The 109,683-nt window shown below is 70.0% G+C and carries 116 protein-coding genes, 1 tRNA gene and 3 pseudogenes (1 of these 120 only partly in view); 58 read left to right on the forward strand and 62 right to left on the reverse strand.

The window, feature by feature from the left end:
- The first annotated feature begins 145 nt into the window (after window positions 1-145).
- Window positions 146-700, forward strand: coding sequence for a GNAT family N-acetyltransferase (locus AB0436_RS28065; RefSeq protein ID WP_366470745.1), 555 nt, complete (start codon window positions 146-148; stop codon window positions 698-700).
- An 8-nt stretch (window positions 701-708) separates the two neighbouring features.
- Here the strand turns inward: AB0436_RS28065 and AB0436_RS28070 are convergent, their stop codons facing one another.
- The 9 genes from AB0436_RS28070 to AB0436_RS28110 all read right to left on the reverse strand — a co-directional run bounded on the left by AB0436_RS28070 (window position 709) and on the right by AB0436_RS28110 (window position 10,253).
- Window positions 709-2,247, reverse strand: coding sequence for a type VI secretion protein (locus AB0436_RS28070; protein WP_366470746.1), 1,539 nt, complete (start codon window positions 2,245-2,247; stop codon window positions 709-711).
- A gap of 1 nt (window position 2,248) precedes the next feature.
- The gene (locus AB0436_RS28075) at window positions 2,249-3,661 is read right to left on the reverse strand and encodes an ATP-binding protein (protein WP_365858637.1); all 1,413 of its coding nucleotides are present in this window, start codon (window positions 3,659-3,661) and stop codon (window positions 2,249-2,251) included.
- 9 nt (window positions 3,662-3,670) lie between these two features.
- Window positions 3,671-5,221 carry an SCO6880 family protein gene (locus AB0436_RS28080; RefSeq protein WP_366470747.1) on the reverse strand — a complete coding sequence of 517 codons (1,551 nt, stop codon included), beginning with the start codon at window positions 5,219-5,221 and terminating at the stop codon, window positions 3,671-3,673.
- A complete protein-coding gene (locus tag AB0436_RS28085) occupies window positions 5,218-6,555 on the reverse strand; it encodes a hypothetical protein (protein WP_366470748.1) in 1,338 nt (445 codons plus the stop codon). Before AB0436_RS28085 ends, AB0436_RS28080 begins: the two co-directional genes overlap by 4 nt.
- Window positions 6,545-7,390, reverse strand: a complete 846-nt coding sequence (locus AB0436_RS28090; RefSeq protein WP_366470749.1) for a hypothetical protein — start codon at window positions 7,388-7,390, stop codon at window positions 6,545-6,547. The genes AB0436_RS28085 and AB0436_RS28090 overlap by 11 nt, the downstream gene beginning before the upstream one ends.
- A gap of 156 nt (window positions 7,391-7,546) precedes the next feature.
- Complete coding sequence (locus AB0436_RS28095; protein WP_365858647.1) at window positions 7,547-7,855, reverse strand: hypothetical protein; 309 nt, start codon at window positions 7,853-7,855, stop codon at window positions 7,547-7,549.
- 283 nt (window positions 7,856-8,138) lie between these two features.
- Window positions 8,139-9,380 (reverse strand): MFS transporter, encoded by a 1,242-nt coding sequence (locus AB0436_RS28100; RefSeq protein ID WP_366470750.1) that lies wholly within the window; start codon window positions 9,378-9,380, stop codon window positions 8,139-8,141.
- A gap of 152 nt (window positions 9,381-9,532) precedes the next feature.
- Complete coding sequence (locus tag AB0436_RS28105) at window positions 9,533-9,889, reverse strand: hypothetical protein (protein ID WP_366470751.1); 357 nt, start codon at window positions 9,887-9,889, stop codon at window positions 9,533-9,535.
- Between the two features lie 136 nt (window positions 9,890-10,025).
- Entirely contained in the window at window positions 10,026-10,253 is a 228-nt protein-coding gene (locus AB0436_RS28110) for a hypothetical protein (protein WP_366470752.1), read from the reverse strand.
- A gap of 154 nt (window positions 10,254-10,407) precedes the next feature.
- Here AB0436_RS28110 and AB0436_RS28115 point away from each other — a divergent pair, with 154 nt between their 5' ends.
- Window positions 10,408-11,301, forward strand: a complete 894-nt coding sequence (locus AB0436_RS28115) for a hypothetical protein (protein WP_366470753.1) — start codon at window positions 10,408-10,410, stop codon at window positions 11,299-11,301.
- A gap of 26 nt (window positions 11,302-11,327) precedes the next feature.
- Here AB0436_RS28115 and AB0436_RS28120 read toward each other — a convergent pair whose 3' ends face one another.
- Genes AB0436_RS28120 through AB0436_RS28130 form a run of 3 tightly spaced genes read right to left on the reverse strand, consistent with a single transcriptional unit; the run spans window position 11,328 to window position 12,610 of the window.
- A complete protein-coding gene (locus AB0436_RS28120; RefSeq protein WP_366470754.1) occupies window positions 11,328-11,567 on the reverse strand; it encodes a DUF397 domain-containing protein in 240 nt (79 codons plus the stop codon).
- On the reverse strand, window positions 11,560-11,748 hold the full coding sequence (locus AB0436_RS28125) for a DUF397 domain-containing protein (RefSeq protein WP_366470755.1): 189 nt from the start codon (window positions 11,746-11,748) through the stop codon (window positions 11,560-11,562). The genes AB0436_RS28120 and AB0436_RS28125 overlap by 8 nt, the downstream gene beginning before the upstream one ends.
- Before the next feature lie 10 nt (window positions 11,749-11,758).
- The gene (locus AB0436_RS28130; protein WP_366470756.1) at window positions 11,759-12,610 is read right to left on the reverse strand and encodes a helix-turn-helix transcriptional regulator; all 852 of its coding nucleotides are present in this window, start codon (window positions 12,608-12,610) and stop codon (window positions 11,759-11,761) included.
- Window positions 12,611-12,811: 201 nt separating this feature from the next.
- On the opposite strand from AB0436_RS28130, the gene AB0436_RS28135 reads away from it, so the two are divergent.
- From AB0436_RS28135 to AB0436_RS28150, 4 genes are all read left to right on the forward strand, one after another.
- Window positions 12,812-13,243 (forward strand): ATP-binding protein, encoded by a 432-nt coding sequence (locus AB0436_RS28135; protein ID WP_366470757.1) that lies wholly within the window; start codon window positions 12,812-12,814, stop codon window positions 13,241-13,243.
- A gap of 417 nt (window positions 13,244-13,660) precedes the next feature.
- Window positions 13,661-14,482: a twin-arginine translocation signal domain-containing protein gene (locus tag AB0436_RS28140; RefSeq protein WP_366470758.1), complete on the forward strand. Its 822-nt coding sequence runs from the start codon at window positions 13,661-13,663 to the stop codon at window positions 14,480-14,482.
- A 185-nt stretch (window positions 14,483-14,667) separates the two neighbouring features.
- Complete coding sequence (locus AB0436_RS28145) at window positions 14,668-15,669, forward strand: bifunctional lytic transglycosylase/C40 family peptidase (RefSeq protein WP_366470759.1); 1,002 nt, start codon at window positions 14,668-14,670, stop codon at window positions 15,667-15,669.
- Between the two features lie 183 nt (window positions 15,670-15,852).
- A complete protein-coding gene (locus AB0436_RS28150) occupies window positions 15,853-16,551 on the forward strand; it encodes a phosphatase PAP2 family protein (RefSeq protein WP_366470760.1) in 699 nt (232 codons plus the stop codon).
- A gap of 35 nt (window positions 16,552-16,586) precedes the next feature.
- Here AB0436_RS28150 and AB0436_RS28155 read toward each other — a convergent pair whose 3' ends face one another.
- Entirely contained in the window at window positions 16,587-18,170 is a 1,584-nt protein-coding gene (locus AB0436_RS28155) for an FAD-binding oxidoreductase (RefSeq protein WP_366470761.1), read from the reverse strand.
- 92 nt (window positions 18,171-18,262) lie between these two features.
- On the reverse strand, window positions 18,263-18,460 hold the full coding sequence (locus AB0436_RS28160) for a hypothetical protein (RefSeq protein ID WP_366470853.1): 198 nt from the start codon (window positions 18,458-18,460) through the stop codon (window positions 18,263-18,265).
- Window positions 18,461-18,526: 66 nt separating this feature from the next.
- Here AB0436_RS28160 and AB0436_RS28165 point away from each other — a divergent pair, with 66 nt between their 5' ends.
- Both AB0436_RS28165 and AB0436_RS28170 read left to right on the forward strand, forming a co-directional pair.
- On the forward strand, window positions 18,527-19,351 hold the full coding sequence (locus AB0436_RS28165) for a hypothetical protein (protein ID WP_366470762.1): 825 nt from the start codon (window positions 18,527-18,529) through the stop codon (window positions 19,349-19,351).
- Between the two features lie 74 nt (window positions 19,352-19,425).
- The gene (locus AB0436_RS28170) at window positions 19,426-19,647 is read left to right on the forward strand and encodes a hypothetical protein (protein ID WP_366470763.1); all 222 of its coding nucleotides are present in this window, start codon (window positions 19,426-19,428) and stop codon (window positions 19,645-19,647) included.
- 54 nt (window positions 19,648-19,701) lie between these two features.
- Here the strand turns inward: AB0436_RS28170 and AB0436_RS28175 are convergent, their stop codons facing one another.
- The gene (locus AB0436_RS28175) at window positions 19,702-20,061 is read right to left on the reverse strand and encodes a metal-sensitive transcriptional regulator (protein ID WP_366470764.1); all 360 of its coding nucleotides are present in this window, start codon (window positions 20,059-20,061) and stop codon (window positions 19,702-19,704) included.
- A gap of 389 nt (window positions 20,062-20,450) precedes the next feature.
- Between AB0436_RS28175 and AB0436_RS28180 the strand changes: the two genes are divergently transcribed.
- Together AB0436_RS28180 and AB0436_RS28185 are read left to right on the forward strand one after the other, a co-directional pair.
- A complete protein-coding gene (locus AB0436_RS28180; protein WP_366470765.1) occupies window positions 20,451-21,071 on the forward strand; it encodes a DUF47 family protein in 621 nt (206 codons plus the stop codon).
- 5 nt (window positions 21,072-21,076) lie between these two features.
- Window positions 21,077-22,072 carry an inorganic phosphate transporter gene (locus AB0436_RS28185; RefSeq protein ID WP_366470766.1) on the forward strand — a complete coding sequence of 332 codons (996 nt, stop codon included), beginning with the start codon at window positions 21,077-21,079 and terminating at the stop codon, window positions 22,070-22,072.
- Between the two features lie 223 nt (window positions 22,073-22,295).
- Here AB0436_RS28185 and pstB read toward each other — a convergent pair whose 3' ends face one another.
- The 11 genes from pstB to mshD form a co-directional block, all read right to left on the reverse strand.
- Window positions 22,296-23,072 carry a phosphate ABC transporter ATP-binding protein PstB gene (pstB, locus tag AB0436_RS28190; RefSeq protein ID WP_366470767.1) on the reverse strand — a complete coding sequence of 259 codons (777 nt, stop codon included), beginning with the start codon at window positions 23,070-23,072 and terminating at the stop codon, window positions 22,296-22,298.
- A gap of 28 nt (window positions 23,073-23,100) precedes the next feature.
- Window positions 23,101-24,183 (reverse strand): phosphate ABC transporter permease PstA, encoded by a 1,083-nt coding sequence (gene pstA, locus AB0436_RS28195; RefSeq protein WP_366470768.1) that lies wholly within the window; start codon window positions 24,181-24,183, stop codon window positions 23,101-23,103.
- Entirely contained in the window at window positions 24,180-25,163 is a 984-nt protein-coding gene (gene pstC / locus AB0436_RS28200; protein ID WP_366470769.1) for a phosphate ABC transporter permease subunit PstC, read from the reverse strand. Before pstC ends, pstA begins: the two co-directional genes overlap by 4 nt.
- Before the next feature lie 103 nt (window positions 25,164-25,266).
- Complete coding sequence (gene pstS / locus AB0436_RS28205; RefSeq protein WP_366470770.1) at window positions 25,267-26,397, reverse strand: phosphate ABC transporter substrate-binding protein PstS; 1,131 nt, start codon at window positions 26,395-26,397, stop codon at window positions 25,267-25,269.
- A gap of 188 nt (window positions 26,398-26,585) precedes the next feature.
- Window positions 26,586-27,614 (reverse strand): CHAD domain-containing protein, encoded by a 1,029-nt coding sequence (locus AB0436_RS28210; protein WP_366470771.1) that lies wholly within the window; start codon window positions 27,612-27,614, stop codon window positions 26,586-26,588.
- Entirely contained in the window at window positions 27,601-29,826 is a 2,226-nt protein-coding gene (locus AB0436_RS28215; protein WP_366470772.1) for an RNA degradosome polyphosphate kinase, read from the reverse strand. The genes AB0436_RS28210 and AB0436_RS28215 overlap by 14 nt, the downstream gene beginning before the upstream one ends.
- Before the next feature lie 158 nt (window positions 29,827-29,984).
- Window positions 29,985-30,941 (reverse strand): hypothetical protein, encoded by a 957-nt coding sequence (locus tag AB0436_RS28220; RefSeq protein WP_366470773.1) that lies wholly within the window; start codon window positions 30,939-30,941, stop codon window positions 29,985-29,987.
- On the reverse strand, window positions 30,938-31,900 hold the full coding sequence (locus AB0436_RS28225; protein ID WP_366470774.1) for an ABC transporter permease: 963 nt from the start codon (window positions 31,898-31,900) through the stop codon (window positions 30,938-30,940). Before AB0436_RS28225 ends, AB0436_RS28220 begins: the two co-directional genes overlap by 4 nt.
- Window positions 31,897-32,787, reverse strand: coding sequence for an ABC transporter ATP-binding protein (locus AB0436_RS28230; protein WP_366470775.1), 891 nt, complete (start codon window positions 32,785-32,787; stop codon window positions 31,897-31,899). Before AB0436_RS28230 ends, AB0436_RS28225 begins: the two co-directional genes overlap by 4 nt.
- Window positions 32,784-33,191 carry a GntR family transcriptional regulator gene (locus AB0436_RS28235; RefSeq protein WP_366470776.1) on the reverse strand — a complete coding sequence of 136 codons (408 nt, stop codon included), beginning with the start codon at window positions 33,189-33,191 and terminating at the stop codon, window positions 32,784-32,786. The genes AB0436_RS28230 and AB0436_RS28235 overlap by 4 nt, the downstream gene beginning before the upstream one ends.
- 110 nt (window positions 33,192-33,301) lie before the next feature.
- Window positions 33,302-34,243 carry a mycothiol synthase gene (gene mshD, locus AB0436_RS28240; RefSeq protein WP_366470777.1) on the reverse strand — a complete coding sequence of 314 codons (942 nt, stop codon included), beginning with the start codon at window positions 34,241-34,243 and terminating at the stop codon, window positions 33,302-33,304.
- A 343-nt stretch (window positions 34,244-34,586) separates the two neighbouring features.
- Between mshD and AB0436_RS28245 the strand changes: the two genes are divergently transcribed.
- Window positions 34,587-36,425, forward strand: coding sequence for a bifunctional metallophosphatase/5'-nucleotidase (locus AB0436_RS28245; protein WP_366470778.1), 1,839 nt, complete (start codon window positions 34,587-34,589; stop codon window positions 36,423-36,425).
- Window positions 36,426-36,478: 53 nt separating this feature from the next.
- On the opposite strand, the gene AB0436_RS28250 is transcribed toward AB0436_RS28245, so the two are convergent.
- The 5 genes from AB0436_RS28250 to AB0436_RS28270 all read right to left on the reverse strand — a co-directional run bounded on the left by AB0436_RS28250 (window position 36,479) and on the right by AB0436_RS28270 (window position 41,782).
- Entirely contained in the window at window positions 36,479-37,879 is a 1,401-nt protein-coding gene (locus AB0436_RS28250) for a HAMP domain-containing sensor histidine kinase (protein WP_366470850.1), read from the reverse strand.
- A gap of 56 nt (window positions 37,880-37,935) precedes the next feature.
- Complete coding sequence (locus AB0436_RS28255; protein WP_366470779.1) at window positions 37,936-38,667, reverse strand: response regulator transcription factor; 732 nt, start codon at window positions 38,665-38,667, stop codon at window positions 37,936-37,938.
- Between the two features lie 106 nt (window positions 38,668-38,773).
- Entirely contained in the window at window positions 38,774-39,808 is a 1,035-nt protein-coding gene (locus AB0436_RS28260) for a trypsin-like peptidase domain-containing protein (protein WP_366470780.1), read from the reverse strand.
- A 99-nt stretch (window positions 39,809-39,907) separates the two neighbouring features.
- Window positions 39,908-40,930 carry a LacI family DNA-binding transcriptional regulator gene (locus tag AB0436_RS28265; RefSeq protein ID WP_366470781.1) on the reverse strand — a complete coding sequence of 341 codons (1,023 nt, stop codon included), beginning with the start codon at window positions 40,928-40,930 and terminating at the stop codon, window positions 39,908-39,910.
- Between the two features lie 36 nt (window positions 40,931-40,966).
- Window positions 40,967-41,782: a response regulator transcription factor gene (locus AB0436_RS28270; RefSeq protein WP_366470782.1), complete on the reverse strand. Its 816-nt coding sequence runs from the start codon at window positions 41,780-41,782 to the stop codon at window positions 40,967-40,969.
- A 227-nt stretch (window positions 41,783-42,009) separates the two neighbouring features.
- On the opposite strand from AB0436_RS28270, the gene AB0436_RS28275 reads away from it, so the two are divergent.
- The 8 genes from AB0436_RS28275 (at window position 42,010) to AB0436_RS28310 (ending at window position 47,307) form a co-directional block, all read left to right on the forward strand.
- Window positions 42,010-42,807, forward strand: a complete 798-nt coding sequence (locus AB0436_RS28275) for an alpha/beta fold hydrolase (RefSeq protein WP_366470783.1) — start codon at window positions 42,010-42,012, stop codon at window positions 42,805-42,807.
- Between the two features lie 173 nt (window positions 42,808-42,980).
- On the forward strand, window positions 42,981-43,235 hold the full coding sequence (locus AB0436_RS28280) for a MoaD/ThiS family protein (RefSeq protein WP_366470784.1): 255 nt from the start codon (window positions 42,981-42,983) through the stop codon (window positions 43,233-43,235).
- Window positions 43,236-43,242: 7 nt separating this feature from the next.
- Entirely contained in the window at window positions 43,243-44,517 is a 1,275-nt protein-coding gene (locus tag AB0436_RS28285; protein ID WP_366470785.1) for a hypothetical protein, read from the forward strand.
- 94 nt (window positions 44,518-44,611) lie between these two features.
- Window positions 44,612-45,301: a DUF2993 domain-containing protein gene (locus tag AB0436_RS28290; RefSeq protein ID WP_366470786.1), complete on the forward strand. Its 690-nt coding sequence runs from the start codon at window positions 44,612-44,614 to the stop codon at window positions 45,299-45,301.
- A gap of 221 nt (window positions 45,302-45,522) precedes the next feature.
- Window positions 45,523-45,603, forward strand: coding sequence for a putative leader peptide (locus AB0436_RS28295; RefSeq protein WP_350962106.1), 81 nt, complete (start codon window positions 45,523-45,525; stop codon window positions 45,601-45,603).
- Window positions 45,604-45,754: 151 nt separating this feature from the next.
- Window positions 45,755-46,594, forward strand: coding sequence for a sulfurtransferase (locus tag AB0436_RS28300; RefSeq protein WP_366470787.1), 840 nt, complete (start codon window positions 45,755-45,757; stop codon window positions 46,592-46,594).
- Between the two features lie 33 nt (window positions 46,595-46,627).
- The gene (locus AB0436_RS28305) at window positions 46,628-46,915 is read left to right on the forward strand and encodes a DUF1416 domain-containing protein (protein ID WP_365858552.1); all 288 of its coding nucleotides are present in this window, start codon (window positions 46,628-46,630) and stop codon (window positions 46,913-46,915) included.
- 134 nt (window positions 46,916-47,049) lie between these two features.
- A complete protein-coding gene (locus AB0436_RS28310; RefSeq protein WP_366470788.1) occupies window positions 47,050-47,307 on the forward strand; it encodes a DUF3099 domain-containing protein in 258 nt (85 codons plus the stop codon).
- A 13-nt stretch (window positions 47,308-47,320) separates the two neighbouring features.
- Here AB0436_RS28310 and AB0436_RS28315 read toward each other — a convergent pair whose 3' ends face one another.
- Complete coding sequence (locus tag AB0436_RS28315) at window positions 47,321-47,686, reverse strand: DsrE family protein (protein WP_366470789.1); 366 nt, start codon at window positions 47,684-47,686, stop codon at window positions 47,321-47,323.
- A 251-nt stretch (window positions 47,687-47,937) separates the two neighbouring features.
- Between AB0436_RS28315 and AB0436_RS28320 the strand changes: the two genes are divergently transcribed.
- Genes AB0436_RS28320 through AB0436_RS28330 form a run of 3 tightly spaced genes read left to right on the forward strand, consistent with a single transcriptional unit; the run spans window position 47,938 to window position 49,992 of the window.
- On the forward strand, window positions 47,938-48,501 hold the full coding sequence (locus AB0436_RS28320; RefSeq protein WP_366470790.1) for an FABP family protein: 564 nt from the start codon (window positions 47,938-47,940) through the stop codon (window positions 48,499-48,501).
- A gap of 56 nt (window positions 48,502-48,557) precedes the next feature.
- A complete protein-coding gene (locus AB0436_RS28325) occupies window positions 48,558-49,016 on the forward strand; it encodes a transcriptional repressor (RefSeq protein ID WP_366470791.1) in 459 nt (152 codons plus the stop codon).
- A 10-nt stretch (window positions 49,017-49,026) separates the two neighbouring features.
- A complete protein-coding gene (locus tag AB0436_RS28330; protein ID WP_366470792.1) occupies window positions 49,027-49,992 on the forward strand; it encodes a folate-binding protein in 966 nt (321 codons plus the stop codon).
- A 36-nt stretch (window positions 49,993-50,028) separates the two neighbouring features.
- On the opposite strand, the gene dtd is transcribed toward AB0436_RS28330, so the two are convergent.
- Window positions 50,029-50,454, reverse strand: a complete 426-nt coding sequence (gene dtd, locus AB0436_RS28335) for a D-aminoacyl-tRNA deacylase (RefSeq protein ID WP_366470793.1) — start codon at window positions 50,452-50,454, stop codon at window positions 50,029-50,031.
- A 117-nt stretch (window positions 50,455-50,571) separates the two neighbouring features.
- Between dtd and AB0436_RS28340 the strand changes: the two genes are divergently transcribed.
- The 3 genes from AB0436_RS28340 to AB0436_RS28350 are packed head-to-tail and all read left to right on the forward strand — an operon-like array spanning window position 50,572 to window position 53,446.
- Window positions 50,572-51,159, forward strand: a complete 588-nt coding sequence (locus AB0436_RS28340; RefSeq protein ID WP_366470794.1) for an ABC transporter substrate-binding protein — start codon at window positions 50,572-50,574, stop codon at window positions 51,157-51,159.
- Between the two features lie 45 nt (window positions 51,160-51,204).
- Window positions 51,205-52,194: an asparaginase gene (locus tag AB0436_RS28345; RefSeq protein WP_366470795.1), complete on the forward strand. Its 990-nt coding sequence runs from the start codon at window positions 51,205-51,207 to the stop codon at window positions 52,192-52,194.
- A 10-nt stretch (window positions 52,195-52,204) separates the two neighbouring features.
- Window positions 52,205-53,446 (forward strand): GNAT family N-acetyltransferase, encoded by a 1,242-nt coding sequence (locus AB0436_RS28350; protein WP_366470796.1) that lies wholly within the window; start codon window positions 52,205-52,207, stop codon window positions 53,444-53,446.
- Between the two features lie 25 nt (window positions 53,447-53,471).
- On the opposite strand, the gene AB0436_RS28355 is transcribed toward AB0436_RS28350, so the two are convergent.
- Window positions 53,472-53,660, reverse strand: coding sequence for a hypothetical protein (locus AB0436_RS28355; RefSeq protein ID WP_366470797.1), 189 nt, complete (start codon window positions 53,658-53,660; stop codon window positions 53,472-53,474).
- A 260-nt stretch (window positions 53,661-53,920) separates the two neighbouring features.
- On the opposite strand from AB0436_RS28355, the gene AB0436_RS28360 reads away from it, so the two are divergent.
- The 4 genes from AB0436_RS28360 to AB0436_RS28375 all read left to right on the forward strand — a co-directional run bounded on the left by AB0436_RS28360 (window position 53,921) and on the right by AB0436_RS28375 (window position 57,642).
- Window positions 53,921-54,787 (forward strand): winged helix-turn-helix domain-containing protein, encoded by an 867-nt coding sequence (locus AB0436_RS28360; protein WP_366470798.1) that lies wholly within the window; start codon window positions 53,921-53,923, stop codon window positions 54,785-54,787.
- Window positions 54,768-55,529, forward strand: coding sequence for an HAD family hydrolase (locus AB0436_RS28365; protein ID WP_366470799.1), 762 nt, complete (start codon window positions 54,768-54,770; stop codon window positions 55,527-55,529). The genes AB0436_RS28360 and AB0436_RS28365 overlap by 20 nt, the downstream gene beginning before the upstream one ends.
- A 124-nt stretch (window positions 55,530-55,653) precedes the next feature.
- On the forward strand, window positions 55,654-56,829 hold the full coding sequence (locus AB0436_RS28370; protein WP_366470800.1) for a phosphotransferase: 1,176 nt from the start codon (window positions 55,654-55,656) through the stop codon (window positions 56,827-56,829).
- 126 nt (window positions 56,830-56,955) lie between these two features.
- Window positions 56,956-57,642, forward strand: coding sequence for an HAD-IA family hydrolase (locus AB0436_RS28375; protein WP_366470801.1), 687 nt, complete (start codon window positions 56,956-56,958; stop codon window positions 57,640-57,642).
- A gap of 35 nt (window positions 57,643-57,677) precedes the next feature.
- On the opposite strand, the gene AB0436_RS28380 is transcribed toward AB0436_RS28375, so the two are convergent.
- Entirely contained in the window at window positions 57,678-58,652 is a 975-nt protein-coding gene (locus tag AB0436_RS28380; RefSeq protein WP_366470802.1) for a zinc-binding dehydrogenase, read from the reverse strand.
- A 305-nt stretch (window positions 58,653-58,957) separates the two neighbouring features.
- On the opposite strand from AB0436_RS28380, the gene AB0436_RS28385 reads away from it, so the two are divergent.
- A complete protein-coding gene (locus tag AB0436_RS28385) occupies window positions 58,958-59,764 on the forward strand; it encodes a hypothetical protein (protein WP_366470854.1) in 807 nt (268 codons plus the stop codon).
- Window positions 59,765-59,766: 2 nt separating this feature from the next.
- Here AB0436_RS28385 and AB0436_RS28390 read toward each other — a convergent pair.
- The 6 genes and pseudogenes from AB0436_RS28390 to AB0436_RS28415 all read right to left on the reverse strand — a co-directional run.
- Window positions 59,767-59,993, reverse strand: a pseudogene (locus tag AB0436_RS28390) (DUF6596 domain-containing protein); the annotation flags it as partial.
- A 31-nt stretch (window positions 59,994-60,024) separates the two neighbouring features.
- A complete protein-coding gene (locus tag AB0436_RS28395) occupies window positions 60,025-60,951 on the reverse strand; it encodes a ketopantoate reductase family protein (protein WP_366470803.1) in 927 nt (308 codons plus the stop codon).
- Complete coding sequence (locus tag AB0436_RS28400; RefSeq protein WP_366470804.1) at window positions 60,948-61,508, reverse strand: helix-turn-helix domain-containing protein; 561 nt, start codon at window positions 61,506-61,508, stop codon at window positions 60,948-60,950. Before AB0436_RS28400 ends, AB0436_RS28395 begins: the two co-directional genes overlap by 4 nt.
- Window positions 61,509-61,511: 3 nt before the next feature.
- The gene (locus tag AB0436_RS28405; RefSeq protein ID WP_366470805.1) at window positions 61,512-62,069 is read right to left on the reverse strand and encodes an ATP-binding protein; all 558 of its coding nucleotides are present in this window, start codon (window positions 62,067-62,069) and stop codon (window positions 61,512-61,514) included.
- A 124-nt stretch (window positions 62,070-62,193) separates the two neighbouring features.
- Complete coding sequence (locus tag AB0436_RS28410) at window positions 62,194-62,976, reverse strand: class I SAM-dependent methyltransferase (RefSeq protein WP_366470806.1); 783 nt, start codon at window positions 62,974-62,976, stop codon at window positions 62,194-62,196.
- A 165-nt stretch (window positions 62,977-63,141) separates the two neighbouring features.
- Window positions 63,142-63,834, reverse strand: a complete 693-nt coding sequence (locus AB0436_RS28415) for a TetR/AcrR family transcriptional regulator C-terminal domain-containing protein (RefSeq protein ID WP_366470807.1) — start codon at window positions 63,832-63,834, stop codon at window positions 63,142-63,144.
- A gap of 53 nt (window positions 63,835-63,887) precedes the next feature.
- Here AB0436_RS28415 and AB0436_RS28420 point away from each other — a divergent pair, with 53 nt between their 5' ends.
- Window positions 63,888-65,006, forward strand: coding sequence for an NAD(P)/FAD-dependent oxidoreductase (locus tag AB0436_RS28420; protein WP_366470808.1), 1,119 nt, complete (start codon window positions 63,888-63,890; stop codon window positions 65,004-65,006).
- A gap of 215 nt (window positions 65,007-65,221) precedes the next feature.
- Here AB0436_RS28420 and AB0436_RS28425 read toward each other — a convergent pair whose 3' ends face one another.
- Together AB0436_RS28425 and AB0436_RS28430 are read right to left on the reverse strand one after the other, a co-directional pair.
- Window positions 65,222-66,301: a MerR family transcriptional regulator gene (locus tag AB0436_RS28425; protein WP_366470809.1), complete on the reverse strand. Its 1,080-nt coding sequence runs from the start codon at window positions 66,299-66,301 to the stop codon at window positions 65,222-65,224.
- Between the two features lie 443 nt (window positions 66,302-66,744).
- Window positions 66,745-67,644, reverse strand: coding sequence for a phosphotransferase (locus AB0436_RS28430; protein WP_366470810.1), 900 nt, complete (start codon window positions 67,642-67,644; stop codon window positions 66,745-66,747).
- Between the two features lie 316 nt (window positions 67,645-67,960).
- On the opposite strand from AB0436_RS28430, the gene AB0436_RS28435 reads away from it, so the two are divergent.
- From AB0436_RS28435 to AB0436_RS28445, 3 genes are all read left to right on the forward strand, one after another.
- The gene (locus AB0436_RS28435) at window positions 67,961-68,437 is read left to right on the forward strand and encodes a helix-turn-helix transcriptional regulator (RefSeq protein WP_366470811.1); all 477 of its coding nucleotides are present in this window, start codon (window positions 67,961-67,963) and stop codon (window positions 68,435-68,437) included.
- Between the two features lie 17 nt (window positions 68,438-68,454).
- Entirely contained in the window at window positions 68,455-69,207 is a 753-nt protein-coding gene (locus AB0436_RS28440; protein ID WP_366470812.1) for a hypothetical protein, read from the forward strand.
- A gap of 118 nt (window positions 69,208-69,325) precedes the next feature.
- On the forward strand, window positions 69,326-69,670 hold the full coding sequence (locus tag AB0436_RS28445) for a DUF2516 family protein (protein WP_366470851.1): 345 nt from the start codon (window positions 69,326-69,328) through the stop codon (window positions 69,668-69,670).
- A 160-nt stretch (window positions 69,671-69,830) separates the two neighbouring features.
- Here the strand turns inward: AB0436_RS28445 and AB0436_RS28450 are convergent, their stop codons facing one another.
- The 3 genes from AB0436_RS28450 to AB0436_RS28460 form a co-directional block, all read right to left on the reverse strand.
- On the reverse strand, window positions 69,831-71,051 hold the full coding sequence (locus AB0436_RS28450; protein WP_366470813.1) for a fused response regulator/phosphatase: 1,221 nt from the start codon (window positions 71,049-71,051) through the stop codon (window positions 69,831-69,833).
- Window positions 71,052-71,338: 287 nt separating this feature from the next.
- The gene (locus AB0436_RS28455) at window positions 71,339-72,391 is read right to left on the reverse strand and encodes an NlpC/P60 family protein (protein WP_366470814.1); all 1,053 of its coding nucleotides are present in this window, start codon (window positions 72,389-72,391) and stop codon (window positions 71,339-71,341) included.
- Between the two features lie 182 nt (window positions 72,392-72,573).
- Entirely contained in the window at window positions 72,574-73,389 is an 816-nt protein-coding gene (locus AB0436_RS28460) for a class I SAM-dependent methyltransferase (protein WP_366470815.1), read from the reverse strand.
- A 144-nt stretch (window positions 73,390-73,533) separates the two neighbouring features.
- Here AB0436_RS28460 and mshA point away from each other — a divergent pair, with 144 nt between their 5' ends.
- Window positions 73,534-74,883, forward strand: a complete 1,350-nt coding sequence (gene mshA / locus AB0436_RS28465) for a D-inositol-3-phosphate glycosyltransferase (RefSeq protein WP_366470816.1) — start codon at window positions 73,534-73,536, stop codon at window positions 74,881-74,883.
- Window positions 74,876-75,394: a YbjN domain-containing protein gene (locus AB0436_RS28470; protein WP_366470817.1), complete on the forward strand. Its 519-nt coding sequence runs from the start codon at window positions 74,876-74,878 to the stop codon at window positions 75,392-75,394. Before mshA ends, AB0436_RS28470 begins: the two co-directional genes overlap by 8 nt.
- A gap of 46 nt (window positions 75,395-75,440) precedes the next feature.
- On the opposite strand, the gene AB0436_RS28475 is transcribed toward AB0436_RS28470, so the two are convergent.
- On the reverse strand, window positions 75,441-76,721 hold the full coding sequence (locus tag AB0436_RS28475; RefSeq protein WP_366470852.1) for an MFS transporter: 1,281 nt from the start codon (window positions 76,719-76,721) through the stop codon (window positions 75,441-75,443).
- Window positions 76,722-76,885: 164 nt separating this feature from the next.
- Between AB0436_RS28475 and AB0436_RS28480 the strand changes: the two genes are divergently transcribed.
- The 3 genes and pseudogenes from AB0436_RS28480 to AB0436_RS28490 all read left to right on the forward strand — a co-directional run bounded on the left by AB0436_RS28480 (window position 76,886) and on the right by AB0436_RS28490 (window position 78,527).
- A complete protein-coding gene (locus tag AB0436_RS28480; protein WP_365858483.1) occupies window positions 76,886-77,647 on the forward strand; it encodes a phosphoglyceromutase in 762 nt (253 codons plus the stop codon).
- A 171-nt stretch (window positions 77,648-77,818) separates the two neighbouring features.
- A pseudogene (locus tag AB0436_RS28485) lies at window positions 77,819-78,004 on the forward strand (addiction module toxin RelE); the annotation flags it as partial.
- A 181-nt stretch (window positions 78,005-78,185) separates the two neighbouring features.
- Window positions 78,186-78,527, forward strand: a complete 342-nt coding sequence (locus tag AB0436_RS28490; RefSeq protein ID WP_366470818.1) for an XRE family transcriptional regulator — start codon at window positions 78,186-78,188, stop codon at window positions 78,525-78,527.
- 320 nt (window positions 78,528-78,847) lie between these two features.
- Here AB0436_RS28490 and AB0436_RS28495 read toward each other — a convergent pair whose 3' ends face one another.
- A complete protein-coding gene (locus AB0436_RS28495; RefSeq protein ID WP_366470819.1) occupies window positions 78,848-80,134 on the reverse strand; it encodes a lanthionine synthetase LanC family protein in 1,287 nt (428 codons plus the stop codon).
- A 192-nt stretch (window positions 80,135-80,326) separates the two neighbouring features.
- On the reverse strand, window positions 80,327-80,839 hold the full coding sequence (locus tag AB0436_RS28500) for a hypothetical protein (RefSeq protein ID WP_366470820.1): 513 nt from the start codon (window positions 80,837-80,839) through the stop codon (window positions 80,327-80,329).
- Between the two features lie 187 nt (window positions 80,840-81,026).
- Between AB0436_RS28500 and AB0436_RS28505 the strand changes: the two genes are divergently transcribed.
- Complete coding sequence (locus AB0436_RS28505) at window positions 81,027-81,401, forward strand: VOC family protein (RefSeq protein ID WP_366470821.1); 375 nt, start codon at window positions 81,027-81,029, stop codon at window positions 81,399-81,401.
- Window positions 81,402-81,421: 20 nt separating this feature from the next.
- Here the strand turns inward: AB0436_RS28505 and AB0436_RS28510 are convergent, their stop codons facing one another.
- On the reverse strand, window positions 81,422-82,393 hold the full coding sequence (locus tag AB0436_RS28510; RefSeq protein WP_366470822.1) for an SDR family NAD(P)-dependent oxidoreductase: 972 nt from the start codon (window positions 82,391-82,393) through the stop codon (window positions 81,422-81,424).
- A gap of 125 nt (window positions 82,394-82,518) precedes the next feature.
- Between AB0436_RS28510 and AB0436_RS28515 the strand changes: the two genes are divergently transcribed.
- Both AB0436_RS28515 and AB0436_RS28520 read left to right on the forward strand, forming a co-directional pair.
- Window positions 82,519-83,031 (forward strand): TetR/AcrR family transcriptional regulator, encoded by a 513-nt coding sequence (locus tag AB0436_RS28515; RefSeq protein ID WP_366470823.1) that lies wholly within the window; start codon window positions 82,519-82,521, stop codon window positions 83,029-83,031.
- A 137-nt stretch (window positions 83,032-83,168) separates the two neighbouring features.
- Window positions 83,169-83,915: an aminoglycoside 3'-phosphotransferase gene (locus tag AB0436_RS28520; RefSeq protein WP_366470824.1), complete on the forward strand. Its 747-nt coding sequence runs from the start codon at window positions 83,169-83,171 to the stop codon at window positions 83,913-83,915.
- A gap of 72 nt (window positions 83,916-83,987) precedes the next feature.
- On the opposite strand, the gene AB0436_RS28525 is transcribed toward AB0436_RS28520, so the two are convergent.
- Both AB0436_RS28525 and phoU read right to left on the reverse strand, forming a co-directional pair.
- Window positions 83,988-84,134, reverse strand: a complete 147-nt coding sequence (locus tag AB0436_RS28525; RefSeq protein ID WP_366470825.1) for a hypothetical protein — start codon at window positions 84,132-84,134, stop codon at window positions 83,988-83,990.
- 132 nt (window positions 84,135-84,266) lie between these two features.
- Window positions 84,267-84,947, reverse strand: coding sequence for a phosphate signaling complex protein PhoU (gene phoU / locus AB0436_RS28530; RefSeq protein ID WP_366470826.1), 681 nt, complete (start codon window positions 84,945-84,947; stop codon window positions 84,267-84,269).
- Window positions 84,948-85,135: 188 nt separating this feature from the next.
- Here phoU and AB0436_RS28535 point away from each other — a divergent pair, with 188 nt between their 5' ends.
- Together AB0436_RS28535 and AB0436_RS28540 are read left to right on the forward strand one after the other, a co-directional pair.
- Window positions 85,136-86,413 (forward strand): ATP-binding protein, encoded by a 1,278-nt coding sequence (locus tag AB0436_RS28535; RefSeq protein WP_366470827.1) that lies wholly within the window; start codon window positions 85,136-85,138, stop codon window positions 86,411-86,413.
- Window positions 86,410-87,090, forward strand: a complete 681-nt coding sequence (locus AB0436_RS28540; RefSeq protein ID WP_366470828.1) for a response regulator transcription factor — start codon at window positions 86,410-86,412, stop codon at window positions 87,088-87,090. Before AB0436_RS28535 ends, AB0436_RS28540 begins: the two co-directional genes overlap by 4 nt.
- A gap of 137 nt (window positions 87,091-87,227) precedes the next feature.
- Here AB0436_RS28540 and AB0436_RS28545 read toward each other — a convergent pair whose 3' ends face one another.
- Window positions 87,228-87,920, reverse strand: coding sequence for a DUF461 domain-containing protein (locus AB0436_RS28545; RefSeq protein ID WP_366470829.1), 693 nt, complete (start codon window positions 87,918-87,920; stop codon window positions 87,228-87,230).
- Window positions 87,921-88,466: 546 nt separating this feature from the next.
- On the opposite strand from AB0436_RS28545, the gene AB0436_RS28550 reads away from it, so the two are divergent.
- The 6 genes and pseudogenes from AB0436_RS28550 (at window position 88,467) to rlmB (ending at window position 93,620) form a co-directional block, all read left to right on the forward strand.
- The gene (locus AB0436_RS28550) at window positions 88,467-88,949 is read left to right on the forward strand and encodes a CarD family transcriptional regulator (RefSeq protein ID WP_006380568.1); all 483 of its coding nucleotides are present in this window, start codon (window positions 88,467-88,469) and stop codon (window positions 88,947-88,949) included.
- 334 nt (window positions 88,950-89,283) lie between these two features.
- A complete protein-coding gene (ispD, locus tag AB0436_RS28555; protein WP_366470830.1) occupies window positions 89,284-90,057 on the forward strand; it encodes a 2-C-methyl-D-erythritol 4-phosphate cytidylyltransferase in 774 nt (257 codons plus the stop codon).
- Window positions 90,047-90,550, forward strand: coding sequence for a 2-C-methyl-D-erythritol 2,4-cyclodiphosphate synthase (ispF, locus tag AB0436_RS28560; RefSeq protein WP_366470831.1), 504 nt, complete (start codon window positions 90,047-90,049; stop codon window positions 90,548-90,550). Before ispD ends, ispF begins: the two co-directional genes overlap by 11 nt.
- A 122-nt stretch (window positions 90,551-90,672) precedes the next feature.
- Window positions 90,673-91,076: pseudogene (locus tag AB0436_RS28565) on the forward strand (PPOX class F420-dependent oxidoreductase).
- Between the two features lie 111 nt (window positions 91,077-91,187).
- A complete protein-coding gene (gene cysS, locus AB0436_RS28570; protein WP_366470832.1) occupies window positions 91,188-92,591 on the forward strand; it encodes a cysteine--tRNA ligase in 1,404 nt (467 codons plus the stop codon).
- 72 nt (window positions 92,592-92,663) lie between these two features.
- The gene (rlmB, locus tag AB0436_RS28575; protein WP_365856897.1) at window positions 92,664-93,620 is read left to right on the forward strand and encodes a 23S rRNA (guanosine(2251)-2'-O)-methyltransferase RlmB; all 957 of its coding nucleotides are present in this window, start codon (window positions 92,664-92,666) and stop codon (window positions 93,618-93,620) included.
- A gap of 68 nt (window positions 93,621-93,688) precedes the next feature.
- On the opposite strand, the gene AB0436_RS28580 is transcribed toward rlmB, so the two are convergent.
- The gene (locus AB0436_RS28580) at window positions 93,689-94,180 is read right to left on the reverse strand and encodes a hypothetical protein (protein ID WP_366470833.1); all 492 of its coding nucleotides are present in this window, start codon (window positions 94,178-94,180) and stop codon (window positions 93,689-93,691) included.
- A 264-nt stretch (window positions 94,181-94,444) separates the two neighbouring features.
- Between AB0436_RS28580 and AB0436_RS28585 the strand changes: the two genes are divergently transcribed.
- The gene (locus AB0436_RS28585; protein WP_366470834.1) at window positions 94,445-96,061 is read left to right on the forward strand and encodes a DoxX family membrane protein; all 1,617 of its coding nucleotides are present in this window, start codon (window positions 94,445-94,447) and stop codon (window positions 96,059-96,061) included.
- Window positions 96,062-96,139: 78 nt separating this feature from the next.
- Here the strand turns inward: AB0436_RS28585 and AB0436_RS28590 are convergent, their stop codons facing one another.
- The 3 genes from AB0436_RS28590 to ugpC form a co-directional block, all read right to left on the reverse strand.
- The gene (locus AB0436_RS28590) at window positions 96,140-96,874 is read right to left on the reverse strand and encodes a nucleotidyltransferase family protein (protein WP_366470835.1); all 735 of its coding nucleotides are present in this window, start codon (window positions 96,872-96,874) and stop codon (window positions 96,140-96,142) included.
- 53 nt (window positions 96,875-96,927) lie between these two features.
- A complete protein-coding gene (locus AB0436_RS28595; protein ID WP_366470836.1) occupies window positions 96,928-97,341 on the reverse strand; it encodes a hypothetical protein in 414 nt (137 codons plus the stop codon).
- Window positions 97,342-97,566: 225 nt separating this feature from the next.
- Window positions 97,567-98,694: a sn-glycerol-3-phosphate ABC transporter ATP-binding protein UgpC gene (ugpC, locus tag AB0436_RS28600; protein ID WP_366470837.1), complete on the reverse strand. Its 1,128-nt coding sequence runs from the start codon at window positions 98,692-98,694 to the stop codon at window positions 97,567-97,569.
- Window positions 98,695-98,886: 192 nt separating this feature from the next.
- Here ugpC and AB0436_RS28605 point away from each other — a divergent pair.
- Window positions 98,887-98,961: transfer RNA gene (locus AB0436_RS28605), tRNA-Thr, on the forward strand.
- Between the two features lie 156 nt (window positions 98,962-99,117).
- The gene (locus AB0436_RS28610; RefSeq protein WP_366470838.1) at window positions 99,118-99,846 is read left to right on the forward strand and encodes an isocitrate lyase/phosphoenolpyruvate mutase family protein; all 729 of its coding nucleotides are present in this window, start codon (window positions 99,118-99,120) and stop codon (window positions 99,844-99,846) included.
- A gap of 16 nt (window positions 99,847-99,862) precedes the next feature.
- Here AB0436_RS28610 and AB0436_RS28615 read toward each other — a convergent pair whose 3' ends face one another.
- Window positions 99,863-101,833, reverse strand: a complete 1,971-nt coding sequence (locus tag AB0436_RS28615) for a chloride channel protein (RefSeq protein ID WP_366470839.1) — start codon at window positions 101,831-101,833, stop codon at window positions 99,863-99,865.
- Window positions 101,834-102,179: 346 nt separating this feature from the next.
- Here AB0436_RS28615 and AB0436_RS28620 point away from each other — a divergent pair, with 346 nt between their 5' ends.
- The 5 genes from AB0436_RS28620 to AB0436_RS28640 all read left to right on the forward strand — a co-directional run bounded on the left by AB0436_RS28620 (window position 102,180) and on the right by AB0436_RS28640 (window position 105,305).
- Entirely contained in the window at window positions 102,180-102,722 is a 543-nt protein-coding gene (locus AB0436_RS28620; RefSeq protein ID WP_366470840.1) for a MarR family transcriptional regulator, read from the forward strand.
- A gap of 103 nt (window positions 102,723-102,825) precedes the next feature.
- Window positions 102,826-103,155: a hypothetical protein gene (locus tag AB0436_RS28625; protein WP_366470841.1), complete on the forward strand. Its 330-nt coding sequence runs from the start codon at window positions 102,826-102,828 to the stop codon at window positions 103,153-103,155.
- Window positions 103,155-104,585, forward strand: a complete 1,431-nt coding sequence (locus AB0436_RS28630; protein ID WP_366470842.1) for a C2 family cysteine protease — start codon at window positions 103,155-103,157, stop codon at window positions 104,583-104,585. The genes AB0436_RS28625 and AB0436_RS28630 overlap by 1 nt, the downstream gene beginning before the upstream one ends.
- A gap of 4 nt (window positions 104,586-104,589) precedes the next feature.
- Window positions 104,590-104,856, forward strand: coding sequence for a hypothetical protein (locus AB0436_RS28635; RefSeq protein ID WP_366470843.1), 267 nt, complete (start codon window positions 104,590-104,592; stop codon window positions 104,854-104,856).
- Entirely contained in the window at window positions 104,853-105,305 is a 453-nt protein-coding gene (locus tag AB0436_RS28640; RefSeq protein ID WP_366470845.1) for a hypothetical protein, read from the forward strand. Before AB0436_RS28635 ends, AB0436_RS28640 begins: the two co-directional genes overlap by 4 nt.
- Before the next feature lie 34 nt (window positions 105,306-105,339).
- On the opposite strand, the gene AB0436_RS28645 is transcribed toward AB0436_RS28640, so the two are convergent.
- The 4 genes from AB0436_RS28645 to AB0436_RS28660 all read right to left on the reverse strand — a co-directional run.
- Window positions 105,340-107,034 (reverse strand): hypothetical protein, encoded by a 1,695-nt coding sequence (locus AB0436_RS28645; protein ID WP_366470846.1) that lies wholly within the window; start codon window positions 107,032-107,034, stop codon window positions 105,340-105,342.
- A 141-nt stretch (window positions 107,035-107,175) separates the two neighbouring features.
- Entirely contained in the window at window positions 107,176-108,597 is a 1,422-nt protein-coding gene (locus AB0436_RS28650) for an FAD-dependent oxidoreductase (RefSeq protein ID WP_366470847.1), read from the reverse strand.
- Window positions 108,594-109,301 carry a rhomboid-like protein gene (locus tag AB0436_RS28655; RefSeq protein WP_366470848.1) on the reverse strand — a complete coding sequence of 236 codons (708 nt, stop codon included), beginning with the start codon at window positions 109,299-109,301 and terminating at the stop codon, window positions 108,594-108,596. The genes AB0436_RS28650 and AB0436_RS28655 overlap by 4 nt, the downstream gene beginning before the upstream one ends.
- Window positions 109,302-109,354: 53 nt before the next feature.
- Window positions 109,355-109,683, reverse strand: the 3' end of a protein-coding gene (locus tag AB0436_RS28660; protein WP_366470849.1) for a DUF2637 domain-containing protein. Its footprint extends 484 nt past the window's final position; the window shows 329 of its 813 coding nt (coding positions 485-813); its start codon lies off the right edge, out of view — the gene reads right to left on this strand; the stop codon is at window positions 109,355-109,357.

A 109,683-nucleotide genomic window follows, 5' to 3' on the forward strand; every position in this document is an offset into this window, starting at 1 on the left:
GCAGGGGGGACCCTGTGGGAGAGTAGGACGCCGCCGAACAATTATTGTGGGGAGCCCCGCACCGTATGGTGCGGGGCTTTTCCGCGTTCCGGACCGGGCGGATAATCGTGTGCGATCTTGCCGGCGTGCCTGGCACGATCGCTCCATGGAACATGTGATACGCCCCGTCCGCGCCGAAGAGTGGTTCAAGGTCAAGGAACTGCGGCTGCTCGCTCTGCAGGACCCCGTGGCGAACATCGCCTTCCTGGAGACTTATGCCGACGCCGATGCACGGCCTGATTCCTTCTGGCAGGACCGTGCCCGTGGTGCTTCGCACGGCGGTGCCGCGCGGCAGTTCATTGCGGAGACCCCGGACGGCGAGTGGGCCGGCACGGTGGTGGTGTTGGTCGAACCAGCCGGCACCGAAAGCGTCTTCGGCGACTGGGTGCCCATTTCTCAGGGCCACCTGGTGGCAGTGTTCGTCCGTCCCGAGTTCCGCGGGACCGGGCTCACTGAAGAGTTGTTCCGCACCGCCTTGGAGTGGGCCTGGTCGGTGCAGGAGCCGAAGCTGGAGCGCGTACACCTTTTTGTCCACGAGGCCAACGGAAGAGCCGCTGCCTTCTACCGGAAGATGGGCTTCGTACCCACTGGGGATTCCGTCCTGGCCCCCGGCGACAAGGGTGAGCGGGAGCTGGAGATGGCGGTCGATCGTCCGGCCTGACGCGGGCCTCAGCGGGGCACGCTCTCCGGCCAGCGGGATCGCTGCTGTTCGCGGGAGCGCAGCAGAACGAGTGGTGTGAGGCCTTGGTCCTGGCCGGTTACCAGCAGCTCCGGGAGCTGGGGCAGCGGGGCGACGGCGGCGACGTCGTCGAGGACCAGGGTCATTGGTGGGTCGAGCCGACCGTCGGTTGACCGTGCGGCCAGGCGGCGGCCGTGCTCGACCACGCTTGATACGAGTGCGGTGAGCAGGGGCATGGCGCCGGGGCGTGCGCGCGGATCCTCGATTGCTTCACCCACCACATAAAGGGTGCCCCCTTCGTGGACGAAAGATTCCAGGGTGAGGGTGTCGGTTCGGTTGGGGGTGCACGTCTCGCGGATGTGGATCGAGGAGAGCGCGGCCAAGGCACGGATCGTCAGTTGCTGGGCGATCTCGCGGCGTTCGGGATGAGCGGTGAGCGCCGATTCGAGGAGGCCCGCCGCGCCACCGGTTGCCTTGGGATGGGTACGGAGGATCCGTACGGGCTCGTGGGCCGAGCCGGCGCCCTGAGCCCAGCGGTGCACTTGCTTGAACGGCCGGCCGTCGATCGCCGCCGCGTGCAGCCAGCCACCGAGCAGCGTCTCCGCGGTGTCGGCCATCGCTGCGTCGATGCGGGCCTGTGGGCGTACCGGAGCGAGCAGCGCGACGGCTCGTGCGGCGGCGATGTCCGCGGCCTCGCAGCCGGTGGTCGGGGACCAGTGCAGGCGGGCCGGGGTGTCGCAGAGGTGGCCCGGGTCGTAGACGAGTACCGGCCCGAGCTTGGCCCGGGCGTCCTTGGTCTCGGCCCAGACCGCGGGCGACGACGTGACGACCAGCGCGGGGCCCGCCGCGTCGCGCAGGGCCTGCACGGCGGCGGGGCGACGGGTCTCGGCGGGGCCGTAGACAAGGCGCGGTGCGGCCTCCTGACGGATGACCACGAACGGCTGGGCCGGCACGGTGGCGGTCGGCACGGTGGCAGTCGTAACCGGCGTTTCGGGTGGTGGACCGGCCACCGGTTCGACCGACGCTTCGACCACCGGTTCCACGGCCCGCTCCACCGCCGGTTCGACCATCGCTTCGACCACCGACTTGTCCGCCGGTCCGGCAGACCCCGCTCGGCGCCCCGCAGCGCCCTCCGCCCGCCGGGATGCCCGTACCGCGCGCCAGCGGGTCACCGTGCCCAGCACGAAGACGGTGAGGACCAGCAGCGTCAGCAGTTCGCCGATCAGCAGGCCCCAGAACAGCCCGTATCCCGACAGCTGCGCGGGCGGGGTGTCCGGCCAGGCGGCGGGGAGCGCTTTGGGCGTGGCGGCCAGTTGGCGGATCGCCACCGGAGTGTGCGAGACCGTCACCCCGTCCGGCCAGGAGCCGTGGGTGAACACCCCGGCCAGCCCGGTGGCCAGCCAGACCAGGAGCGTCAGGCCCAGCAGGAACACCATCAGGGTGATCAGCAGGCCGTCCGGAATCCCCCGCGACTGCTGCGATGTGGCGGCGGAGGTCGCGGGCCGGTACGGGGGCCGGGCATTGGGCATGTCAGGCCACCGTCGACTCTGAGGACTCGTTGAACTGCCGCTCGATCCGGGCCGCTCGCTCTTCCGCCTCCGTCTCCAGTTGGGCGGCGAGTGCGTCGTCGGCGTCCGGGGTGGAGGACTCCGTCATCGCGCGGTCGGTGAAGACCAGCGGGCGTTCCGCCTCGGTGATCAGGTGTTTGACGACCTGTACGTTGCCATTGACGTCCCAGACGGCGATGCCGGGGGTCAGGGTGGGGATGATCTCCACCGCCCAGCGCGGCAGCCCGAGCACCCGCCCCGTCGCTCTCGCTTCGTCCGCCTTCTGGGCGTAGATGGTCCTGGTCGAAGCCATCTTCAGGATGGCCGCGGCCTCCCGGGCCGCCGCGCCGTCCACCACGTCCGACAGGTGGTGCACCACCGCCACGAACGAAAGCCCGAGCCGCCGGCCGAACTTCAGCAAACGCTGGAAGAGCTGTGCCACGAACGGGCTGTTGATGATGTGCCACGCCTCCTCCACCAGGAAGATGCGCTTCTTGCGGTCCGGGCGGATCCAGGTGTGTTCCAGCCAGACACCGACGATCGCCATCAGGATCGGCATGGCGATCGAGTTGCGGTCGATGTGGGAGAGGTCGAAGACGATCAGTGGTGCGTCCAGGTCGATGCCGACCGACGTCGGCCCGTCGAACATGCCGCGCAGGTCGCCGTCGACCAGCCGGTCGAGGACCAGGGCGACGTCCAGGCCCCAGGCCCGTACATCCTCTATGGAGACGTTCATCGCCTCCGCCGACTCCGGTTCGGGGTGGCGGAGCTGTTCGACGATGTCGGTCAGGACGGGCTGGCGCTCCACGATCGTCTCGTTGACATAAGCGTGCGCCACCTTCAGCGCGAAGCCGGAACGTTCGTCCAGGCCGTGGCCCATGGCGACTTCGATGATCGTACGGAGCAGGGCGAGCTGCCCCGTCGTCGCGATCGCCGGGTCCAGCGGGTTGAGCCGGATGCCGTGGTCGAGCGCTGCCATCGCGTCCAGCCGGATGGGGGTTATACCCAGCTGCTGCGCGATGAGGGCCCATTCGCCCGCGCCGTCCTCGCCCTGCGCGTCCAGGACGACGACCTGCCGGTCCTTGAAGCGGAGCTGGCGGAGCACATACGTCTTCTCGAGGGAGGACTTCCCGTTGCCGGATTCGCCGAGGACGAGCCAGTGCGGGGCGGGGAGCTGCTGGCCGTACAGCTGGAAGGGGTCGTAGATGTATCCCTTCCCCGAGTACACCTCGCGGCCGATGATCACCCCCGAGTCGCCGAGGCCGGGTGCGGCCGTCGGCAGGTAGACCGCCTGTGCCTGGCCCGTGGACGTACGGACCGGGAGGCGGGTCGTCTCGACCTTGCCGAAGAGGAACGCGGCAAAGGCATCGGTGACGGCGGTCATCGGATCTCGCATCACAGGCCCCTATCGGCGGATGCCGGTCGCGAACGGCAGCGTATTCACAAAGGCCCTGTGGTGCTCGCGGTCGCACCATTCCAGCTTCAGATACGACTTTCCGGCGGAGGCGCGGATGGTCCGCTTGTCCCGGGCGAGCGCTTCGGGCGAGCGCGACGACACCGTGATGTACCCCACCAGGTTGACCCCGGCAGCACCGCTGGCGAGATCTTCACCCCGCTGGTCGAGCCGGCCGTGCGAGGCGACATCGCGCGGGTCGACGGTCCGGTTCATCTTCGCCGCGCGGGATGCTTCCGCCTCGTCGTTGGTCTTCTCGGTCAGCATCCGCTCGATCGCCACCTCGGTCGGTTCGAGGTCCATGCAGACCGCCACCGTACGGATCACGTCCGGGGTGTGGACGAGCAGCGGGGCCAGGAAGTTGACGCCGACGGGTGTCATCGGCCATTCCTTCACCCAGGCGGTGGCATGGCACCAGGGCGCCCGGGTCGAGGACTCGCGGGTCTTCGCCTGGAGGTAGGTGGGCTCCATGGCGTCCAGCTCGGCCGGCCAGGCGTTCCGCTTGGTCATGGCCTGGATGTGGTCGATGGGGTGATCCGGGTCGTACATCGAGTGCACCAGCGAGGAGAGCCGGCTCTGGCCGAGCGGCTGGCGCACCCGGATGTCCGCCTCGGCGAGCCGTGCGCAGATGTCGGTCAGTTCGCGCGCCATGACGACCGCCAGGCCGGCGTCCCGGTCGAGCTTGCGGCCCGCTGCGGGCCGCGCGGCGCGGGCCATCGCGTTCGCCTCGGCGGACAGTTCGCGGGTGAAGTGCATGCAGGCCACGAGGTAGGCGCGGTGCTGCTCGCTGGAGGTGGACACCATCGAGGCGAGCTGGTCGTAGGAGTCCTGCAGCCAGGCCGGAGCGCGCGGGTCGCCGCGCTGGGCGACGTCCTTGGCGTGCGCGTCCGGGTCGGCGGGCAGGGTGCGCGCCAGGATCTGCAGGCGGGTCACGAAGCCGTCGCCGTTGGCCACGTGTTTGAGCAGGGTGCCGAACCGGTCGACCAGCGCTTCCTGGTCCTCCGAGTCCCGCAGGCCCACCCCGGGGCCCTCGATCTCGATGGCCGCGGTGACCGTACGCCGGTCGGCGTGCAGCAGTACGGCGATCTCGTCGGGGCCGAAGGGGGCGGCGAGCCAGTTGATCCGGCCGATGCCCGGTGGCGGTCCGACCTCGACCTCCCGGCCGTCGAGCCGGGTGCCGGCCTCGCTGGCCGACGACTGGTAGCTGGTACCGCGGCGCAGCGAACGCTTGTAGCTGCGGTTGATTTCGAACCATTTGTAGAACGTGCGGTGTTTGTACGGGACGTACACCGCGGCGAGGGCCAGCATCGGGAACCCGGTGAGGGTCACGATGCGCAACGGCAGGACGGGGACCAGCAGTCCGCACATCATGCCGACGAAGGCGCCCGCGATGATCAGCGCGATCTCGCCCGTCTCGCGGTTCTTGCCGACGATCGCCGATGGCCGGGCCCGGCCGATCAGATACGTGCGGCGGGGCGCGACCGGCTGGGACTGGGTCGTCAACGCCCTCCACCTCCTGTGCCGTTGTTGCGTGTGCTGTGGGTTCCGGTACTGCTCGGCTTGCTACGGGGCGGGGGCGCGGCGGAGGGGACACTTCCGCCACCTCCCCGGCTGCCGCCGCCTGCGCCGCCGCGGTTGCTGTGGGCCGCCACGCCGCCGGACAGCGGGTTGCCGGGGCGTGCGCCGCCGCCCTGACCGCCGCCGCCTCCGCCGTCGTTGCCGCCGCCGCCCCGGCTGCTGTGCGTTTTGATGCCCTGCGACACCAGAGCAGCGGGGGAACTGATCAGCGCGGCGGCCTGGGAGCCGTCGGTGGCGGTCTTACGGTTGGTACGGGAGGCGGCGACCTCGTCGCCGAAGCCGGGGACGAAGCGGTAGATCATGCCGCTGGCGAAGATGGCGAGCAGGATGATGGCGAGGCCGGAGACCACGGCGGAGAACGAGTCGGGTCCCTTGCCGGACGACAGTGCGCCGGCCAGGCCGAGCACGATCACGATGACCGGTTTCACCATGATCACCGCGATCATGATGCCGGCCCAGCGGCGGACATGGCCCCACATGTTCTTGTCGACCAGCCCCGCGTACACCACGGTGCCGAGCAGGGCGCCCGCGTAGAGCAGGGCGGCCCGGATGACGAGCTCCAGCCACAGCACACCGGCGGCGAGGATCGACACCAGGGAGGTCACGATCAGCATGATCGGGCCCCCGCCGATGTCGGTGCCCTTCTTGAGCGCCGCGGCGAACGATCCGAAGAAGACGTCGTTCTGCCCGCCGGTGGATGACGCGATCACCTCGGTCACGCCGTCGGTCGCCGACACGAGGGTGTAGAGGATCAGCGGGGTGAAGGCGGAGGCGATGACCGTCAGCCAGAGAAACCCGATGGCCTCCGACAACGCGGTGGTCAGCGGCACCCCGCGGACCGCTCGCTTGGCGACGGCGAGCAGCCACAGGACGAGGGTGAGGATGGTCGACGCGGCGAACACGACGGCGTACTGGCGGAGGAACGCGGCGTTGGTGAAGTCCACGTTGGCTGTGTTCTTCACTGCCTCGGACAGTTTGCCGACGATCCAGGCGGCGGCATCGGCGCAGCCCTTTGCCAGGGAGGAGAGGGGGTCCAGGGGGTCGTTGCTGGGGGTGGGGGTGGAGGGGTTGGCCTTTTTGCCCGTGCAGTAGTCCTTGGCCAGACCGACGATGAGATCACAGGGATCGTCGCTCTTGCCGGGGCTGGGGCTCGGCGACGGCGCCGCAGTGGCAGCCGAGGCCAAGAGGATGACCGCGGGTGGGAGAGCGCCCAGAACCGTGGTCAGGGAAAGGGCACGACGGCGTCGGCTACCGGGCATAGGTGAAGCCTCCGAATCCCTGGACGGCACCGGCGATCTCGTCGGCGGTGGAAGCCCGGTTGTCGGCGCTGACGGGCGTCGGGCCTTCCTTCTGGCTTGACGACTCGACCTTCCAGTCGCCACCGACCCACTTGAGATTCTCGGTGAGGGTGAACCAGGTTTCGGTGACCGGCTTGGTGGAACCTTCGCCGGCGAGGCCGACCAGGCCCGTGCACCAGACCGCTACGGACGTGGTGTCGCTCTGCTGCTGTGTCACCTGGGAGCCGACGGGCACTGTTCGCGACACGAACGTCTGGCCGCTGGGCGCATCACCGTTCGCCGCGAGGCCGACGTTCTTGAGAAAGCCCGGAGCGTAAGCGCTGTCCAGGTCGTGCACGAGCCCGTCGACGACGGCCGGGTCATGAGTGGCGCTGATGATGGCATCCCGGCTGCTCTTCTTGAACATCCCGTCAGACCCGAGCGCCACAGCGAAATTGGCCGCCGCGCTCTGCGCCCCCTGCGCATCGTGCGCGAACCCGGAGGCGATCCATCCGCTCCGCCCGGTGACCGGCTTGACTCCCGACGCCGCCGTGGAAGCCGCCCCCGGCTTCTTCGCGTCGCCGGTGTCCGACGACGTGCCGCCGCCCCGATTGGCGAAGGCGATCGCCGCGATGAGCAGGACCACGACGCCCACGACCGTCACGAGGGAGCGGGAGGCCCTCGGAGGCCGTCTGCCGCCTCCGTAGACGTCGCCGCTGCCGCCTTCGGGCAGCCGCGTACGGGTCTGGCCGGTGCCGCCCATGCCGTCGGGGCGGCCCGCGTCGCCGCCGTAGTCGCGCTCGTCGCCGAGACTCATGCCGCGTACGCCCCCTCAACCGTGTGCCGTGTCGTGCAGTACGACGGTAACTGTGCTGGTGCCCGCGTGGGCGGGCCGTGGTGACTCGACATCAGGGATGCCCAACCTCTGGGTGAGCCGGGCAGCACCCGGGACGGCGGAACGGCTGACCAGGGGTCAGACGGCCATTCCGTACACGATGGTGAAGACGGTGCCCAGTGAGCCGATGATGAAGACGCCGGTGAGGCCGGCGACGATGAGCCCCTTGCCCTGCTCCGCGCTGAACGTGTCGCGCAGGGCGGTGGCCCCGATGCGTTGCTTCGCCGCGCCCCAGATGGCGATGCCGAGACAGAGCAGAATGGCGACCGCCATCACTACCTCGACCATCACCCGCGCCTCTTGCCCGAGGCTGCCGAACGGCCCCCAGTTGGGGGCGATTCCGCCGATGATGGTGCTGATGTCGCCCTTGTCGGCTGCCAGGTTCAAGTAACTCACCGCCCCTATCCGGTAGTTCATGCCCGCGCTCCGGCGCCCGGGTCATGTCCTATCTTCGCTGATGAAACTGCCTCCGTGTGTAACCCGGCAACGCTCTTTACTCTCATGTCCGCACGTGTGTCCGATTTCCGCGCCCTGACCTGCGGTGCGGACTCGTGTTCCTCGAACATGCATGGTTACTCTGTGTATCACGAGGGGTGACGCCGGGCAATGACGTCGCCGCGCGCACCGGTGTGATTGTCGCTCCGGGCTTCCGGCGCGGCGGTGCCCGCCGCTACGGGACGGTTACCGGTTCCGCTGCTTCGACGGACAGTGCCGGGCGGCGGGGCAGCAGGAGCGGAGTGCCCAGGATGACGACGCCGGCGATGGCGATGGTGGTGCGCGGGCTGGTCACGTGAGCGAGCAGGCCCCCGAGAACGGTCAGCGTCGCGATGGACGCGCGGCTCGTGATGGACCACGCCGAGAGGGTTCGGGTGATGCGCTCGGTTGTGGTGTGTTCGAGCCGGTAGGTGGCGAACACCGGGTTGAAGACCCCCACACAGGTGATCAGGCAGAACTCGGTCACCATCACGATCAGGAGCCCCGACAGGCCGGGCCGGACGAAGGCCAGGCCCAGCGGCCAGCACGCCCGGAGCGCCCCACTGACGAGCATGACCCGGTGCTGCCCGAACCGGGCGACCAGCAGCGGGGCGAGCCGCGATCCCACCAGGCCGCCGATGCACGGCACGCCGAAGGCCAGACCGTACTGCCAGGGCGCGAAGCCCAGATCCCGCAGGAGGAGCACGGCCAGCAGCGGTGCGATCGCCATGATCAGGCCGTTGACCAGGGCGGTGTTGAAGAACAGCGGCCGCAGTACGGGGTGACGCAGGACATAACGCCATCCCTCCATGACGTCGCCCGTGCTGAATCGCCGGGCGGGCCTGGCCGGCGGCTGTCGCTCGCGGCCGCTGATCGCGCGGATTCCGAGCGCCGAGAGCAGGTAGCTGACCGCGTCCAGCACCACCGTCGTCAGCGGTCCGAACATCCCGATGGCGGCACCGCCCAGGGGTGGGCCGACGGCAGTCGCCGTCCAGGTCGTCGTCTCGAACCTGCCGCCGGCGGTCAGGAGGTCGTCGGGCCGCACCAAATCCTTCAGGTGAGCACCGCTCGCGGAGGTGAACACGATGTTCGCCGCCGCGACGATCACCGACACCACCACCAGTTGGGCGAAGCCGAGGCAGCCCAGCGCATAGGCGGCAGGCAACGACAACATGGCCAGAAATCGCAGCAGATCCATCGAGATCATGACCGGTCGCTTACGGCGGAACTCCACCCACGGCCCCAGCGGCACCACGATCAACGCGCCCACCGCCAGGCCCGCCGCCGACAGGAGGGACACCTGCATCGCGCTGCTGTGCAGCACCAGGACGGCGATGAGCGGCAGCGCGTCCAGCGCGAGCCAGGTACCCACCGTGCTGGCGGCGAACGCGGCCCACAGCCAGCCGAAATCCCGGCCCAGCGACTGCCTGCGCGTCACACCGCCTCCGACCCGCTCCAACCGAACGACCACTGGTTGATCAAGATGACCAAACCGTCAGTCTACGGCCACGAAGGAGCGCATGGAGGGGCACCTCCCGGACCCGTGGGTGGCGATCCAAGAGGTGCCCGTCACAGTGGGCCGGCCGGAGCTCAGCGGGTGAGCTTGATCGAGTTGTACGGCGTCAGGTTGACGTCCCACCACGTGCCGGCCACCTGGTACACGGGGCACTTCTTGCCCGCGCTGTCCGTGCAGAGCCACATCTTCGCGCCACCGGTCTGATGGTTGTAGACGCGGTGCTTGCCGAACTCGTTGTACAGCTTGTAGGTGCCGTACTTGTAGTAGCTGTGCTGCACCGTGGTCCAGGAGGCCCCCGTATAGATGCATGCCCGGCCCGACGTGCACGCTGCCGCGCTTGCCGCGGCCGTGCCTGCCCCGAACGTGGCCACGGCGGCGACGGCGAGGCCGAGCGCTCCCGTGGTCATCGCGTACTTCCTGAAGAGACGCATGGTCAGTTGCTCCCTTTGTCGTCCGAGCCGGTGGACCCTTGACGCCACCGACTGCGGCCGAACCAGCAAACCGCCCAAGCCGTCCGGTCCACAACGTACTTCGGGCATATCCGAAAGGGGCAGGTGGCCTTCGGGCTCACTCGTCGTCGATGTCACCGGGCAGGCCGCGCCAGGGTGGTTTCAACCCGCTGAGAAGGGCCCGCAACACTTCGAGGCGGTGGGCTGCCTCGAAGGCCGCCGATGTCTTCAGCGCCTTGTGGGCGGCCTGCGCGGCGAGAACCCCGAGTATCACTCGGACCGCCCCCTTGCTGATGGCGGCAGCGGCCAGCGACCAGACGGCAATGCCGATGTGCGTGGCGAGCATCTTCGACCACCCTTCTGCGGAATGGAGATCTCCGGTGTAGCCCTGCCACCTGCGGAGGCGCTTCCCCGCAGTCGCGCGGAATCGGCCGAGCCCCGCGAACTCAGCGCAGTTGCGCCCCTGTTCCCGGAACGGCAAGCAGAGTGAGTATGCGGGCATGAACGACACCGATGAGCCGCGAGGACCCCGAGGGAAACGGGACCTGCCCTTTCCCTACGACCAGGACCTCTGCGGGGTGCTGCGCCATCTCAATCGCCGCACCCGCTGGGGCAGCGACCGGCTCGCGAACGACCGCGCCACAGCCTCGTTCCTGGCCGCCGGCATGAGGCTGCTCGTACAGCATCTGGGTCCCGGCGCCCAGCAGCGCGTCAGCAGCGAACGCCTGCTGCTCGGGTCCCTGTCGCAGCGCAGGGTGGCCGAGGAGTTCGCCGGCAATCCGGCACCCTTCACCCGGCACGGCAATGGCGTGTCGATGCTGAGAGACCGCTGGAGCCCGCACTCGGACTTCGTCAGCGATTTGATCAACTTCGCGGTATGGAGGGAGAACTACCGGCCCGAGTACCGGAAGCAGCGTGCGGCCAACACCGAGCGGCTTGTGCACGGACCGGACTTCGTACGAGCCGTCCACGACATCTCCTACCAGCACACCGCCGAGGGCATCGAGCTGCCCTCCGTGCGGCTGGGACTCGCCCTCATGACCGCGGCCGAGGGGGACGACGAGGTGACACGGATCATTTCCACCGTGTACGAGGACTATCTCGGCTCGTGGAAGCAGCTGTACACCGCCGTCCTACGGGAGCGCCATCTGCGTTTGCGCAAGGGCCTCACCCTCGACGATCTGGCGAACGCGCTGTCCGCCGCGACCGACGGCTTGGCCCTCCGCGCCATCGGCGACCCCGGGGCGGATGTCGTCGACCACGACAACCGGCGCTCTCTCATGGGCACGGTCGCGCTCGCCGTGATCCACGCGTTCCTCGAGCCGGACGACGACGCGACCGGCCTCACGCTGGAGCAGACCGTCGCGATGCGGTTCGATCGGCGATCGTATTGAGCTGGCCCCTACGGGGGCGCACGAGGTCAGGTGACGGGGCCCTGGCCGTCCAGTTCGGCGAAGTGGTCGAATTCGCCCGCCTGGACGCCGAGTACGAAGGCGTCCCACTTCTTCTGGGTGGTGGTGACGACGTTGCCCGGGTCGCTGGTCTCGCGGAGGTAGACGGCGTCACCGGGGCCGAAGGCGATCTCGATCCAGGGGCCGGGGCCCTTTTCGCCCTCGGGGGCGGCGCGGATCCAGTCGAGGTCGTCGGGAATGTCAGACACGGGCCTCCCCCATCTTTATCGCCTGCAGCGCAGACGCCCAGGTGGGGGCTGTGGTGTGGAGTATGACGCCGTCCGGGTCGCTGCTTTCGGTGATTCTGACGGTCCGGCCCTCGGAGGCGACATGCAGACAGGACTCACCGCTGCCGCAGTACGAGGACTTCTGCCAGTTGTAAGAGGTCATCTCGGGCCTTTCACATGTCCTGGACAATGGCGTGGATGAACGTGCGCGACGCGCCAGGGGTGAGGGCAATCGCCTCCACCCGTTCCAGGAGGAGGCGGTACACCTCCAGCTCCGCCTGCGCATCAACGTACTTGGGGCCGTGTGCCTGATCCAGTTGGACGGTGTCCAGCTGTGGCACCGGTCCGTGTACGTAGTAGATGGACTGGCCGGCGCCCGGGTAAGCGCCGGCGGTGAACGGGATCACCTGGATGGTGATGCGGTCGCGTTCGCTCATGTCCAGCAAGTGCTGCAGCTGGCGGACGGCCACTGCGCGTCCGCCGAACTGCATGCGGAGCGCGGCCTCGTGGATGATCGCCTGGTACGGCGGCGGATCGTCCTGGTAGAGGACGGACTGGCGTTTGACGCGGTGGGAGATGCGGTGTTCCACCTCGGGCGGCGTGTATCCGGGGACCATGTGCAGGAAGATTTCCCGTGCGTGGTCCGCGATCTGGAGCAGGCCCGGGATGTGGGACGTGTGCGCGGTGCGCAGCTTGAGCCCGTGGTGTTCCAGTTCGCACAGGTCGATCAACGACGCGGGAAGGATCTCCCGGTACTCCTCCCACCAGCCGCGCTTGCGTTCCCCCGTCATACCGATGAGTGCGTCGATCAGGGCATCGTCGGAGCAGGAGTAGTGGCGCGCCATCGCGCGGAGCCGTTCGGGACTGACGCCGAACCTGGCTCCCTCCATGTTGCTGACCTGGCTCTGCTTGATGCCGAGGAGCTGTCCCGCCTCGGTGGAGGTCAAGCCCGCGCGCTCGCGCAACCTGCGCAGCTCGACGCCGAACCGGAGTTGACGAGCTGTAGGGGCGCTCCTCAGCGGCATCGATGTCTCTCCTCGTACAGGACGTCACCCACACGGATGAAGAACCTAGTAGTTCAGCTCAAACAGCTTAATACATAAGGCGTTAGCGCTAGCTTATGTGTCAGGCCACCGCCCGGAAGTACCCCGCTCGACGGAGCGACCTCGTCACCGGGCACCCAGCAGGCACAGCCAGTCAACTCCCCTCCGTGATCGGAGACTTCCATGACCACCGTAACGCCGCCCTGGGCGTACGCCCTCCAACTCCCGCACGATCCGCACGCCCCCGGCATCGCCCGCAAAACGCTCCGCGCGGTGCTCCACTCGCACGGCCTGACCCGGCTCACCGACACCGCCGAACTGCTGGCCAGCGAACTCGTCACCAACGCCTACCAGCACTCCCGCGGCCCCTACGGCCTCCGCGTGCGGCCCATCGGTCCCGACCGCCTCCGGCTGGCTGTGTGGGACAGCGACCCCGCCATCCCCGTACCGTTCGGCCCGCCGCCGACCAGCGAGGACGCCGAATACGGGCGCGGACTGCAGCTGGTGCGGCTCTGTGCCGCCAGCTGGGGGGCGTATGTCCTCGGGAGCGGCGGCAAGGTGCTCTGGGCCGAGTGCGAGGAGAAGGGCGACTGTCAGTGGGGTGACTTACTGTGACGCATGTAGGTGCTTTAGGTGATGAGGCCCGGGGGAGGCGTTGGATGTCCGAGGTTCGTTGGTATGCGCGGCAGCACCGTGGAGGCGTCACAGCACGGGATGCGGGCCCTCCTCCTGGCCCCGTCGGCGTGTCCGGGAAACCCACTTCACAGGGACGGAGGTCGCGAGCCATGTCGGTGTTGCCGCCGCTGCGCCCCCGTCCGGGGAATCTGCGCGAAATAGCCGGGTAGCAGGGGCCGGACAGCAGGGCCGGGCAGCGTGGGCGGAGTGTCCCGGGTCGGCCGGGCGGGTGGCGCGGTGGGCGTGTGTCCGCGCGGCGCGGCCCGTCGCGAGATGTGCCGTGCTGAGGTGCCCGCAGGCCTGCCGCCTCGGAATCGTCGGGCCCCGCTGCCGCCGCCGAACCCGGAGGACCACCCCATGACCGAGCAGTCCCGGCGCAGCTTCCTCAGGCAGGTCTCGGTGGGCGGCGCGGTCGTGGGCGCGGCGGCGTTCGTGCCGGGGCTGCCGGCCCGCCCGACGCCCGCGCACGCCGGGCCGCGCCGGGACGGCGCGGCCGCGCCGGGCGCGGCGTACGGCATCGACATCAGCATGTCCGCCCAGACGACCGGGGTACTGACCGCGGGTCTCTACCAGCTCCTGGTGTTCAAGGCGGTGCAGAGTGCCGCGTCCGGCGGGGCGCCCACCCTGTGGGCCTCCATCGGCAACTACTCGGAAGAGACCCGACTGTCCTGGACCGAGCAGTACTTCGCCTTCGCGTCGACCCAGCAGGACTACCGGGAAGCCCGGTCGGGGGGCGTTGCGGCCATGCCGATCGCATCGGGCCAGACCCTCGCCGTCGGCCCCGGTGCGGTGGGGACCGTGGTGGACAGCGGTGGCAGTCCGGGCTCGATCACCGTCCGGAACACCACCGCCGACCCGTTCACCTGCGGCTTGGCGCAGCCGTCCCCGGACGGCGGGCCGACGATGCCGCTCTGTGCCTTTCCGCTGCGCGGCAAGAGCCCGGTCGCCATCAAGCCCTTGCGGAAGGTGGCCCTGGTCTTCGTGGCGGGACCGGTGCGGCCGGGCTCGGTGGTGCGATCACCGGTCGGCCGTACGGTGCTGGTGGATCTGACCCGGGCCCATTCCGCTGAGTTGTCGTACGACATCAACGCCGGCTGGTCCTGGAAGGGGGCCGTCGCCGCTGAGACGGTTGCGAACACGTCCTTCACCAGCAGGCTCGTCGTCGCCGGCCCGGCATGACCGCTCGCGCACGCTGTTGTCGCCCGGCTCGGAGCGGGTGGAATGGGCCAGGTGTACCTGGGGCGTTCGCCCGGGGGACCGGCTGGTGGCGATCAAGGCCACCCCGCAGGAGATCACTGACCAGCTGCCCGGGCTTCCGAGTGAAGTAGGCGGTGAAACTCCGGCAAATGGGGGAGGGTTGAGGAATGCGCAAAGTCTGGGTGGTCGGCGGCATCGGTGCGGGCGTGAGCCTGGGCTTCATCGGCCTGCTCGTCGTCGGCACCTACTCGGCGGCCGCCGGCCTCGGCAGCGGATCAGCCGTCGCGCTGGCCAAGGGGGCCGTGCCCAGCCAGTACCAGACCACGGTGCAGAAGTGGGGCAATCTCTGCCCCTCCCTCAATCCGGCGCTGCTCGCCGCGCAGTTGTACCAGGAGAGCGGCTGGAACCCGCAGGCCAAGAGCCCCGCCAACGCGCTCGGACTGGCGCAGTTCATCCCGGGCACCTGGGCGACGCACGGGATCGACGGAAACGGCGACGGCAAGAAGAACATCTGGGACCCCGCCGACGCGATCCCGTCAGCCGCCTCGTACGACTGCGAACTGGCCGGATACGTCAAGAACGTGCCCGGCGACCGGAGCGACAACATGCTCGCCGCGTACAACGCCGGTTCGTACGCGGTCATCAAGTACGGCGGGGTGCCCCCGTACCGCGAGACCCAGAACTACGTAAAAATCATCCGCACCCTGGAGAAGAGCTTCGCCCGCCCCGTGAACGGCGTGGCCCCCTCCCAGCAGGCCGCTGCCGCCATCTACTACGCGCAGCAGAAGCTCGGCACCCCCTACCTCTGGGGTGGGAACGGCACGGCCGCCCAAGGAGGGCGGTTCGACTGTTCGGGGCTGACCAAGGCGGCATACCACAGCGTCGGGATCGAGCTGCCGCGGGTGGCGAACGACCAGTACAACGCGGGGGAGCATCCGGCGCGGGACCAGTTGCTCCCGGGGGACCTGGTCTTCTTCTCGAATGACCTGTCCAACTCCCGGGCCATCCACCACGTGGGTCTCTACGTCGGCGGCGGATACATGATCGACGCGCCGTACACCGGCGCCGTGATCCGCTTCGACAAGATCGATTCGCCGGACTATTTCGGCGCCACCCGGGTCACCAAGGAGGGCGCGAAAGCGCTGCCCAGCACGCATCCGGAGGCCTGAAACGCTGCGTTGCGCGACCGGGACCCACCGTGAGAGCGTCACTTCTGAGCTGCGACGATGAGTCTCTCTTCGATAACGTCATGGTGATCTTTCGGTGGAGAACGGAACGCCGGGGGTGTCCGGGGCGTTCCCTGGACTGAGGACGCGCGGCCGCGTAGCAGGAGCAAAGGCAAGGGGCAGCAGATGGCTGGACTCGCAAGTGATGGGTCGAACCCTGATGTCAGCCTGCTCTACGACATCAACGGCTTCGCGAAGTCCGCACCCGGCTGGCTCGACCGGAGCATGGAGTTCGTCGGCGAGTACGGCATTCTGCTGGCGATGGTGCTGCTGGTACTCGGTTGCTGGTGGCAGGCGCGCAAGGAGGCGGACCACGAACGGTCGGTGACGGTCGTCGCCGGCGCGCTCTGGGCGCCACTGGCTGCCGGGATCGCGGTGCTGGTGAACATCCCGATCCGTGGATTCGTGGGGCGGCCAAGGCCGTTCGTGGATCACAAGGGCCTGGACGTACTGATTCACGGGAAGACCGACTTCTCCTTTGTGAGCGACCACGCGACGCTGGCGATGGCCATCGGGGCCGGACTCTTCGTGGCGCACCGGAAGTTCGGGCTGGCCGCGATCGGGCTGGCGGTGGCGGAGGGTTTCTGCCGGGTCTTCATGGGCGTGCACTATCCGACCGACGTGATCGGCGGTTTCGCGCTCGGGACCGCTGTCGCGTTGCTGCTCTCGCCGCTCGCGATGGCTTTGCTGACCCCGGTGGTGCGGGCGGTGGCCCGGTCGGAGCGGCTGGGCTTTCTGGTGCGGTCCCGGCGGTCCCGGGAGGTGGCCTCGGCCGTGGTGGAGATCCCCGAGCCGAGACCGGAACGCAACGACCTGGCCGCCTGAGCGGCCCGTTCACCGCAGCTCGGTCCCCCCTCCGGTCACAGCGCCTGCGGGAAGTTGAACACCCGGTGGGGGTCGTACCGCTTCTTCAGGGCGGTCAGCCGTGACGCCCCGTCCCCGTAGTACGCCGTACGCCACCCGGTGAGCGCCGGGTCGATGTAGTTCTGGTACGCGCCGCCCGAGGCGTACGACCCCATCGCCGCATGGGTGGACTTCAGCCAGGCCTGCTGAGCGGAGCCGGCAGTGCCGGGGCGCCAGGAGGCGATGTACTGGGCCAGGACCCGGGAGCGCCGGTGGACGAAGGCGGTGGCTGACGGGTCGACACGGTTGATCGCGCCGCCCAGTGCGGTGAGGGCGACGGAACCCGCGCCCTGCGCGGCGGGCAGCCGGGAGAACCCTTCGACGCGGGACAGCAGCGCGGCGATCCCGGCGGCCGGGAGCGTACGGTCGTAGAAGTCCGAGGCGGCGGCATAGGTGTCGCGCTGCAGGGTGCCCCGGGTACGGCGGCCGGGCGTCGGCCCGGGGAGATGGCACTGGTCCTCGCTGAGACCGGCGCAGCCCGCATACAGCAGCATCGCCTGCTCGTAGCTGTGCCTGCGCAGCGATACGGAGCTCGCTGAGGCGCCCACCGCGTCGGCGAGGCGGTCGACGGCGTTCTGCAGACCGCCGTACGAACCGAGGGAGAACGCGGCGATGGTGAGGCCCGGCACCCCACCGCCGGCGGTGGCCTCCAGATGGGCCGACGACCAGATCTCGTCGGGCTGGTCGGGGCCCCATTTCTGCCAGGCGTCGATGACCGCGCGCGCCTTCGACCAGGGCCAGGAGAGATACGCGGAGACGGTCTGCGGGGCGGCGTGCGTGCGGAAGGTCAGCTCGGTGACCACCCCGAACTGGCCGTTGCCGGCGCCGCGCAGCGCCCAGAAGAGGTCCTTGTTCTCCTTGTCGGATGCGGTGACCCGCCGGCCGTCGGCGGTGATCAGGGTGGCGGAGGTGAGGGCGTCGCAGGTCAGACCGTAGGCACGGGAGGCCACGCCGTGGCCGCCGCCGAGGGTGAGGCCGGAGATGCCAACGGTGGGGCAGGAACCGCCGGGCAGGGAGCGGGAGCTCCTGCCCAGGGTCTCGTAGACGTCGACGAGCTTCGCTCCGGCGCCGATCGTGCCGTCGGCGGATATGTGCGACAGCTTCGACACGTCGATGACCAGGTGACCGTTGCCGGACGACCAACCGGCGTACGAGTGACCGCCGTTGCGGATGGAGACGGGGACGTGGTGGGCCTGCGCGTAGGCCAGGCACTCGCGTATGTCGGCCTCGTCCGCGACGTAGGCGATGGCGGCCGGCTTCAGGTTGTCGAAGCGGGTGTTGTAGAGCTGCCGGGCCGCCGGGTAGTCGGCGTCGCCGGGGCGGACCAGTTTGCCGTCGAGGCCACGGCCCAGTGCGGTCCAGTCGGAAGGGGCACTCGGCCGAGGGGACTTCGGCGCGGTGGGGGTAGCGGGGGATGCGGTGACGGGTGACGTGCTGCGGCCGGCCGGGCCGGGCCGGTCCGGCGTACCCGTGGCACTGCTGTGGCAGGCGACCGCGGTGGCCAGTACGGGGGCGGCGGTGAGCAGAGTACGGCGTTGCATGGGCGGACCTCCGGCTTACCAGACGCGGTTCCGGGGGCGGAGGTTCCCGTCACGAGCTGCTGCGCAACGAGCTGATGCGCGACGGGCGGGGATCAGCGCTCCGGCGCGTGCGCGGTCGCGTCGGCGCGGGCACGATCCCGGGATCGGCGGGCCGGGCCCGCCCAGCCGCAGGTGCAGCGCGCCAGGCAGAAGGAGCCCCGTTCGGAGGTACTCGTGGTGTGGTCGCCGCTGCGCTGCGAGGGGTGGTCGTCGTGCACCCGTCCACGGTACTCGGGCGTGACGACGGCCACCGGACGTCGTTATGCGGGAGGAGCGGCACGGACGATTACTGGCCAGGCGTTGGGGGTTGGCGGGCGATGGTGCAGCAGGGCAAGGGCAGGGACAGGGCCGGCGTGGTGGCCGGTGCCGCGCTCGCTCTGGCGGGTCTGGTGGGCGCCGGAGGATGTTCCGCCCGCGCCGGGGCCGCCGCTGACGACCGGGCCGGGGCCGACGTGGTGCAGCGTGCCGCCGATGTGCTGGCGGTGGCCCGGAGTTCGAAGGTCGTCACGTCGATGACCATGGCGTCCGGCGGCACCCGGGTGACCATCCGCGGCGAGGGCGGGTTCGACTTCGTCCGCCGCACCGGGCAGCTACGGGTCGTACTGCCGAAGGACGCGGCGGGCGCCGAGGAGCACCGTCCGATCACCGAGGTGCTGACGCCGGACGCGGTCTACATGAAGAACCGGGGCGCGAACGTGCCCGCCGATGAGTGGGTCGAAGTCGAACCCGCGAAGCTCCCCGACGGCAACCTGGTGACCAACGGGGCAACCGATCCGCTGGTCGCCGCCGAGCTGCTGCGCGGAGCGCACGGGGTGACGTACGTGGGCCAGGAGGATCTGGGCGGGGTCCGGGTCCGGCATTACACCGGGACCGCGGACCTCACGGCGGCCTCGAAGGGAGCCCCCGCGCCCATCGGTCGGGCGCTGGCGGCCGCGGCGAAGGCGTTCGCCGGATCGTCGGTGCCGTTCGACGCCTACTTCGACGACCGGGGGCGGCTGCGCAAGGTGCGCCACCGGTTCGATTTCGCCAACAAGGGCGATACGGTCGAGGTCGCTTCGACGACCCTGCTGTTCGGTTTCGGCACCCCGGTCAAAGCCGGGCTCCCCCCGAAGGGCCAGATCTACGCCGGAACTGTCCAGTAGAAATGGTCCGTCCGTGCCATGCGCGGCGTGTGTCCGGCTCCCTACGCTAGGAAGTCGACTGCGGCAGAAAAGGGGTGAAGTCCGTGCCTGGGGTGCTGACGGTGCAGGACCGCGTTGCCCTCGTCGAGATCGAACTCTGCGGCGAACTGATGATCGCCGCCGCGGCCGCGATCGAGGAGCGGCTCAGTCAGGACCGGATCGACGAGGTGCTCATGGTGGGGGCCGAACCATCGATTTCCGGCCTCGGCAGCCACGGGGACCGCCCTGGCAGCCACGGGGACCGCCCCGACCGGTGAGCGGTCGGCAGCCCGGTCTCAAGGGTGGCGGGTATCACCGGCGCCCCCGTACCGTCAGGTGCGCAGCAGCCGGGCGATGGCCTTGGTCGCTTCCTCGACCTTCGCGTCGATCTCCTCGCCGCCCCGGACCGCGGCGTCGGCCACACAGTGGCGCAGGTGCTCCTCGAGGAGCTGGAGGGCGAAGGACTGCAGGGCCTTGGTGGACGCCGAGACCTGGGTGAGTATGTCGATGCAGTAGACGTCCTCGGCGACCAGTCGCTGCAAGCCCCGGACCTGGCCCTCGATCCGGCGCAGCCGCTTGAGGTGCTCTTCCTTCTGCTTGTGGTAGCCGTGCACCTTCGGCTGTTCGGCCGGCTCGTCGGCCGGCGCCTGGCCGGTGCGGTCGGGGGCACCCGCCGCCTCGGTGGTCGTCATCGCGTCCTCCCGTTGTTGAACCGTTGTGAAGGGGTGTGAGGCCCTCCCCCGCAGGGATTTGGATACCCCTTGTGGGTATATGGTACCGATCCTTCCGAAAATCGGGGCGGGGGCCGTGCTGATCACTCTGCCTCATGGGCGACACTGAAGAATGCCGGTTAGCCGTGGCCGGATGATGCGCATAGGAGGGTGCTGGAGGTGTTGGCCGGATCAGGGAGCGGGCCGAGGCGCACGCAGCTGCAAGGCGCCGGAGCGACCTTATAGCGGAGCTATTGGGGCGGTTCGGCAACGCCGCAGATATGCGCGTCACGGCCCGCGAGCCCGGCCAACACCTTCAGTACCCTCCTAAGCATCACCCTGACCGAATCCAGAGCACCCGAGGAACCCACGTGCGCTTTCGTCTGACCCCCCGGGAGACGAGCTTCTACGACATGTTTGCCGCATCTGCGGACAACATCGTCACGGGCTCCAAACTCCTCATGGAACTGCTCGGCGCGGACGCCTCCGCCCGGGTCGAGATCGCGGAGCGGATGCGGGCAGCGGAGCACGCGGGGGATGACGCGACGCACGCGATCTTCCACCAGCTGAACTCCTCCTTCATCACGCCGTTCGACCGCGAGGACATCTACAACCTCGCGTCGTCGCTCGACGACATCATGGACTTCATGGAGGAGGCCGTGGACCTGGTCGTGCTGTACCAGGTCGAGGAGCTTCCGAAGGGTGTGGAGCAGCAGATCGAGGTGCTGGCCCGGGCGGCCGTGCTGACCGCCGAGGCCATGCCGAACCTGCGGACGATGGCCAACCTCACCGAGTACTGGATCGAGGTCAACCGGCTGGAGAACCAGGCCGACCAGGTCCACCGTAAGCTGCTCGCCCAGCTCTTCAACGGCAAGTACGACGCCATGGACGTGCTGAAGCTGAAGCAGATCGTGGATGTGCTGGAAGAGGCGGCCGACGCGTTCGAGCATGTCGCCAACACGGTGGAGACCATCGCGGTCAAGGAGTCCTGAACTTCGTGGACACCTTCACTCTGATCGTGGTGATCGGCGTTGCGCTCGGGTTCACCTATACAAACGGTTTCCACGACTCCGCCAACGCGATCGCCACCTCGGTCTCCACCAGAGCGCTGACCCCCCGTGCGGCACTGGCGATGGCCGCGGTGATGAACCTCGCCGGCGCCTTCCTGGGCAGCGGTGTCGCCAAGACCGTCAGCGAGGGGATCATCAGCACCCCGCACGGCCAGAAGGGGATGGGAATCCTCTTCGCCGCGCTGGCCGGGGCGATCGTCTGGAATCTGATCACCTGGTACTTCGGTCTGCCGTCCTCGTCCTCCCATGCTCTGTTCGGCGGCATGGTGGGTGCGGCGCTCGCGGGCGGGATCGCCGTCTACTGGTCCGGGGTGGTCGACAAGATCGTCATCCCGATGCTCGCCTCGCCGGTGATCGGCCTGGTGGTCGGCTATCTGGTGATGGTCGGGATCCTCTGGATGTTCCGCAAGGCCAACCCGCACAAGGCCAAGCGCGGTTTTCGCATCGCCCAGACGGTCTCGGCCGCGGGCATGGCGCTCGGCCACGGTCTCCAGGACGCCCAGAAGACGATGGGTGTCGTGGTGATGGCGCTGGTCATCTCGGGCCACCAGTCGTACACCGACGCGATCCCGGTCTGGGTCAAGCTGGTCTGCGCGCTGATGCTCTCGCTCGGTACGTACGCGGGCGGCTGGCGCATCATGCGGACCCTCGGCCGCAAGATCATCGAACTGGACCCGCCGCAGGGGTTCGCGGCGGAGACCACGGGCGCCGCGATCATGTTCGGCTCGGCGTTCATCTACCACGCGCCGATCTCCACGACCCATGTCATCACCTCGGCCATCATGGGCGTGGGCGCTACCAAGGGCTCGCGTGCGGTGCGGTGGGGTGTGGCGAAGAACATCGTCCTCGGCTGGTTCATCACGATGCCGGCGGCGGCGGTTGTTGCGGCGTTGTGCTACTGGGTGGTCGCGCTGATCTTCTGATCAGGGCCAGGCCCGTCGGGCGGTGGCTGGGGGTCCGGGGGTCGTCCCCCGGGGGATGCAGCATCACGATGCCGGCGGCGGCGGTTGTTGCGGCGTTGTGCTACTGGGTGGTCGCGCTGATCTTCTGATCAGGGAAGTGAAAGGGCCCGCCCCCGGAATCCGCGGGGGCGGGCCCTTTCCGTCTTGCGGTGGCACCGCCATGCAGCACCGCAAGCCACGGCGTCTATCCGAAGCGGCCGGAGATGTAGTCCTCGGTCGCCTGGACGGACGGGTTGGAGAAGATCCGCGCGGTCTCGTCGATCTCGACCAGCCGGCCGGGCTGCCCCACCGCGGCCAGGTTGAAGAACGCCGTACGGTCCGACACCCGCGCAGCCTGCTGCATGTTGTGGGTGACGATGACGATGGTGAAGCGCTCCTTGAGCTCGCCGATCAGGTCCTCGATGGCGAGCGTGGAGATCGGGTCCAGGGCCGAGCACGGCTCGTCCATCAGCAGCACCTGCGGCTCGACCGCGATCGCCCGGGCGATGCACAGCCGCTGCTGCTGGCCACCGGAGAGGCCGGCGCCCGGCTTGTTGAGGCGGTCCTTGACCTCGTTCCAGAGGTTGGCCCCCTTCAGCGACTTCTCCACGATGCCGGGCAGCTCGCTCTTCCGGTACGAACCGTTGAGCCGCAGCCCGGCCGCCACGTTGTCGAATATCGACATGGTGGGGAACGGGTTGGGGCGCTGGAAGACCATGCCGACCGTGCGGCGCACGGAGACCGGGTCGACGCTCGACGCGTACAGGTTCTCGTCGTCCAGCATGACCTTGCCCTCGACGCGCCCGCCGGGGGTGACCTCGTGCATGCGGTTGAGGGTGCGCAGGAAGGTGGACTTGCCGCAGCCCGAGGGGCCGATGAAGGCGGTCACGGAGCGGGGTTCGACGGTCATCGAGATGTCTTCGATGGCCTTGTGGTTGCCGTAGTAGGCGTTCAGGCCGCCGACGTCGATGCGCTTGGCCATGAGAAATCAGCTTCTTTCGGTTGCCGCGTCAGCGGCCGGTCTTCGGGGCCTTCCAGCGGGCGATGCCGCGGGCCACCAGATTGAGGATCATGACGAAGGCGATCAGCACGAGTGCCGCGGCCCAGGCCCGGTCGTACGAGGCGTCGTTACCGGCCGCCCACTGCTCGAAGATGTAGAAGGGCAGTGACGACTGGGCGCCCGAGAACGGGTTGTTGTTGATCGAGGGGGAGCCGAACACCAGCAGGACGAGCGGAGCGGTCTCGCCGGCGATACGGGCGATGGCGAGCATCACACCGGTGGCGATCCCGCCGATCGAGGTGGGCAGCACGACCTTCAGGATGGTGCGCCACTTCGGGACGCCGAGCGCCAGCGACGCCTCGCGCAGTTCGCCCGGCACCAGCTTGAGCATTTCCTCGGTCGAGCGGACCACGACGGGCATCATCAGCAGGGCCAGGGCCATCGACCCGGCGAAGCCGGAGTAGCCGAAGTCGAGCACGATGATCCACAGGCTGAGGATGAACAGGCCGGCCACGATCGAGGGGATCCCGGTCATCACGTCGACGAAGAAGGTCACGGCCTTCGCGAGCTTGCCGCGGCCGTACTCGACCAGGTAGATCGCGGTGAGCAGGCCGATCGGGGCCGCGATGACGGTGGCGATGCCGACCTGTTCGAGGGTGCCGATGATCGCGTGGTAGACCCCGCCGCCGGGGAGGATCGACTGGGTGCCGGCCATCGAGTGGGTCAGGAAGTTGACGTCCAGGACCTTGACGCCGCGCCGGGCCGTCTCCCAGAGCAGGGAGGCCAGCGGAATGATCGCGAGCAGGAAGCAGACCCACACCAGGCTGGTGGCCAGGCGGTCCTTGGCCTGCCGGCGGCCCTCGACGCGGGCGGCGAGCGCGTACGTACCGAGGAGGAACAGCAGCGCGGCGATCAGCCCCCACTGGATCCGGCTGCTCAGCCCGGCGGCCAGGCCGATCCCGCAGGCCACCGCGACCGAGCCGGCCGCCAGGGCCGGCGGCGCCCAGCGGGGGAGCCGCGGCTGGTGCAGGGTGTTCCGCCGGGACGGAGGGTCGATGACCGCGGCCCGGTCGTTGACGATGACGTCGCTCATGCCGAGGCCCCCGAGTATTCCTTGCGGCGGGCGATGATCAGCCGGGCCGCGCCGTTGACCAGCAGGGTCAGGACGAACAGGACGAGCCCGGAGGCGATCAGCGCGTCCTTGCCCACCCCGATCACCCCCGCTTCCTTGAAGCTGCTGGCGATGTTCTGGGCGAAGGTGCCGCCGCCGGGATCCAGCAGGCTCTTGCCGATGTCGAAGCTGGGCGACAGCACGGTCGCGACGGCCATCGTCTCGCCGAGGGCCCGGCCCAGGCCCAGCATCGAGGCGCTGATGACCCCGGAGCGGCCGAAGGGCAGGACGGACATGCGGATGACTTCCCAGCGGGTGGCGCCGAGCGCGAGCGCGGCCTCCTCGTGCATCTTCGGCGCCTGCAGGAAGACCTCGCGGCTGACGCTGGTGATGATCGGCAGGATCATGATCGCCAGCAGGATGGAGATGGTGAACAGCGAGCGGGCGGCGCCGCCCTGGTAGCTGAGGACGCCGGTCCAGCCGAAGTAGGTGTCCAGCCAGGTGTAGAGGCCGGTGAGGTGCGGGACCAGGAACAGCGCGCCCCACAGGCCGTAGACGATGGACGGCACGGCGGCCAGCAGGTCGATGAGGTAGCCGAGCGGCGAGGCGAGTCTGCGCGAGGCGTAGTGCGAGATGAAGAGTGCGATGCCGATGGCGACGGGAACCGCGATGGCCATCGCGATGAGCGAACTCACCACGGTGCCGAAGGCGAGGACCGCGATGCCGAAGACCGGGTGGTCGGTGTTCGGGTCCCACTCGAAGGTGGTGAAGAAGTTGCCCTGGTTGGCGGAGAGCGCGTGACTTGCGCGGACCGCCAGGAAGGCCGCGATGGCGGCCATGATCACCAGCAGCAGAATTCCGGACCCCCGTGAGAGGGCGAGGAAGATCCGGTCGCCGAGGCGGACGGGCGAGGTGGTCTTGTGCCGAGCGGTGCGGGGGACTGCGGTCGGGGTGACGTCCATGGGTTTCTCCGGTCTGCGGGGCCGGTGAGGGCTCCGGGCGCGGCGGTGCACCGGATGGGGCGGCCGGCCCCTGCCGTCGGGCGGTGGGCCGGCCGCACTCGAGTCAGGAGAGGGTCTTGACGGTGCTCTGCACCTTGGCGGCGATCTCGCTGGGCAGCGGGGCGTAGCCGAGCTGCTTCAGCGCCGTCTGGGCGTCGCTGCTGGAGATGTACGACAGGTACGACTTCAGGGCGGCGAGGGTGTCGGCCTTGTTGCCCTTGGTGCCGACGATCTCGTACGTCACCAGGGCGAGCGGGTAGGCGCCCTCGGCCTTGGTGTTGTAGGCGAGCTGGAGGGCGAGGTCGCTGCCGGTGCCGACGATCTTCGCCTCGGCGATGGCCTTCGACGCGTTGTCGGCGGTGGCCTCGACCGGTGCGGAGGCGCCGGTGTCCAGCTTGACGGTGTTGATGCTGCTGGCGGTCGCGTAGGACAGCTCGAAGTAGGAGATCGAGCCGGAGGTCTGCTTGACCTGCGAGGAGACGCCGGAGGACCCGTCGGCGGACTGGCCGCCCTTGGCTTCCCACTTCTTCCCGGACGCGTACGGCCAGGTGCTGGGCGCGGCGGCCTTGAGGTACTTGGTGAAGTTGTCGGTGGTGCCCGAGTCGTCGGAGCGGTGGAACGCCTGGATCTTCAGGTCCGGCAGCTTGGCGCCCTTGTTGAGCGCGGCGATCGCCGGGTCGTTCCAGTTGGTGATCTTGCTGTCGAAGATCTTGCCGAGGGTGTCGGCGTCGAGGACCAGGTTGGACACGCCCGGCACGTTGTACCCGACGGCGATGGGCCCGCCGACCATCGGCAGGTCGATGGCCTGGCCGCCCTTGAAGACCTTCTTGGAGGCCACGACCTCCTCCGGCTTGAGCGCCGAGTCGGAGCCGGCGAAGGTCGTCTTGCCCTGCAGGAGCTCCTGGATGCCCGCGCCCGAACCGTTGGGCTTGTAGTTGATCTGCACGTCCTTGCAGGCCGCGGTGTAGTTCTTCACCCACAGGTCCATGGCGTTCTTCTGGGCGCTCGACCCCGAAGCGAGCAGCTGACCCTTGCCGTCGCACTTGATGTTCGACGCGGCGCTGGTCTTGCTGCCGGTGCCGCCGGTGGAGCCGCTGTTGTCGTCCGAACCGCACGCCGTGAGGACCAGGGCGCCGGAGACGGCGAGGGCGCCGAGCGCGGCGGCGCGAAGCCGGTTCTTGCGCTGAAGCTTCACTTCGGGTGTTCCTTCCAGAAGCCGCCGGGGTTTCTTTTCCTTGTACGGCGGCGTGCGATGAGATGTCCGGTGCGGCGGGTCGCCTTGCACCGTGCACTGCCGAAATTAGGCAGATCAGGTGAAGTGGCCGAAGGGTGCGAGTGAACGGGGAGTGAACCTCGGCGGACGACCGCGTGCCGCCGTTTCCGTCATGGCGTGGCCACCGCCGTGCGTTGCCAGTTCTGCTGGAAGGCGTATCTGGCCGCTTCCACTTCGTGGCGCTGGTCGGCGTGCAGCACCCCCAGCGCGTACGCCGTCGCCGGCGCGATCCGGGGTGTACGGGCCGCTGCCGCCGCGGCGGCGGCTGCTTCGGCCGCCTCCCGGTGGTGGTCGAGTGCCTGTCCGGCGCCGAACAGCTTCAGGTCGAGCACCGGCCGGGTGGCGGTGTCGGTGTCGGTGCGGAGCACCTCCTGGGCGTACCGGTGCAGCCGCAGCAGCAGCCGGACGCGGTGCCAGGGGGCGTCCAGGGAGTCGCTGAGGCCCGCCGCGTTGTACGGGTGCGCGGCCCGGTGCAGCGGCAGCGCGCCGACCGCATCGGCGAGCCGGCGGTCGGCCGATTCGACCGCCGGCAGCAGCGCCGCACCGGCATGCCCGGCTGCCGCCGGGGCGAGCGGGACCTCCGAGGCCAGTAACGCCACCGCGTCCGCCACTGCGTGGAACCGCGCGGAGCCCAGTGCCTGCAGCGACGCCGAGTGGGCCCGGGTCCTGGCCAGCGTCAGCTGCCGCTCGAGCAGCGCACCGGCCCGGGCCGCGCCCACAGCCGGCGCGGGTCGGGCCGCCTCCGCAGTGGCCCCGGGCGTCGCAGTCGCAGTCGCCGTGGGCGCGGCCGGTCCCGCCGCGTCCGTCCTGGCCGCCGGCAGCGTCGGTGCACCGTCGGAGAGCCTGGCCAGCGCGTCGAGCAGCCGGTCGAGCCGGGACGCGTACGCGTGTTCGCGGGCCAGCGTGCCGGAGAGCCAGGCCAGTTCGGCGCGCAGCTGATCGGCCCAGCCGGGGTCCAGCAGCGCCCGGAAGGTGTGCAGGGTGCCGCTGATCCGGCGGGACGAGCGGCGCAGGGCGTCGGCCGACTCCTCGTCACCCGCCGAGTGGGCGCGCAGGCTGCGCAGGAACTCCGCAGCCCGGTCGTGCAGGTAACGGGACAGCAGCGCGTCCGCCGTCCCGGTCGGGTCAGGGGGTCGCACGGCGGCGCCTCCGGGCGTCTATCAGCATCTCCTGGACATGTCGCAGCGGCTGTCCCTCGGTGTCGGTCGAGTGGCGGGTCCAGTTGCCGTCGGGGCCCAGGTGCCAGGACGACGTGGTGTCGGACATGCCGGTTTCCAACAGTCGGCTGAGGGCCGCGCGGTGGGCCGGGTCGGTCACCCGGACCAGGGCCTCGATACGGCGGTCGAGGTTACGGTGCATCATGTCGGCGCTGCCGAACCACACTTCCGGCTCACCGCCGTTGCCGAAGGCGAACAGCCGGGAATGTTCGAGGAAGCGGCCGAGTATCGAGCGGACCCGGATGTTCTCGGACAGCCCGGTGACGCCGGGGCGTATCGCGCAGATGCCGCGCACCCAGATGTCGACGGGCACCCCGGCCTGCGCGGCCCGGTAGCAGGCGTCGATGGTGGCCTCGTCGACCATCGAGTTGACCTTGATGCGGACGTATGAGGGACGGCCCGCGCGGTGGTGGACGACCTCTTTGTCGATCCGGGCGATCAGCCCGTCGCGCAGCGACTTGGGGGCGACGAGCAGCCGCCGGTAGGTCTCCCGCCGCGAATAACCGGACAGCCGGTTGAAGAGGTCCGAGAGGTCGGCGCCGACCTGCGGGTCGGTGGTGAGCAGCCCGAGGTCCTCGTACATGCGGGCGGTCTTCGGGTGGTAGTTGCCGGTACCCACGTGGGAGTAGCGGCGCAGCGTGTCGCCCTCCTGGCGGACCACCAGGGACAGCTTGCAGTGGGTCTTCAGCCCGACCAGCCCGTACACCACATGGCAGCCGGCCTCCTCGAGTTTCCGCGCCCATTTGATGTTGGCCTGCTCGTCGAAGCGGGCCTTGATCTCGACCAGCACGAGGACCTGCTTGCCGGACTCGGCGGCGTCGATCAGCGCGTCCACGATCGGCGAGTCGCCGGAAGTCCGGTACAGCGTCTGCTTGATGGCCAGGACGTCCGGGTCGCCGGCCGCCTGCTCCAGGAACGCCTGCACGGAGGTGGAGAACGAGTCGTAGGGGTGGTGCAGCAGGACGTCCCGCTCGCGCAGCGCCGCGAAGATGTCGGGCGCCGACGCGGACTCGACCTCGGACAGGTCGCGGTGGGTGCCCGCGATGAAGTTCGGGTACTTCAGCTCGAGCCGGTCCAGTGACGAGATGCCGAAGAGGCCGGTGAGGTCGAGCGGCCCCGGCAGCGGATAGACCTCAGCGTCGGACACCTTCAACTCTCTGACCAGCAGGTCCAGGATGTACGGGTCGATGGACTCCTCGACCTCCAGGCGGACCGGCGGGCCGAACCTGCGCCGCATCAGCTCCTTCTCCAGGGCCTTGAGCAGGTTCTCGGCGTCGTCCTCCTCGACCTCCAGGTCCTCGTTCCTGGTGACCCGGAACATGTGGTGCGCCAGCACTTCCATGCCGGGGAAGAGCTCCTCCAGATGTGCCGCGATGACGTCCTCGACCGGGACGTAGCGCTCCGGCGACGCCTCCAGGAAGCGGGTGAGCAGCGGCGGCACCTTGACCCGGGCGAAGTGCCGGTGGCCGCTGACCGGGTTGCGCACCACCACGGCCAGGTTGAGCGAGAGCCCGGAGATGTACGGGAAGGGGTGCGCCGGGTCGACGGCCAGCGGGGTCAGCACGGGGAAGATCCGCTGCCGGAAGAAGGTGAAGAGCCTGGCCTGTTCCTTCTCGGTGAGGTCGGGCCAGCGGATCAGGTGTATGCCTTCGTCGGCGAGTGCGGGCGAGACGTCCTGCTGGAAACAGGCGGCGTGCCGGGCCATCAGCTCCCGCGACCTGGTCCAGATCTGTTCCAGCACCTCGCGGGGGAGCAGCCCGGACGCGGACCGGGTGGCGACGCCGGTGGCGATGCGGCGCTTGAGTCCCGCGACCCGGACCATGAAGAACTCGTCCAGATTGCTCGCGAAGATGGCGAGGAAGTTGGCACGCTCCAGCAGCGGGGTCGTGGGGTCCTCGGCGAGTTCCAGGACCCGCTCGTTGAAGGCGAGCCAGCTCTGTTCCCGGTCGAGGAAGCGGCCCGACGGCAGCTCGGCTCCGTCCGCCTCCTCTTCGTACACGTCGGCGTCGGCGTCGATGCCCGAATCCAGGTCGGGCACGGCCGCCGCGACGGTGTGCGGACGGTGCGCGGTGATCGAACCGACGGATGGCTGGAGCGGCTGGAGCGGGACCTCTGCACTGGGCTGCTGGCTCATGTGCCCATTGTTCCGCGCGGGAGGACCGGAGGGCGCGGTGGCGGCTTGCATTCCGCGAGGGTCGCAAGCGTGTCTGAATGACGGGTAACGGGCACATGACGTCCGGGCTGCCGGGCGGGGACCGGTCCCGGCGCGCCCGCCCCACAGCCCGGAGCCGGTCAGGCGTGGCGGCGGCGCAGCAGCCGGAAGGCGACGGTCACGGTGATAGCAATGAGTGCCAGGACGATACCGGTCTCCACGAGCTGGAGGGGCCAGTAGTGGGAGAGCGGTTGGTACTCGTAGACGTAGTGCCCGCTGGGGTCCGGGGTGCACGTCTGCTGTACGCAGCGCATCGGTGCCTCATGCAGCCGGGCGCCTGAGGGGCCGATCCAGTAAGTCCGGATGCTGTCACCGGGCGGGACGCCGGTGAAGGCCTTCGACGTGATGGTCTCCGACGGCAGGAGAAGATGGCGCCAGTGGCCGATCGCCCAGACCAGGGCCGCGGTGGCAGCGGTGCCGGCGACGAGCGCGGCTACCGCGCGGCTCAGGACCAGTCCCGCGAGAGCGCCGAGGGCGAGACCGAGCAGCGGATACCCGACGGCGAGCGGACCGGAGTTGAGGTACACGCTGCCGTCATACGGGCTCCAATCGCCGATGCCGAACTGCCGCGACATCGCGAAGCGGTACAGCGCGGCCAGCACGCCGGTGCCCGCGATGACGAACAGGGCGGGCAGGGCCAGCTTGGTGGCGAGCCAGCGCACGGGGGTGACCGACTGGGTCCACGCCAGGACGCTGGTGCGGTTCTCCAGCTCACGGCCGACCAGCGCCGCCCCGGCGAAAGCGGGGACGACGTAGGCCGCGGCGCGGATCAGCGTGTTCACGGCCATCAGCGCGTACTTGTAACGCCACACCGCGGAGTGACGTGCGCAGGAATGCGCTGCGCAGCGGGCGATCTCGTCGGTGGCGGCCGTCGTTCCGGGGCCCACCATCCACAGGAGCAGCAGCGCGGTGACGGCGACATAGCCGATCCAGACCCACCGTGCGGGTCGATGTATCCGCAGCACCGTCCAGACCAGTCCGGTGGGGCTCAGCCGGCTGCCATGGGGGGCGGCTGCGGGCAGGGCAGAAGCGCTCATGCGGACACCTTCTTCCGGAGCACGCGGAAGGCGACCGCTGCCACGATGATGGCGAGGGCCAGCAGGATGCCGGTCTCGACGAGCTGGAGGGGCCAGAAGTGGGAGGCGGGCTGGTAGGTGTTGTAGAAACCGGCGAGATGATGGTCGGCCCAGCACTGCTGGTCGTCCACGCAGATCGGGTCGGTCACGTGTGCACCACCGGAGGTGATGGCGCCGTCGGCCAGCGGCCAACCGCTGCCTGCGCCCCGGTAGCCGTCCTTGAGGGAGCCGATCACGGTCCTGGCGGGCCACAGATGGCCGCGCAGGGCCCCGAGCACCCCGTCCACGACGCCGAGGGCGGCCACGCAGGCCACCATGGCGGCCAGGGTGCGTTGCACGAGGAGACCCGCCAGTGCACCGATGGCGACGGCCGGCAGCACGGCGGCGACGCCGACCGGGCCGATCACGCCGTAGTAATCGAACCAGTGCAGGCCGTTCTCCCAGTTCCCACGGGGGCGGTCCGTCCACGACCAGCGGCAGACGCTCACCAGCACGCCCGCTGCCGCGACGGCTGCGGCGGTGGGTACGGCGAGCTTGACCGCGAACCAGCGCAGGGGGGCGACCGACTGCGTCCACAGCAGTTGATAGGTGCCGGAGTCCAGCTCCCGAGCGACCAAGGGGCCCGCGACGAACGCACCGACGGCGATCGGCAGCAGGCGGACCAGATCGCTCCCTGCGGTCATCACATTGCTGTAGGTGGCCCCTTCCAGCAGGCCGGGACCGGTCGAGACCGGCGCCCACAGCCGCGCCACGATCAGCAGGGCGGCGCAGACCGTGAAGAGTGCCCCCGCCCACCGGAACGCTGTCCGGTGCCCGCGGATCACGACCCAGGCGGACCCGTGGAGGAGCGACCGGTCGCGGCCCGGGGCGTTCGTGCCCGGCGTGGGCCTGGCTGCGGTGGCCGTACCTGGCGCGCTCATGCCGTCATCCCCGAGCGGTTTCCGGAGCTGGGGGTGAGCAGCGCTGGCGCGTCGGGGGAGCGCAGATGCGCGAGCAGCAGCTCCTCGAGGGAGGGTTCCACGGCCTGCCAGTCACCCGAGATGGGGCCGTCCCGCCGTACCAGAGCGGTCATCCGGCGACCTGTGGTCCGGGATTCGACGACCGTGTGCGGGTCGAGGTCGGCCACCGGCCCGGTCAGCAGCGCGTGCACGGCCAGCAGTTCTTCGGTCTCACCGCCGAGCCGCACCCGGCCGCCGTCGACGAGCAGCAAGTAGTCGCAGGCGCCCTCCAGTTCGGCCAGCACGTGCGAGGACATCACGATCGTGGTGCCGTGCTGGAGCGCGGTGGACATCAGCATGCCCATGAGTTCGTGACGGGCCAACGGGTCCAGGTCGGCCATCGGCTCGTCGAGCAGCATCAGGTCGGGCCGCTTGCCCAGGGCCAGGGCGAGAGCCACGCGGGTGCGCTGTCCGCCGGAGAGGGTACGGACCCTGGCCTTCGGGTCCAGTGCGCCGTCCGTCACGATCCGTTCGGCGGTGGCCGGGTCCCAGCGGGCCGGGTTCAGCTCGTAGCCCATCCGCAGGGTTTCGGCGACCGTCAACTGCCCGATCAGCGGCTTGTCCTGCGCGACGTACGCGATCCGCTCCCTGGCATCGGCGGGCGCGCCACCGAGCACCCGCATCGTGCCCTCGGTCGGCCGCAGCAGCCCCGCCGCATGGGCCAGCAGCGTGGACTTGCCGGCGCCGTTGGGGCCGACGAGGGCGCAGATACGGCCGGAGGGCAAACGGAAGGAACAGTCCCGCAGCGCCCAGCCGCGCCGCCGGTACGTCTTGCCGAGGCCGGCGGCCTCCATGGCGGTGTCAGTCATACGTTCGCTTCCCCCTGGGAGCTCTGATGCGCGAAGCAGTCGTCGAGTACGGAAGCGCAGAGCGCCGCCGCGTCGTCCTTGTCCAGTCCGGCGGTGCGGGCGCGGCCGGCCCACTCGGTGAGCTCGGCGCGCAGCGCGGAGTCGGCGGGCGGGGTCCGCCCGAGCGACTTCCGGATGAAGGTGCCCATCCCGCGCCTGGCCTCGACGAGGCCCTCGCGTTCCAGCTCGCGGTAGGCCTTGAGGACGGTGTTGGGGTTGATGGCGGTGGCTTCCACGACCGCGCGTGCGGTGGGCAACTGGTCGCCGGGCTGCAGCAGGCCCAGACGCAGCGCCTGTTTCGTCTGCTGGACGATCTGGAGGTACGTCGAGACGCCGCTGCGCCGGTCGATCCGGAACTCGATCACTCGCCCACCCCCTTTCACTAATTAAGTAGTGGAAGAGTGCTGCAAATAAAGGGGCGGTGTCAACTCCTGGTCGACACCGCCCCCTGCGACCCGTCCGGGAAGGAGGCGGGTCAGGACTCCGTCCGGTACATCAGGTCCACCTCGTACGTGGTGAAGCCCAACCGCTCGTACACCGTGACGGCCGCCGTGTTGTCCTCGTCGACGTACAGCATCGCCGTCGGCAGTCCCTGCGCGGCGAGGTGGCGCAGCCCGGTCGCGGTCAGCGCCTTGCCCAGGCCGCCGCCCTGCGCGTCGGGGTGGATGCCGACCACGTACACCTCGCCCAGCTGCTCCTCGGCGTGCACCTTCGTCCAGTGGAAACCGATGATCTCGCCGCCGGGGCCTTCGTCCGAGGCGCGGACGGCGAGGAAGAACCCCTTCGGGTCGAACCAGGGCTCGGCCTTGCGGTCGTCCAGGTCGCGCTGGGTCATCTGGCCCTGCTCGGGGTGGTGCGCGAAGGCGGCGGAGTTCACCGCGAGCCAGGCGGCGTCGTCCTCGCCGGGCACGAAGGTGCGCACGGTCACGCCGTCCGGGTAGACCGGCTCGGGGATGTCGAGCGGCACCAACGGGCGCCGTAGCTGGCGCAGTTCACGGAACCGCGTGAGGCCGAGCACCTGGGCCAGGTGCCGGGCCGCGGAGTGGCCACCGTGCGCCCACACCCGCAGCCTGCTCCCGGAGGCGGCGAGCAGCACGGACCCCAGGGCGCGGCCGTGGCCCTGCCCGCGGTACGACGGGTGCACGACCAGTTCGGCGGCGGGTGCTTCGACCGGGTCGGTGGCCTCCAACTGGGCGTACCCGGTGAGCGTGTCGTCGACGCCGACAAGAAAATGCTGCACTCCGTCCCGCTTCTCACCGCGCAACTGGAGCCTGCCCTGTTCGGAGACGGCCTGCTGCCCGTCAGTGCGCGCCGCCTCGGCGAGCAGCGCGAGCACGGCCTGTTGCTGGTCGTCGGTGAGGGTGTCCAGGGTCTGCATCTGTCGGCCGGGGGTGGGGCCTGCGGGCGCGTTCGTCATGGGGACGAGCGTACGGCGGCGGGCGCCGGGACCAGGGCTGTCACGGGGGTCATTCGGCGCCGGGGGCGGAACGAAGCACCTGGTTCGCGATGCGGGTGAGATCGTCGGCGCTGGGCAGCAACTCGCGTACATGCTCCGGCAGCCCGGCGTAGGTGCTGACGGCCAGGGGCGGTTGGATCCGCGAAGGGCGTATTCGACCCCTCTCCCGATCCACCGAGCGGGTGACGGCTCGCCCCCAACGGAAACCGCCTCGTAACCGCCACCCCCCTGTCGCGCTACGCGCGTTGACCTTAGGCTGCCGCTCGCACCCCTCACCGTTCACACAGACCTCACAAGGGGACGAATGTCAGCGACACCTCACAGAAGCCGAGGCAGCCGTGCGACGCGGCGCCTCCTCGCCGCCGCTGCCGGGCTTGCGACCGCCGGGGCGCTCGTCGCGGCGATGCCGGCCGGGGCGCACGGGCACGGGCACGGCGGGCACGGGCAGCACAAGCCCACGCACGATCCCACCGTCGACGTGCAGATGCTGTCCTTCAACGATCTGCACGGCAACCTGGAGCCGCCGGCCGGTTCATCGGGCACGGTGGCCGAGACCCAGCCGGACGGGACGGTGAAGTCGATTCCCGCCGGTGGCGCGGAGTATCTGGCGAGTTCGCTGCGGACCGCCCGCAAGGGCCACCCGTACTCGATCACCGCCGCGGCCGGCGACATGATCGGCGCCAGCCCGATGCTGTCGGGGCTCTTCCACGACGAGCCGACCATCGAGGCGCTGAACGACATCAAGCTCGACGTCACCTCCGTCGGCAACCACGAGTTCGACGAGGGCGCGACGGAACTGGCGCGGATGCAGAACGGCGGGTGCCACCCGACCGACGGCTGCTACGAGAAGGGCAGGACGTTCCCGGGCGCCGACTTCCCGTACCTGGCCGCCAACGTGACGAGTGAGAAGACCGGCAAGCCGATCCTCAAGCCGTACACGGTCTGGAAGAAGAACGGCGTCAAGATCGGTTTCATCGGGGTGACCCTGGAGGGCACGCCGGACATCGTCACCGCCAACGGCGTCAAGGGGCTCAAGTTCCACGACGAGATCGAGACGATCAACAAGTACGCCAAGGAACTGGACCGCCAGGGCGTGAAGTCGATCGTCGCGCTGATCCACGAGGGCGGTCTGCCGGCCAGCAGCTCGTACAACTACGACTGCGACTCGCCGGGCGCCGGGGACGGCATCTCGGGTCCCATCGTGGACATCGCCAAGGGCATCACGCCCAAGGTGGACGCGCTGGTGACCGGCCACACCCACCAGGCGTACGTGTGCACCATCCCGGACCCGTCCGGCAAACCGCGGATGGTCACTTCGGCGGCCTCCTTCGGCCGGCTCTACACGGACACCACGCTCACCTACGACCGCAGGACCAAGGACATCGTCCGCACCTCGGTGAAGTCGGTGACCTCGGCGAACCACATCGTCAGCCGTGACCAGCCCAAGGCGCAGGACATCAGCGACCTGATCTCCCGCTGGGACAAGCTGGCCGCGCCGATCGCCGACAAGCCGCAGGGCTACATCTCGGCCGACATCAACGGCCGGGGCGCGACGACCCCGGAGGAGCCGCTCGGCGACCTGATCGCCGACGCACAGCTCGCCGGGCTGGCCCCGGCCGACAAGGGCGGCGCGCAACTCGCGCTGATGAACCCCGGCGGCATCCGCTCCGACCTCGTGTACAAGGCGAGCGGCAGTGAGGGCGACGGAGTGGTGACCTACGGCGAGGCGTTCACCGTGCAGCCGTTCACCAACATGATGAACGTCGTCGACCTGACCGGGGCGCAGCTCATCAGCGCGCTCCAGCAGCAGGTCAGCGGCGCCAACGAGGCATCGCCGAAGATCCTCCAGGTGTCCAAGGGGCTGACCTACACCCTCGACATGACGAAGACCGGTGCGGACCGGGTGGTCACCGACACCGTCAAGCTCAACGGGAAGGCCATCGACCCGGCGGCGACCTACCGGGTCGGGATGAACGAGTTCCTCGCGGGCGGCGGCGACGGCTTCGCGGCGCTCGGCCAGGGGACGAACAAGCTGGTCGGCGCGTCCGACCTGGACCTGTTCAACGCCTACCTGGCAGCGAACTCGACGGCGTCCGCGCCGATCGCGCCGCCGGCCGCGGACCGGATCACCATCGTGAAGTGACAGCCGGGGGCGGGGCGCCGCCGTGGCGCCCCGCCCACCTCGTGCTGCCGTTTCTACGGTGTATCGGCCGGCGGCGGTGTCGGCACGCCCGGGATCCGGATCGTGGCCTCGGTGCCGCCGCCCGGCGCGGGCCGCAGTCCGATGTCGCCGCCGGACTGCTGCACCGTGCGGGCCACGATCGACAGGCCGAGCCCGGAGCCGGGCAGCGAACGCGCCGACGGTGAACGCCAGAAGCGCTCGAAGACATACGGCAGTTCATCGGCCGGAATGCCCGGACCGTGGTCCCGTACGGTCAGCACGCCCCGGTGCAGGACCACATCGATGGAGCCGCCGGGCGGGCTGAACTTCACCGCGTTGTCGAGGACGTTCACGATAGCCCGCTCCAGCGCGGCGGGCTCCGCCGGTACGTACCACGGTTCGAGTTCGGCGTTGATCGTCAGCTCGGGGCCGCGCAGTCTCGCCCGCTCCAGCGCGGACTCCGCGATGTCGTGCAGCGCGACGACCTTGACCGGGCCGGACTGGGCTGCGTCCGGCCGGGAGAGTTCCTGGAGGTCGCCGATCAGCGCGGCCAGTTCGGTCATCTGCGCCTTGACCGACGTCATCAGCGCCCTGCGGTCGTCGGGCGGGATCGCCCGTCCGGTCTCCTCGCTGCGGGCGAGCAGCTCGATGTTGGTACGGAGCGAGGTGAGCGGCGTCCGGAGCTCGTGCCCGGCATCGGCGATGAGCTGTGCCTGCCGGTCGCGGGATTCGCCGAGGGCGGCGGTCATGGAGTTGAAGGACTCGGAGAGCCGGGCGATCTCGTCATCCCCCTCGACCGGGATGCGGACCGTCAGGTCCTCGGTGCGCGCCACGTGTTCGACGGCCCGGGTGAGTTCGTCGACGGGTTTCAGACCGGCACGGGCGATCCAGAGGCCGGCCGCACCCGCGCCGATGACGCCGACTCCGGAGACGCCGAGCAGCAGGAGCGCCAGTTCGTTGAGGGTGTTACGGGTGTCCTGGAGCGGAAGTGCCGCCATCCGAGCGACCCCCGGATAGACCGGGACCGGCCCCTCGATGGGCACCGCTGTGGTCAGCACCCGTACGGGATTCCCGTCGGAGTCGGTGCCGTTGCGGTATCTGCCGACGTTGGGGTCCGGGTCTTTGGCCATGTCCTTGTCGCCGGCTTCGACCTTGATGGCGCCGGCGGTGCCCCCGCTGAGGCAGTACCTGCCGTTCGCCTGCACGAGTTGGTAGTAGTAGGGCGAGTTCTGGGGGCCGCGGATGGTGCCCTGGACCGCCGGCGTCTGAGGGCAGTCGCTGAGGAGACCGGCGACATCGGTGACCGAGTACGGGCGGACCTTGATCAGGGTCGCCAGCCTCGAGTCGACCTCGTTGTACAGCTTCTCCTGCACCAGGAACCAGCAGATCACCGAGACCACCGCAACCGCGAACGCCACCGCCGCGGCGGTCAGCATCGCGAGCCGGGACCGGAGCGGCAGCCGCCGGAACCAGCGCACGGGCTCCGGAAGTCTCACTCGGCGCTCCCCGTCCGCAGCGCGTACCCCACGCCACGAACCGTGTGCACCAGCCTCGGCTCGCCGGCGGCCTCGGTCTTCCTGCGCAGGTACATGACGTACACGTCCAGCGAGTTGGAGCTCGGCTCGAAGTCGAAGCCCCAGACGGCCTTCAGGATCTGCTCCCGGGTCAGTACCTGGCGCGGGTGCGCCAGGAACATCTCGAGCAGGGTGAACTCGGTGCGGGTGAGCTCCACCCGCCGGTCCCCGCGCATCACTTCGCGGGTCGACAGATCCATCCGCAGATCGGCGAAGGTCAGCACGTTGTCGTCCGGCACCTCGCCGGCCGCCGCAGCGTACGAGCTGCGGCGCAGCAGCGCGCGGATCCGGGCGAACAGCTCGTCCAGTTCGAACGGCTTCACCAGATAGTCGTCGGCGCCCGCGTCGAGTCCGGTGACGCGGTCGCCGACGGTGTCGCGGGCGGTGAGCATCAGGATCGGGGTCGTGGACCCCGAGGCGCGGAGCCGGCGGGCGGCGGTCAGACCGTCCATCCTCGGCATCTGGATGTCGAGGACCACGAGGTCCGGATCGTACGGGCCCGCCTTGGTCAGCGCGTCGAGACCGTCGACGGCGACCTCCGTTCCGTAGCCCTCGAAGGCGAGGCTGCGCTGCAGGGCCTCACGCACGGCGGGCTCGTCGTCGACGATCAGGATGCGTTGCTGGTCGCGGCCGTCTTCGGCGGGGCTCATCGGTTGTCTGTCCTCGGATCGCGGGATGTCGGGTGCGGGCCCTTTCAGCCTCGCACGGCCGTCCGGCGGCGTCGTGCGGCACGCCCCTCGCAAGGCCGGACAGGACCTAGCTGTTGGTGCTGCTGCCGCCGTCCCGGAGGTTGGCGAGGTCGGCCTTGACCGTGTTGATCGGGATGGCGAAGCCGAGGCCGACGCTGCCCGCGCTGGAGCTGTCGCTGCTCTGTGCGGCGGCCGAGTACATCGCCGAGTTGATGCCGATGACCTCGCCGTTCATGTTGATCAGCGCGCCACCGGAGTTGCCCGGGTTGAGCGAGGCGTCGGTCTGCAGTGCCTTGTAGGTGGTGGTGGAGTCACCGGTGTCACCGTTGAACTGCTGGCCGCCGAACTGGAACGGCCAGTTCTCCGAGCCGCCACCGCCCTGCTGCTGTTGCTGCTGGTTCTGGCCCTCGTCCTTGGCGACCGTGACGTCACGGTTCAGCGCGGAGATGATGCCACTGGTGACCGTGCCGGTGAGGCCCTCGGGGGAGCCGATCGCCACGACCTGGTCGCCGACGGCGACCTTGCCGGAGTCGCCGAGCGAGGCCGGCTTGAGGTTGTCGGCGCCGGACACCTTGAGCAGGGCGAGGTCCTTGTCCGGGTCGGTGCCGACGACCTTGGCGGTGTACGACTTCCCGTTGCTCAGGGCGACCTTGACGGTGTCCGCGCCGGAGACGACGTGGTTGTTGGTGACGATCTCGCCGGCGGCCGTGATGATCACGCCCGCGCCGGTGGACTGACCGGCCGTGGAGGTCGCCTTGACCTCGACGATGCTCGGCGAGACGGCCTGGGCGACGCCGGAGACCGTGCCCCTGCTCGACTGGGAGACGGTGGTGCCGCTGACCGTGCCCGCCGGGTTGCTGCTGCCGTTGTCCAGGAAGGACTCGGTGAGCGCTGCCGAACCGCCGCCCACCACCGCGGAGACGATGGCCGCGGCGGCGAGCAGGGCGATCGGCCGCTTGGCGCGCTTGGGCTTGACATGGACTGCCGTCGGAGCGGGCGGCGGCCAGGCCGCGTACGGCTCGTGGGAGGGCGGCGGCGGGTAGGACCGGGCCGCGTACGCATCTTCGTGCTGCGGGTTGGGGTACTCCGGGTTCTCGGTCATGTACACAGCCTGTCCACCGACCATGAGAGTTTCCTGAGTCTCCGCTGAGAAGCCCGACAGAACCCTGTATGCCCGATATAAAGGCGAACCGGTGACCTGCTACGCGCAGCCGCAGGAGCGCCGGACCACCAGAGCCGAGGGGAACTGCTTCAGCCGCTCACGCCGGGATCCGGCGACCCGCAGCGAGTCGTCCAGTACGAGATCCACCGCGGATCGCGCCATCGCCGGGCGGTCCGAGGAGATCGTGGTCAGCGGCGGGTCGGTGAGGGCGGCTTCCTTCACGTCGTCGAAGCCGGCGACGGCCAGCTCGCCGGGCACGTCGATGCGCAATTCGCGGGCGGCCCGCAGCAGGCCGATCGCCTGGTCGTCGGTGGAGCAGAAGATGGCCGGGGGCCGGTCCGGGCCGGCCAGCAGCTCCAGCGAGACCCGGTAGGCGTCGTAGCGGTTGTACGGGGCCTCGAAGAGCCGCCCCTCGACGGAGCGGCCGGACTCCTGCATGGCCCGTCGCCAGCCCTCGACGTGGTCGGCCACCGGGTCGCCGACCGACGGGGTCGACTCGACGCCGCCGAGGCAGGCCACGTACGGGTGGCCGTGTTCGAGGAGGTGCCGGGTGGCGAGCTGGGCGCCGCCGATGTCGTCGGTGACGACCGCGACGTCGTCGATCGCCTCGGGCCGTTCGTGCAGCAGCACGACCCGGGCGTCCCAGGCCTCGATCTCGGCGGCGGCCGGCTCGCTCATGCCCTGGCTGACCAGAATCAGCCCCGAGACCCGCATGCCGAGGAAGGCCCGCAGGTAGTGGAGCTCACGCTCGGTGCGGTAGTCGGAATTCCCGACCAGGACCATCTTTCCGCGTTCGGCGGCGGCCTGTTCGACCGCGTGCGCCATCTCGGCGAAGAACGGCTGCCGGGCGTCCGGCACGATCATTCCTATGAGATCGGTGCGGCGCGAAGCCATGGCCTGAGCCACCCGGTCCGGCCGGTACCCCAGCTCCTTGATCGCGTTGACCACCCGCTCGCGCGTGGCCGGGGCGACCGGCCTCGGTCCGTTGTTGATGACGTAACTGACGACCGCGGTCGAAGTCCCCGCCAGTCGCGCTACGTCGTCCCGCGTCACCTTGGCCACGCGCGGCAGTCTACGCGGATGGACCAGTCGATGGACCTACCGTTTTGCTGGTCGGACAGCTTCCTCCGTCGACGGGGCGGCTTCCTCCGTAACGGTGACGGACGAGCCGGGGGTTGACGGCGGGCCGTCGGCGGGCCGGCCGCCCGTCTTCGGCTTCGCCGCCTCGCTCGCCCGCTCGGCCTTCTCGGGCGTGACGAAGCGGTAGCCGACGTTGCGGACGGTGCCGATCAGCGACTCGTGCTCGGGACCGAGCTTGGCGCGCAGCCGCCGCACGTGGACGTCGACCGTCCGGGTACCGCCGAAGTAGTCGTAGCCCCAGACCTCCTGCAGCAGCTGGGCCCGGGTGAAGACCCGTCCCGGGTGCTGGGCGAGGTACTTGAGCAGCTCGAACTCCTTGAAGGTCAGGTCCAGCACCCGGCCCTTGAGCTTGGCGCTGTACGTCGCCTCGTCGACCGAGAGGTCGCCGTTGCGGATTTCCATCGGGGAGTCGTCCGAGGTGAGCTGGCGCCGACCGGTGGCCAGCCGCAGCCGCGCCTCCACCTCGGCCGGACCGGCCGTGTCCAGCAGCACGTCGTCGATGCCCCAGTCGGCGGTGACGGCCGCGAGACCGCCCTCCGTCACGATGAGGATCAGTGGGCAGCCCGGGCCGGTGGAGCGGAGCAGCTGACAGAGGCTGCGGATCTGCGGCAGGTCGCGCCGTCCGTCGATGAGGATCACGTCGGCACCCGGGGTGTCGACGAGCGCCGGGCCTTCGGCGGGAGCGACCCGCACACTGTGCAGCAGAAGTCCGAGGGCGGGGAGCACCTCCGTCGACGGCTGGAGGGCATTGGTCAGGAGCAGCAGAGAGCTCATCGCGCCCCACCTGCCATGGTCGTCATACGGTCGTGCACGGTTCGCTCGCCCATTACGTCGTTCCTCCTCGATGCGAGGACGTATACGGCACTGCTGGTTCGTACCCGCTCGCCCCGTTCCACGGGGGTTCGCCGCGCCGGCGCCGCCTTTCGTATACAACGCGCCGAAAGCACAAAAGGACCCGGAGGCAACTCTGCCCAGGTCCTTATCCGAGCAGAATAGCCCACATGAGTTCCGAGACAGAAGGTCAGCAGCGTGGTTCCCGTGTTTCCTCGGTCACTACGGGCGACCGGCGCGTCATGCTGCTGACCCGGGACGGGGTCCGTATCGAGGCGCGGTACGAGCCGTGCACGACCGGTCCCGCGGACGCCGCGATCGTGCTGGCGCACGGTTTCACCGGGGCGGTCGACAAGCCCGCGGTACGCCGGGCGGCCGGGGTGTTCGCCCAGCACGCGGCTGTGATCACCTTCTCGTTCCGCGGGCACGGGCGGTCGGGCGGGCGCTCGACGGTGGGCGACCGGGAGGTGCTCGATCTCGCCGCCGCGGTCGATTGGGCCCGCACGTGCGGCCACCACCGGGTGGTGACGGTGGGTTTTTCCATGGGCGGGTCGGTGGTGTTGCGGCACGCTGCGCTGAGCGAGGCCCGGGTGGACGCGGTGGCCTCGGTGAGCGCCCCGGCCCGTTGGTACTACCGGGGGACCGCCCCCATGCGTCGACTGCACTGGGTGGTGACCCGGCCGCTCGGCCGACTGGTGGGCCGGGTCGGCTTCGGCACCCGGATCCACACCGAGGACTGGGACCCCGTTCCCCTCTCCCCGGTCGACGCGGTCCCGCTCATCACGCCCACCCCGCTGCTGATCGTGCACGGCGACCGCGACCCGTACTTTCCCCTGGACCACCCGCGGATGCTGGCGGGCGCGGCGGAGGGGGTCGAGCTCTGGATCGAGCCACGGATGGGACACGCGGAGAACGCGGCCGGGGCGGAGCTGCTGGGGCGGGTGGCGGAGTGGCTGCTGCGGGAGTAGCCGGCCCGAGGGCCGTCCGGCGCGGCGAAATCAAGCCCGTCCGGCGTTTGAGGACAAAGGGGGTCTGGGGCGCAGCACCGGTTTCGGGAAGGGGCGGGGAGGGGAAACGCCACCCCCGCCCACGACCCGGCATCATGGACCCGCGCGACGCATCCCCCAAGAAGGAGCCACCCATGCCCGCGGGAACCATCCGCTACTGGGCCGCCGCCAAGGCCGCCGCAGGCACCGCCGAAGAGCCCTACACCGCAGCAACCCTGGCCGAGGCGCTCGACGCTGCCCGGGCGCGACACCCCGGTGAACTGGTGCAGGTGCTGCGGCGGTGCTCGTTCCTCGTCGACGGTGACCCCGTCGGAACCCGCGAGCATGAGACGGTACGGCTTGCCGAGGGCGGCACGGTCGAGGTGCTCCCGCCGTTCGCAGGAGGGTGACCCCAGCATGAGCGATCAGCAGCAGTATCCGTACGGCCAGTACGGGCAGCACGGCCAGCACAGCCAGCAGCCGCCGTACGAGGATCCGCACGCCCACGGCCCGTACGCACAGGACCCACGAGCCCACGAGCCGTACACCCAGACCTGGGACGGCCAGACCTGGGACACCCAGTACCAGCCGGTGCAGCAGCCCTACGAGCCGGTGCAGCAACCGCACCAGCCGGTGCAGCAGCCCTACCAGCCGGTGCAGCAACCGCAGCAGCCCTACCAGCCGGTGCAGCCGCCGTACGAGCAGCCCGCCCCGCACCCCCAGCCCCCGTCATACGCCGAGCCCAGCTACCTCCAGCCGCAGTCGTACCCGCTGCCGCCGGAGACCCCGGCGCCCGCGCCGACCCCCGCCGTCGCGCCGACCCCGGCGCCGGCGTACCAGCCGCCGGTCGCCGGCGGCCCGGCGTACAGCGCCCCGAGCACGGTCGGCAACGCGCGGATCACCGACGCCCAGCGGGCGCGGGCCGAGGGACGGTCGCCGGTCATCGCGCCGGGGATCCAGCCGGCCGGGCTGACCGCGGGCCTCGGGTTGCTGCTCGCGGTGGCCGCGTTCGGCGGGCGGTACGCGGTCGCGGTCCCGCTGCTGGTGCTCCAGGCGCTCACCGCCGCGGGCTGGTTCCGGCTGAACGGGATGTGGCCGGCCCGCCAGGGCATCGCGCTGGCCTTCGCCGGCGGCGTCGTCGCCGATGTGGCGCTGCTGGTGGCGGGGCAGGAGCACGGGCCGGCCGCCATCATCGGCACGCTCGGCGTCTGGGTGCTGCTCGCCCTGGTGCTGCAGTTGCGCAGCCACGCCTCGCCGGACGAGGTGGGGGTCCCCCCTGGACGGAGCCCGTCGGAGTCCTCGGGGGTGGCGGGGCTGATGGCGACCATCGCCTCCTCCGCGTTCGCCATCGTCGCCACCGGCACCCTGGCCGCGTCGATGGACGCGGTGACGGTCGGCGGGATCGCCGTCGCGGTCGCGGTGATCGCCCGGGCGCTGCCGCTGCCGGGGCCCGCCTCGGTCGTCGTCGCGCTGGCGGCCGCCGCGGGTGCGGGCATCCTGGCGGGCGGCATGACCGGCCTGGGCGCGCAGGGCGCGTTGCTCGGGGTCGCCGCGGGCGGCTGCGCACTGATCGGGCTGCGGGTCGCCAGTTACGACTACCCGTCCCGGTTCGTCCACCTGACGGCCGGCGTGGCCCTGCCGCTGACCATGGCGGCGCCGGCGGTCTATCTGATCGGGAGGGTCATCGGCTGACCGGGGGAAGGCCGGCAGAGGCCGTAGGCTCGCTGACGGTGCCACTGGCACTCATCGAGGGACACGGGGACGACCAGGGTGGGGACGACCGGCCATGCGCGCACTGCGAACACTGCTCATCATCGTTGTGATCCTCGGCGGCCTGTTCATCGGCGTGGACAGGATCGCGGTGCACGTCGCGGAGAACAAGGCCGCCGACCGGATACGCAGCAGCGAGGGACTTTCCGCGTCGCCGGACGTCGACATCAAGGGTTTCCCGTTCCTCACCCAGCTCCTCGGCAAGAAGCTGGATCAGGTCGACGTGACGCTCAAGGGCGTCGAGGCGAAGGCACAGGGCCGCAAGGTCACGATCACCAGGGTGCGGGCCGAACTCCACGACGTACGGATCTCCGGCAGCTTCAGCAGCGCGGTGGCCGCCCGGGCCACCGGCACCGCGCACATCTCCTACGCGGACCTCACGAAGGCCTCGGAGACCGGCGCCAAGGTCGCCTACGGGGACAACGGCAAGGTCAAGGTCACCGGATCGGTCCACATCCTGGGCCGCAAGGTCAGCCGTAGCGTCATCTCCTCGGTGACCCTGGCGGGTAAGAACCGCATCCGGGTGCACGCGGACACGGTGCCCGGCGAGGGTATCCCCGGCCTGGAGGGCCTGGTCCGCAAGCAGACGGACTTCGAGAGCGCGATCGGCGGGCTGCCGGCCGGCCTCGAGCTGGACCAGGTGCGGGCCACACCGGACGGCGTCGACGTCGGTGTCACGGGTACGGATGTCTCGCTGACCGGCTGAGGGCCTGCGGGAGGGCCGGCTGAGGATCCGCCGCCGGGCCGGATGGTGAGACGCGGGTGTCCGGTCCGCAGATGGTGGGCAGGGAGCAGGCGTGGGCGGAGCGCCGAGGGACGCGGGACCGGACGGCGTCCTGCGCACGATGTCTCGAATAGTGGATGATCGCGTATCACGATATGACACGACGGTGACATCTCCGCCCGTACTTCCCTACGATCGTGTGCATGAAGCGACAGGCGGATCTCACGAAGCGGCGGGCAGTAGACCTGTGCCGCGTCGCCGCCATGCTCTGTCGCGCCGTTTGAGCGGGAGCGCTTTTCCCGTATCCCCCGGGCCCTTCGACCGTTTGTCAGGGCCACCCCTCGCGGTGCGACACTCCACGCCTTCCCGTGGACCGCTCACGGACGCACCGCCCCCCCCGCATCACCCGCCGCAACTGCCCCGGAGGAGAACCGCATGAGCCGCAGCGACGTACTGGTGGACGCTGACTGGGTCGAGGCCCACATCGACGACCCGCAGGTCGCCATCGTCGAGGTGGACGAGGACACCTCGGCGTACGAGAAGAACCACATCAAGAACGCCATCCGGATCGACTGGACCAAGGACCTCCAGGACCCGGTCCGGCGTGACTTCATCGACCAGGCCGGCTTCGAGAAGCTGCTGTCGGAGAAGGGCATCGCCAACGACACCACGGTCGTGCTGTACGGCGGCAACAACAACTGGTTCGCGTCGTACGCCTTCTGGTACTTCAAGCTCTACGGCCACAGCGACGTCCGGCTGCTCGACGGCGGCCGCAAGAAGTGGGAGCTCGACTCCCGCGACCTGGTCGACGCCGTACCGTCCCGCCCGGCCACCACGTACAAGGCCAAGCCGCAGGACGAGTCGATCCGCGCCTACCGCGACGACGTGGTGGCCGCGATCAACAACCAGAACCTGGTCGACGTGCGGTCGCCCGACGAGTTCAGCGGCAAGCTGCTCGCCCCGGCGCACCTGCCGCAGGAGCAGTCGCAGCGCCCCGGCCACGTGCCGAGCGCCCGCAACATCCCGTGGTCGAAGAACGCCAACGACGACGGCACCTTCAAGTCGGACGACGAGCTCAAGGCCCTCTACGAGGACGAGCAGGTCGACCTGGCGAAGGACACCATCGCCTACTGCCGCATCGGCGAGCGCTCCGCGCTGACCTGGTTCGTGCTGCACGAGCTGCTCGGCCAGGAGAACGTCAAGAACTACGACGGCTCGTGGACCGAGTACGGCTCCCTGGTGGGCGTGCCGATCGCCCTCGGCCCCGCCCAGTAACCCCTCATCCTCCGACCCGAAGGACAGACCCGTATGTGTGGAGCAAAGGCCGGCGGCCCCGACGCTTCGACCATCAAGCCCGGCGAAACGACGATCCAGGGCAGCGTGACCCGTAACGGCGAGCCCGTCACCGGTTACGTGCGGCTGCTGGACTCGACCGGCGAGTTCACCGCAGAGGTCCCGACCTCGGCGACCGGACAGTTCCGCTTCTACGCGGCCGAGGGCACCTGGACGCTGCGTGCGCTCGTTCCCGGCGGCTCGGCCGACCGCACGGTCGTCGCGCAGACCGGCGGCCTCGCCGAGGTGGCCATCGCGGTCTGACCGCACGCGCCGAGCAGTACCAGTGACCGGCCGAAGGGCCGCACCCCCGGGGGTTGGACGCCACCATTCGGGGTGCGGCCCTTCGCGCCGTCCCGGACCGGCACAGGGCCGCCCACGAGCCTTACTCTGGAGACATGTACTCGCGACGTCGGCGCGGCTATTTCCTTCTGATGGGCGGCTGCCTGCTGCTCTTCATCTCCGCCTGGGCTTTCGTGCGTCTCTGGTCGGTCCCGGCCGCCATCGGCATGTGCCTGGTGGCCATGATCATCCCGCCGGTCGCCGCGATCGTCGGCAACCGCAGAGGCCCCGACGACCGCTGGTGGGACGATCCCTCCGGCGACGAGAAGTCCGACGAGTGGTGGGACGAACTGGACGGCAAGAACCGGCGGTAGGGCGGAGGACGGGTCAGTAGACGAGCGCCTGCACGCCGTCGGCCATGGCTTCCTGCACGAAGACCTGCGCCCCGGCGATCCGCACCCCCTCCAGCACGTCCTTCTCGGTGATGTCCCGCCGGGCCGCGCACTGGGTGCACAGGGTGATGAGGCCGCCTGCCTGGATCGACTCGATCAGGTCCGGCAGCGGCGCCGCATGCGGCAGTTCGAATGCGGCGGCCCGGCCGGGCAGGGCGAACCAGGCGGACTCACCGGTCAGCCAGAGCGAGACATCCACCCCGCTGGCCACCGCGACGGCGGCCACCGTGAAGGCCTGCGAGCACCGCTCGGCGGCGTCGGATCCCGCGGTCACCTTGATCACTAGCTTCTTCTGCGCCATGACCGCACTGTAATCGTCGGGCGGTACGGCCCCGCCCCCGAGCGCCGGTACCCCTTGCCGCCCACCTCGCAGAGAGAGCTGAGCCGCCACCCATTAGGCTGGGACTCGGCCCTTCTGCTTCCCTCGTTCTTGCAAGGAGCACCCCGTGCTTGACGCAGTCTTCATCGCCCTGCTGATCCTGGTCTGCGTCGGCGTGCTCGCCTTCACGGGCCTGTCCGTGAAGAAGCTCTACCAGGGTCAGCGCTGACCTCATGATCGAGATTCCGTCGGACCTCCATCCGAGCCTCGTCCCGCTCGTCTTCCTGCTCGGCAACTGGGAGGGCGCGGGGGTTTCAGACTTCCCCGGCGACGAGAAGTGCAACTTCGGCCAGGAAGTCACCTTCACCCACGACGGCCGGGACTTCCTCGAGTACGTCTCGCACACCTGGGTGCTGGACGCCGAGGGCAAGAAGGTCAAGCCGCTGGAGTCCGAGTCCGGTTACTGGCGCGTCGACGAGCACCGCAAGGTGGAGGTCGTCATGGTCCGCGACCAGGGCGTGGTGGAGATCTGGTACGGCGAGCTCGCCGACCAGAAGCCGCAGATCGACCTGGCCACCGACGCGGTGGCGCGCACGGCGGCCTCCGGCCCGTACAGCGGTGGCAAGCGGCTCTACGGCTATGTCAACAGCGACCTGATGTGGGTCGGCGAGAAGGCCACCCCGGACGTCGAGCTGCGGCCGTACATGTCGGCCCATCTGAAGAAGGTCGTCGACCCGAGCGAGTGGGCGAAGGACCTCAAGGACCTCCCCGACGACGGGATCGCCTTCTTCAAGTGAGCCGCGCGTTCACCTGAGCCGCGCCTTCGGGCGGGCGGCGCTCCTACACTGGCGTTGTGGTGACCACCGACTGGCAGAGCGACCTCCGCCGCCGCGGGTACCGGCTGACCCCTCAACGGCAGCTGGTGCTCGAGGCTGTGGACACCCTGGAGCACGCGACGCCCGACGACATCCTCACCGAGGTGCGGAAGACGGCGGGCGGCGTGAACATCTCCACGGTGTACCGGACCCTGGAGCTGCTGGAGGAGCTGGAGCTGGTCAGCCACGCCCACCTCGGGCACGGTGCACCGACCTACCACCTCGCCGACCGGCACCACCACATCCACCTGGTCTGCCGGGACTGCGGAAACGTCATCGAGGCCGACGTGGCGGTCGCCGCCGACTTCACGGCGAAGCTCCGTGGAACTTTCGGCTTCGAGACCGATATGAAGCACTTCGCGATCTTCGGGCGCTGCGAGAACTGTGCCGGCGCCGGCGAGCCTTCCGCCGAGAAGACCCACGGCAGCCGGTCGTAGGCTTACAGGCATGAAGAGTCCGCTGCTGTCCCTGCCCGGAGCCGTGCCCGCCGAAGGGCGTGACGAGGGCGTCGCCGCGCATTACGGAGACCTGTTCCGCGAGCAACGCGACCTCGCGGCCGGCACCGGCCTCGTCGATCTGTCGAACCGCGGCGTGATCACCGTCAGCGGCGCGGACCGGCTGAGCTGGCTGCATCTGCTGCTCACCCAGCACGTCAGCGACCTCCCGGCGGGCCACGCCACCGAGGCGCTGGTGCTGTCCGCCCACGGGCACATCGAGCACGCCCTGTACCTGGTCGACGACGGCGCCACGGTGTGGGCGCACGTGGAGCCGGGCACCCAGCAGGAGCTGCTCGGGTACCTGGAGAGCATGAAGTTCTTCTACCGGGTGGAGATCGCCGACCGCAGCGAGGACATCGCGGTGGTCCATCTGCCCGCCGGGTCGATCGCCGAGGTACCGGAGGGCGTGGTGGTGCGCGAGACGGCGTACGGCCGCGATCTGTTCCTGCCCGCGGAGCAGCTGGCGGAGTTTGCGGCCGCCCACGGCCCGGTCGCCGGGCTGCTGGCGTACGAGGCGCTGCGGATCGAGGGACACCGGCCCCGGCTCGGCCTGGAGACCGACCACCGCACCATCCCGCACGAACTCGGCTGGATCGGCGGCGCCGTCCACCTGGAGAAGGGCTGCTATCGCGGCCAGGAGACGGTCGCCCGCGTCCACAACCTGGGGAAACCGCCGCGACGGCTGGTCTTCCTGCACCTGGACGGCAGCGAGGTGCTGCTGCCCGGACACGGCACGCCGGTCCGGCTCGCGGCGGACGGTGAGGAGGGGCGCCAGCTCGGCTTCATCACCTCGTCGGCACGCCACCACGAGCTGGGTCCGATCGCCCTGGCGCTGGTGAAGCGAAACGTGCCGGTGGACGCCGAGTTGATGGCGGGGGACACCGCGGCCGCCCAGGAAGTCGTGGTCGAGCCCTGAGCAGCTGCCGCCCGGGGCCCGGCCTCCGTCGAAGGCTCAGACCTCGATCAGTACGGTGAACGGGCCGTCGTTCGTCAGCGAGACCCGCATGCTCGCGCCGAACCGGCCGGTCTGCACGGTCGCGCCCAGCGCCCGCAACTGATCCACCACCGCGTCGACCATCGGCTCGGCGACATCGCCCGGCGCGGCCGCGTTCCAGGTGGGACGGCGGCCCTTGCGGGCGTCTCCGTAGAGCGTGAACTGCGAAATCACCAGCAAAGGCGCATTCACGTCGGAACAGGATTTTTCGCCTGTGAGGATCCGTACCGACCACAGCTTGCGTGCGAGCTGTGCCGCTTTTTCCTTTGTGTCCTGATGGGTGACACCCACCAGGACGCACAATCCCTCGCCGGTGATCTCCCCAACCGTCTCACCAGCAACGATGACGCTCGCGCCATCCACTCTCTGCACCACAGCACGCATACGGACCAACCTATCCGGGGCCGAACGGGTGCAGAGCGTCAGCATGGGCACCATCCGGGGTGGCACCATGCACGGGAGGCGGTGCACCGCACCGGTCGAGGGGAACGGAATACGCATATGAGCACATCTGGCGCCGGGCAGTTGCCCGGTCCCGTATCCATGACCCGGATCAGCTCCGCGCCACGGCCACCCGTGCAGCGCGCGGGCGAGGCTCTCCCGGTGCTCCCCGAGTACGACATCGGCGCGCTGCGCCTGCCGGAGCTGCGTACGCTGCGCAAGGACGCCCAGCGCGACGAGGCCGACCTCAGCTATGTGCGGCGAATGCTGCACGGGCGGATCGACATCCTCCGCGCCGAACTCGCCCGCCGTACCGGTCCGGAGTCACCGGTCGTCGAGCGGCTCTCCGAGATCCTGGCGGACCTCCCCTCCTCGCATCGCGCGTCGGCCCGCCACGTGACTCTCTCCACTCCGCGCAGCGAGGAGATCCGGAAGCTGGCGGCCGACATGCTCGCCGAGTTCGAACTCTCCGACCTGGGTGCCCGAACCGACGAGGAACTGCACACCGGGATGGGCCGGCTGGTCCGCCACGAACAGCAGGTCTCGCGCCGCAGGCAGCAGCTGCAGCGGACCGCGGACGATTGCAGCGCCGAGATCGCCCGCAGGTACCGTGATGGTGAAGCTCAAGTAGACGACCTGCTTCTCTGAGGCGATCCCTTTCCGGGGGCAGGTCCCCCGTTCGGAAGGCCGACGATGACCGCCCCCTCCACCGCCCCACAGTCCCCGGCCGGCGCACCGGTCCTCGCTGAAGTCGTCAGGTCCGGCTTCGTCGAGGGCCGGCACCGGGGATCGCTGGTGATCCTCGCCGCCGACGGGCGGGTGGAGTACACGCTGGGCGACCCGTCGCTGCCGGTCTTCCCGCGGTCCAGCAACAAGCCGATGCAGGCGGCCGCGGTGCTGCGGGCCGGTCTGGAGCTCGCCGGGGAGCGGCTGGCGGTCGCCTCGGCCAGCCATTCGGGCGAGCCGTTCCACCTGGAACTGGTGCGGAAGATGCTCGCCGAACACGGCCTGCGGGAAGCCGATCTGCAGTGCCCGGCGGACCTGCCGCTGGACCCGGTGGAGGCCGAGTCCTATCTCGCGGCCGGCCGGGGCAGGGAGCGGATCACCATGAACTGCTCGGGCAAGCACACCGCGATGATCGCCGCCTGCGAGCTGAACGGCTGGCCCACCGACACCTATCTGGACCAGGACCACCCGCTGCAGCAGCTGGTTCTCTCGGTGGTCGAGGAGGCCGCCGGCGAGCGCGTCGCCGCCATCGGTACGGACGGCTGCGGGGCGCCGCTGATGGCGATCAGCCTGGTCGGTCTGGCCCGGGCCTTCCGCAGCTTCGTACTCGCCGACGAGGGCACACCGGAGCGCCGGGTGGCGGACGCCATGCGCGCCCACCCGGAGTACGTCGCGGGCACCCGCAGGCCCGACACCTGGCTGATGCGCGAGCTGCCGGGGACGCTGTCCAAGATGGGCGCCGAGGCGGTCCAGGCGCTGGCCCTGCCGGACGGCCGCGCGCTGGCCTTCAAGATCGACGACGGTGCGACCCGGGTGCTCGGCCCGGTGCTCGCGCAGACCCTGCAGCGGATGGGCGTCGACAGCCCGGTGCTGGCCCGGCTGGCTGACGCGCCGCTGCTGGGCGGCGTCGCGAAGGTCGGCGAAATCCGGGCGACAGTGGGCGGAGCCGCTGCCTAGCCTGAGCCGCATGACTGTCGACGTGCGCCTCATCACCGAGTCCGAATATCCCGACTGGCTGCGCGCCGTGCACACCGGGTTTCTGCAGCAGCCCGTCACATCGGACGAGGAGATCCGCAGCCGGCGACCGTACACCGACCTGGCGCGGACCCGGGGCGCCTTCGAGAACGGGCGCTGTGTGGCGACGTTCCGCTCCTTCGCCCAGGAGATCACCGTGGTGGGCGGTGCCTCGCTGCCCGCGGACGCGATCAGCAACGTCACCGTCACCCCGACGCACCGCCGCCGCGGGCTGCTCAGCCGGATGATGGCGGCGGACCTGGCGGCGGCGAAGGAGCGCGGCGAGGCGCTGGCCACGCTGATCGCCGCCGAGTATCCGATCTACGGGCGGTACGGCTTCGGCCCGGCGGCGGGTGTCGCGGAGTGGACGGTGGACGTGCCGCGCACCGGCCTGGACCGGCGGTGGTCCGGTCCGGAGTCCGGCCGGATCGACCTGGTCGACGGCGCCGATGTCCGTAAGCTCGGCCCCGAACTGCACACCCGCTTCCGCGCGGTGCAGCCGGGCGCGATCGGCAGGGACGAACGCTGGTGGGCGACCCGCACCGGCGCCGAGCAGTTGCCGGGCCACCCCTGGACGGAGCCCTTCTACGCGGTCTACCGCTCGCCGGCCGGCGAGATCGACGGGCTGCTGGTCTACACGGCCGACGACAAGTGGGGCGACGCCAAGCAGCCGTTGAACACCGCGACCGTGCTGAACATGATCGCCGTGTCACCGGCCGCGCAGCGGGCGCTCTGGCACTACCTCTGCTCGGTCGACTGGATCACCACCGTCAAAACGGGCCACCGGGGCCCCGACGACCTGCTGCCCCTGCTGCTTCCGGATCCGCGGGCAGCCCGCATCACCCTGCAGGCGGACTTCCTGTGGGTGCGGCTGCTCGATGTCGTACGGGCTCTGGAGGCCCGTACCTACGAGGCGGCCGGCACCCTGGTGCTGGACGTGCGGGACGCCGACGGACTGTCCGCCGGCCGCTACCGTCTCGACGCCACACCGGTCGGCGCGACATGCGTGCCGACCACCGAGTCGCCCGATGTCACGCTGGACGTTCGGGAGTTGAGCGCGCTGTACCTGGGCGACGCCTCGGCGGTGCGGCTTGCCGCGCTCGACCGGATCACCGAGGAGACGACCGGCGCGGTCGCGCGCACCGAGGCGCTGTTCCGTACGGCGGTACGGCCGTGGTGCCCGGACGTCTTCTGAGCGGCGCGGGCCGGCGGGAGGGCGGTCAGCCCAGTACGGCCCGGATCTGGAGCATCAGCATGAATGCCCCCAGGCAGCTGCAGGGAACATTGGCGGACTTCACCCCGATGGTGAACATCGCGAGTCCGACCAGACCGGTGACGCCGAACGCGGACTGGACGGTCTGTTCCAGGATGAAGCTGAGTGCGGCGAGCAGGAGAGCTGTGGTGGGCATGGTTTCCCTCCTCCGGGATGGTGGGGAGCACCAGTGCCTGCACGCCGTTGTACGGCTGTATGCCCCGTGGTGAGGTGCTTGCAGTGCTTGCAGTCAAGTGCCATACAAGTGAGGCCAGTTGACTTGCCTTACATGTTCCCGCCCGCGACATGCTCGTAAACTTGTCTGGTAACTGGCCTGGTTTGTCGAACGGGAAAACGCCCCTGCTCGTTCTTGCATGTCAATTCCGCCAAGGTGCGCGGTAGTTGTACGGTAGGGGGGTGGCCTCACGTGACTCAGGCAGTGAAGACAGCAGGAAGTTCCAGGTCATCGCGGACGACCTGCGGACGGAGATCGCTGACGGCGTCTACCGGCCGGGGCGGCAACTGCCCTCGCAGCGTGAGTTGCAGGCCAAGTACGCGGTCTCCCGCGAGACGGTGGGCCGGGCACTGGACGTGCTCAGGGACGAAGGGCTGATCTCGTCGAGCCGCGGCCGGCCCGCCACGGTGACCGCCGCCGGACCGGCAGCGCCGGCCGTCGCGCAGCCGGCCCAGGTGACCCTGCAACCCCGGCTGAAGGAAGCCTTCCAGGCTCAAGAGGTCACGATGGATGTGCTCTCGCTGACCTCCGAGACGATGGCCCAGCATCTGGGCGCCCAGGTCGCCCGGATCAATGACGGCGAGATCCAGCCGCGCAGCATCGCGCTGCGGTTGATGCTTCCCGACATCACCGGCATACGGCTGGCTTTTCCCCGCGGTGTCGACGATCCCGAGGACGACCGGCCGCGCAAGCGCCACCGCGACATGGTGATCAACCACGCGAAGTCGTTGCGGCACTCGCTGCTCAAGCTCCGCCACCAGGGGCTGGTCCCCGAGGTGTCGGTGCAGATCCGGACCGTGCCCTTCACCCCGCCGCTCAAGTTGTACCTGCTGAACAAGGACCAGCTGCTGGAGGGCTATTACACCCTGGAGCAGTGGACACCCGAGCCCATCGACGGAGTGGAGGTCACCATCCTCGACTCCCTCGGCATGGGCGCGACGCTTTTCCCGTACACCAAGCCGGAACAGGCACTGAAGGTGGAAGCGGCGCAGAAATTCTTCGACTCCTACTGGGACCAGTTGTCCCAAGATGCGGATTTCGGCGACTGACGTGCTGCTCTCCCCCGATCCCGACCCCTCCCTCCATCCCGATCCCACTCTCGCTCCCCCCTCCGAACTGCGCGCGCTGCTCTCGGACGCCGCACTGGTGCTCTGGGACTTCGACGGCCCCGTCTGCGGACTCTTCGCCGGGCTGGGCGCGCCCGGGATCGCCGCCGATCTGCGGGCGATGGCCGTCGGGCGGCTGCCGCGGTGGCGGCAGCTCGACGGGCTTGAGGATCCGCTCGCCGTGCTGCGCCTCGCCTACGACGCCTTCCCCAGTGACCCGGACGGTCTGGTCTCCGCCCTGCGGAAACGTCTCGAGGAACTGGAGACCGACGCCGCGTCCACCGCCGAGCCGACGCCCGGCGCGTTCGAGCTGATGGAGCAGCTGCTGGCGGCGGGCAAACAGCTGGTGATCGCGACCAACAACAGCGAGGCGGCCGCCCGCGCCTACCTCGAACTGCACGGAATCGGTTCGTACTTCCGGGCGGTCGTGGGCCGGCACGACGACCCCCGGTTGATGAAGCCGCATCCGTACTGCCTGGAGCGGCTGCTGGCGGAGACCGGCGCCGCGGCGGCGGAGGCTCTGATGATCGGCGACTCACCCGCCGACGCCGTCGCCGCGCGGACGGCCGGGGTGCCCTTCGTCGGCTATCACGCGACGCCGGCGAAACGGGCGCGGCTGCGGGCGGCGGGAGCCACTCACCTGGTCTCGGATCTGGCGGTGATGACAGCGGCGGTCGGCCGGTAGGGGCGTGCAACTGCCTTTACCCTCGCGGGGTTTGAGGTCTTCGATACTCTTGGGTATGAAGGTGAGTGGTGGGCCGGGGACGGCCCGCCGCTGAGTCCTCCGGTCACGAGAGCGCAGGAGCCGCATGCCCGATGTAGCCCGCAGCGCCCACGAACCCGGCGCCCCGGGCCGTACCGCCTCGGGCCATGCCGCCTCGGACCGTACGGTCGACAGCTGGGAATCGCTGTACCGGGCGGCCGGCGAGGGACAGCCGCTCAGCGGTTACTACCACCGCAACTACTGCGTCGGACTGCCGTCCGCCCTCGCCGAGTCGGTCTCGCTCGCCGCCGGCACGCCGGTGAAGGTGCGCGCCCCGATCCCCGACGCGCTGCAGTTCAATCTGCGGATCTGGCCGGAAGGGGAATTGCTCGGCGCGATTGCCGGGCTGGTGGACGGAAGCCCGCGGGTGCTCGCCGACCGGCCCGGTTTCACGGTGTACTCCTTCGCTCCCGGCCGACCGCTCGCCGGTCTGGCCGGCCCGGACCGGCCTGCCGGGCGTCCGTACGCGAAGTCCATCGAGCGGCTCTTCCGGCAGACGGCCGCCGTGCCACCCGGCCTGCTCCCGCCGCTCCCGGTGGGCTGGCCGGACGACGGGGACTGTGCGGGCTTCCTGCGTACCCTCATCGACTTCACCGAGTCCGAGGTCAGAGGGCGGTGCGGCGCGGCCCACCGGGAGCTCTTCGCCGCGCTGGGCGTCGGCGACGACGCCCTCGAAAGGCTGCGGACACGGGCGGACGGGCTGGGCCGCCGCCCCTTCGCGTTACTGCACACCGACGCGCATGCCGGAAATCTCATCGTCGGTGAGGACGGCAGCCTCTCCCTGATCGACTGGGAGCTGGCGCTCTTCGGCGATCCGGTCTACGAGCTCGCCGCGCACCTGGCGCGCATGCGGTACGGGAGGCGCGGGCAACGGCAGGCCGCGGTGCGGGCCTGGCGTGCCGCGCTGGCCGTGAGCCGTCCGAAGGCGTTGACGGGACACCGCGGTGCCCTGCGGACCTATCTGGACTTCGAGCGGTTGCTCTCGGCGCACATCGATGTGATCCGGCTGACGACAGCGCTGCGCCACGGCCGGCCGGGACCGGCGGCGCTGGGCTCGACGGCGGTCCGGATCCGCGCCGTGCTCGGTGCGGCGCGCGGCCCGCTGGGGTTGCGCCGGGTGCCGAGCTCCGAGCGGATAGCGCTGGCCTGCGGCCGCTGGCTACGGGCCACCCGGTCCGAGGACACGGCCGTCGGACCGGGGGCGGGGCGCCGTGCCGCGTGACCGGCCGGAACTGGGCGGCCGACGGGCGCTTTTCCGCTTACGTGGCCTATGTACGGGGCCCCGGAAGTGGTTCGATGCACTTCTGACCATATGAACGAGTCGGTACGAAGCGAACAGGCGGCACCCGTGATCCGTGAAAACCTCAGAGCCCGGATCGCCTCCACCCGATGCGTGCTCTTCGACTTCGACGGCCCGGTCTGCCGGGTGTTCGCCCACCACGCGGGGCAGACCCCGTTGAGCGTGGCGGCCGACATGCGGCAGCTGGTGCGGGAACGCGGAATCAGCCTGGAGCTCACCGACCCGCTGGACGTGCTGCGGGCGGTCGGCGAACTCCGCCCGGGGAGCGAGCTCCTGGCGGACCTTGAGGAGTGGCTGACCCAGCAGGAGCTGCGGGCGGCGCCCGGCGCGTGGCCCACGATGTACGCGGACCGGCTGATCCAGACCTGGCGCGCGACCGGATGCCGGCTCGCGGTCACCGCGGACGCCTCGGCCCGCACGGTCGCGAAGTACCTGGCGCGGCGAGGGCTGACCGAGTGTTTCGGCCCGCACATTTACGGCCGCACGGCCGACGTCGGCCTGCTCAAACCGCACCCGCAGCTGCTGCTTCAGGCGTTGCAGGACATCGATACCGACCCCGGTACCGCGCTGATGATCGGAGATTCGGTGTCGGATCTCAGGGCGGCGGAGGCGGCCGGTGTGCCGTTTCTCGGTTACGCCACCCACGACCGGCGGGTCGACGAACTCGCCGCGGCCGGCGCCGACCTGGTGCTGAACACCTTCGAGCCGGTGCTTGACGTCCTCTGGAACCGCTAGCCCGACCGCCGGTTTTTCCCTCACCGCACCGCTGTTCACCCGCCGAGCAGCAGCACCTTCCCCACCAGGTCCCGCCCCTCGATCGCGGCGTGCGCCTCGGCCGCCCGCTCCAGCGGATAGGCCGCCCCGATCACCGGGTGCAGCCGCCCCGCCGCCGCCTCCGCGAAGGCGGCGGCCGCATGACGGACGTAGTCAGCGTCCGCCAGCTGTACGTCGCTGATGCCCAGTAGGGTGATCCCTCTGCGCGCGGCCTCGTCCCGGTCCACCGGTGCGAAACCGCCGGCCGGTGCGCCGTGCGCGGAGAAGCGGCCGCCGTCGGCCAGCAGCGCGAACGCGGTCAGGCCGAACGTTCCGCCCACGCCGTCCAGCACCACATCGGCGCCCGCAGGGCCGAGCACCTTGCGGGCCTGCTCCGGCCAGTCCGGTCCGGCCGCGTCCACCACCTCGTCGGCGCCCAGCTTCCGTACCAGGGCCGTCTTCCGTTCACCGCGAGCCACCGCGACCACCCGGGCGCCGATCGCACCGGCCAGCTGGATCAGCACCGTCCCCATACCGCCGGAAGCACCGAGGATCAGTACGCTCTCGCCCGCCGCCAGGGCCGTGTTCTCCAGCAGGGCCTGCGCGGTGGTCCCGTCGTGCACCAGAGCGGCGGCCTCGCGCAGCCCGAGCCCCTCGGGCACCGGGACGAGGCGGGTCACCGGGGCCGTCGCGCGTTCCGCGTACCCGCCCGTGAAGCCGATCGAGGCCGCCACCCGGCGGCCCGCCCATCCGGGATCCACCCCGTCGCCGGTGGTGAGGACCGTGCCCGCGATGCCCCCGCCGGGCACATACGGCGGACGGACCGGGAAGCTGTCGCTGAACGCGCCCGAGCGGATCTGGGTCTCCACGAAGAGGGTGTCCACGGCGGACACCGCGACCACCACCTCGCCGAGCTCCGCCACCGGGTCGGGAGCTTCCGCCGTCCGCAGCGCCTCGGGCCCGCCGAACTCCGTCGCCTGGATCACCCGCATACCGTTCACACCCCTTGTCGGCCGGTCGCCGGCCGGTTCTCGTCCGGTTGTGGTCCGAGTCTCGAACGTCAAGCGCACTTGAGGTCAACCCCGGTTGCGCACGCGCAACAGTCATGCCGGCCCGCCCGCAGGTCAGGCCGACCGCCACGGCAGACCCCGGTGCCGGAAGCCGGTGGGGCGGTGCGCGAGGGTGGGGGCACGGAGAAGGCACCCGGGCGGGCATGCCGGGGACGCGGTGCACCGTCCACGATGCTTGCCGGAGGAGCCGGAACCGGTGGCCCGTTGGCGCGCGAGGTAGGGACGACATGGACATCGTGGTCGAGTTCGACCGGGATCCTTCGGCCGGGAACCGGTTGACGGACGAGCTGTACTCCGGGCTACCGGTGACCGGGCCGGACGCCGTCGGCGCACCGCCTCCCGGGCTGCTGGGGACCGCGGTCGCCCGGGCCGACGGCGCGCTGCTGGGCTGGGTGACGGTGTACTGCCCCGGCCCCGAGCCGGACGTGGCGATCGCCCGGCGACTGCTGACGTCGCCGGAGCGGGAGCGGATCGTCGCCGGTCATGTCGCCGAGCCCGACGGGACCGGCGACGAGGAGGCCGCTCTGACCCGGCTCTTCCGCCGCGCGGCGGACGAGGCACGCGCCGCCGGATTCCGCGTGCTGCAGTGGGACGACACCGAGTCGGAGCTGGATGCCCGGGTGGCGGCCGAACTGGAGGCCTCCGTGCACCAGGAGATCGGCCGGAAGTGGGGCAGTTCCGCGCTGGAGCGCTGGGAGCCGCGGGTGGCCCTGCCGCCGGTACGCACCCGTCGGCCGGTCGCGGGGCCGGGGTGGCAGGGGCTGGAGCTGCTGACGGACGGGGACGGCGCGGCCCGTATCGCCGCGATGGTGGCGGGTGAGGAGATGTACGTCGAGAGGGTCGGCCACCATGGCGTCGACGCTCTCGAACTGGGCGCTCTGGTGGCCGAGTTCATCCGCCAGGTGCGCCGGGTGCACCCCTCGGTCCTGTCCTTCCAGGTCCGCGAGTCGTCGGACGAGGTACTCGGCGCGGCGCTCAGGGCCGCCGGGCTCCGGGTCAGCCATCGGTGGTGGCAGTACCGCCTGGCGCTCTGAGTGACGGCGCTGATCGCGGCCTGGATCTGGTAGGGGCCCGGCTGGTTGCGGCGAAGGCACTGCCGTACGAGGGACTGGCCCTCGTCGATGAGTGCGCGGTCCCAGAGCCCACGGTCCTGGTCGGCCAGCAGGATCAGTCCGCCGTCCGCCCCGGTGCGAGCGGGCCTGCGGGATTCGGTGAGCAGCATCAGCGACAGCAGGGGCCCAGGACCCCCGGCTCATCGGGCACGTTCACGTGGTGCACCCGGTCGGGCGCGCGGTCACTTCGCCGCCTGTGTGCGGTGCTGGTGCACGCGCAGGTGCAGGGTGGCCAGATCCAGCAACGGGGTCTCGACGGAGAGGGCCCGCGCGCGGTCCAGCAGGTCGCCGAAGAGGTGCTCGACCTCGGTCGGGCGGCCGTCGACGACATCCCGGTACATGGAGGAGGCGAACGGGCTGCCGGACCTGGTCACCAGTTCCTCGGTGAAGGCGATCTTCTCGGCCGGCACCGGGTAGCCGGCCGCAGCAGACACCGCGGCGGTCTCGGCGAGGATCGCCGGACCGAGCGCGGCGCCACCGGGCACGGCGGTGACATCGCCGACCGTGCCGCGCATCAGACAGGTCAGTGCGCCGACGGTCGTGATGAAGGCCCACTTGTGCCACATCTCGGCGACGATGTCCTTCGACGTGTGCACCTCCACGCCCGCCCCGTCCAGCAGGGCGTGGATCGCGTCCACCCGGGCGGAGGGGCCGCCGTCCTGTTCACCGAGCGTCAGATTCGCCATCGGGGCCAGCCGGACGATGTCCCCCTCGTCGTTCAGCGCGGTGACGATCATGGCGACACCGCCGAGCACCGGCCGGGTGCCGAAGCGGGCGTTGAGCGCGTCGATGTGAGCCAGGCCGTTGAGGAAGGGCACGATCGCGGTCTCCGGGCCTATCGCCGGGGCGACATCGTCGATGGCCTGCCGCAGCGCGGTGGACTTCACCGAGAACAGCACCAGGTCGTAGGGGCCGGCGAGTTCATCGGCGGTGACCAGCTTCGGGGCGATCGTGATGTTCGTACCGAGCCCGGTGATGCGCAGCCCGCGCTCCCGCAGCGCGGCCGCACGGCGCGGGCGCACCAGAAAGGTGACGTCCAGCCCTGCCCGGGCCGGCAGGGCGCCGAAGTAGCCTCCGGTGGCTCCGGCGCCGACGACGAGAATCCTCATGAGTGTGCACCTTTCGTGGTGGTTCCAGATTCCCGCCGGACCCGCAACGGCTGCAGCAGGCGGTGTGGACGCAGCAGCGCGAGGGCCACCGGATCGTCGCCCTCGGCGGCCGGCGGCAGCCCGGGGCCGGGGGCGACCACGATGTCCCCGACCTCGACAGTGCCGCCGCAGCCGGTGCAACGGCCGTCGGCACCGACCGGCGCGCCGTCGGCCCCGTGACGGAAGATCCGGCGCACCCCGGCCGCCGCGTAATGCTGATCGCCCCAGGCGGTGAGCGCATGCACGACGGGCCAGAGCGACACGCCCTTCTCCGCCAGCGCGTACTCCGCACGCCGCCCGGGCCCCGGCACCCGGTCCAGTACACCGGCCTCGGTGAGCGCGGCGAGCCGATCGGTGAGGACGGCGCGTGGGATCCGCAGGTGCGCCGCGAAGTCCCCGAACCGCCGGACTCCGAAGAACGCGTCACGCAGGATCAGCAGCGTCCAGCGCTCGCCGACGATCTCCAGTGAGCGGGCAAGCGAACACGCCTGTCCGGTGTAGTCGCGCGGGAGGGTCATGCCTCACCCTAACCCCAAATGGTTCGGTGAGTGAACCAAATCCTGGACGGCATCCGCGATCTGCAGGGCGGCCTGGGCCGGGGTGAGGTGCGTGGTGTCGACGACCTCGGCCTCGGCGTGCAGCCACGTGCGGGCCGCCTCGGCGTAGGGCTCGAGGTATCTGAGACGGAACGGGGAGTCGGGGCCCAGAACGGTGTCCCCGGCGATGCGTCCGCGGAGGGTCTTCTGGTCGGCGTGGAGGACGAAGTGCCGTACGGGAATGGCATGGTGAGCGAGGCCCGTGCTGATCTCGCGCCAGTACCGCTCGACCAGGACGGTCATGGGCATCACCAGAGTGCCGCCGGTGTAGTCGAGTACGCGGTGAGCGGTCTCGACGACGAGCTGCCGCCACGGCGGCCAGTGCTGGAAGTTGTCCGTCCCGGGCAGCCCCGGCGTGATGTCCATGAGCGTCTCGCCGACCTTCTCGGCGTCGAACACCCGTGAACCCGGGATCAGCTGCTGCACGAGTGCACTGGTCGTCGTCTTGCCTGCTCCGTGAGTGCCGTTGAGCCATACGATCATGGGGCCGCACGCTAGCGCCGTGCGGGCGGCGGGAACGGACGCAGCAGAAATCCGATACGGCTTCGGCGTTGTGCAACGGGGCCGAATTCACCCGGGCTGTCATGACGGACGCCTGGTGAGCGTGTCAGTCGTCGCTCCTGGTGGCCACAACGGCCCAGGTGCGGTGCGGCACTTGGATCACCTCGCCGGGGAAGCGGTCGCGCAGCACCCGGCCGAGGGCGTCGTCGAAGCGTTCCACCTCGTCCGGCGGCAGACTGGCTCCGACTCCAGCACTGGCGCGGATCCGGCCCCGCCACGCCTCGGGCGGGTACGGCACGGCCAGGTCGAAGGAGAAGGTCTCGATGCCGGTGAAGCCCGCGGTGGCCAGGTCGGTCAGCCAGCGCGGGTACAGGCCGGTGCCGCCGCCCATGGTCCAGGCCGGGCTGAAGGAGAGGATCAGCTCCTCGGTCGCCTCGACCACGTTGCCCGGCAGTGGCAGCCAGTCGAAGTGGGCGATGACCGCCCGGCCGCCGGGGCGCAACAGCCGCCGCATCTCGGCCGCGGCCTTCGGTGCGTCGAACCAGTGCCAGCACTGGCCGGCCGCCGCTACGTCGTACGACGCGTCGGGCAGTCCCGTCGACTCCGCCGTGCCCACCCGGTAGTCGGTCTCCACTCCGGCTTCCCTGTCGAGCATCCGGGCCTGCTCGAGCAGCGGCGCCGCTGGGTCCAGGCCGGTCACACGCGCCCCTGCACGCGCGAACAGCCGGGCCAGGGTGCCGGTGCCGGTCCCGAGGTCGAGCACGTCCTTGCCGGGGAAGGCGATGCCGTGCCGGTACAGGTGAGTGACGATCTGCGGTGGGAATCCGGCGCGGTGGCGGCCGTAGTCCTGCGCGGTAGGCCCGAAGTCAGGACGGAAGATGCTGGTCACCGGCGGGTCTCCTTGGAGCGGAAGGACAGGGGTACAGGGGTGGCTACGCCTCGGACGACACCGGCGTCACCGGGTGCGGACGGGTCCGTTCCGCCCACCCGGCCGCGGCCGGAGCGGGCAGTCCGCGGCGGTCGGCACGCTGGGCCGCTTCTCTTGAGTCGGGCGTCACGTCGGCGGCCGGGTGAGTCTGGCGGCCACGGCGTCGAGGACCCAGTCCAGGCCGGTCGCGAAGGATGCCTCGGCGTCCACTTCCGTGCCGTCGTACACGGCCTTGGCCAGCGCAGGGAAGCGGCCGGTGGCCAGCATTTTCGTCACGTGCGGGCCGGAGGCGCGCTGCCAGTCGCGCTTGGACATGCCCGTAGCGCGCTCGGCCCGCAGGTTCGCGATCTCGCGCCTGATCGCGCCGGTGAAGTAGGCGCTGACAGTCTCCACGGCGCGCATGACGGTGTCGACGTCGGCGAGACCGTCGAGGGCGGCCAGCTTGGCCTCGGTCACGGCAAGGCCGTTCGGGCCCAGGGCCGGGCGGCCGCCGAGCAGGTCGGCCAGCCATTCGTGACGGAGAGCGGCCTGCCTGGTGCGGTGGGCGAGGATGCGCAGCGCCTCCCGCCAGTCACCGGGCTGCTCCTCGGGGAGAATCTCGGCCTGCACCTCATCCACCATGAGGTCGAACAGCTCCTGCTTGGTGGAGATGTATCCGTACAGCCGCATCGGTCCGGCGTTCAGCCGGGCGGCGACCTTGCGCAACGACACCGCCTCCAGTCCGCCCGCGTCGGCCAGCGCGATGGCGGCGGCGACGATCCGCTCCCGGTCGAGTGGCACGGGGCGAGTCGGCGGATCCGGCCGGTCCCACACAGTCATGGTCACACCGTACTCGTGCGATTCATCGTCCTGAGACGATACGCTGTATCGGTATGAGACAACGCATCGCAGTGGTCGGGAGCGGTCCTGCTGGGCTTACCTTCGCCCGTGTCCTGCACCGCCATGGCTACCCCGTAGCCCTCTTCGAACGCGATCCCGCCCCCGACGCCCGCCCTCCGGGCGGCATGCTGGACCTGCACGAAGGGCTGGGCCAGCTCGCGCTGGACAAAGCGGGGCTGCTGGCGGAGTTCCAGGCGCTGTCCCGTCCCGAGGGACAGGCCATGCGCATCCTGGACGCGGACGGGACCGTCCTGCGGGACTGGCGTCCCCGTCCGGAGGACCGGGCCAATCCCGAGATCGACCGTGGACAACTCCGTGACCTGCTGCTCGGCCCTCTCGACGTCCAGTGGGGGCGGGGCGTGACGCAGGTGGTGCCGGGGGCCCGGGACGGCGTACTGGTCCATTTCGCGGACGGGCGACAGGAGACGTTCGACCTCGTGGTCGGCGCGGACGGCGCCTGGTCGCGGATCCGCCCGGCAGTATCGTCGGCGACGCCGCACTACACCGGCGTCACCTTTGTCGAGACTTCCCTGGACGACATCGACACGCGCCACCCCGACCTCGCCCGGATGGTTGGCGACGGCTCCGTGGCCGTCTACGGCGTGAACCGGGCTCTCGTCGCCCAGCGCAACTGCGGCGGCCACGTCAAGGTGTACGCCCAGTTCCGCGCGCCGCTGGACTGGCCGGCGAGCCTCGACCTGGCCGACGTCGAGGCCGTGCGATCGAGCCTGCTGGCTCTGTTCGACGGCTGGGCCGGTCCCGTCCTCGACCTCCTCCGCCACGGCGCCGCTTTCGTCCACCGCCCCCTCTACGTCCTGCCCGTGTCCCACACCTGGACCCACACCGTCGGGGTGACGCTATTGGGCGACGCCGCCCATCTGATGCCCCCCTTGGGGGCGGGCGCGAACCTCGCGATGCTGGAAGGCGCCGAACTCGCTGAATCCATCGCAACCGGCCCCGGAGATCTGGACGAGGCCGTCCGCGCCTTCGAGGAACAGATGTGGGCGCGGGCCGGCAGGTGGGCGAAGATCACGACGGCCGGTCTGGAACGCCTTGTCAGCCCGGACCCCGCCGAAGCCCTCGCCCTCTTCGACCAAGTCCAGCAATCCTGACTGCCAAGCGTGAGCGGTCCGGAACGCGAGATACCGGCTGAGGGCTCCGTGGCTGTCGGGGGTGAAGCACCACTCCAGCAGGGCCGACCGCAGCTCCGGCTCGGTCAGATATCTGTGGGCAGGGGCAGCCTCTGACCTGCGGTGTCTACGGTTGAGTGGGACAGGGTGGCGGTCGGTGTCCCGCTCAACCGTAGGCAGCATGATGCCGCTCGCTCCTACTGCTGGAGCTCCATGACGTCGGCGACCACGCAGCTGACGTTGTCGGGGCCGCCGGAGCCATTGGCGAGTGCGATGAATTCGCGGACCGCCTGCTCGGGCTCACTGATCTCGGAGAGCACCCGGTGGATCTCTGGGGTCGGCACGACGGTCGACAGGCCGTCGGAGCAGAGCAGGTAGCGGTCTTCCCGCTGGGCGTCGTGCAGACGCATGTCGGGGGTGCCATCGGCTCCTTGGCCCAGGGCTCGTAGCAACAGGGACCGCTGGGGGTGGGAGGCGGCTTCCTCCGGGGTGAGACGTCCTTCGTCGACCATCGACTGCACCATGGTGTGATCGTGGGTGATCTGGAACAGCTCTCCGTCGCGCAGGAGGTAGACGCGGGAGTCGCCGATGTGGACGACGGCCAGCTGTGAGCCGGTCCAGAGCATGGCGGTGAGTGTGGTGCCGGCCTCTTCGGGCGATGAGGCGGGTCCGGCGACGCCGTTGACGGCCTGTTTGGCCTGTTCGATGGCGTCCTCGAGGAGGTTGAGGAGATCGCCTGCCGGGATGCTGTCGGTTTCGAGGCGCTTGAGCGCGTCGACGGCGGCGGCGCTTGCGGGGGCTCCTCCGCTGCCGAAGCCGTCGGCGACTGCGAGCAGGCGGGACCCTGCATAGGCGGTGTCCTGGTTGCTCTCACGGACAAGGCCCGTGTCGGAAAGAGCGGCGTAACGGATTCCCAGGGGCTTGGCGGTCGGAGACATAGCGGGGTCCTTCCAGGACAGATGGCCGATGAGGAAGGAAGCGAGGTCTCGCCGCGCGGCGGTGTCGGCCTCGACCTGGGCCCAGAACGCGCGGACCTCCCGGGCTGCCGGGCCTGCCTCCAGCGTGCAGACGTGCTGGATGCGGGCCAGGGGCATCCCCAGGCGCCGGAGCCAGGCGACCAGCCGGGCTTGCTCCAGCTGTTCCGGGGCGTAGAGACGGTAGCCGGTCACCGGGTCGACGCGAGCGGGAGTCAGCAGACCGAGCTCGTCGTAGAGACGCAGCGCCTTCGGTGACAGCCGGGATGCCTTCGCGAACGTCCCGATGGTCAGCAACCCCATGCCCGCTCTCCTCCTCATGCCGAGCACGTCGCCCGGCCTCACCGATGCTGTGGCCTCCCCCAAGGTGAAGGTCAACCGGAGTCCTGCTCCGGCTCGGTCAGATGGTCTCCCACTCGCTCGGCGGCTGAGTGATCAGTCAAGGACGCCGATCCGTCGGTGGGCATCGATGCCTCACCGGGCCGTGGAGGCGGTTGCGCCTCTTGGAGGGTTCAGGAGGCCTTCGATCTGCCTGGCTGTGGCCTCGATGGTGGTGCTGAGCCACGTGTGGCTGGTGCCCCGCAGGGGCGTCTGCAACGGGAAGCGGCGCTTCAGCTGACGGACGTGCACGAGAGCTGGCGGAGCGAAGTGAGGCCGTGGCCTGTCCAGCGTTACGACCGGGGAGCGCTCCGACCCCGTCAGCGAGTGCACGGCTGCCGGGAAAGCCTGGTCGATCCATGCCGACGTCAAAGGCCCTGCAGAACACGATCAAGTGCTGACCGGCCTGCGGGCCCCCAGTTCGACTTGCCGCCGGGCAGGCCGAGGTCCCCGTTCTGGCCCATCAGCATCAAGAACAGGCTCTTCATCGCTGCCAGCCCGCGCGCTCGTCGGATCGCCGCCTCATCCGCCTGTGCGTAGCAGTTGAAGAACCGAGGGGCGCCGCCTGCGGGGAGCAGCAGCCAGGCGGCCGCAAGATCCCAGGCCGGGTCGCCGGCGAAGAGTGCGCCGAAGTCGACGACACCTGCCAGTGTGCCGTCCGCGACGACGACGTTCGCGGGGTGCAGGTCACCGTGCACCCACACCCGCGGGCCCTCCCACTCGGGAGCCGCAACCGCGTCGTCCCACACGGCCCGGATTTCGTCCTCGGTGAAGCGCCCGAGGTCCACGGCCTGCAGGAAGTCCTCGAAGCCGGTCGCGCAGTCCTTGGGGTGAGCGCCGAAGTCCGAGGCGTCCGGCGCGTCGATGGACGCCTCCGCATGCAGCGCTTTGAGGAAGGCCGCCAGCATGTCGGCCGCGTGTTCGCCGCGGGTGATCGAGCCGTGGTCCAGCGGCGTGCCTTCAACCCATGTCATGACGGTCCAGATCTTGGGGAAGCGCTCGGACGGTGCACCGCTCCGCACCGGAGTCGGGATCGGAAGCGGCAGACGCGAGGCCAACACCGGCAGCCAGCGGCGCTCCTTGAGCTGCAGATCGGGGCGCTTGTCCATCCGCTGCATCCGGACGGCCAACCCGTTCCCGAGGCGCCACATCTGGTTGCCCCAGCCGCCCGCCACCTCACGGATGGGCAGCTCGGCCAGGTCCGGATGCTGTTCCCGCAGAAGGTCGCGGACCAGATCTTCGCTGATCTCAATCTCGTGTTCGATCACGCGGAATCACAGTACTTGAGGCAGACGGAGCCAATCTTGCTCTTCGGGGATCCAGATCCCCGGCTGGAGCCCCCAAGCTTCCTCAAACCTGCAGGGAAGCGCCGAAGGGCGCATCCCGTCCGCCAACTAGCGTGCTCATCCGCCGACTGGAGTGCTCAGTCACACTGTGCGGCTCGGCGGCTACGGACGACTGGTGACAGAAATCCATGCGAAGTGACAGTTATCGTTGCGAGTCGAAGCGGCGAACGGGTGGCGTGGCACACTTTTGCTAGCGTTGTGCTTGCAGAAGTTAGCGGTATGGGTGCAGCATCGACGCATGGCATCACTCAACGTCGGCAATCTCGGCGAGTACCTACGCGAGCAGCGGCGCACGGCGCAGCTGTCGCTGCGGCAGCTGGCCGATGCCGCGGGGGTGTCGAATCCGTACCTCAGTCAGATCGAGCGCGGGCTGCGCAAGCCGAGCGCGGACATTCTGCAGCAGCTGGCCAAAGCACTGCGGATCTCCGCGGAGACGCTGTACGTCCAGGCCGGGATCCTTGACGAGCGGGAACGGGACGAGCTGGAGACGCGGGCCGTCATTCTGGCCGACCCCTCCATAACCGAGCGGCAGAAGCAGGTGCTGCTCCAGATCTACGAGTCCTTCCGCAAGGAGAACGGGCTCGCGACGGACACGCCCCGCACCGCGACGGACGCCGCCCAGGTACCGGAGAACGAACCGCAGCCCGAAGCAGAGCAAGCGGCAAAGCAAGCAGAGCAAGCGGTAGAGCAAGCAGAAAAGCACGAGCAGAACTGATCCGGAGGACACCAGTCATGGCCATTACCGACGACCTGCGCAAGACCCTCACCGACCCGACTCCGCTCTACTTCGCCGCGGGTACGGCGGACCTTGCCGTGCAGCAGGCCAGGAAAGTGCCCGCGCTGATCGAGAAGCTCCAGGCCGAGGCGCCGGCCCGCATCGACGCGGTGCGCAACACCGACCCGAAGTCGGTTTCGGACAAGGTGACCCTGCAGGCCAAGGAGGCGCAGGCCACCGTGACGGCGAAGGTCACCGAGGCGTTCGACTCCTTCGACAGCGATCTGAAGAAGTTCGGCGAGACGGCCCAGGACCTGGCGCTGCGGGGCGTCGGTATCGCCGCGGAGTACGCGGTCAAGGCGCGGGAGGCGTACGAGAAGGTCGCCGAGCGCGGCGAGCAGACCGTGAAGCACTGGCGCGGCGAGGCGTCCGAAGAGATCGTCGACTTCGCGGTGGCCGTCGAGCCCGAGCCGGTGCGTAAGCCCGTCCCGAAGCCCACGTCGGTCGCCAAGCCCACGTCGGTCGCCAAGCCCGCGCCGAAGGCCGAGGTCAAGGCCGGGACGTCCGGGACGGCGGCTACGCCGAAGACCGGGCCCAAGTCGGAGCCGAAGAGCGGGAGCAAGGCCGCACCGAAGGTGGTCAAGGCCGACAGCAAGCCCTCGGCGGCCCCCCGCAAGCCGGTCGCCCCGCGTAAGCCCACGACGACGACTTCGACGACTTCGACGACATCGGCGACGGCGAAGAAGGCGACGCCGCCGGCCGGGAAGTAAGCCGTACGGCGAGGGAGAAGTGGTACGTCACGGGCCGGACACCTTCTCGGTGTGCGGCCCGTTCTCCGGGTAGCGTGGCCCTGTTGACGGCCGGGTCGAGCAGGTGGTGGTGGGCGCAGTGCTGATGCAGGGTTTCGCGGGATTGATGTCGCTGTTGAGCTTGGCGCTGATCCTTTTCAGCGGCTTCGCGCTGGTGGACGCGGCGATCCGCCGGGAGGACGCCTATCGCGCGGCCAGCAAGCAGACCAAGCCGTTCTGGCTGATCATCCTGGCCATCGCGTTCGTCGTGAACTGGCTGTTCTCCATCTTGTCGTTCCTGCCGGTGATCGGGCTCATCGCGACCATCGTGTACATGGTCGACGTCCGGCCCGCGGTCCGGCAGATCGCCGGCGGGGGTGGCGGCCGCAGGGGCGGCGGCTCCAGCAGCGACGGGCCGTATGGGCCCTATAACGGTGGGCGTTGAAACCCAGCGGCGTTGAAGCCGACGGGCGTTAAGCCCACCGGCGGTTAAACCGGCGGCCGTTGAAACCCACGGGCGTTAAACCCGGCCGGCGTTCAACCGCCCGGCATTTCAACCGGTGGGCGTTCCAACCGGCGGCGTTCACCGGGGCGGTCCCGGCCCGTCAGCGCCTGCGTTCCAGCAGCAGGACCGCCACGTCGTCCGTCAGTTCGCCGCCGTTGAGCTCACGTACCTCGGCGACCGCCGCCTCCAGCAGGCTCTCGCCGCGCAGTCCCGCCGTCAGCTGCCGGTCGATCATGGCCACCATGCCGTCCTGGCCCAGGCGCTGAGTGCCCTGGCCGATCCGGCCCTCGATCAGCCCGTCCGTGTACATCAACAGGTTCCAGGTGCCGCCGAGTTCGACCTGGCGGCGCGGCCAGCGGGCGCGGGGCAGCAGGCCGAGCGCGGGTCCGCCGTCCTCGTACGGGAGCAGCTGGGCGGTTCCGTCGTCGCGGGAGACCAGCGGGGCGGGATGGCCGGCCAGGCAGAGCCCGGCCCGCCGTCCGTCCGGGGAGATGTCGACCGTGCAGAGGGTGGCGAACAGCTCTTCGCTCTCCCGCTCGTGCTCCAGGACCTCCTGAAGCGTGGAGAGCAACTGGTCGCCGCAGAGCCCGGCGAGCGTCAACGCGCGCCAGGCGATGCGCAGTTCGACACCGAGCGCGGCCTCGTCGGGGCCGTGGCCGCAGACGTCGCCGATCATCGCGTGCACGGTGCCGTCCGGGGTACGCACGACGTCGTAGAAGTCGCCGCCGAGCAGGGCGCGGGAGCGGCCGGGGCGGTACCGGGCGGCGAAGCGCAAATCCGAGCCGTCGAGCAACGGCGTCGGCAGCAGGCCGCGTTCCAGCCGGGCGTTCTCCTGCGCGCGCAGCCGGGACTCGGCCAGTTTGAACTGCGCGGTGTCGGCGCGTTTGCGTTCCACGGCGTACCGGATGGCGCGGTTCAGCAGCCTGCCGTCCAGTTCGTCGCGGAGCAGGTAGTCCTGCGCGCCGACCCGGACCGCCTCGGCGGCCCGTTCCTCGTGAACGGAAGGGGCCAGCGCCAGTACGGCGTGGTTGGGCGCGAGCCTGAGGACATGCCGCAGCACGGAAAGGCCATCGTCGTCGTCGGCACCCTGCAGTGCGAGGTCGAGCAGGATGCAGTGGACGTCGTCGGTCAGCAGCCGCTCGGCCTCGGTGAGGTTGCGGGCGGTGCGGACACGCACCCGCTTTCCGGCAGCGTCGAGCATCTCCGGGACCGTGAAAGTGCCCGCCGGGTCGTTCTCGATCACCAGCAGCGTGAGGTCGGTGCTGCCGGTCGAGTCCGATCCTCTGGTCTGTTGGGGCAGAACGGCCTGACCGCTCTCCATCGCTTCGGTTTCCTTCCCTCCCCCCGAGGGCACGGTGCGACGCCAGTCGGCGCCCCACCAGACGGGGACCATAGCCGGTCGCGGGGCCCCAACGGAATGGCGTGCGGGAAACGGCGCGGGGCATATGCCGTCTCCCGCCAGGCATGCGGCGGTTTGGCGGTGGCCGCGGCCATGACGAACGTCACTGCACCGGCCCCGCACGTCCGTGACGTACGCAACTACGCGTCCGTGACGTACGCAACTACGCGTCCGTGACGTACGCAACTACGCGTCCGTGACGTACGCAACTACGCGTCGGGTCGCACCACGCCCAGAATCGGCATGGATCCCGCGCCGCCGATGCTGACGTTCCGGCCGGGCCGCGGCGCGTTCACCATGGCCCCGTCGCCGAGGTACATACCGACGTGGGTGGCGTCCGAGAAGTAGATGATCAGATCACCGGGGCGCATGTCCTTCACCGCCACGTGCGGCAGCTGCTTCCACTGCTCCTGCGAGGTGCGCGGGATGGGGTGCCCGGCCGCCGCCCAGGCCTGCGAGGTCAGCCCGGAGCAGTCGTACGACTTCGGGCCCTCGGCGCCCCAGACGTAGGGCTTGCCGATCTGCTCGGTCGCGAAGGCGACGGCCTTCTTGCCCTGGGCGCTGGCCTTGTTGTTGATCTCCTTGAGGATGCCGGAGCTCAGCCAGCTGGTCTGCGCCTCGGCCTCGTGCTCCCGCTCCAGCTCGGCCAGCCGCTCGCGCTCCTTCTTGGCCAGGCCCGATTCCAGCTTCTTGGCCGCCGCGAGCTTCTTCTCGACGTCCTTCTTGGCCTTCGCCTGCTGGGTGCGGTTGGCCTCCAGCCGCCGCCACTGGGCGCTCGCGTCCCGGGTGTACGCCGTCAGCTCCTGCTGGCTCTTGTCGAGTTGGGCCAGCAGCGTCTGCTGGGCGTGCTGCCCGGCGCGCAGCCGGTCCGCGCCGTCCAGGAATTTCGCCGGGTCGCCGCTGAGCAGCAGCTGGGCCTCGGGCGGCAGTCCGGCGTCCCGGTACTGGGCGCGGGCCTCGCTGCCCAGCTGCTGCTTCAGGAGATCGATCTTCGTCTGGCCCTTGACGATGTCCTGGCCCAGTTCGACGAGCAGCGTGGACTGCTTGGCGGCCTGCTCCTTGGCGAGGTTGTACGCGTCGGTGGCGGCGCCCGCCTTGCGATAGAGGGCGTCGACCTCCTTGCGTACCTCTTCGAGGCTCTTCTTCGGCGCTCCGGCGGCAGGGGGTGGCTGAGGGTCGGCGTACGCAAGGGTCGGCGCTGCCAGCACGGTCATCGCGCAGACCAGGGTGATCGCAGCGGCAACACGGCGGCGTCGGTTCACGGGCTCCCCCTGCAAAGCTGATTAACCGTCAGTAACGTACTGTCCCCGGCGCGATGCTGCCACATACGCCGCGAATGCGACAGAGCCCTCCGGCGGAGCCCTCCGACAACTCCCGGCAGCCCCCGCTCAGTCCCGGCCCGCCCCGGCTGCCCCTCCGACTCCTCCGACGAACCGCAGCCGTCTCAGGTTCCCGGCCGTGGCGCCAGCGCCGCCCAGTCGACGGTGACTTCGCCCTGCCGCCACCGGCGGACGTCGTCCGTCAGCGGCCAGTCCGCCGAGATGCTGCGGACGGCCGTGATCCAGCGCTGCCGGGCGCCCAGCGGGGCATACGGAGCGGCCGCGGCCCAGGCCCGGTCGAAGTCCCGCAGAAAGGCATGGACCGGCTCGCCCGGCACGTTGCGGTGGATCAGCGCCTTGGGAAGCCGCTCCGCCAGATCGGAAGGGCGCCCCAGGGAGCCGAGGCGGGCGGCGAAGGTGACGGTGCGCGGGCCCGCCGGATCGAGGGCGACCCAGACGTGCCGCCGTCCGATCTCGTCGCAGGTGCCCTCGACCAGCAGGCCGCCCGGGGCCAACCGGGCACGCAGCCGGTGCCAGACAGCGGCCACCTCCGCCTCGTCGTACTGCCGCAGCACATTGGCCGCCCGGATCAGCACCGGCCGCCGGTCGGTCGGCGGGACCTCGAAACCCCCGTGCCGGAAGGTCAGCCCCGGCCGTTCGTACGGCTTCGCCGCGGCCACCCTGGCCGGCTCGATCTCGATGCCGACGACCTCGGCGGCGGATGCTGCCGTACGCAGCCGCCGCAGCAGCTCGACGGCGGTCCAGGGGGCGGCCCCGTACCCCAGATCCACCGCGAGCGGATCGAGCGAGCGGCGCAGCGCCGAGCCGTGCACCGCGGTGATCCAGCGGTCCATGCGGCGCAGCCGGTTGGGGTTGGTGGTCCCTCGGGTCACGGCGCCGACCGGGCGCGTGCCGGCGGGGCGGGAGGGGGGCGGGGCCATGCGTCGAGGATAGGTGAGCCGCGTCCAGGTAATTGTTCGGTAAAGCGGAAATGCGGAAGGGGGCTCCCGCTGTTCCCCTCCAGTGCCGGGGTACTCGACGCTGTGCCCTGCATGCCCGTGCCACGCGAGGAGAGGACCGCCCACGTGAGCCAGTACGTGTCCCGGCTCGGCGGACGGATCGGCGCACCCGCACGGCCGCCCAGGCTGATGTTCGCCGGGCACCGCAAGCCGCGCAGGGTCGCCATGCTGAGCGTGCACACCTCGCCGCTGCACCAGCCGGGCACAGGCGACGCGGGCGGTATGAACGTCTACATCGTGGAGCTCGCCAAGCGGCTGGCCGCGATCAACATCGAGGTCGAGATCTTCACCCGGGCCACCACCGGCGGCCTGGAGCCTCTCGTGGAACTGTCGCCCGGCGTGCTGGTACGCCATGTGGACGCGGGCCCGTACGAAGGCCTGGCCAAGGAGGAGCTGCCGGCTCAGCTCTGTGCCTTCACCCACGGGGTGATGCAGGCCTGGGCGGGCCACCGGCCCGGCTACTACGACCTGGTGCACTCCCATTACTGGCTCTCCGGCCATGTCGGCTGGCTGGCCGCCGAGCGCTGGGGCGCGCCGCTGGTGCACGCCATGCACACCATGGCCAAGGTCAAGAACGCGGCGCTCGCCGAAGGCGACACGCCCGAGCCCGCCGCGCGGGTCATCGGCGAGACACAGATCGTCCGGGCCGCTGACCGGCTGATCGCCAACACCGCCGAGGAGGCGGACGAGCTGGTCCGCCACTACGACGCCCAGGCCGGCAAGGTCGCCGTGGTCCACCCCGGGGTGAACCTCGACCGCTTCCGCCCCGCCGACGGCCGCGCCGCCGCCCGCGCCAGGCTCGGCCTCCCGCAGGACGCCTTCGTCCCGCTCTTCGCCGGCCGCATCCAGCCGCTGAAGGCCCCCGACATCCTGCTGCGCGCGGTAGCCGTGCTGCTCGACCAGGACCCGTCGCTGCGCTCCCGGATGGTGGTCCCCGTCGTAGGAGGACCGTCCGGCAGCGGCCTCGCCAAGCCGGAGGGCCTGCACAAGCTGGCCGCCCGGCTGGGCATCTCCGAAGTCGTCCGCTTCTGCCCGCCGGTCCGCCAGGACCAGCTCGCGGACTGGTTCCGCGCCGCGTCGGTGCTGGTCATGCCCTCGTACAACGAGTCCTTCGGCCTGGTCGCCATAGAGGCCCAGGCGGTCGGCACGCCGGTGGTCGCCGCCGCGGTGGGTGGGCTGCCCGTTGCCGTACGCGAAGGGACCACCGGTTTCCTGATCCCCGGCCACGACCCCGCCCAGTACGCGCAGGCGCTGCGCCGCTTCATCGAGGCCCCGCACCTGGTCGCCCGGATGGGCGACGCCGCCGCCCGGCACGCCCAGTCCTTCGGCTGGGACACCGCGGCCTCGGCGACGGCCGACGTCTACACGGCCGCGATGCACGAACACCGCCGTCGCGTACGCTCGCACCATGGCTGACGCGACCGATGCGACCGACGGTACCGACGCACGACGGGTCATCGAGCAGGCGTTCCTCGACGCCGAACTGGAGTGGGAGTCCCCGGAACCCGGGTCCTACGTGGTCAAGCTCCCCGGCACCCGGAAGCTCTCCACTACCTGTTCGCTGATCCTCGGCAGACACTCACTGTCCGTCAACGCCTTCGTGATGCGGCACCCCGACGAGAACGACGACGCGGTGCACCGGTGGCTGCTGGAGCGCAACCTCCGGCTCTACGGGGTGAGTTACGCGATCGATCCGCTCGGTGACATCTACCTGGCGGGCAAACTCCCGCTGTCGGTGGTGACTCCCGACGACATCGACCGCCTGCTGGGATCGGTACTGGAAGCGGCGGACGGCCCCTTCAACGCCCTGCTCGAGCTGGGCTTCGCGAGCGCGATCCGGCGGGAGTACGCGTGGCGGGTGGACCGGGGCGAGTCGACCCGGAACCTGGACGCGTTCACCCACCTGACCGGCGGCTCGGCGAGCTGAACCGGCGGCCCCGTGCGGCCGCGCGGGCGAGACACAGCGCGTGGGCCTACGGTACGGACATTCCGCTCGGTTCTGCACGCGGCGGCGGCGCGGGCAGCGGCTCCGCAGCGAGTACGGCAGACGCCTCCGCCGGCAGCCCCCGGAGCAGCAGCCAGTACCCCAGCCCGGCCATCGCGCCCAGCGCTGCGCACGTCCCCCACAGCCACTCCGCGCCGAGGTGGTCGATGACCAGGCCGGACATCAGCGGCGCGATCAGCGCGGCCGCCGACCAGGACATCGTGTACATGCCCTGATAGCGGCCCCGGCCGTGTACGGGGGAGAGGCGGACCACCAGGCCCGTCTGGGTCGGTGCGTTCACGATCTCGGCGATGGTCCAGACGCAGACCGTCATCGCGTACAGCCCGATCGACCCGGCGAAAGCGGTCAGACCGAATCCGTAACCCGCCAGCACCGAGGAGATGATCAGTAGCCGGCGCGGGTCGCGGTGTTCGATGAAGCGGGTGACCGGGATCTGCAGGGCGACGATCAGTACGCCGTTGACGGCGACCGCCATGCCGTAGTCGGCGCTGCTGAAACCGTCCTCGCCCATGGCCACCGGGAGCCCGACGGAGGCCTGCTGGAAGATCAGCGCGACCACGAAGGACAGCCCGACGATGCTCATGAACCGGCCGTCGCGCAGCACCGTGCCCAGCCGGACGGCGGCGTCCCCCGTGTTTTCCACCGCGGTGCGGACCGGGCGGGACTCGGGCAGCTTCAGGAACACCACGACCGCGCAGGCCAGCGTCAGCGAGGCCTCGCCGAGGAAGCCCGCGAGATAGCTGTACTGGGCGATGAATCCGGCCCCGGCCGAGGAGACCGCGAACCCCAGGTTGATCGCCCAGTAGTTGAGGGAGAAGGCCCGGACCCGGTCCTCCGGCCGCACGATGTCGGCCATCATCGCCTGCACCGCCGGGCGCGAGGCGTTCGACGTCATGCCCACCAGAAAGGCCACCGCGGCGATCGACACCGGGTCCCGCATGAAGCCGAGCAGCGCCACCGAGAACGCCGTCGACGTCTGCGCGACGAGCAGCGTCGGCCGCCGCCCGAGCCGGTCCGCCATCACCCCGGCCACCAGCGACGAGACCACCCCGCCGAGGCCGTACAGCGAGGCCACCAGACCCGCGTAGGAGGCCGAATAGCCGCGGTCGAGGGTCAGATACAGCGCCATGAAGGTGGCGACGAACGCGCCGAGCCGGTTGATCAGGGTGCTGGTCCAGAGCCACCAGAACTCCCGGGGCAGCCCCGAAACGCTCTCTTGTGCGGCGCGCCGGAGACGGGCGACGGGCAACGGAATCCCCCAGGGATGCGGCACGGATGTGTAAGCGTCGCTCACGACTCTGGGAGATTACATAGCGACCACCGCCGTCGCCACTCAATTGACGCCGGCTGTCAATCCACGGGCCGTCCGCTGCTGGCTCACGTCGTAAAACGGCGTGGATTAGGCTCAGGGGTATGGCCGACGCACCGTACAAGCTGATCCTCCTCCGCCACGGCGAGAGCGAATGGAACGCAACAAACCAGTTCACCGGTTGGGTGGACGTCAACCTGACGGCGAAGGGCGAGAAGGAGGCGGTCCGTGGCGGTGAGCTGCTCAAGGACGCCGGCCTGCTCCCCGACGTCGTCCACACCTCGCTCCAGAAGCGCGCCATCCGCACCGCCCAGCTGTCGCTCGAGGCCGCGGACCGCCACTGGATCCCGGTGCACCGCTCCTGGCGCCTGAACGAGCGGCACTACGGCGCCCTCCAGGGCAAGGACAAGGCCCAGACGCTTGCCGAATTCGGCGAGGAGCAGTTCATGCTGTGGCGCCGCTCCTACGACACTCCGCCGCCCGCCCTCGAGGACGGCGCGCAGTACTCGCAGAGCGACGACCCGCGCTACGCGACGATCCCGCCGGAGCTGCGCCCGCAGACCGAGTGCCTCAAGGACGTCGTCGTCCGGATGATGCCGTACTGGTACGACAGCATCATCCCCGACCTGCTCACCGGCCGCACCGTCCTGGTCGCCGCCCACGGCAACTCGCTGCGCGCCCTGGTCAAGCACCTCGACGGCATCTCGGACGCCGACATCGCCGGCCTGAACATCCCGACCGGCATCCCCCTCCAGTACGACCTGGACGCCGACTTCCGCCCGGTCAACCCGGGCGGCACCTACCTCGACCCGGACGCGGCAGCGGCGGCCATCGAGGCGGTCAAGAACCAGGGCAAGAAGAAGTAAGTTGCGTGATCATGCCCCCGACCTGCGCGTACGGCGCGGATCGGGGGCGTTTTCGCGACCTGGGCCCTCTGCGGGCCCTCGGGCCCGACCACGGCAGCGTCATAGCCTGCACTGCGTATTGCCCTAGCGTGATATTATGCACGTGTAATACGCAGGCGGGGGGGAGCGTGAATGCCGTTCAAGATCATCGTTGTCGAGCCGGCAAAGAGCTGGTTACACAGCTTGCGCGACAATGACAGGGACACCCTCCTCCAGGTCACTGCTGCTATCAACGTCCTGCAGCAGGAGGGCCCAGCTCTCGGCCGCCCTTTGGTCGACCGCATCACTGGATCGAATATCTCGAATCTGAAGGAACTACGGACGGGCTCGTCCGGAGCCAGCGAGGTGAGAGTTCTGTTCGTGTTCGATCCCCGGGCGCAACGCGGTGATCCTCGTGGGCGGCGACAAGGCGAGGAACTGGTCCGGGTGGTACAAGGCAGCGATCAAGGAAGCGGAAGACGCCTACAGGGCGTATACGGAAGACCAGGAACGAGGAGTCATGAGCGCCACCAAGCCGGAGACAGTCAACTCCGCCAACTGGGAGGACCTCAAGGACGAGTTCGGCTTCTCGACCGAAGAAGCCAAGGAAGTCCAGCAACGCACCACCGCACTGCTCTCGGAGGTGCGTGCGCATCGACTGGCCGACGTACGCAAGCGCCAGCAGATGACACAGACGGCAGTGGCCAAGGCTCTTGGTATTACTCAGGGACGCATCTCGGCCATAGAGAAGGGCGCCATCAATCGGTCTGAAGTCGAGACGCTAGCCGCATACGTTGCGGCACTGGGCGGACAGCTCAAGCTGGTGGCTGACTTCGGCGACGAATCCCTGGTTCTGGGCTGAAGCAGAGTCCGAACCGGGCACCCGCGCGCACCGCGGGTCCGGTTGGCTGCCCTCGGATCTACGAGTAGCCCGCCGTGCCCCTCCGCGTGCACGATCGGAGGGCAAGCGTCGGGGGACTCCCGGGGAACAGTAGAGCATGAGCTGGGGCTTCAGGCCCCGATGTGCCGGCTCTTGGCTGGGACACCGAGTCTCCGCCGACATCAAGGCCCAGACGCTTGCCGAACCCGGACGCGGCAGCGGCGGCCATCGAGGCGGTCAAGAACCAGGGCAAGAAGAAGTAAGCCCCACCCATCAGGCCCTCTACCCGCGAGTTTTCGCGGCTAGGGGGCCTGACGCCGTCCCTGCGCCCGAGCGGGCACCGAGGGCTGATCCGGCCAGGCGAACGCGTACCGGGGGTCGCCCCCGCGGCTCAGCCTGACGAAGCGCAGCAGTTCGCGGACGATGCCCGCGTTGCCCATCGCCCAGCCGGTGCGCGGTTCGAGGTCGCTCGGGGTGGCCCGGTGCTCGACGTTGGACCAGCGGGCGCCGTCGCTGTCCCGGATCGCGCGGGCGACGAGGTCCGCGACGAGCACGCGGGCGAAATCGGGCGGGTCGTGCTGCTCGGCGATCCGGTCGAGGGCCAGGGCGAGGACGCCCGCGGTGCCGCAGCAGCGGCCGTTGTTGTCCCAGAAGCCGGGGCGCAGCCGCTGGGGCAGGCCGGAGCCGATGACCGTGTGCCAGCAGCGGTCGGCGAGGGCGGCCCAGACGGGGTCGGCCGTACTGTCCCGCAGCAGCCGGAAGACCTGGGCGTCGCCGGCCGGGCCGTGGCACCAGCCGTAACTGATCGGCTCGACCACATCGGGCCGGTAATGCGGGGTTGAGTGCTGAACCAGGAAGCCCTCCGGCCCCGCTTCGTCGCGCGCCACGACGTCGGCGGCACCGGCCAGTGCCAGCTCGGCCAGGTCCGTACGGCCGGTGGCTTCGCCGACCCGGGCGAGCGCCAGGACGATGCCGAGTGTGCCGTGCGAGATGTGGTGCAGACGGGATGCGATGCCCGGGCGGTGCGCCCAGTGGACGCCCGCCGGGGTCTGCTCCGCCGTCCGCAGATACGGCTCCATGGCGAGCACGGCCAGTTCCGCGTCGCCGGCCAGCAGCGCACCGAGGCCGATCCCCGCGTTGCCGCCCATCAACTCGTACAGCTCGCCCCACCGGTCCCCGTCGAAGCGCGACCGTACCCGTTCCAGCGCGTGGTCGGCGGCGGCGCCGGCGAGCTTGTCGCCGAGTTCTTCGTGGAGGGTCCGCAGGACGAGTGCCATTCCGGTGCGGCCGAAGTAGAGGGAGTCGTCGTCGACGCCGTCGACGGAGTCCGCGAGGCTGCGGGCCGCGCGCAGAGCGGCGTCGGCGTAGGACTCGTCGCCGAAGTGCCGCCACGCCTCCAGGAGTACGGGGACGTTCCCGGCCGTACCGCTGTAGAGCATCGGGTTGAGGTCGTCGTCCGAGGGGCTGGTCGTCCAGGCGAGGCCGCCTCGGGAGGTTTCCCGCGCCGCCTCGGTCAACCACCGCAGCCCGTCGATCGCGAGCCCCTCGACCTCGTCGATATCCACGACCGTGGCTCCTGGCGCCGTCATGGGCCCACTCTCGCATGATCTTCCGGGCCTATCCGGAGAGGCAGTGCAGTTCAGTGCATGGTGGAACGGAGCCAGCGGGCGAGCTCGGCGAAATCGTCGTCATCAGGGCCAAAGGTCTGTTTCAGTCGCCGTCATGGCCAGGATCATCGCGCGCTGCTTTCCGCCGCGCCGCATTTCACATGTGGATCGAAGTCACGGTGCAGGTGTCTGCCGGCGTCCCGGGGAGGGCATCGGGTGTTGCATCGCGAGGTCCTGTCGGGCTGCTACGTGCAGAGTGTTGAGAGCCTCAATGACGAGGCGGCCCAACTCGCGGTGCTGCCCGCTTGCGTCGGCCTCGGCGCGGCGTGCCAGTCTCAGAAGGTCCCAGGTTCGTTGATTGACCGCTCTTGCGGCATCGGCGGCGGCGTCGTCGCACAGCAGAATGAGGCCTTCGAAGAGCACCGAGCGCCTGGCTTCCGCCGCCTGCATCTCAGCGATCGATTCGGCGTTGTCGTCGCCGTGCTCGCGAGCCTCCATGGCCTGCCGGGCCGCCCGGACCACCTCCTTCACGCACGACATGTACTCGATGTAGGCATCGAGTTTGCGCTCGTCCCAGCGCGTGGCGAGCGTCTGCCGGAACCTTGCTCGCTCGGCCCAGTTCGTAGCGACGAAGGACGTGAGGGCCCCCAAGAGAACACCGATTAGTGTGATGATCTGGCTCGTCATGTTGGCCAAGTTAGCTTTTGTGGGCACCTGTTGGGGCCACGGGGTTCAGGCCCGGCTGCAGCCTTCCCATGCGGGTGAAGTCGGGCGGCGGTCCGGCGTACCGCCGCGCATGGCCGCCCCGGCGGCGGGTAGCAACCCTCCGTACGGGGACGTCGCGGAAGTGGCCGAAGAGCAAGGGGTGTCGGAAGTGATTCGAAAGCTGCAGGCGGTCGCGCTGGACTGCGCCGATCCGGTAGGGCTCGCGGAGTTCTACGCGGAGTTGCTCGGCGGCCGGGTGGTCGCGGATTCGGAGGATCCCGGCTGGGTCGAGGTGCAGGGGTTCGAGGGGACGCCGCTGGCCTGCCAGCGGGTGGACGGCTACCGGCCGCCCGAATGGCCCGGGCAGCAGCACCCGCAGCAGCTCCACCTGGACTTCGACGTGGACGACCTCGAGGGGGAGGAGAAGCGGGCGCTCGCCCTCGGTGCGACCGTGCTGGAGCGGACGGACCAGCTTCGCCCGGAGGCCAACTGGCGAGTCTACGCGGACCCGGCCGGCCATCCCTTCTGCCTCTGCTTCCACTGAGGCTGAGTGACGTCGAGAGGTCAGACGCGGAGCAGTTCGGCCGAGACCGTCCAGAGGCGCTTGGCGGTGGCGGGATCGAGCGCCCATTCCTTGACACCGTGCGGGTGCCGCGCGAGTTCGGCGTCGTTCGGCACGGTGTAAGCCTCTTGCGAATCGTCGAGATAGTGGCCCCCGGAGTGGGCGAACTCCGGGGCGACGGCCGCGACGATGCTGGTGGCGGCCCCCTGCTCGACCGTTTTGTACGTGAAGACTCCGGCGGCCTCGGCCGCAGCGAGCGACTCCTTCTGTTGCGTTGTGAAGTTCCGCTGCAGTCCCGTCGCGACACCGCCGGGGTTCACCGCATTGGCAATAACGCCTTCGGATGCCCAGAGGCGGGTCGCCTCGACGGCGAAGAGCGAGTTCGCCGTCTTCGACTGGGCGTAGGCGATCTGCGGGTCGTAGCTGCGGCGCTCGAAGTGGAGGTCGTCGAAGTCGATGCCGGAACGCATGTGCGCCGTCGAACTGACCGAGACGATACGTGCTCCGTCGCGGTCGGCCGCTCCCAGGGCCAGGGCGTCGTGGAGGCCGGTGGCCAGGGCGAAGTGGCCGAGATGGTTGGTCGCGAATTGCAGCTCCCAGCCCTCACGCGTTCGTTCGAGGCCACCGGTGACCACGCCCGCGTTGTTGATCAGGAGGTGAAGCGGGCCGTCCCACGCGTCGACAAACCGCGTGACGGTGGTCCTGTCGGCGAGGTCGAGCCGGACGACTCGGGGCCGAATCCCTCCGGTCGACATCTCGATCGTCTCAGCGGCGGCGTCGCCCGCAGTCGTGTTCCGGACAGCGAGCGTCACCTCTGCCCCGGCGGCGGCCAACGCACGAGCCGTCTCACTCCCGATGCCGGAGGAACCTCCGGTCACGATCGCGCGGACGCCGGTGAGATCGACACCCCGCAGCACCTCGTCCGCGGTGCTGGAGGCGGTGAAGGGCGTGGAGACGGTTTCGCGAGTAGCCATGGCGGGGACTATACGCATGAGACTTGATTTGTATAGTGGGGTTATCGCTCGTATGCTCGTTTTTCATGAGCAGTCCCGATGCCGGCCCCCCACTGTTGGCAGTCGCTGATGGTGACCGTCGGACCATGGTTCTGAACTCCGCCATGGTCACGTTCGCGCGATTCGGTTACCGGAAGACCTCGATGGAGGAAGTGGCGCGGGCGGCACACATCTCCCGGCCCGGTCTCTACTTTCTCTTCTCATCCAAGGAGGCTCTGTTCCGTGCCGCGGTCACCCAGGCCCTGGAGCGCGACATCGCAGCGGTCGAACACGTCCTGGCCGACACCGGCCGGCCCCTTCCGGAGCGCCTGGTCGAAGCGTTCGACCAGTGGGCGGGCCGCTACGTCGGCCCGCTGGCACGCGATGTAGCGGTGGTGATCGAGGACAACCCCGACCTCCTCGGAGAGATCGTCAGGACCGCGCCGCGACGTTTCGAGGAACTGATCACAGACGCGATCGCCATCGAGTCAGGACGGGAGGCGGCTCACCCGGTCGCGCAGACGGTGATCAGCGCGTCGATCGGCCTCAAGCACCAGGCCGCATCACGGGAGTTCTACCTCGACCGGCTGAAGGTCGCTATCGGTCTCCTGGTGCGCTGAAGACGCCTTCATCGCCCTTCCCGCCCGCGATCGAAAGCGCGCGGCTACGCCGGAAGTGGGCCTGAGGTGGCCCGCAGGCAGCCGGAGGTGCGGGAAATCGATCGCCCGCGGGCCCATGCGGGGCGGAGGATGGGGCCATGCCCTATTCCGGACCGCCCCTTCCCCCCGTGCTCGTACCCGCGCCGATCCGCGCTCTGGCCGGGGAGCAGCCGCTGCTGCCGGTTTGGCAGAACGAGTTGGGGGGCTTGACCTTTCGGGTGGGGGAAGCGGACGGGGGGTGGTTCGCCAAGTGGGCGCCGCTGGGCTCGGGGTTGGATCTGGTGGCCGAGGCGGAGCGGTTGCGCTGGGCCGGGCGGTTCACCGTGGTGCCTCGGGTGCGGGAATGCGGGGCCGGTGCGGAGGGAAGCTGGCTGGTCACCCAGGGGCTTCCGGGCGAGAGCGCCGTCAGCCCCCGGTGGCTGGCGGATCCGGCGGCAGCCGTCCGGGCCCTGGGCGTGGGGCTGCGGGCGCTGCACGAGCAGTTGCCGGTGGCGGACTGCCCGTTCAACTGGTCTGTCAAGCATCGGCTGGAACGCGCCCGGCAGGCGGGTATCGAGGTGCCGGCGGAACTGGCCGAGCAGCAGCCGCCGATCGACCGGCTCGTCGTGTGTCACGGTGATCCGTGCGCGCCGAACACGTTGCTGTACGAGGACGGGTCCTGGGCCGGTCACGTCGACCTGGGGGCCCTCGGTGTGGCCGATCGGTGGGCCGACCTGGCCGTTGCGGCCAGGAACACCGGGATGAACTACGGTCCGGGCTGGGAGGACGCCCTCGTTGAGGCATACGGCGTCGCTCCCGACCCGGACCGGTCGGACTTCTACTGGCGTCTCTGGAGCGCGACATGACGGTGCCGCACAGGTGAGCCGCCGCTCAGGGACAGTTGCCCCTTCAGTGACAGCCCTCCGAGTGACAGCCCCTCAGTGACAGCCGCCGCACTGGCACGGCGCCCCGGACTGGCAGCCGCAGCCGCAGCTCGGGCCGCAGCCGCAGGCGCCGAGTACGCGCAGATGGTGGACTTCGACGGGGGCCGGCTGCTGGGGTTCGGCGACGGGGGAGTCTGCCATGGGAATCCTCCTGTTAGGCATACGAGCTGTTAGGCATAGGAGCCGATGGGCATCCAAGTGCGTGCTGCCTGTGCTCATCCCATACCCGGGCCGGTGGGGCGCATCAACGGCGCACGCGTGCAAGCGCGCCGTTCACGCCCCCTCGACCGGGGCCGGGGCGGCCTGGATCTCGTCCGCGTGTTCGCCCGTCACCAGGTACACCACCCGCTTGGCCACCGAGACCGCGTGGTCGGCGAACCGCTCGTAGTAGCGGCCGAGCAGGGTGACGTCGACGGCCGTCTCGATGCCGTGCTTCCAGCGGTCGTCCATCAGGTGCTGGAAGAGCGCGCGGTGCAGCAGGTCCATCTCGTCGTCGTCGTTCTCCAGCTGGAGGGCCAGGTCGACGTCCTTGGTGATGATGACCTCGGCGGCCTTGGCCATCAGCCGTTGCGCCAGCTGCCCCATCTCCAGGATGGTCGCATGCAGGTCGTGCGGCACCGCCCGGTTCGGGTAGCGCAGCCTGGTCAGCTTGCCGACGTGCTGGGCCAGGTCACCGGAGCGCTCCAGGTCGGCGCTCATCCGCAGCGAGGTGACCACGATCCGCAGGTCGGTGGCGACCGGCTGCTGGCGGGCCAGCAGGGCGATGGCCCGGGCCTCCAGTTCGTGCTGGAGCTCGTCGACCTTCTCATCGGCGGCGATCACGCTCTCCGCGAGCTTCAGATCGGAGTCGAGGATCGCGGTCGTCGCCCGGCCGATCGCCGACCCGACGAGCCGGGCCATCTCGACCAGACCTTCGCCGATCGAGTCCAGTTCCTCGTGGTACGCGTCCCGCATTGCAGTCCCTCTCTCGTACAGCCTTGAGGTCTCCGACCCCCGCGTCCCCACGGTGCGGCCGCCACGCGTCCGTTTCCGTCATCTGAAGTGAACCGGCCCTATCCCCTCGGTGAACTCTGGGCGACGAACGTTCGAGCGGGCACCCGTATGGCTGGGGGAGTGTCGGTCGGCCCGCATAACCTTGAGGCATGGACGTGAACGCGGCGGTCGCCGCAGCAAGCGCGATCGCCGGGTTGTGCACCGGTGTCATCGCGATGCTGGCGTTCCGCTGGAGCGAGCGCGACCAGGCACGCCCCACCCGCGGCTCGCTGCACACCGACGACGTCCTGCCGCCCGGAGTCGACACCGTCCTCTCCGTGCTGCGCTCGTCGGCGGTGGTGCTGGACGAGAGCGACTCGGTGGTCAAGGCCAGCTCGGCGGCGTACGCGCTGGGCCTGGTCAGGGGCGGGAAGCTGGCCGTGACGCCCATGCTGCACATGGCCCGCGACACCCGCCGGGACGGTGAGATCCGCCAGGTCGAACTGGATCTGCCCCGCCGGGGCACCGGCCGCGGCGAGGCGCTGGCGGTCTCCGCCCGGGTCGCGCCGCTCGGCTCCCGTCTTGTGCTGCTGCTCGTCGAGGACCTCACCGAGGCCCGCCGTATCGAAGCCGTACGACGCGACTTCGTCGCCAACGTCAGCCATGAGCTCAAGACCCCGGTCGGCGCGCTCTCGCTGCTCTCCGAAGCCGTCATGGGGGCCAACGACGACCCCGAGGCGGTGACCAGGTTCGCCGGCCGGATGCAGATCGAGGCGACCAGACTCACCAATCTGGTCCAGGAGCTGATAGATCTTTCCCGGGTCCAGAACGACGACCCGCTGGAGGACGCCGAGCCGGTCCGGGTCGACGTCCTGGCCGCCGAGGCTGTCGACCGCTGCCGCCACCAGGCCGGCGCCAAACAGATCAGCATGACCGTGGGCGGCGCGGCCGACCTGTCCGTCTGGGGCAACCGCGGCCAGCTCGCGGCCGCGCTGGGCAATCTCGTCGAGAACGCCGTCAACTACTCACAGGACCGCACCCGGGTCGGTATCGTCGCGCAGCGGGTCGCCGCACCCGGCGGTGACTTCATCGAGATAGCCGTCACCGACCAGGGGCTCGGCATCTCCGAGAAGGACCGCGAGCGGATCTTCGAACGTTTCTACCGGGTCGACCCGGCCCGTTCCCGGGCCACCGGCGGCACCGGACTGGGCCTCGCCATCGTCAAACACGTGGCCGCCTCGCACGGCGGGGATGTCACCGTGTGGAGCTCCGAGGGACAGGGCTCCACCTTCACCCTGCGGCTGCCGGAGGCCGGTGCCGGGAGCAAACGCCGCGATCACCGCAGCCGTGCGGACGAGGAGCCGGACGCCGTCGACGTGGACGACGACCAGCCGCACCAGACCTTCCTTACTTCTGACCCCATTCCTGCCCCGGAGGTCCTTCCGTGACCCGAGTGCTCGTCGTCGAGGATGAGGAATCCTTCAGCGACGCCCTGTCCTACATGCTGCGCAAAGAAGGATTCGAGGTCGCGATCGCGGCCACGGGCCCCGAGGGGCTCGACGAATTCGAGCGCAACGGCGCCGACCTGGTGCTGCTCGACCTGATGCTGCCGGGCCTGCCCGGCACGGAGGTCTGCCGCCAGCTGCGCGGCCGCTCCAACGTCCCGGTGATCATGGTGACCGCCAAGGACAGCGAGATCGACAAGGTGGTCGGCCTCGAGATAGGGGCCGACGACTACGTCACCAAGCCGTTCTCCTCGCGGGAACTGGTCGCCCGGATCCGCGCGGTGCTGCGCCGCCGGGGCGAGCCCGAAGAGGTCTCCCAAGGCGCGCTGGAGGCCGGTCCGGTCCGGATGGACGTGGACCGCCATGTGGTCACGGTCTCCGGCGGGAAGATCGATCTGCCGCTGAAGGAGTTCGACCTGCTGGAGATGCTGCTCAGGAACGCCGGTCGGGTGCTGACCCGGATGCAGCTGATCGACCGGGTCTGGGGCGCGGACTACGTCGGCGACACCAAGACCCTCGACGTCCATGTGAAGCGGCTGCGCGCCAAGGTGGAGCCGGATCCGGGGGCGCCCCGTTATCTGGTGACGGTGCGCGGCCTCGGCTACAAGTTCGAGCCGTAAGCCGCACCGGCCGCACGCGCCGTACGGCTTACGGAACGGCTTACGGAACGGCGTACGGGAACGGCGTACGGAACGAAACGTGCCCCCGCCGGGCCGCTGAGGCCTGGCGGGGGCACCGCGCTGCGCGGAAGCGGGGATCAGCTCTGCGTACCGGCCGTCGTGCCGGCCGTCGTGCCCGCTGTCGTGCCGGACGTGGACTCCGCACCCCGGCCCGCGGAGCCGGGCGGGGTGCTCGAGCCGGACGGCGTGGCGGAACCCGACGGCTTACCCGAACCCGACGGGCTGGTCGACGGCGTGGGCTTGGCCGTCGGGGGGAGAGAGCTCGGGCCGAAGCTGCTGAAGTAGCTGGTCGCCGGGACGATGTAGGCGAGCAGCGAGACCTTGCCGGTCTGGCTGAAGTGGAAGACCACCTGCTGGGCGTTGCCGTTCGTCACGGTGCGGCTGTCGGCGACGACGGCGGAGGGGTTGTTCTTGCCGCCGAGCAGAACCGAGCCGTTCGCCGGCACGGTGATGGGCCCGGAGCCGCCCTTCTTCGGGGAGAGCTTCACCGTCGCTCCCGTGCCGGGCAGCTCGATCGAGTCCAGCGTCTGGCTCTTGGTGCCGTTGTTGAAGATCCTCGTGGTGATCACGGCGGGGCCCTTGGCGTCGGCCTTCGGCTGGGTGATCACCGTCGCGTTCTGCACCTGGAGGTTGCCCACCGAGGTGGCCGCGTTGTCCGGCTTCACCTCGAGCGTCTGAGCGTCGTTGCCTGCGCCACAGGCGGACAGGGCGGCAATCGAGACCACGATGGCAGAAGCGGCGATGGCACCGCGTCGAAGGCTGCGGCTCATGGCTGCGGCAACTCCTAAGACGTATGGACAGCAGAGATCGGGCGCGCTCAGGTTACCGAGCCGTCTTCCGGGGGCCGCACCCGACCCGCCCCGGGCGGCGCTCGGGTCTCGGCGAGGTGCTCGATCGCACTGCGTCGTACGCCGTTCACATATCGGCGGTGATCAATTCTCCGGCCCGCCGCCTATTCCTTCCGGAAAAAGCTCATCAGGTCCCTTGCGGCTCCCTTGCGAGCCGTGGTGATCAATTTCGGATTGCGTCCGTACGAGTGATCGATGATCGAACTACAGCCCTGAAGTTCACCGTTTCGAATGCGGCAAATCGGGACGTTCAACCCCCGAAGAAGGGCTCCGGATCCGTGTAACGTACGTGTTTCTCTTCGCCCGCAGAGCCGCTCCGACCTGCGAATACCGCCTCCGGGAAGGCGTCCGCAGCACGTTCCTGTTGCTGTTGTCAAGCCCCGAGATATGCTCTGACCTGCGAAAACGCCATTCAGAAGAAGCCGTATCCGTGTTACCCTGGATAGCCACGGAAGGGGTACCTGTCACATGACGTTCAAGGTTGGCGACACCGTGGTCTATCCCCATCACGGGGCCGCGCTGATCGAGGCTATCGAAACTCGCCAGATCAAAGGCGTGGACAAGACCTACTTGGTGCTCAAGGTCGCCCAGGGCGACTTGACTGTTCGTGTGCCGGCGGACAATGCGGAGTTCGTAGGCGTGCGCGACGTGGTTGGTCAGGAAGGGCTGGACCGGGTCTTCGAGGTGCTTCGCGCACCGTATGCCGAAGAGCCCACCAACTGGTCCCGCCGATACAAGGCAAATCTCGAGAAGCTCGCCTCCGGCGATGTCATCAAGGTCGCGGAAGTGGTGCGTGACCTGTGGCGCCGGGAGCGTGAGCGCGGACTTTCCGCAGGTGAGAAGCGCATGCTCGCCAAGGCCCGCCAGATCCTGGTGAGCGAGCTCGCTCTTGCGGAGAACACCAACGAGGACAAGGCCGAGGCTCTGCTCGACGAGGTTCTCGCGTCCTGAAGGCTCCCGCCCGAAGGCTGCTTTCCGCCACTGAAGCATGACGTCGGAGTAAGTGCTCCGCCGTGAAGCACTGCCGCGGCGCCCGATGACTACATGGAATACTTCCCATGTGTCGCCGGGCGCCGCGGCATGTGGCGTCCGGCACGCTGCTCCCACCATGGCGCTATGCGCACCACGCGGTACTCGGTGTGCCGGGCCCGGGATCCGACGAGACCAGTCGTCACGGAAGGGGCCGGTCAAGGCGTCGCGCCCGGCACTCCCCCAACCAGCGGCCGGGGGTACCCCCAGGCCATACCCACGTCGGCTGAGGACACAAACCCTGAACGCGCAACCGATGTCAGACGCCCCGCTGCCCCGTCCCGACCTGCCCTCCGACCCGTCCGGTCCCGATCGCGGCACCGCCGCGGTGGTGCCCGCCGCAGGACGCGGTGTCCGGCTGGGCCCCGGAACGCCCAAGGCGCTCCGCGTCCTCAACGGGACACCCATGTTGATCCACGCGGTCAACGCCATGGCCGGATCCCGTTCCGTGTCACTGGTCGTCGTGGTGGCCCCGGCGGACGACGTGGCCCGGGTCACCTCCCTCATCAACGAGTACGCACCCCCCGCCGGTACGGACGTCGTCGTCGTCCCCGGCGGTGACACCCGCCAGGAATCCGTACGGCGCGGCATCGAGGTGCTGCCCGACACGATCAGCACCGTGCTGGTGCATGACGCCGCCCGGCCGCTGGTCCCCGTCGAGACCGTCGACGCGGTGATCGAGGCGGTGCGCGGCGGCTCCCCCGCCGTGGTGCCCGCCGTGCCGCTCGCCGACACCGTCAAGCAGGTCGAACCACAGCCCGAAGGCTGCCCCGAACCGGTCGTCGCCACCCCCGAGCGCGCCAGGCTGCGCGCTGTACAGACCCCGCAGGGGTTCGACCGGGCGCTGCTGGCGCGCGCACACGCCACGGTGACCGGCGATGTCACCGACGACGCGAGCATGGTGGAGCAGCTCGGCGTACGGGTCGTGGTCGTCCCCGGACACGAAGAGGCGTTCAAAGTGACCCGGCCGCTCGACCTGGTGCTGGCCGAGGCAGTTCTCGCCCGCAGGAGGGCCAACCATGGATTCTGAGACGCCCGGACCCGTGCTGCCGCTCGTCGGCATCGGCACCGACATCCACGCCTTCGAGGAGGGCCGGGAGTTGTGGTGCGCCGGCCTGCGCTGGGAGGGCGAAGGCCCCGGGCTCGCCGGGCACTCCGACGCGGACGTGGTCGCGCACGCCGCCTGCAACGCACTGTTCTCCGCCGCGGGGCTCGGCGACCTCGGCGCCCACTTCGGCACCGGCCGCCCGGAATGGTCCGGCGCCGCCGGTCTCACCCTGCTCGCCGAGGCGGCCCGGATCGTCCGCGCCGACGGCTTCGCCATCGGCAACGTGGCCGTCCAGGTGATCGGCCTCCGCCCGAAGATCGGCAAGCGCAGGGCCGAGGCGCAGCGGGTGCTGTCCGAAGCGGTCGGCGCGCCCGTCTCGGTCTCCGCGGCCACCAGCGACGGGCTCGGCTTCACCGGCAGGGGCGAAGGACTCGCCGCCGTCGCGACGGCCCTGGTGGTGCGGTCGGAGCGGTAGCCGGCGGACGGATCGGGCGCCGTACGGGGGTTGGTGCCCTGGGAACGGTCAGAACCGCCGCTGACGGGGTACTCATTCCATTCGCACACCACCGCCTCACCCGCCCCTCCGGAGGACAACCCGTGTCAGCCGCACTCAGCGACAAGCTCAAGGAACTGCTCGACAGCCCGGTCTTCGTGAATATCGCCACCATCCAGCCGGACGGCACCCCCCAGGTCTCACCTGTCTGGGTGAAGCGGGACGGCGACGATGTGCTGATCTCCACCACCGTGGGCCGCCGCAAGGAGAAGAACCTGCGCCGCGACCCCGGGTGACGGTGCTGCTGCAGCCCTTCGACGACCCCTACACCTATGCCGAGATCCGCGGCACCGCGGCGCTCAGCACCGAGGGCGGCCAGGAGCTGATCGACGAGCTGTCGCTCAAGTACTCCGGGAAGAAGTACGCGGAGTTCAACCCGGACGCCGCCAACGACAGCGCCCGGGTGGTCGTCCGGATCAGTCCGCGCAAGGTCGTCGGCAGGCTCTGAGCGGCTTCCGGTCGGTTCCGGTCGGCTTCTGCAGCACTGTTGGGTCACACTTCGGTGCCCCGTGGGCCAAAGGGTCACGGGGCACTGGTATGGGACCACTACCCTGGTGGGGTGACTATTCGTCTGTACGACACCAGCGCCCGGCAGATCCGTGACTTCGTCCCGCTCGCCGCGGGCTGCGTCTCGATCTACCTCTGCGGCGCCACGGTGCAGGCGGCCCCGCACATCGGGCACATCAGGTCCGGACTGAACTTCGACATCATGCGCCGCTGGTTCGCCTACCGCGGCTACGACGTCACGTTCGTCAGGAACGTCACCGACATCGACGACAAGATCATCAAGAAGTCCGCGGAGCAGAACCGCCCCTGGTGGTCGATCGCGTACGAGAACGAGCGCGCCTTCAACACCGGCTACGACGTACTCGGCTGCCTCCCGGCCGGCTACGAGCCGCGCGCCACCGGTCACGTCCCCGAGATGATCGAGATGATGCGCGGCCTCATCGAGCGCGGCCACGCGTACGAGGCCGAGGGCAACGTCTACTTCGACGTGCGGTCGTACGACGGGTATCTGCAGCTCTCCAACCAGGACTTGGACGATCTGCGCCAGCCGTCCGGAGAGGGCGAGACCGGCAAACGCGACCCGCGCGATTTCGCCATGTGGAAGGCGGTCAAGCCCGGTGAGCCCTCCTGGGAGACCCCGTGGGGACGAGGCCGGCCCGGCTGGCACCTGGAGTGCTCCGCGATGGCCCACAAGTATCTGGGCCGCGCCTTCGACATCCACGGCGGCGGGATCGACCTGATCTTCCCGCACCACGAGAACGAGATCGCCCAGTCCAAGGCGTTCGGCGACGACTTCGCGACGTACTGGCTGCACAACGCCTGGGTCACCCTCAGCGGCGAGAAGATGTCCAAGTCGCTGGGCAATTCGGTGCTGGTCAGCGAAATGGTCAAGAAGTGGCGCCCGATCGTGCTGCGCTACTACCTGGGGACCCCGCACTACCGGTCGATGATCGAGTACAGCGACGACGCGCTGCGCGAGGCCGATTCGGCCTTCGCGCGGATCGAGGGCTTCGTCCAGCGCGTCATCGAGAAGGCCGGCGGGGTGGTCGAACCGTCCGCCGAGGTGCCGCTCGCCTTCGCCGAGGCGATGGACGACGACATGGGCGTCCCGCAGGCACTCGCGATCGTCCACACCACGGTCCGCCAGGGCAACTCCGCACTGGCCGCCGACGACAAGGAAGCGGCCGTCGCCCGGCTCGCGGAGGTCCGGGCCATGCTCGGCGTCCTCGGCCTCGACCCGCTCGACGAACAGTGGGCCACCGGCGAGGGCGACCGCGGCGAAGACCTGCACGGTGCCGTCGACACCCTCGTCCGTCTCGTCCTCGAACAGCGCGAGGCGGCCAGGTCCCGGAAGGACTGGGCGACGGCGGACGCCATCCGTGACCAGCTCCAGCAGTCCGGCCTGGTCATCGAGGACAGCCCGAGCGGTCCCCGCTGGACACTCGGCCCGCGGTGAGCAGTCCGCTGCCGTTCGCGGCACACTTTCCTATACGTAGTACGTACTGAGCAGCAACGAAACAGGTAGGTCATGGCCGGGAACAGCCAGCGCAGGAACCGCCGTACGTCCAACAAGAAGGGCGCACAGGTCGGCAGCGGGGGCCAGCGACGCCGCGGCCTCGAGGGAAAGGGGCCGACGCCGCCCGCGTCCGCACGCAAGGGCCACAAGAAGAACCGGGTCGCGGGTGCCCAGGCGCGACAGGCCGCGGCTCGCCGCCCGGCCCCCCGGCGCGGTGGCGCCAAGGGCACGTCCGAGATGGTCGTCGGCCGCAACCCGGTCTACGAGGCGCTGCGCGACGGCGTACCGGCGGTCACCCTGTACGTGCAGCAGTACATCGACAACGACGAGCGGGTGCGCGAGGCGCTCCAGCTGGCCGGTCAGCGCGGCAACATCAATCTGATGGAGGCCCCGCGGCCGGAGCTCGACCGGATGACGAACGGCCTGAACCACCAGGGCCTCGTCCTCCAGGTCCCGCCCTACGAGTACGCGCACCCCGAGGACCTCACCGACGCGGCCTACGACGCCAACGAGGACCCGCTGATCGTCGCCCTCGACGGAGTGACCGACCCCCGGAACCTCGGGGCGATCGTCCGCTCGGTGTCCGCGTTCGGTGGTCACGGCGTGGTCGTGCCGGAGCGCCGCGCGGCCGGGATGACGGCCGGCGCCTGGAAGTCCTCGGCGGGCACCGCCGCCCGCACCCCGGTCTCCCGGGTCACCAACCTGACCCGGGCGCTGGAGGGCTACCAGAAGGCCGGCATCACGGTCGTCGGCCTTGCGGCGGACGGCGAGCACGAGGTGCAGGACCTGGAGGCGCTGGGCGGCCCGGTCGTCATCGTCATCGGCAGCGAGGGCAAGGGTCTGGGCCGACTGGTCGGCGAGACCTGCGACTACCGGGTCCGGGTCCCGATGCCGGGCGGCGCGGAGTCACTCAACGCCGGTGTCGCAGCCGGCATCGTCCTGTACGAGGCGGCCCGCCGCCGCGCCTGACCCACTGGATTCTCACTTCCTCCGGCTGTGGCCGGGGGAAGTGAGAACCGGCGCCGACGAACCGCGCGTCACGCCCGGGCGCGCACCCGGGCGAGGACCCGGCCCACCCGCCGCCGCACCCCGCGCAGCAACGTCACCCGCGCCCCGTCGAGGACGACCGGCTCCGCCCCGTCCCTCGCGCTGGACAGAGCGACGGGCAGCACGGTGTCCCGCTGCCGGCCGCAGCTGGTGATCCGCACCCGCAGGCCCCAGATGCCCGCGTTCCGCCCGGAGTTGAGAGCGTCGGGGGCGAGCCGTGCCACCGCCGTGTGGACGACGCGGAACTCCCCGGGGCCTCCCGGCGCGGCCACCCGCTCGGTGCTCGAGGTGACGGGCAGGAAGAACTCCTCGCCGCCGCTGCCATGCCCGCCGCTGCCGTGACCACCGCCGGTGCGCCGCCTCGCCGGCACATCCATCCGCGCCGACGCCACCACCCGGATGACGTCCAGCACCTCCGGCGTCAGCCCCGGCACCGGCACGGACAGCGCGTCGGTACCGTCCGCTGTGTGGGCGAAGGCCAAACGGAGATTCCTGTCTACGGCTCGTTCATGAGGCGGCCGTGATCCGTTGCTGTAGCGCGGGTGAGGCCCTGATTGAAGAGTGCTTGAACGGACGGTAATGCCGTGGTCGCCTCTTGGTCTGCTGTCGGTCCGCCGGCGGTCGGCTTTCGCTGGGCTGAGCGGGCCGTGCGGGCCCTCGCGACCGTGTCGGACGGGGCCCGTTGACGGGTCGCGGACAGATCCGACACGTCAAGGCAGTGTCCTAAGCGAGCGTCACTCGGTTAGATGAGCGTGGACACCAGAACACCCGGGTTCGACGAGCTGCCTGCCCTGAGCATGGTCAAGGTGCCGTGCGATCCCGCCCAGGTCGTCGTCAACCACGCCAGCTTCCGGGTGCAGCTCGCACCGAACTCGATGCCGCGGCCCGCCGGTTCGGCCAGAGGGGGCCGGGCCGGGACCCCCGCGGCAGCGCGACGCCGGGCACCCGTCGTGTGGAGCGGGAAGTCCGCGCCGGACGACACCGGCGCCATCAGACTGCTGCAGGCCGTGCGGAACTCCGGTGTGCAGGAGGTCGGTTACGGCTCCGGCCAGGACGCCGGCGCCACCCAGGTCATCCCGCGCATCAGCGTCGACGACGCGGCAGAGCCACCCTTCCCCAGCAGGCCCGCCACCACGCTGCTGCCCCGCATGCGCGAGGCCATCGGCGCGTACGACGGGCAACCGCCGCGCCTCGGTGACGAGTTCGACGACGACCAGTACGACGATCAGTACCCCGACCAGCGGCGCGACGACGACCAGTACGACGACGAGCAGTACGAGGACGACGACTTCTACCCGGGGCAGCGGTCGTCCGCCGACGCGGTCCGCCACGCCTACTACCCGGGCCGACGGATGAACCTGGGCGTGGTGCTCCTGCCGCTCCGGGTGTTCCTCGGCTTCATCTCCGTCTACGCCGGCATGGGCAAACTCTGCGACCCCGTCTATTTCGACGGCGGCGAACGCGGCTCGATGGTGAAGTGGCTGCACTCACTGCACCCTTGGGCGCTCGCCGAGCCATTGCGTGACTTCGCGCTGTCACACCCGGTGGGCGCCGGTCTCACCATCGCCTTCCTCCAGGTCGTCGTCGGTGTGCTCACCGTTCTCGGACTCTGGCAGCGGGTCGCCGCGGCCTTCGGCGCGATGCTGTCCATCGCGCTGCTGGTCACCGTCAGCTGGCGGGCCGTACCGGTGTACGACACCCCTGACATCATCTTCCTCGCCGCCTGGTCACCGCTGATCATCGCGGGCGCCCCGGTCTACTCGGTGGACGGCCGCCTCGCGGGCGAGGCCTGGCGCCGGCTCGGCCCGCGTTCAGCACTGCGGGATCTGCGCAGGCGGGTGCTGCGGCGCGGGGCCGTCGTCGCCTCCGTGGTGGTCGGCCTGACGCTGCTGATCGGCTCGCTGCTCGGCGGCGCCGTCCGCTCCGCGGAGGTGGTGACCGTACCGGGGCCGAACACCGATCCCACCAATCGGCTGCCCGGACAGCCGCTGCCGCAGGAGACCGGTTCGTCGGGCAGCCCCTCGCAGCGCGCCCACCGGGACCAGTCGTCGCCCTCCGCGCACACGTCGGCGCGGCCGCCCGGCGCCCCGACCACGCCCGGCACGGTCCGCGAGACCGCGACCGTGGGCATCGGCGGCGGGCAGCCGAGCCAGACCCAGGGCACTGGGCAGCAGCCCCCCCAGCAGCGTCAGCCGGCTCCGCCGCCACCGGCGGCGAGCAGTTCCGGCCCGTCGTCCTCGGGCGGCTCCACCGGAGGCGGCAGCACCGGAGGAAGCGGCTCGACCGGCGGGGGCAGCAGCACCGGCGGCGGCTCGACCGGTGGCGGCGCCAACCGCAACCCGATCGGCGGCCTGCTCGGCTGACGGCCGGCACCGGACACACGGTGAGGGGCGGCCGCTGAACGTGCGGCCGCCCCTCACCGTGTGCCGCGACGCATGGACTCAGGTCCGCGCACCCAGCTCCCGCGCCGCCTCGGTGAGGTCCTTCGCGGTGTCGATGGCCCGCCAGTACGCTCCGTTGGGCAGCGGAAAACCGGCCAGCCTTCGCTCCCTGGCCAGCCGCGGAAACGTGGACCGCTCGTGGTCGCCGTGGTCCGGCAGCAGCGCGGTGAAGGCCGCCGAGAACACGTACACCCCGGCGTTGATCAGATACGGCGACGGAGGCGCCTCGATGAAGTCGAGTACCTGCCCGAACTCGTTCGTCTCCACCGCGCCCCACGGAATCCTGGGGCGGGCCAGCGCGAGCGTCGCGGTGGCGTCCCGCTCTGTGTGGAAGGCCGCCATGTCGCGGAGCGAGAAGCGCGTCCAGATGTCGCCGTTGGTGGCGTACCAGGGACGGTCGGCGTCGGGCAACCGCGCGGCAGCGTACTTGAGACCACCACCACGGCCCAGCGGCTCGGACTCGATGACGGTGGTGACGCGCAAAGGGAGTTCGGCGGAGTCCAGCCACTCCTGCAGCACCCCGGCGAGGTGGCCGCAGGAGATCACCGCATCGGTGACGCCCTCGGCGGCCAGCCAGGCAAGCTGATGGCCGATGATCGGCGTTCCGGTGCCCGGAATCTCCACCATCGGCTTGGGACGGTCGTCGGTGTAGGGGCGCAGGCGGGAACCCTGGCCGCCCGCCAGGACCACGGCCTGAGTGGGCGGCACCTGCGCTTGAGGATCAGCGGTCGTCATGAGGCGCACCTTAGACCGACCGGTCTTGTGCGGCGCGCCCCCGACAAGGTGTCTCAGTGCGTGTGCGCGACCCCGTAGGCGAAGGAGGTGTCGCAGACCGGGCGCGAGTACGACTGAGCCCGGGTGGGCCCGTAACGCTCGACGGCGGCACGGCCCAGTGCACGGGCGATCTCCATGCAGTGGCCGGCCAGAGAGGGGCGGCTCTCCACCTCGCGCTGGAGATGGGTGAGCGCGGTGCCCGGGTCCTTCTCCTGGAGCTCGGAGAGCAGCTTGTCGCGCAGAATGTCCTGCGGGGTACGTGTCTTGGCGCGCACCGATACTTCCTTGGACGACGCAGTGAGAATCTGCGAGCCGGTGGAGGCGCCTGCCCACGGAACGCGGGTGACCGCGAGCGTCCCGGAGAGAACCAGGACGACGGGCAGGACGAGTGCGAGAGTTCGGCCGATTCGGCGGGCTGTGTGGGTCACGCAGGTGAGCGTAGCGGCCGGTGATGATTTGGCGACATTTAGTCACTCGTGCGGGGGATGGTTCGAGTTCCCTTTTCGAATCGGGTGTTGACGTACCCGGCGAAACGCCCCTTCTGCCGGGGTAGTTGCCGCCCCATACGGAGGCTCTGCCACCCACATACGGCGGCGGCCCCACACCTCCCGAACGGAAGATGCGGGGCCGCCGCCGTACGCTGCTGGGCGACGTCAGTCGCTGAGGCGCTCGCCGGTCGAGGTGGCGAAGACGTGGATCTCACCGGGGCGCGGCACGACGTGCAGCTTGCTGCCCTTGTCGGGCACCCGGCGGCCGTTGACGCGGACGACGAGGTCCTTGTGCTCACCGCTCACCTCGGCCGAGCCGTAGACGAACGCGTCGGCGCCGAGCTCCTCGACGACGTTGACCGAGACGGCCAGACCGGCCGGCGCGTCCTTGGACAGCGTCTTGGTGGTGGTGCCGTCGGACTCGACCAGATCGAAGTGCTCCGGGCGGACGCCGACCGTGACGGTGGTGTCGCCGCGCTCCGCCGCGGCGGACAGTGCCTCGCGGGAGACCGGGACGACGCTGTTGCCGAACTTCACGCCGCCGTCGGTGATCGGGACCTCGACCAGGTTCATGGCCGGGGAGCCGATGAAGCCGGCGACGAAGAGGTTGTTGGGACGGTCGTACATGTTGCGCGGCGAGTCGATCTGCTGGAGCAGACCGTCCTTGAGCACGACCACCCGGTCGCCCATGGTCATGGCCTCGACCTGGTCGTGGGTGACGTACACGGTCGTGATGCCGAGGCGGCGCTGGAGCGACGCGATCTGCGTACGGGTCGAGACGCGGAGCTTGGCGTCCAGGTTCGACAGCGGCTCGTCCATGAGGAAGACCTGCGGCTCCCGGACGATCGCGCGGCCCATCGCGACACGCTGACGCTGACCACCGGAGAGCGCCTTGGGCTTGCGGTCCAGGTACTCGCTGAGGTCGAGGATCTTCGCGGCCTCTTCGACCTTGGCGCGGATCTCCGTCTTGTTGACACCGGCGATCTTGAGCGCGAAGCCCATGTTGTCGGCGACCGTCATGTGCGGGTACAGCGCGTAGTTCTGGAACACCATCGCGATGTCCCGGTCCTTCGGCGGCAGGTGCGTGACATCGCGCTCGCCGATGCGGATCGCACCGCCGTTGACGTCCTCGAGACCCGCGAGCATCCGCAGGGAGGTCGACTTGCCACAGCCGGAGGGACCGACGAGAACCAGGAACTCGCCGTCCTCGACCTCGATGTCGAGGCCGTCCACGGCGGGCTTGGTGGAGCCCGGGTAGATCCGGGTCGCCTTGTCGAACGTAACAGTTGCCATGATCGCGTGCTCCTTCACCGGCAGGAACGTGCCGGACGATCCGAGTAAGGGAGTGGTGTAGTCCACAAGAGTGAACTGAACCGAGACGCTACCTGGCCGTTTGCGGTCTGTCAGTACTTTCCGGGCGACGAAATTCTCGGGGAAATACTCGGGCGAAGCCACTCGTCCGGTCCGGTTAGAATGCTCCAGCACGCCCCCTTAGCTCAGTCCGGCCAGAGCAACGCACTTGTAATGCGTAGGTCGTCGGTTCGAATCCGACAGGGGGCTCTGTGCAAGCCCAGGCCGGACCTTGTCCGGCCTGGGCTTGGCTTTTTCTATGCGGGGGATGGTGTCTGTCCCGGATGTGGTGCTGAGTGCTTAGGTGTACGCACAGGTCGCCCCCGGGGGTCACGGCCGACAGATCCGTCCAGCAGGAGGTATCCCATGGCCGACTCGAGGGCCGCCAAGTCGTTCCGGGCCATGCATGATCGTTCGGGCCTCGATGGCCCGCTGGTCATCCCGAACGTGTGGGACGCGGGCAGCGCAGGTGTCTTCGCGGAGGCGGGGTTCGCCGCTCTCGCCACGTCCAGTGGTGCGGTCGCGGAGGCGCTGGGGTACCAGGACGGCGGGTTCACTCCGGCCGATGAGATGTTCGCTGCGATCGCACGGATCGTGCGGTCGGTCGACGTGCCGGTGACGGCGGACATCGAGGCCGGTTACGGGCTTTCCCCGCAGGAGATCGTGGAGCGGCTGCTGGAAGCCGGTGCGGTCGGCTGCAACATCGAGGACTCCGAGCCGCGGACCGGCGAGGTCAAGGACGCTCAGGAGCAGGCGGACCGGCTTGCCGAGATCCGGGCGGCCGCAGGGGACCGGATCGTTCTCAACGCCCGCGTCGACACCTTCGTGCACGGCGACAAGTCGGTGGAGTCGGCGGTTCGCAGGGCGCGCCTCTACACCGAGGCAGGCGCTGACGTGGTCTACCCGATCCTGGCGCCGGTGGACCTTCTGCCGGACATCGCGCGGGTCGTCTCGCGCCCGGTCAACGCCATGTGCCTGCCCGGCGGCCCCCAACCGGCGGAACTGCACCGGCTGGGGGCGGCCCGGGTCACCTTCGGCACCTCCCTGTACCGCCGCGCCATGGCGGCGGTGGTGGGCCTGGCCGAGGAACTGTGATCCCGTAGATGTCCTGCTAGATGTTCTGCTTCACCGGGTCGTGCCGTTCGGTCGTCGGCGTGGCCGGTCCGGCCGACTGGGCCACCACCACGCTGGGGCCCGACGCCGTGGCCGGGCGGAAGCGGCGGGGGACGAGGGTGAGGATGCGTTCGGAGTGGTGCTCCTCGTGCTGGTCGATCCGGCGGGCCTCCAGCAGCTGGCGCAGGCTCAGCAGGCCCTCGAGCCGGTCGGGGTCGGCGCGGTCGATGATCACCACGCGGGTGACGTGGTGGGTGGCCATCCGGTTGGCGATGGTCCGCAGCGTCTCGTCGTTGTACGCGGTCACCGCGGGCCGGGCCAGTTCACCCAGCGGGGTCCGGTCGTCGGGGGAGCTGAGCAGGAAGTCGGAGCGGGTGACGATGCCGGCCAGGTGTCCGGCCGGGTCCATGACCGGGTAGAGCCGCTGGGCGAGGAAGCCGTCGAAGTCGTGGCTGCCGTGCGGGGCGGTGAGCTCGCGCTTGATGTCGGCCACGGTTTCGTCGGTACGGAAGGTGGCGGTGATGGGTGTTTCCAGCTGGCGTACGAGGTGGACCTCCAGCGGATCCACCGAGTACTCCCGGGTGAGGTGCAGCCCACGGCGGGCGATCTTCTCGGTGAGGACGGACCGCTTGAGGACGATCACCGAGAGCAGGTAGGCGGAGGACGCGGTGATCACCATGGGGAGCATCGCGTTCATCTCATGGGTCAGTTCGAGGCAGAAGACGATGCCGGTCAGCGGGGAGCGCATCACGCCGCCGAGCACTCCGGCCAGTGAGACCAGTGCCCAGAAGCCGGGGCTGACGGTCGGGAAGATCAGGCCCTCGGCGGCTCCGAGCGCGCCGCCGATCATGAACATCGGGGCGAGGACGCCGCCGGAGGTGCCGGAGCCGAGGGAGAGGCCCCAGATGAGGGTCTTGACCACCAGGATGCCGACGATCAGACCCACGGTGGCCCGGCCGGTCAGCAGCTGGTCGATGACGTCGTAACCCACACCGAGCGCGCGCGGTTCGATGAGGCCGCCGACGCCGATGATCAGGCCGCCGATGGCGGGCCACCACATCCAGTGCAGGGGCAGCTTGGCGAACAGGTCCTCGGAGAAGTAGACGAGGGCGGTGGCGCCGAGCGCGAGCACCCCGGCGGCGAGTCCGGCCACCAGGCACAGGCCGTACGCGGAGAGCGGCAGCTGGACCGGGACGTGCGCGCCGCCGAAGAGCGGGGCGGAGCCCAGGATGGGTTCTCGGACCAGGGTGGCGGTGACGGCGGCGACGGCGACGGGGATGTACGAGCGCGGACGCCACTCGAAGAGCAGCAGTTCGACGGCGAGCAGGATCGCGGCCAGCGGGGAGTTGAAGGTGGCGGCCATGCCCGCGGCGGAGCCCGCGACCAGCAGGGTCTTGCGCTCGTCGGTGGTGACGTGCAGGAACTGGGCGAGGATCGAGCCGACCGCGCCGCCGGTCATGATGATCGGTCCCTCGGCGCCGAACGGTCCACCGGTGCCGATGCCGATGGCCGACGAGACCGGCTTGAGCACGGCCAGCCGCGGCTGCACCTTGCTGCCGCCGACCAGGATCGACTCGATGGCCTCCGGCATGCCGTGACCGCGGATCTTCTCCGATCCGTACCGGGCCATCAGCCCGATGACCAGGCCGCCGACGATCGGCATGAAGAGGATCAGCCACCAGTGGGAGGTGGTGCCGGGGGTGGAGCTGCCGAAGGAGAACCGGCCGTGGAAGCAGAGGTTGGTGAACAGGGCGATCAGCTTGAGCAGGCCCACCGCGACCAGGGCGGCGGCCGCGCCGACCGGCAGGGCGAGCGCGGCGATCACCGCGACCCGGGGCGGGACGTGGAAGTCGCCCAGGTGCGCGATCTTCTGCGGGAGAGCCCGGGGGGCCGACGGAGCCGACGGCGATGGCGGCGCGTGTTCTCCGGGGGCGCGGTCGGGTTTCCGGGCGTGGTCGGGCGTGGTCACGGGGTACCTCCGTCGGTGGTGCAGGCAGGGGCAGTCCGTCATGGGCGCACACGAGCAGGGCCGTCGGCGCTCCGCATACAGCGGTGCCGGCGCCCCTGGGTGGCTCACCCGATGGCGGGAGCGGGCGTCATTGCCCTGGAGAAGCTGCCGATGCCCTGTGCGGAGGGCGGCAGAAAGGTGGGCGGTCCGTGGTGCGCAGCGGCGCCGTAGTCGGATGCCCGGATACTGGAGCGGTAGGAACAGCGCCAAGACTACCATTGCAGACTGCAATGGTTAATCGCGCGCTGCTGAGCTGGGTGAACGGACCGGCCCGACAGACCGGCCGAAGAGAGCGGTGGAACGGATCGTGACAGGCGAGCCGCGACGGGCGAGCGGCGGGGACACAGTGACCGGACTCACAGCAGAGACCGACGAAGTCACCGCGGCGGTGATGGCTGTCGCGAAGCTGCTGGTCGGTCTCTCGGCGCGCGCACTGGCCGAGGCGGGCAGTGCGCTGACCCTTCCGCAGCTGCGGGCGCTGGTGGTGCTGGAGACCAGCGGACCGGTCAAGCTGGCGTCGCTGGCGGCCACGCTGGAGGTCAACGCGTCGACGGCGATGCGGATGGTGGACCGGCTGGAGGCGGGCGCGCTGGTGGACCGCAAGGTCAACCCGGACAACCGCCGGGAGGTCGTCCTGCGGACCACCGCCGAGGGGGCCGCGCTGGTGCACACGGTGTTGGAGCACCGGCAGCGGGAGGTCGCCGCGCTGGTGGGCCGGCTGCCCGTCGACGTACGGTCCGGCCTGGTCGCGGGCCTCAGGGCGCTGAACCGGGCGGCGGACGATCCGGCGCTCGGCGTGTCCGATGCGCCGGCCGGCCGGGACGCCTTCCCGGACGGCAGCGCGTTCTGAGCGGACGCCCGGCCCCCGGTGGCCCGGTGCCGTCCGGCGGTGCCGGTGCACCGTACGATCCTTGCCTGTGTTGTTGGGCGCCGGACAAGATACGGGGGAACGGGTGGGGAACCGGGACGCGCAGGCCGAAACACCACAGCAGAAGAAGGAACGGGCCAGGAAGCTGCGGGACTGCGCCCGTCGTGCCCGTGGGCTGGCGGGGGCTCTCGGGCCTTACCTGGACAAGACGTTGAAGCAGGCGACCGCTTCGCCCCCCATCTGGGCCGGGCCCTACGCGGAAAGCACCACGTTGACCCTGGGGAAGCGGAAAGGTCATCTGCACGACATGGCCGGTGATCTGCTGAGGGATGCGGCGCGCTGGGAGTCCGAGGCTGCCCGGATCGATGACGAGGCGACGAAGCAGGCGGCTCAGAAGCCCGGAGGGCAGCACTGATGACCTTCCGTGGTTTCGACAGCGCTCAGATACGTGCCATGGCCGGCCATATGAAGAAGATCGGTCCGGGCGCCCGCAAACTCCATGGAGACGTGGCGAGTGTGCTGCGGGAGGCGCAGGGCCTGCTCGACGGCAAGCCCGCCACCACCAGCCCGCGGCTCGAGCCGCTGATCGGCCAGATCCTGCCGATGTTCTACTCGGGCCTGCCGGCCTCGCTGCATCCCGAACTCGACGACACTTCGGCATCGTTGACCCGCCGCTGCGCCCAGATCGACGGCATCCAGCAGTTGGAGCTCAAGGGCTACCCCGTCGACCCCAGCCTGTACTTCGACGACGAGGCCGTGCCGGACCAGAAGAAGATCGATGACGCGTTGTCCTATTTCGACGATCACATCGACGACTCCGGCGGTTTCCTGTGGTCCGATTCGGCTCAGGGCGCTCAGGAGGTACTGGACAAGTTCCATGCCCTGTCGCCTGCCGAACTCGACGCGGTGATGAGCCGCATGACCCCACAACAACTCCAGGAGCTCAACAGCCAGTTGGGTGAGGGTTCTTCTTGGTGGGGTGCGGGCGGGGCCGACGACACCGTCAAGGCCCAGTGGGTCAACATGCTGACGAAGGGCCTCGGTCCGGCCACCTTGGCGAAGATCACTCCGGCGCTGTCCAATCTCCGCTTCGAACCCGACGCGGACACCCAGTACACCGACGGGCTGAAGTACCGGCCGGTGGACGGCACCCTCTTCGGTCCGAACGGGGTGGACATCAAGCACGACCTGCAGCAGGGGCAGGACGGTGACTGCTGGTTCCTCTCCTCGCTCGCGGCCATCTCGGAGCGGGACCCGGACTTCTTCCAGCAGCACATCACGCAGAACCCGAACGGGACCTACACCGTCACCTTCTACCAGCAGGGTCCCCTTCCCGGCATGCCGGCGCAGCCCGTCGAGATCACCGTCGACAACAAGCTGCCGGTGGGTTCCGACGGCAAGCCGGCGTACGCGAACGCCCCCGATCAGGTGATGTGGGTGGCGATCTACGAGAAGGCGTACGCGCAGTATCGCGGCGGCTACGGGAAGATCGACGGCGGCTGGGGCGATGTCGGCCTGCGTGACCTCACCGGACAGCCCACCGAGCGCACCGACACCGGCGACCTGTCGCTCGCGGACATCAACGAGAAGATCAAGGACGGCCAGGCCGTGACCTCCGGTACCAGGGGCGACGGTGACGTGCACGACGACCGTATCGTCAGCGGGCACGAGTACTCCGTCGAGCGGGTCGACATGAACGCCGATCCGCCCACCATCACACTGCTCAATCCGTGGGGCGGCAGCGGTGTGGAGAACGGCAAGGTCATGCCGCAGGAGATCACCCTGACTCAGGACGAGTACCGCAAGAACTTCGACGAAATCGGCCTCACGAAGACGGGAGTCTGACCCCATGCCAGAGAGCTTCCGCCTCGGTCGGCGCAGCCAGTTCAGCCACGGCGACCTCACCCTGGGCATCGTGCGGACCAGTACCGATCCGGAGGACCCGTACGCACGGGTCAACATCGTCGACCGCGGCTCCGCCTTCGGTGAGATCCGGGATGTCCGGCCGGGCGACGAGGTCCGTACCGGCGCCCATGTCCTCGTCTTCACCGAGGTCGTTCCCGGGAGCCGCGAGGGCCACATCGCCTTCACCGTCGACCGGGGGCCGGAGCTGTGACCGTCATCCCTTCCCGTCGCGTCGGGTGGATCGTGTCGGCGGCCGTGCTGCTCGTGGCCGTGACCGTCGCCGTCGTCGTTCTCCGGGCCCCCGGCGGACACGACGACGCTGCGGACCGGCCGCCGCCGTTGGGTTCCCATGCCGCGGGCGTCCAGCGTCTCACCGTGATCAGGATGGGCAATCCTTCCCGTCCGACCGGCGGGGTCGCGCTCGCCGACGGCACCTCGGTGGGACTGGGGTTGCTCAAGCGTTACGACGGTACGGCGCCGCACACCGCCCAGATCGACGTGCTGGTGCGCGACGACGTCGGCACGGCGCACTTTCACACGGTGAAGCAGGGCGACACGGTCACCGACTACGGCGTCCGGATCAAGGTGCTGAAGATCTGGCGGGTCAAGGATCCGTTCGAGGACGCCGTCGACGTCCAGGTCGAACCGGCCGCGTCCTGACCAGCGGGACCGGCCCGGCCGGGACGTCCGGGCGCTACGACGGGTAGCCCGACCCGGCGCTCCGGACCACGTACCCGCACTCCGTGTAGACGTAGCCGGGGCGGAATTCGGTGTGGTCGCTGTCGCCGACGGGCACCGAGCTGTCCATCGACTTGTGCAGGAAGTAGGTCGTTCCGGCGGGCAGCGTGATCGTCCTTGTCGGGTAGTTCTTGTGCGCCTTGCAGGCGCTCCGCCGCGCGGCGGCGTCGCTGGAGTAGGTGGAGCAGCTGCCGCACGCCTTCACTTTGACGCTGCCGGTGACCGGCCCGGTGAACAGCACGTCCACCTCGTAGGGGCTGTCGTTCTTGATGGTGATCGGGATGCTGCCGCCGGAGGCCAGGGTGGGCAGGTGCCTGCCTGCTGCGGGTTCGTCCTGGGCGATCTCGGCGGCGATGGCGATCTTCTGGGCGTGGGCCCGGTTCTTGTCGTGCTTGTACGTGTCGGTGAAGCCGTTCATGGTTTCGAGCGCCGCGGCGAAGGCGCCGTCCTGGTACTGGCTGACGCCGCAGGCGTAGGTGCCCGCCTGCACCTCCTTGTCCGCCGCGTCGGAGTCCTCGCGCAGCGCGCGGCCGACGGCGTCCTTCTTGCTGGGCAGTGCGGTGGCCTGGCTGCTCAGGGTGCGCAGCTCATCGGTCGCCGTGCAGGGCCTGTCGCCCTTGAGGCGCTTGGCGGCCTTGGTGATCCGGGAGCTGATGGCCGGCTCCACTCTCCCCGCTTGCGGGGAGTCGGGGAAGGTCGTCATCAGCTCGCCGAGGTTTCCGTCCGCGGTTGCGACGGCCTCGTCGGAACCGAGGCCGGGCAGGCCGCAGTTGTACAGCGCGTCGGCGAGCCGGCTGTCGGGCCAGCCGGCCAGCGCACCGAGGCGTTCGCTGCCGAAGGTGTCGGGGACGGTGCGCAGGTATGTCAGCGGGGCTATCGCCTCGCAGTACTTCTTCTCGTTGTACGGTGCGCCGACCGCCGCGTAGTACGCCTTCATGCTGGCGGGAACGCGCCGGGCGGCCCGGGAGCCGGGGTGGTTGGCGTCGAGGTCGCGGTAGGTGGCGAGCGCGGAACGATAGTGGGGCTGCGCGCTGCTGAACTTCTGGGTGGCGGCGTCGGACACGCTCCGGTCGGCCTGGTCGAGGCGGTCGAGCAGCAGCTGCTGGGTGGCCTCGTCGCGGGCGCCGTCGTAGAAGAGCACGCCGCCGACCGGCGCCGCGAGCAGGACCAGGCCGAGCAGCACGGCGACCGGTGCCCGCGGCGGCCAGAGGAGCCGGGTGCGCAGGCCGCGGACGGCGCCGTGCACTGCGGCCAGTGCGAGGAACGCCAGGTAGGCGAGGACGGTTGACCGTGCGACGCCGTCCGGGTCGGCGGGCAGTGCGAGCAGCAGCAGGGCGCCGGTGGCCGCCCAGCACACGGCCATGGCGAGCCAACGGCGGATCAGCAGGTAACCGAGGCCGAGGCCGCTGAGGTTGAGCAGTGCCACGGCGGCCGCCCGCAGCGGGTCGGCCGGGCCCGGCGGGGTGCGCGGCGGTGGCGGCGGCGCCCCGAAGGGGTCGGCAGGGCCGTAACTCCCGCCGCTGTAACCGCTGTAACCGCTGTAACCGCTGTAGCCGCCGTATCCGCTGATCCCGGTGGGCCGGCTGAACCCGCTCTGATCGTCGGGTTCACCGCCCGTACCGCCCGTTATGACCTGATCGTCACCTGACATGGCGACTTCCCCCCAGCTGTCGGGCGCGGACCGCGCCCCCCTTTGATCGTGAGCCACTGCGTGTGAGAAGCCCCGTATCGTGTGTTTACCACGGACCGGGGCGCCCCTCGTGCTCCGATAGCGGCCGGTGGGCCGACGGCTTCAGCGCCCCGTGATGCGGTCCGCGAGGGTGGCGATACGGTCGGTGGCAGTGCTGCGGCCGGTGAGTTCTCGGCGGTCGGCGGCCCGGTAGGCCCGGTACATGCCGTGCACGCCGAGCCAGCGCAGTGGTTCCGGCTCCCAGTCGCGGACCTTGTGGTTCACCCAGGGCAGGGTGGTGAGGTCGGTGGGGCCGGACTGCCCGGAGTCCTGCTGGAGCAGGTCGCGCAGGGTGCGGGCCGCGAGGTTGGCGGTGGCGACGCCGGAGCCGACGTATCCGCCCGCCCAGCCGAGGCCGGTCGACCGGTCCAGGGTGACGGTGGCGCACCAGTCACGGGGCACGCCGAGCACCCCTGACCAGGCGTGGTCGATCCGTACGCCCGCGGTGGTCGGGAAGAACCGGACCAGGATCTCGCGCAGCGCCTCGATGGTGGCGGGGCTGGTGCGGCCGTCGTTGTCGGTCTTCGAGCCGTAGCGGTACGGGACGCCGCGTCCACCGAGTGCGATCCGGTCGTCGGCGGTGCGTTGTGCGTACATGTACGCGTGGGCCATGTCGCCGAGGGCCTCCCGGCCCTCCCAGCCGATGGTGTCCCAGACGGACTTGGGCAGCGGCTCGGTGGCGATCATGGAGGAGTTCATCGGCAGCCAGCTACGGTGCGTGCCCTTGAGTCCGGCGGTGAACCCCTCGGTGCAGCGCAGCACATAGGGGGCGCGGACCGTGCCGTACGGGGTGACGGCGTGCTGGGGCCTGATCTCGGTGACCGGTGTCGACTCGTGCACGGTGACACCGAGCGCCTCGACGGTCTCGGCCAGGCCCTTGACGAGTTTCGCCGGGTGCAGCCGGGCGCCGTGCGGGGTCCAGGTGGAGCCGACCGCCCCGTTGACCCTGATCCGCTCGGCGGTCTCCCGGGCGCCGTGCAGGGTGCGGTCCTTCTCGCCGAACGCCACCTCCACCGAGTGGAACGCCTTGAGGCGCTGCAACTGGGCGGGTGTGTAGGCGACTTCGAGGACACCGCCCCGGTGGATGTCGGCGTCGATGGATTCGTCGGCGGCGGTGGTGATGACCTCGGTCACCGTGTCGTTCATGGCCTGTTGGAGGCGGACCGCCGCCTCGTGGCCGTGCAGTTTGGCGTACCGGTCGCGGCCGGCGATGCCGTTGTAGAGCCAGCCGCCGTTGCGGCCGGACGCGCCGTAGCCGCAGAACCTGGCTTCCAGCACGGTGATGTTGAGGAAGGGGACGGCCTTCTTGAGGTAGTACGCCGTCCACAGCCCGGTGTATCCACCGCCGACGATCACCACGTCCGCGGTCGCGTCGCCGGGCAGCGGCTCGCGGGCGAGCGGGGCGCCCTGGTCCGCGTACCAGAACGATATGCCGCCGTTGGCGGTGCTGTGGCTGCCGTGGCTGGGGCCGTTGACGGTGCTCATACAGACCTCTGACTCCTGGATCCGGACCGCTCGGTGTCCCGCCGGCGGTTGCCGGGAGCGTAGCGCCGGGCCGCGTGTAGCGCTCTCACCGGGTTGATGCGCGGGCGTCCGCGGGTGACCGGATACCAGGCCAGACCGATCAGCACCGAGGTGAAGTGCCCGAGGTCGGTGAAGGTGCGTGCGGTGACCAGCGGGAGTGCCGTGGAGAGCAGGATCACGGCCAGATATCCGTACCGCCAGGGTGTGATGATCCGGTAGGTCAGTACGCCGATGACGCCGGCCAGCGCGTAACTCACCCCCACATCCAGGGTGTTGACGGCGGACTTCGGGGCGTGGCCGAGTTGGATCGCCCAGAGCAGAGCGCCCTCGCTGATGAACGAGGCGAAGACGTGCGCACTGGCGGCGACCGCGAGCCAGCGGGCGGTGCCGATCCAGCGTTCGGCCTGGGCGTGGAAGACGGTGAAGAGCACGGCGTACGGAACCCAGTGGCCGCTGCCGATCCACAGGGCGCTCTGGATCAGCACCCGGACCGGGTGGACGGACAGCTCGTGGATATTGGTGGAGCGGCTGCCCAGGAACGCCCGCTCGTGCCCCGGCGGCATCTGGTGCAGCGCGATCGTGGTACCCAGCAGTACCGCCAGCCAGAGGTAGGTGCCGGGTGCGCTGCGGATGTACGAGCGGACGGCGTGCAGGGCGCGGGTCATGAGGTCGATTGTGCGGGCCCGCGCCGCGCCGTGCGGCGGTCACGGCGTGGCGGTCACGGCGTGGCGCGATGGGAGCGGATGCCGGCCGGGCGCACGGGGGTGCGGGTGAGGGTGATCTGCCTGACGAGCTGGTGGAAGCAGGTCAGGGCGGTGATCGGCGGGAGGCACGCCACCGCGATACCGGACAGCGTCTTGTCCGCGTGGCTCACGCACAGCACCGCCGCGAGCGCGGAGAACAGCACCACCAGCGCCCAGCCCTGCGGGGCGGTGCGGTGGTGCAGGGTGGCCCGCAGTACGGACAGCGAGGCGACCAGCCAGGGGCCGAAGATCAGCAGCGGCCAGCACTTCGCCAGGTTGTCCGGCACCGAGGTGGCTGCGATGA

Origin of the sequence: Streptomyces sp. NPDC051322 (assembly GCF_040689485.1) — a bacterium.
Classification (GTDB): Bacteria; Actinomycetota; Actinomycetes; order Streptomycetales; family Streptomycetaceae; genus Streptomyces.

Excerpts from the sequence above, each read along its gene's own strand:
- ispD (WP_366470830.1), top strand. The coding sequence starts at position 89,284 with ATGTCAGACGCCCCGCTGCCCCGTCCCGACCTGCCCTCCGACCCGTCC.
- AB0436_RS28150 (WP_366470760.1), top strand. The coding sequence starts at position 15,853 with ATGGCTGGACTCGCAAGTGATGGGTCGAACCCTGATGTCAGCCTGCTC.
- AB0436_RS28655 (WP_366470848.1), bottom strand. The coding sequence starts at position 109,301 with ATGACCCGCGCCCTGCACGCCGTCCGCTCGTACATCCGCAGCGCACCC.
- ugpC (WP_366470837.1), bottom strand. The coding sequence starts at position 98,694 with ATGGCAACTGTTACGTTCGACAAGGCGACCCGGATCTACCCGGGCTCC.
- AB0436_RS28285 (WP_366470785.1), top strand. The coding sequence starts at position 43,243 with ATGAGCGATCAGCAGCAGTATCCGTACGGCCAGTACGGGCAGCACGGC.
- AB0436_RS28420 (WP_366470808.1), top strand. The coding sequence starts at position 63,888 with ATGAGACAACGCATCGCAGTGGTCGGGAGCGGTCCTGCTGGGCTTACC.
- AB0436_RS28550 (WP_006380568.1), top strand. The coding sequence starts at position 88,467 with ATGACGTTCAAGGTTGGCGACACCGTGGTCTATCCCCATCACGGGGCC.
- phoU (WP_366470826.1), bottom strand. The coding sequence starts at position 84,947 with ATGCGGGACGCGTACCACGAGGAACTGGACTCGATCGGCGAAGGTCTG.
- AB0436_RS28630 (WP_366470842.1), top strand. The coding sequence starts at position 103,155 with ATGACCTTCCGTGGTTTCGACAGCGCTCAGATACGTGCCATGGCCGGC.
- AB0436_RS28345 (WP_366470795.1), top strand. The coding sequence starts at position 51,205 with ATGACCGCCCCCTCCACCGCCCCACAGTCCCCGGCCGGCGCACCGGTC.
- AB0436_RS28610 (WP_366470838.1), top strand. The coding sequence starts at position 99,118 with ATGGCCGACTCGAGGGCCGCCAAGTCGTTCCGGGCCATGCATGATCGT.
- AB0436_RS28520 (WP_366470824.1), top strand. The coding sequence starts at position 83,169 with ATGCCCTATTCCGGACCGCCCCTTCCCCCCGTGCTCGTACCCGCGCCG.
- AB0436_RS28405 (WP_366470805.1), bottom strand. The coding sequence starts at position 62,069 with ATGATCGTATGGCTCAACGGCACTCACGGAGCAGGCAAGACGACGACC.
- AB0436_RS28350 (WP_366470796.1), top strand. The coding sequence starts at position 52,205 with ATGACTGTCGACGTGCGCCTCATCACCGAGTCCGAATATCCCGACTGG.
- AB0436_RS28340 (WP_366470794.1), top strand. The coding sequence starts at position 50,572 with ATGAGCACATCTGGCGCCGGGCAGTTGCCCGGTCCCGTATCCATGACC.
- AB0436_RS28450 (WP_366470813.1), bottom strand. The coding sequence starts at position 71,051 with ATGGAGAGCGGTCAGGCCGTTCTGCCCCAACAGACCAGAGGATCGGAC.
- AB0436_RS28510 (WP_366470822.1), bottom strand. The coding sequence starts at position 82,393 with ATGGCTACTCGCGAAACCGTCTCCACGCCCTTCACCGCCTCCAGCACC.
- AB0436_RS28515 (WP_366470823.1), top strand. The coding sequence starts at position 82,519 with ATGGTTCTGAACTCCGCCATGGTCACGTTCGCGCGATTCGGTTACCGG.
- AB0436_RS28105 (WP_366470751.1), bottom strand. The coding sequence starts at position 9,889 with ATGCGTCTCTTCAGGAAGTACGCGATGACCACGGGAGCGCTCGGCCTC.
- AB0436_RS28480 (WP_365858483.1), top strand. The coding sequence starts at position 76,886 with ATGGCCGACGCACCGTACAAGCTGATCCTCCTCCGCCACGGCGAGAGC.
- AB0436_RS28225 (WP_366470774.1), bottom strand. The coding sequence starts at position 31,900 with ATGAGCGCGCCAGGTACGGCCACCGCAGCCAGGCCCACGCCGGGCACG.
- AB0436_RS28415 (WP_366470807.1), bottom strand. The coding sequence starts at position 63,834 with ATGACTGTGTGGGACCGGCCGGATCCGCCGACTCGCCCCGTGCCACTC.
- AB0436_RS28400 (WP_366470804.1), bottom strand. The coding sequence starts at position 61,508 with ATGACCCTCCCGCGCGACTACACCGGACAGGCGTGTTCGCTTGCCCGC.
- AB0436_RS28380 (WP_366470802.1), bottom strand. The coding sequence starts at position 58,652 with ATGCGGGTGATCCAGGCGACGGAGTTCGGCGGGCCCGAGGCGCTGCGG.
- AB0436_RS28125 (WP_366470755.1), bottom strand. The coding sequence starts at position 11,748 with ATGACCTCTTACAACTGGCAGAAGTCCTCGTACTGCGGCAGCGGTGAG.
- AB0436_RS28535 (WP_366470827.1), top strand. The coding sequence starts at position 85,136 with ATGGACGTGAACGCGGCGGTCGCCGCAGCAAGCGCGATCGCCGGGTTG.
- AB0436_RS28255 (WP_366470779.1), bottom strand. The coding sequence starts at position 38,667 with ATGAGCCCCGCCGAAGACGGCCGCGACCAGCAACGCATCCTGATCGTC.
- AB0436_RS28425 (WP_366470809.1), bottom strand. The coding sequence starts at position 66,301 with ATGGGGTTGCTGACCATCGGGACGTTCGCGAAGGCATCCCGGCTGTCA.
- AB0436_RS28215 (WP_366470772.1), bottom strand. The coding sequence starts at position 29,826 with ATGAGCCAGCAGCCCAGTGCAGAGGTCCCGCTCCAGCCGCTCCAGCCA.
- AB0436_RS28500 (WP_366470820.1), bottom strand. The coding sequence starts at position 80,839 with ATGACGAGCCAGATCATCACACTAATCGGTGTTCTCTTGGGGGCCCTC.
- AB0436_RS28305 (WP_365858552.1), top strand. The coding sequence starts at position 46,628 with ATGTGTGGAGCAAAGGCCGGCGGCCCCGACGCTTCGACCATCAAGCCC.
- AB0436_RS28140 (WP_366470758.1), top strand. The coding sequence starts at position 13,661 with ATGACCGAGCAGTCCCGGCGCAGCTTCCTCAGGCAGGTCTCGGTGGGC.
- AB0436_RS28495 (WP_366470819.1), bottom strand. The coding sequence starts at position 80,134 with ATGACGGCGCCAGGAGCCACGGTCGTGGATATCGACGAGGTCGAGGGG.
- AB0436_RS28145 (WP_366470759.1), top strand. The coding sequence starts at position 14,668 with ATGCGCAAAGTCTGGGTGGTCGGCGGCATCGGTGCGGGCGTGAGCCTG.
- AB0436_RS28165 (WP_366470762.1), top strand. The coding sequence starts at position 18,527 with ATGGTGCAGCAGGGCAAGGGCAGGGACAGGGCCGGCGTGGTGGCCGGT.
- AB0436_RS28320 (WP_366470790.1), top strand. The coding sequence starts at position 47,938 with ATGATCGAGATTCCGTCGGACCTCCATCCGAGCCTCGTCCCGCTCGTC.
- AB0436_RS28230 (WP_366470775.1), bottom strand. The coding sequence starts at position 32,787 with ATGACTGACACCGCCATGGAGGCCGCCGGCCTCGGCAAGACGTACCGG.
- AB0436_RS28370 (WP_366470800.1), top strand. The coding sequence starts at position 55,654 with ATGCCCGATGTAGCCCGCAGCGCCCACGAACCCGGCGCCCCGGGCCGT.
- AB0436_RS28590 (WP_366470835.1), bottom strand. The coding sequence starts at position 96,874 with ATGACGACCGCTGATCCTCAAGCGCAGGTGCCGCCCACTCAGGCCGTG.
- AB0436_RS28635 (WP_366470843.1), top strand. The coding sequence starts at position 104,590 with ATGCCAGAGAGCTTCCGCCTCGGTCGGCGCAGCCAGTTCAGCCACGGC.
- AB0436_RS28330 (WP_366470792.1), top strand. The coding sequence starts at position 49,027 with ATGAAGAGTCCGCTGCTGTCCCTGCCCGGAGCCGTGCCCGCCGAAGGG.
- AB0436_RS28645 (WP_366470846.1), bottom strand. The coding sequence starts at position 107,034 with ATGTCAGGTGACGATCAGGTCATAACGGGCGGTACGGGCGGTGAACCC.
- AB0436_RS28315 (WP_366470789.1), bottom strand. The coding sequence starts at position 47,686 with ATGGCGCAGAAGAAGCTAGTGATCAAGGTGACCGCGGGATCCGACGCC.
- AB0436_RS28175 (WP_366470764.1), bottom strand. The coding sequence starts at position 20,061 with ATGACGACCACCGAGGCGGCGGGTGCCCCCGACCGCACCGGCCAGGCG.
- AB0436_RS28355 (WP_366470797.1), bottom strand. The coding sequence starts at position 53,660 with ATGCCCACCACAGCTCTCCTGCTCGCCGCACTCAGCTTCATCCTGGAA.
- AB0436_RS28300 (WP_366470787.1), top strand. The coding sequence starts at position 45,755 with ATGAGCCGCAGCGACGTACTGGTGGACGCTGACTGGGTCGAGGCCCAC.
- AB0436_RS28525 (WP_366470825.1), bottom strand. The coding sequence starts at position 84,134 with ATGGCAGACTCCCCCGTCGCCGAACCCCAGCAGCCGGCCCCCGTCGAA.
- AB0436_RS28490 (WP_366470818.1), top strand. The coding sequence starts at position 78,186 with ATGAGCGCCACCAAGCCGGAGACAGTCAACTCCGCCAACTGGGAGGAC.
- AB0436_RS28585 (WP_366470834.1), top strand. The coding sequence starts at position 94,445 with ATGAGCGTGGACACCAGAACACCCGGGTTCGACGAGCTGCCTGCCCTG.
- pstC (WP_366470769.1), bottom strand. The coding sequence starts at position 25,163 with ATGGACGTCACCCCGACCGCAGTCCCCCGCACCGCTCGGCACAAGACC.
- AB0436_RS28385 (WP_366470854.1), top strand. The coding sequence starts at position 58,958 with ATGGACATCGTGGTCGAGTTCGACCGGGATCCTTCGGCCGGGAACCGG.
- AB0436_RS28090 (WP_366470749.1), bottom strand. The coding sequence starts at position 7,390 with ATGAGTCTCGGCGACGAGCGCGACTACGGCGGCGACGCGGGCCGCCCC.
- rlmB (WP_365856897.1), top strand. The coding sequence starts at position 92,664 with ATGGCCGGGAACAGCCAGCGCAGGAACCGCCGTACGTCCAACAAGAAG.
- AB0436_RS28275 (WP_366470783.1), top strand. The coding sequence starts at position 42,010 with ATGAGTTCCGAGACAGAAGGTCAGCAGCGTGGTTCCCGTGTTTCCTCG.
- pstB (WP_366470767.1), bottom strand. The coding sequence starts at position 23,072 with ATGGCCAAGCGCATCGACGTCGGCGGCCTGAACGCCTACTACGGCAAC.
- AB0436_RS28260 (WP_366470780.1), bottom strand. The coding sequence starts at position 39,808 with ATGACCGAGAACCCGGAGTACCCCAACCCGCAGCACGAAGATGCGTAC.
- AB0436_RS28460 (WP_366470815.1), bottom strand. The coding sequence starts at position 73,389 with ATGGCCCCGCCCCCCTCCCGCCCCGCCGGCACGCGCCCGGTCGGCGCC.
- AB0436_RS28130 (WP_366470756.1), bottom strand. The coding sequence starts at position 12,610 with ATGCCGCTGAGGAGCGCCCCTACAGCTCGTCAACTCCGGTTCGGCGTC.
- AB0436_RS28085 (WP_366470748.1), bottom strand. The coding sequence starts at position 6,555 with ATGCCCGGTAGCCGACGCCGTCGTGCCCTTTCCCTGACCACGGTTCTG.
- AB0436_RS28115 (WP_366470753.1), top strand. The coding sequence starts at position 10,408 with ATGAACGACACCGATGAGCCGCGAGGACCCCGAGGGAAACGGGACCTG.
- AB0436_RS28135 (WP_366470757.1), top strand. The coding sequence starts at position 12,812 with ATGACCACCGTAACGCCGCCCTGGGCGTACGCCCTCCAACTCCCGCAC.
- AB0436_RS28245 (WP_366470778.1), top strand. The coding sequence starts at position 34,587 with ATGTCAGCGACACCTCACAGAAGCCGAGGCAGCCGTGCGACGCGGCGC.
- AB0436_RS28435 (WP_366470811.1), top strand. The coding sequence starts at position 67,961 with ATGGCATCACTCAACGTCGGCAATCTCGGCGAGTACCTACGCGAGCAG.
- AB0436_RS28280 (WP_366470784.1), top strand. The coding sequence starts at position 42,981 with ATGCCCGCGGGAACCATCCGCTACTGGGCCGCCGCCAAGGCCGCCGCA.
- AB0436_RS28470 (WP_366470817.1), top strand. The coding sequence starts at position 74,876 with ATGGCTGACGCGACCGATGCGACCGACGGTACCGACGCACGACGGGTC.
- AB0436_RS28250 (WP_366470850.1), bottom strand. The coding sequence starts at position 37,879 with ATGCTGACCGCCGCGGCGGTGGCGTTCGCGGTTGCGGTGGTCTCGGTG.
- AB0436_RS28310 (WP_366470788.1), top strand. The coding sequence starts at position 47,050 with ATGTACTCGCGACGTCGGCGCGGCTATTTCCTTCTGATGGGCGGCTGC.
- ispF (WP_366470831.1), top strand. The coding sequence starts at position 90,047 with ATGGATTCTGAGACGCCCGGACCCGTGCTGCCGCTCGTCGGCATCGGC.
- AB0436_RS28220 (WP_366470773.1), bottom strand. The coding sequence starts at position 30,941 with ATGAGCGCTTCTGCCCTGCCCGCAGCCGCCCCCCATGGCAGCCGGCTG.
- AB0436_RS28650 (WP_366470847.1), bottom strand. The coding sequence starts at position 108,597 with ATGAGCACCGTCAACGGCCCCAGCCACGGCAGCCACAGCACCGCCAAC.
- AB0436_RS28110 (WP_366470752.1), bottom strand. The coding sequence starts at position 10,253 with ATGCTCGCCACGCACATCGGCATTGCCGTCTGGTCGCTGGCCGCTGCC.
- AB0436_RS28290 (WP_366470786.1), top strand. The coding sequence starts at position 44,612 with ATGCGCGCACTGCGAACACTGCTCATCATCGTTGTGATCCTCGGCGGC.
- AB0436_RS28075 (WP_365858637.1), bottom strand. The coding sequence starts at position 3,661 with ATGCGAGATCCGATGACCGCCGTCACCGATGCCTTTGCCGCGTTCCTC.
- mshD (WP_366470777.1), bottom strand. The coding sequence starts at position 34,243 with ATGACGAACGCGCCCGCAGGCCCCACCCCCGGCCGACAGATGCAGACC.
- AB0436_RS28395 (WP_366470803.1), bottom strand. The coding sequence starts at position 60,951 with ATGAGGATTCTCGTCGTCGGCGCCGGAGCCACCGGAGGCTACTTCGGC.
- AB0436_RS28365 (WP_366470799.1), top strand. The coding sequence starts at position 54,768 with ATGCGGATTTCGGCGACTGACGTGCTGCTCTCCCCCGATCCCGACCCC.
- pstA (WP_366470768.1), bottom strand. The coding sequence starts at position 24,183 with ATGAGCGACGTCATCGTCAACGACCGGGCCGCGGTCATCGACCCTCCG.
- dtd (WP_366470793.1), bottom strand. The coding sequence starts at position 50,454 with ATGCGTGCTGTGGTGCAGAGAGTGGATGGCGCGAGCGTCATCGTTGCT.
- AB0436_RS28065 (WP_366470745.1), top strand. The coding sequence starts at position 146 with ATGGAACATGTGATACGCCCCGTCCGCGCCGAAGAGTGGTTCAAGGTC.
- AB0436_RS28545 (WP_366470829.1), bottom strand. The coding sequence starts at position 87,920 with ATGAGCCGCAGCCTTCGACGCGGTGCCATCGCCGCTTCTGCCATCGTG.
- AB0436_RS28295 (WP_350962106.1), top strand. The coding sequence starts at position 45,523 with ATGAAGCGACAGGCGGATCTCACGAAGCGGCGGGCAGTAGACCTGTGC.
- AB0436_RS28155 (WP_366470761.1), bottom strand. The coding sequence starts at position 18,170 with ATGCAACGCCGTACTCTGCTCACCGCCGCCCCCGTACTGGCCACCGCG.
- AB0436_RS28270 (WP_366470782.1), bottom strand. The coding sequence starts at position 41,782 with ATGAGCTCTCTGCTGCTCCTGACCAATGCCCTCCAGCCGTCGACGGAG.
- AB0436_RS28440 (WP_366470812.1), top strand. The coding sequence starts at position 68,455 with ATGGCCATTACCGACGACCTGCGCAAGACCCTCACCGACCCGACTCCG.
- AB0436_RS28070 (WP_366470746.1), bottom strand. The coding sequence starts at position 2,247 with ATGCCCAATGCCCGGCCCCCGTACCGGCCCGCGACCTCCGCCGCCACA.